The 115,343-nt window shown below is 51.8% G+C and carries 116 protein-coding genes (2 of these 116 only partly in view); 53 read left to right on the forward strand and 63 right to left on the reverse strand.

Translation table 11 applies throughout. The features are described from left to right. The 5 genes from ilvA to tkt form a co-directional block, all read right to left on the reverse strand. Positions 1-378, reverse strand: partial view of a threonine ammonia-lyase, biosynthetic gene (ilvA, locus tag E0F26_RS02275; protein WP_279242427.1) — the beginning only. It extends 1,140 nt beyond the left edge of the window; the window shows 378 of its 1,518 coding nt (coding positions 1-378); the start codon lies at positions 376-378; the stop codon falls past the left edge of the window. Between the two features lie 183 nt (positions 379-561). Then, positions 562-1,611: a class II fructose-bisphosphate aldolase gene (fba, locus tag E0F26_RS02280; protein ID WP_279242428.1), complete on the reverse strand. Its 1,050-nt coding sequence runs from the start codon at positions 1,609-1,611 to the stop codon at positions 562-564. Positions 1,612-1,649: 38 nt separating this feature from the next. Continuing rightward, the gene (locus E0F26_RS02285) at positions 1,650-2,804 is read right to left on the reverse strand and encodes a phosphoglycerate kinase (protein ID WP_279242429.1); all 1,155 of its coding nucleotides are present in this window, start codon (positions 2,802-2,804) and stop codon (positions 1,650-1,652) included. A 27-nt stretch (positions 2,805-2,831) separates the two neighbouring features. Beyond that, positions 2,832-3,881: a type I glyceraldehyde-3-phosphate dehydrogenase gene (locus E0F26_RS02290; RefSeq protein ID WP_279242430.1), complete on the reverse strand. Its 1,050-nt coding sequence runs from the start codon at positions 3,879-3,881 to the stop codon at positions 2,832-2,834. Continuing rightward, on the reverse strand, positions 3,881-5,902 hold the full coding sequence (gene tkt, locus E0F26_RS02295; RefSeq protein WP_279242431.1) for a transketolase: 2,022 nt from the start codon (positions 5,900-5,902) through the stop codon (positions 3,881-3,883). The genes E0F26_RS02290 and tkt overlap by 1 nt, the downstream gene beginning before the upstream one ends. Before the next feature lie 404 nt (positions 5,903-6,306). On the opposite strand from tkt, the gene E0F26_RS02300 reads away from it, so the two are divergent. After that, entirely contained in the window at positions 6,307-9,612 is a 3,306-nt protein-coding gene (locus E0F26_RS02300; RefSeq protein WP_279242432.1) for a TonB-dependent receptor domain-containing protein, read from the forward strand. A gap of 92 nt (positions 9,613-9,704) precedes the next feature. Further along, positions 9,705-11,681 (forward strand): alpha/beta hydrolase family protein, encoded by a 1,977-nt coding sequence (locus E0F26_RS02305; RefSeq protein ID WP_279242433.1) that lies wholly within the window; start codon positions 9,705-9,707, stop codon positions 11,679-11,681. Positions 11,682-11,855: 174 nt separating this feature from the next. Here the strand turns inward: E0F26_RS02305 and serA are convergent, their stop codons facing one another. Further along, a complete protein-coding gene (gene serA / locus E0F26_RS02310) occupies positions 11,856-13,085 on the reverse strand; it encodes a phosphoglycerate dehydrogenase (RefSeq protein WP_279242434.1) in 1,230 nt (409 codons plus the stop codon). A gap of 30 nt (positions 13,086-13,115) precedes the next feature. Here serA and E0F26_RS02315 point away from each other — a divergent pair, with 30 nt between their 5' ends. From E0F26_RS02315 to ruvX, 9 genes are all read left to right on the forward strand, one after another. Further along, positions 13,116-14,561 carry an FAD-binding oxidoreductase gene (locus tag E0F26_RS02315; protein ID WP_420887692.1) on the forward strand — a complete coding sequence of 482 codons (1,446 nt, stop codon included), beginning with the start codon at positions 13,116-13,118 and terminating at the stop codon, positions 14,559-14,561. Between the two features lie 22 nt (positions 14,562-14,583). Next, positions 14,584-15,252 carry a ribose-5-phosphate isomerase RpiA gene (gene rpiA / locus E0F26_RS02320; RefSeq protein WP_279242435.1) on the forward strand — a complete coding sequence of 223 codons (669 nt, stop codon included), beginning with the start codon at positions 14,584-14,586 and terminating at the stop codon, positions 15,250-15,252. Between the two features lie 77 nt (positions 15,253-15,329). Beyond that, positions 15,330-16,502, forward strand: a complete 1,173-nt coding sequence (gene metK / locus E0F26_RS02325; protein WP_279242436.1) for a methionine adenosyltransferase — start codon at positions 15,330-15,332, stop codon at positions 16,500-16,502. A gap of 24 nt (positions 16,503-16,526) precedes the next feature. Next, on the forward strand, positions 16,527-17,918 hold the full coding sequence (gene ahcY / locus E0F26_RS02330; RefSeq protein WP_279242437.1) for an adenosylhomocysteinase: 1,392 nt from the start codon (positions 16,527-16,529) through the stop codon (positions 17,916-17,918). A 27-nt stretch (positions 17,919-17,945) separates the two neighbouring features. Further along, entirely contained in the window at positions 17,946-18,677 is a 732-nt protein-coding gene (locus E0F26_RS02335; protein ID WP_279242438.1) for a 16S rRNA (uracil(1498)-N(3))-methyltransferase, read from the forward strand. A gap of 66 nt (positions 18,678-18,743) precedes the next feature. Beyond that, a complete protein-coding gene (gshB, locus tag E0F26_RS02340; protein WP_279242439.1) occupies positions 18,744-19,706 on the forward strand; it encodes a glutathione synthase in 963 nt (320 codons plus the stop codon). Next, on the forward strand, positions 19,696-20,388 hold the full coding sequence (locus E0F26_RS02345; protein WP_279242440.1) for an energy transducer TonB family protein: 693 nt from the start codon (positions 19,696-19,698) through the stop codon (positions 20,386-20,388). The genes gshB and E0F26_RS02345 overlap by 11 nt, the downstream gene beginning before the upstream one ends. 57 nt (positions 20,389-20,445) lie before the next feature. Then, complete coding sequence (locus E0F26_RS02350; RefSeq protein WP_279242441.1) at positions 20,446-21,015, forward strand: YqgE/AlgH family protein; 570 nt, start codon at positions 20,446-20,448, stop codon at positions 21,013-21,015. Beyond that, entirely contained in the window at positions 21,016-21,441 is a 426-nt protein-coding gene (gene ruvX, locus E0F26_RS02355) for a Holliday junction resolvase RuvX (RefSeq protein WP_279242442.1), read from the forward strand. 10 nt (positions 21,442-21,451) lie between these two features. Here ruvX and E0F26_RS02360 read toward each other — a convergent pair whose 3' ends face one another. Together E0F26_RS02360 and E0F26_RS02365 are read right to left on the reverse strand one after the other, a co-directional pair. Then, positions 21,452-22,585: a PilT/PilU family type 4a pilus ATPase gene (locus E0F26_RS02360; protein WP_279242443.1), complete on the reverse strand. Its 1,134-nt coding sequence runs from the start codon at positions 22,583-22,585 to the stop codon at positions 21,452-21,454. Positions 22,586-22,595: 10 nt separating this feature from the next. Next, positions 22,596-23,633, reverse strand: a complete 1,038-nt coding sequence (locus tag E0F26_RS02365; protein WP_279242444.1) for a type IV pilus twitching motility protein PilT — start codon at positions 23,631-23,633, stop codon at positions 22,596-22,598. 56 nt (positions 23,634-23,689) lie between these two features. Between E0F26_RS02365 and E0F26_RS02370 the strand changes: the two genes are divergently transcribed. Genes E0F26_RS02370 through hemW form a run of 8 tightly spaced genes read left to right on the forward strand, consistent with a single transcriptional unit; the run spans position 23,690 to position 29,714 of the window. Further along, on the forward strand, positions 23,690-24,382 hold the full coding sequence (locus tag E0F26_RS02370) for a YggS family pyridoxal phosphate-dependent enzyme (protein WP_279242445.1): 693 nt from the start codon (positions 23,690-23,692) through the stop codon (positions 24,380-24,382). A gap of 25 nt (positions 24,383-24,407) precedes the next feature. Continuing rightward, positions 24,408-25,232, forward strand: a complete 825-nt coding sequence (gene proC, locus E0F26_RS02375; RefSeq protein WP_279242446.1) for a pyrroline-5-carboxylate reductase — start codon at positions 24,408-24,410, stop codon at positions 25,230-25,232. After that, positions 25,229-25,819 carry a YggT family protein gene (locus tag E0F26_RS02380; RefSeq protein ID WP_279242447.1) on the forward strand — a complete coding sequence of 197 codons (591 nt, stop codon included), beginning with the start codon at positions 25,229-25,231 and terminating at the stop codon, positions 25,817-25,819. The genes proC and E0F26_RS02380 overlap by 4 nt, the downstream gene beginning before the upstream one ends. Before the next feature lie 4 nt (positions 25,820-25,823). Further along, the gene (metX, locus tag E0F26_RS02385) at positions 25,824-26,963 is read left to right on the forward strand and encodes a homoserine O-succinyltransferase MetX (RefSeq protein ID WP_279242448.1); all 1,140 of its coding nucleotides are present in this window, start codon (positions 25,824-25,826) and stop codon (positions 26,961-26,963) included. Next, positions 26,960-27,550 (forward strand): methionine biosynthesis protein MetW, encoded by a 591-nt coding sequence (gene metW / locus E0F26_RS02390; RefSeq protein WP_320416193.1) that lies wholly within the window; start codon positions 26,960-26,962, stop codon positions 27,548-27,550. Before metX ends, metW begins: the two co-directional genes overlap by 4 nt. Continuing rightward, positions 27,547-27,975: a DUF4426 domain-containing protein gene (locus tag E0F26_RS02395; RefSeq protein ID WP_279242449.1), complete on the forward strand. Its 429-nt coding sequence runs from the start codon at positions 27,547-27,549 to the stop codon at positions 27,973-27,975. Before metW ends, E0F26_RS02395 begins: the two co-directional genes overlap by 4 nt. Positions 27,976-27,981: 6 nt before the next feature. Next, entirely contained in the window at positions 27,982-28,569 is a 588-nt protein-coding gene (rdgB, locus tag E0F26_RS02400) for an RdgB/HAM1 family non-canonical purine NTP pyrophosphatase (RefSeq protein WP_279242450.1), read from the forward strand. After that, on the forward strand, positions 28,566-29,714 hold the full coding sequence (gene hemW / locus E0F26_RS02405) for a radical SAM family heme chaperone HemW (RefSeq protein ID WP_279242451.1): 1,149 nt from the start codon (positions 28,566-28,568) through the stop codon (positions 29,712-29,714). The genes rdgB and hemW overlap by 4 nt, the downstream gene beginning before the upstream one ends. On the opposite strand, the gene trmB is transcribed toward hemW, so the two are convergent. The 6 genes from trmB to ftsY form a co-directional block, all read right to left on the reverse strand. Continuing rightward, a complete protein-coding gene (trmB, locus tag E0F26_RS02410; protein WP_279242452.1) occupies positions 29,715-30,425 on the reverse strand; it encodes a tRNA (guanosine(46)-N7)-methyltransferase TrmB in 711 nt (236 codons plus the stop codon). Next, positions 30,418-30,798, reverse strand: coding sequence for a DUF423 domain-containing protein (locus E0F26_RS02415; RefSeq protein ID WP_279242453.1), 381 nt, complete (start codon positions 30,796-30,798; stop codon positions 30,418-30,420). The genes trmB and E0F26_RS02415 overlap by 8 nt, the downstream gene beginning before the upstream one ends. Positions 30,799-30,812: 14 nt before the next feature. Then, complete coding sequence (rpoH, locus tag E0F26_RS02420) at positions 30,813-31,688, reverse strand: RNA polymerase sigma factor RpoH (protein WP_279242454.1); 876 nt, start codon at positions 31,686-31,688, stop codon at positions 30,813-30,815. Between the two features lie 79 nt (positions 31,689-31,767). Next, a complete protein-coding gene (gene ftsX, locus E0F26_RS02425) occupies positions 31,768-32,727 on the reverse strand; it encodes a permease-like cell division protein FtsX (RefSeq protein ID WP_279242455.1) in 960 nt (319 codons plus the stop codon). Next, positions 32,727-33,407: a cell division ATP-binding protein FtsE gene (ftsE, locus tag E0F26_RS02430; RefSeq protein ID WP_279242456.1), complete on the reverse strand. Its 681-nt coding sequence runs from the start codon at positions 33,405-33,407 to the stop codon at positions 32,727-32,729. The genes ftsX and ftsE overlap by 1 nt, the downstream gene beginning before the upstream one ends. A 6-nt stretch (positions 33,408-33,413) precedes the next feature. Next, on the reverse strand, positions 33,414-34,430 hold the full coding sequence (ftsY, locus tag E0F26_RS02435) for a signal recognition particle-docking protein FtsY (protein WP_279242457.1): 1,017 nt from the start codon (positions 34,428-34,430) through the stop codon (positions 33,414-33,416). A 77-nt stretch (positions 34,431-34,507) separates the two neighbouring features. Here ftsY and rsmD point away from each other — a divergent pair, with 77 nt between their 5' ends. Both rsmD and coaD read left to right on the forward strand, forming a co-directional pair. Then, complete coding sequence (gene rsmD / locus E0F26_RS02440; RefSeq protein ID WP_279242458.1) at positions 34,508-35,077, forward strand: 16S rRNA (guanine(966)-N(2))-methyltransferase RsmD; 570 nt, start codon at positions 34,508-34,510, stop codon at positions 35,075-35,077. A gap of 63 nt (positions 35,078-35,140) precedes the next feature. Next, positions 35,141-35,638 (forward strand): pantetheine-phosphate adenylyltransferase, encoded by a 498-nt coding sequence (gene coaD / locus E0F26_RS02445; protein WP_279242459.1) that lies wholly within the window; start codon positions 35,141-35,143, stop codon positions 35,636-35,638. Here the strand turns inward: coaD and mutM are convergent. From mutM to E0F26_RS02465, 4 genes are all read right to left on the reverse strand, one after another. After that, the gene (mutM, locus tag E0F26_RS02450) at positions 35,622-36,434 is read right to left on the reverse strand and encodes a bifunctional DNA-formamidopyrimidine glycosylase/DNA-(apurinic or apyrimidinic site) lyase (RefSeq protein ID WP_279242460.1); all 813 of its coding nucleotides are present in this window, start codon (positions 36,432-36,434) and stop codon (positions 35,622-35,624) included. The two genes, coaD and mutM, sit on opposite strands and share 17 nt — an antisense overlap. A 74-nt stretch (positions 36,435-36,508) precedes the next feature. Next, on the reverse strand, positions 36,509-36,664 hold the full coding sequence (gene rpmG / locus E0F26_RS02455; RefSeq protein ID WP_279242461.1) for a 50S ribosomal protein L33: 156 nt from the start codon (positions 36,662-36,664) through the stop codon (positions 36,509-36,511). A 13-nt stretch (positions 36,665-36,677) separates the two neighbouring features. Then, entirely contained in the window at positions 36,678-36,914 is a 237-nt protein-coding gene (gene rpmB / locus E0F26_RS02460) for a 50S ribosomal protein L28 (protein WP_279242462.1), read from the reverse strand. A gap of 66 nt (positions 36,915-36,980) precedes the next feature. Then, positions 36,981-37,589, reverse strand: a complete 609-nt coding sequence (locus tag E0F26_RS02465) for a JAB domain-containing protein (protein WP_279242463.1) — start codon at positions 37,587-37,589, stop codon at positions 36,981-36,983. Between the two features lie 241 nt (positions 37,590-37,830). Here E0F26_RS02465 and coaBC point away from each other — a divergent pair, with 241 nt between their 5' ends. The 4 genes from coaBC to slmA are packed head-to-tail and all read left to right on the forward strand — an operon-like array spanning position 37,831 to position 43,011. After that, a complete protein-coding gene (coaBC, locus tag E0F26_RS02470; RefSeq protein ID WP_420887693.1) occupies positions 37,831-39,081 on the forward strand; it encodes a bifunctional phosphopantothenoylcysteine decarboxylase/phosphopantothenate--cysteine ligase CoaBC in 1,251 nt (416 codons plus the stop codon). Beyond that, the gene (locus E0F26_RS02475; protein ID WP_279242464.1) at positions 39,078-41,465 is read left to right on the forward strand and encodes a hypothetical protein; all 2,388 of its coding nucleotides are present in this window, start codon (positions 39,078-39,080) and stop codon (positions 41,463-41,465) included. Before coaBC ends, E0F26_RS02475 begins: the two co-directional genes overlap by 4 nt. A 3-nt stretch (positions 41,466-41,468) precedes the next feature. After that, positions 41,469-42,374, forward strand: a complete 906-nt coding sequence (argB, locus tag E0F26_RS02480) for an acetylglutamate kinase (protein ID WP_279242465.1) — start codon at positions 41,469-41,471, stop codon at positions 42,372-42,374. A 31-nt stretch (positions 42,375-42,405) separates the two neighbouring features. Continuing rightward, positions 42,406-43,011, forward strand: coding sequence for a nucleoid occlusion factor SlmA (gene slmA / locus E0F26_RS02485; protein ID WP_279242466.1), 606 nt, complete (start codon positions 42,406-42,408; stop codon positions 43,009-43,011). Here slmA and E0F26_RS02490 read toward each other — a convergent pair. Both E0F26_RS02490 and pyrE read right to left on the reverse strand, forming a co-directional pair. Next, complete coding sequence (locus E0F26_RS02490; protein ID WP_279242467.1) at positions 43,008-43,664, reverse strand: hypothetical protein; 657 nt, start codon at positions 43,662-43,664, stop codon at positions 43,008-43,010. The genes slmA and E0F26_RS02490 overlap by 4 nt on opposite strands. Continuing rightward, positions 43,654-44,301 (reverse strand): orotate phosphoribosyltransferase, encoded by a 648-nt coding sequence (gene pyrE, locus E0F26_RS02495; RefSeq protein ID WP_279242468.1) that lies wholly within the window; start codon positions 44,299-44,301, stop codon positions 43,654-43,656. Before pyrE ends, E0F26_RS02490 begins: the two co-directional genes overlap by 11 nt. 119 nt (positions 44,302-44,420) lie before the next feature. Here pyrE and E0F26_RS02500 point away from each other — a divergent pair, with 119 nt between their 5' ends. After that, the gene (locus E0F26_RS02500) at positions 44,421-45,179 is read left to right on the forward strand and encodes an exodeoxyribonuclease III (protein ID WP_279242469.1); all 759 of its coding nucleotides are present in this window, start codon (positions 44,421-44,423) and stop codon (positions 45,177-45,179) included. Here the strand turns inward: E0F26_RS02500 and rph are convergent. Then, the gene (gene rph, locus E0F26_RS02505) at positions 45,174-45,911 is read right to left on the reverse strand and encodes a ribonuclease PH (RefSeq protein WP_279242470.1); all 738 of its coding nucleotides are present in this window, start codon (positions 45,909-45,911) and stop codon (positions 45,174-45,176) included. The two genes, E0F26_RS02500 and rph, sit on opposite strands and share 6 nt — an antisense overlap. Before the next feature lie 95 nt (positions 45,912-46,006). Here rph and E0F26_RS02510 point away from each other — a divergent pair, with 95 nt between their 5' ends. The 5 genes from E0F26_RS02510 to E0F26_RS02530 all read left to right on the forward strand — a co-directional run bounded on the left by E0F26_RS02510 (position 46,007) and on the right by E0F26_RS02530 (position 50,489). Then, on the forward strand, positions 46,007-46,870 hold the full coding sequence (locus tag E0F26_RS02510) for a YicC/YloC family endoribonuclease (protein ID WP_279242471.1): 864 nt from the start codon (positions 46,007-46,009) through the stop codon (positions 46,868-46,870). Next, on the forward strand, positions 46,863-47,495 hold the full coding sequence (gmk, locus tag E0F26_RS02515) for a guanylate kinase (protein WP_279242472.1): 633 nt from the start codon (positions 46,863-46,865) through the stop codon (positions 47,493-47,495). The genes E0F26_RS02510 and gmk overlap by 8 nt, the downstream gene beginning before the upstream one ends. A 73-nt stretch (positions 47,496-47,568) precedes the next feature. Continuing rightward, positions 47,569-47,826, forward strand: a complete 258-nt coding sequence (gene rpoZ, locus E0F26_RS02520) for a DNA-directed RNA polymerase subunit omega (protein ID WP_279242473.1) — start codon at positions 47,569-47,571, stop codon at positions 47,824-47,826. Positions 47,827-47,858: 32 nt separating this feature from the next. Then, positions 47,859-50,072: a RelA/SpoT family protein gene (locus E0F26_RS02525; protein ID WP_279242474.1), complete on the forward strand. Its 2,214-nt coding sequence runs from the start codon at positions 47,859-47,861 to the stop codon at positions 50,070-50,072. 33 nt (positions 50,073-50,105) lie between these two features. Next, entirely contained in the window at positions 50,106-50,489 is a 384-nt protein-coding gene (locus E0F26_RS02530; protein ID WP_279242475.1) for a RidA family protein, read from the forward strand. A gap of 145 nt (positions 50,490-50,634) precedes the next feature. On the opposite strand, the gene E0F26_RS02535 is transcribed toward E0F26_RS02530, so the two are convergent. Further along, on the reverse strand, positions 50,635-51,483 hold the full coding sequence (locus E0F26_RS02535) for an NAD(P)H-binding protein (protein WP_279242476.1): 849 nt from the start codon (positions 51,481-51,483) through the stop codon (positions 50,635-50,637). 53 nt (positions 51,484-51,536) lie between these two features. On the opposite strand from E0F26_RS02535, the gene recG reads away from it, so the two are divergent. The 3 genes from recG to E0F26_RS02550 are packed head-to-tail and all read left to right on the forward strand — an operon-like array spanning position 51,537 to position 55,686. Then, positions 51,537-53,600, forward strand: coding sequence for an ATP-dependent DNA helicase RecG (gene recG / locus E0F26_RS02540; RefSeq protein WP_279242477.1), 2,064 nt, complete (start codon positions 51,537-51,539; stop codon positions 53,598-53,600). Positions 53,601-53,645: 45 nt separating this feature from the next. Then, positions 53,646-54,521 (forward strand): 4-hydroxybenzoate octaprenyltransferase, encoded by an 876-nt coding sequence (ubiA, locus tag E0F26_RS02545; protein WP_279242478.1) that lies wholly within the window; start codon positions 53,646-53,648, stop codon positions 54,519-54,521. A 28-nt stretch (positions 54,522-54,549) separates the two neighbouring features. Continuing rightward, positions 54,550-55,686: a GNAT family N-acetyltransferase gene (locus E0F26_RS02550; protein WP_279242479.1), complete on the forward strand. Its 1,137-nt coding sequence runs from the start codon at positions 54,550-54,552 to the stop codon at positions 55,684-55,686. Here the strand turns inward: E0F26_RS02550 and yaaA are convergent. Then, on the reverse strand, positions 55,683-56,462 hold the full coding sequence (gene yaaA / locus E0F26_RS02555; protein WP_279242480.1) for a peroxide stress protein YaaA: 780 nt from the start codon (positions 56,460-56,462) through the stop codon (positions 55,683-55,685). The genes E0F26_RS02550 and yaaA overlap by 4 nt on opposite strands. 72 nt (positions 56,463-56,534) lie before the next feature. On the opposite strand from yaaA, the gene E0F26_RS02560 reads away from it, so the two are divergent. From E0F26_RS02560 to E0F26_RS02570, 3 genes are all read left to right on the forward strand, one after another. Beyond that, positions 56,535-57,053 (forward strand): TRAP transporter small permease subunit, encoded by a 519-nt coding sequence (locus E0F26_RS02560; RefSeq protein ID WP_279242481.1) that lies wholly within the window; start codon positions 56,535-56,537, stop codon positions 57,051-57,053. Next, positions 57,046-58,416, forward strand: a complete 1,371-nt coding sequence (locus E0F26_RS02565) for a TRAP transporter large permease (protein WP_279242482.1) — start codon at positions 57,046-57,048, stop codon at positions 58,414-58,416. The genes E0F26_RS02560 and E0F26_RS02565 overlap by 8 nt, the downstream gene beginning before the upstream one ends. 69 nt (positions 58,417-58,485) lie before the next feature. Further along, entirely contained in the window at positions 58,486-58,878 is a 393-nt protein-coding gene (locus E0F26_RS02570) for an acyl-CoA thioesterase (protein ID WP_279242483.1), read from the forward strand. Here the strand turns inward: E0F26_RS02570 and E0F26_RS02575 are convergent. Further along, a complete protein-coding gene (locus E0F26_RS02575) occupies positions 58,865-60,022 on the reverse strand; it encodes a TRAP transporter substrate-binding protein (RefSeq protein ID WP_279242484.1) in 1,158 nt (385 codons plus the stop codon). The genes E0F26_RS02570 and E0F26_RS02575 overlap by 14 nt on opposite strands. A gap of 7 nt (positions 60,023-60,029) precedes the next feature. Next, positions 60,030-62,186 (reverse strand): DNA helicase II, encoded by a 2,157-nt coding sequence (gene uvrD, locus E0F26_RS02580; protein WP_279242485.1) that lies wholly within the window; start codon positions 62,184-62,186, stop codon positions 60,030-60,032. A 97-nt stretch (positions 62,187-62,283) separates the two neighbouring features. Here uvrD and E0F26_RS02585 point away from each other — a divergent pair, with 97 nt between their 5' ends. After that, a complete protein-coding gene (locus tag E0F26_RS02585; protein WP_279242486.1) occupies positions 62,284-63,639 on the forward strand; it encodes an SPOR domain-containing protein in 1,356 nt (451 codons plus the stop codon). On the opposite strand, the gene E0F26_RS02590 is transcribed toward E0F26_RS02585, so the two are convergent. From E0F26_RS02590 to rpmH, 29 genes are all read right to left on the reverse strand, one after another. Further along, on the reverse strand, positions 63,636-63,935 hold the full coding sequence (locus E0F26_RS02590; RefSeq protein WP_279242487.1) for a hypothetical protein: 300 nt from the start codon (positions 63,933-63,935) through the stop codon (positions 63,636-63,638). The genes E0F26_RS02585 and E0F26_RS02590 overlap by 4 nt on opposite strands. A 35-nt stretch (positions 63,936-63,970) precedes the next feature. Then, positions 63,971-64,342, reverse strand: coding sequence for a cupin domain-containing protein (locus E0F26_RS02595; protein ID WP_279242488.1), 372 nt, complete (start codon positions 64,340-64,342; stop codon positions 63,971-63,973). A gap of 48 nt (positions 64,343-64,390) precedes the next feature. Further along, positions 64,391-64,915, reverse strand: coding sequence for a GNAT family N-acetyltransferase (locus E0F26_RS02600; protein ID WP_279242489.1), 525 nt, complete (start codon positions 64,913-64,915; stop codon positions 64,391-64,393). Next, positions 64,899-65,222, reverse strand: a complete 324-nt coding sequence (locus E0F26_RS02605; protein WP_279242490.1) for a DUF3784 domain-containing protein — start codon at positions 65,220-65,222, stop codon at positions 64,899-64,901. Before E0F26_RS02605 ends, E0F26_RS02600 begins: the two co-directional genes overlap by 17 nt. A 51-nt stretch (positions 65,223-65,273) precedes the next feature. Beyond that, positions 65,274-66,347, reverse strand: coding sequence for an ATP-grasp domain-containing protein (locus tag E0F26_RS02610; protein ID WP_279242491.1), 1,074 nt, complete (start codon positions 66,345-66,347; stop codon positions 65,274-65,276). Positions 66,348-66,361: 14 nt separating this feature from the next. Then, a complete protein-coding gene (gene purE, locus E0F26_RS02615; protein WP_279242492.1) occupies positions 66,362-66,847 on the reverse strand; it encodes a 5-(carboxyamino)imidazole ribonucleotide mutase in 486 nt (161 codons plus the stop codon). Between the two features lie 503 nt (positions 66,848-67,350). Beyond that, positions 67,351-67,545 (reverse strand): hypothetical protein, encoded by a 195-nt coding sequence (locus tag E0F26_RS02620; RefSeq protein WP_279242493.1) that lies wholly within the window; start codon positions 67,543-67,545, stop codon positions 67,351-67,353. Positions 67,546-67,632: 87 nt separating this feature from the next. Then, positions 67,633-67,956: a hypothetical protein gene (locus E0F26_RS02625; protein WP_279242494.1), complete on the reverse strand. Its 324-nt coding sequence runs from the start codon at positions 67,954-67,956 to the stop codon at positions 67,633-67,635. Between the two features lie 146 nt (positions 67,957-68,102). Continuing rightward, positions 68,103-68,306 carry a hypothetical protein gene (locus tag E0F26_RS02630; protein ID WP_279242495.1) on the reverse strand — a complete coding sequence of 68 codons (204 nt, stop codon included), beginning with the start codon at positions 68,304-68,306 and terminating at the stop codon, positions 68,103-68,105. Between the two features lie 75 nt (positions 68,307-68,381). Further along, the gene (gene glmS, locus E0F26_RS02635; RefSeq protein ID WP_279242496.1) at positions 68,382-70,202 is read right to left on the reverse strand and encodes a glutamine--fructose-6-phosphate transaminase (isomerizing); all 1,821 of its coding nucleotides are present in this window, start codon (positions 70,200-70,202) and stop codon (positions 68,382-68,384) included. An 8-nt stretch (positions 70,203-70,210) separates the two neighbouring features. Then, positions 70,211-71,572: a bifunctional UDP-N-acetylglucosamine diphosphorylase/glucosamine-1-phosphate N-acetyltransferase GlmU gene (gene glmU / locus E0F26_RS02640; protein ID WP_279242497.1), complete on the reverse strand. Its 1,362-nt coding sequence runs from the start codon at positions 71,570-71,572 to the stop codon at positions 70,211-70,213. Between the two features lie 137 nt (positions 71,573-71,709). Then, the gene (locus tag E0F26_RS02645) at positions 71,710-72,135 is read right to left on the reverse strand and encodes a F0F1 ATP synthase subunit epsilon (protein WP_279242498.1); all 426 of its coding nucleotides are present in this window, start codon (positions 72,133-72,135) and stop codon (positions 71,710-71,712) included. 12 nt (positions 72,136-72,147) lie between these two features. After that, complete coding sequence (gene atpD, locus E0F26_RS02650; RefSeq protein ID WP_279242499.1) at positions 72,148-73,551, reverse strand: F0F1 ATP synthase subunit beta; 1,404 nt, start codon at positions 73,549-73,551, stop codon at positions 72,148-72,150. A 75-nt stretch (positions 73,552-73,626) separates the two neighbouring features. Beyond that, a complete protein-coding gene (gene atpG, locus E0F26_RS02655; protein ID WP_279242500.1) occupies positions 73,627-74,490 on the reverse strand; it encodes a F0F1 ATP synthase subunit gamma in 864 nt (287 codons plus the stop codon). A gap of 6 nt (positions 74,491-74,496) precedes the next feature. Further along, positions 74,497-76,041, reverse strand: coding sequence for a F0F1 ATP synthase subunit alpha (gene atpA / locus E0F26_RS02660; RefSeq protein ID WP_279242501.1), 1,545 nt, complete (start codon positions 76,039-76,041; stop codon positions 74,497-74,499). A 14-nt stretch (positions 76,042-76,055) separates the two neighbouring features. Next, entirely contained in the window at positions 76,056-76,592 is a 537-nt protein-coding gene (locus E0F26_RS02665; protein WP_279242502.1) for a F0F1 ATP synthase subunit delta, read from the reverse strand. Positions 76,593-76,594: 2 nt separating this feature from the next. Then, the gene (locus E0F26_RS02670; protein WP_279242503.1) at positions 76,595-77,065 is read right to left on the reverse strand and encodes a F0F1 ATP synthase subunit B; all 471 of its coding nucleotides are present in this window, start codon (positions 77,063-77,065) and stop codon (positions 76,595-76,597) included. 57 nt (positions 77,066-77,122) lie between these two features. Continuing rightward, a complete protein-coding gene (atpE, locus tag E0F26_RS02675; RefSeq protein ID WP_279242504.1) occupies positions 77,123-77,350 on the reverse strand; it encodes a F0F1 ATP synthase subunit C in 228 nt (75 codons plus the stop codon). A 39-nt stretch (positions 77,351-77,389) separates the two neighbouring features. Then, on the reverse strand, positions 77,390-78,274 hold the full coding sequence (gene atpB, locus E0F26_RS02680) for a F0F1 ATP synthase subunit A (RefSeq protein WP_279242505.1): 885 nt from the start codon (positions 78,272-78,274) through the stop codon (positions 77,390-77,392). A gap of 49 nt (positions 78,275-78,323) precedes the next feature. Further along, the gene (locus E0F26_RS02685) at positions 78,324-78,692 is read right to left on the reverse strand and encodes a hypothetical protein (RefSeq protein WP_279242506.1); all 369 of its coding nucleotides are present in this window, start codon (positions 78,690-78,692) and stop codon (positions 78,324-78,326) included. An 89-nt stretch (positions 78,693-78,781) separates the two neighbouring features. Further along, positions 78,782-79,663 carry a ParB/RepB/Spo0J family partition protein gene (locus E0F26_RS02690; RefSeq protein WP_279242507.1) on the reverse strand — a complete coding sequence of 294 codons (882 nt, stop codon included), beginning with the start codon at positions 79,661-79,663 and terminating at the stop codon, positions 78,782-78,784. A 21-nt stretch (positions 79,664-79,684) separates the two neighbouring features. After that, positions 79,685-80,443: a ParA family protein gene (locus E0F26_RS02695; protein ID WP_279242508.1), complete on the reverse strand. Its 759-nt coding sequence runs from the start codon at positions 80,441-80,443 to the stop codon at positions 79,685-79,687. Next, positions 80,440-81,078, reverse strand: coding sequence for a 16S rRNA (guanine(527)-N(7))-methyltransferase RsmG (gene rsmG / locus E0F26_RS02700; RefSeq protein WP_279242509.1), 639 nt, complete (start codon positions 81,076-81,078; stop codon positions 80,440-80,442). Before rsmG ends, E0F26_RS02695 begins: the two co-directional genes overlap by 4 nt. Then, positions 81,071-82,972, reverse strand: a complete 1,902-nt coding sequence (gene mnmG / locus E0F26_RS02705; protein WP_279242510.1) for a tRNA uridine-5-carboxymethylaminomethyl(34) synthesis enzyme MnmG — start codon at positions 82,970-82,972, stop codon at positions 81,071-81,073. The genes rsmG and mnmG overlap by 8 nt, the downstream gene beginning before the upstream one ends. A 567-nt stretch (positions 82,973-83,539) precedes the next feature. After that, positions 83,540-84,898 (reverse strand): tRNA uridine-5-carboxymethylaminomethyl(34) synthesis GTPase MnmE, encoded by a 1,359-nt coding sequence (gene mnmE / locus E0F26_RS02710; protein WP_279242511.1) that lies wholly within the window; start codon positions 84,896-84,898, stop codon positions 83,540-83,542. Positions 84,899-84,910: 12 nt separating this feature from the next. Then, positions 84,911-86,593 carry a membrane protein insertase YidC gene (gene yidC / locus E0F26_RS02715; protein ID WP_279242512.1) on the reverse strand — a complete coding sequence of 561 codons (1,683 nt, stop codon included), beginning with the start codon at positions 86,591-86,593 and terminating at the stop codon, positions 84,911-84,913. A gap of 12 nt (positions 86,594-86,605) precedes the next feature. Next, a complete protein-coding gene (yidD, locus tag E0F26_RS02720) occupies positions 86,606-86,872 on the reverse strand; it encodes a membrane protein insertion efficiency factor YidD (protein WP_279242513.1) in 267 nt (88 codons plus the stop codon). After that, positions 86,872-87,228: a ribonuclease P protein component gene (rnpA, locus tag E0F26_RS02725; RefSeq protein ID WP_279242514.1), complete on the reverse strand. Its 357-nt coding sequence runs from the start codon at positions 87,226-87,228 to the stop codon at positions 86,872-86,874. The genes yidD and rnpA overlap by 1 nt, the downstream gene beginning before the upstream one ends. A 21-nt stretch (positions 87,229-87,249) precedes the next feature. Next, positions 87,250-87,384 carry a 50S ribosomal protein L34 gene (gene rpmH / locus E0F26_RS02730; RefSeq protein WP_153994520.1) on the reverse strand — a complete coding sequence of 45 codons (135 nt, stop codon included), beginning with the start codon at positions 87,382-87,384 and terminating at the stop codon, positions 87,250-87,252. Positions 87,385-87,863: 479 nt separating this feature from the next. Between rpmH and dnaA the strand changes: the two genes are divergently transcribed. The 4 genes from dnaA to gyrB are packed head-to-tail and all read left to right on the forward strand — an operon-like array spanning position 87,864 to position 94,007. Next, positions 87,864-89,303: a chromosomal replication initiator protein DnaA gene (dnaA, locus tag E0F26_RS02735; protein ID WP_279242515.1), complete on the forward strand. Its 1,440-nt coding sequence runs from the start codon at positions 87,864-87,866 to the stop codon at positions 89,301-89,303. Positions 89,304-89,340: 37 nt separating this feature from the next. Next, a complete protein-coding gene (gene dnaN / locus E0F26_RS02740; RefSeq protein ID WP_279242516.1) occupies positions 89,341-90,450 on the forward strand; it encodes a DNA polymerase III subunit beta in 1,110 nt (369 codons plus the stop codon). A 14-nt stretch (positions 90,451-90,464) separates the two neighbouring features. Then, positions 90,465-91,541 (forward strand): DNA replication/repair protein RecF, encoded by a 1,077-nt coding sequence (recF, locus tag E0F26_RS02745; RefSeq protein WP_279242517.1) that lies wholly within the window; start codon positions 90,465-90,467, stop codon positions 91,539-91,541. A gap of 33 nt (positions 91,542-91,574) precedes the next feature. Continuing rightward, positions 91,575-94,007 carry a DNA topoisomerase (ATP-hydrolyzing) subunit B gene (gene gyrB, locus E0F26_RS02750; RefSeq protein WP_279242518.1) on the forward strand — a complete coding sequence of 811 codons (2,433 nt, stop codon included), beginning with the start codon at positions 91,575-91,577 and terminating at the stop codon, positions 94,005-94,007. 54 nt (positions 94,008-94,061) lie between these two features. On the opposite strand, the gene E0F26_RS02755 is transcribed toward gyrB, so the two are convergent. The 3 genes from E0F26_RS02755 to glyQ are packed head-to-tail and all read right to left on the reverse strand — an operon-like array spanning position 94,062 to position 98,455. Continuing rightward, positions 94,062-95,420 carry a DNA recombination protein RmuC gene (locus E0F26_RS02755; protein ID WP_279242519.1) on the reverse strand — a complete coding sequence of 453 codons (1,359 nt, stop codon included), beginning with the start codon at positions 95,418-95,420 and terminating at the stop codon, positions 94,062-94,064. 15 nt (positions 95,421-95,435) lie between these two features. Further along, positions 95,436-97,499, reverse strand: a complete 2,064-nt coding sequence (gene glyS, locus E0F26_RS02760; protein WP_279242520.1) for a glycine--tRNA ligase subunit beta — start codon at positions 97,497-97,499, stop codon at positions 95,436-95,438. Further along, the gene (gene glyQ / locus E0F26_RS02765; RefSeq protein ID WP_279242521.1) at positions 97,496-98,455 is read right to left on the reverse strand and encodes a glycine--tRNA ligase subunit alpha; all 960 of its coding nucleotides are present in this window, start codon (positions 98,453-98,455) and stop codon (positions 97,496-97,498) included. Before glyQ ends, glyS begins: the two co-directional genes overlap by 4 nt. Before the next feature lie 70 nt (positions 98,456-98,525). Between glyQ and E0F26_RS02770 the strand changes: the two genes are divergently transcribed. Together E0F26_RS02770 and djlA are read left to right on the forward strand one after the other, a co-directional pair. Continuing rightward, entirely contained in the window at positions 98,526-99,473 is a 948-nt protein-coding gene (locus tag E0F26_RS02770; RefSeq protein WP_279242522.1) for a lysophospholipid acyltransferase family protein, read from the forward strand. Then, positions 99,470-100,279 (forward strand): co-chaperone DjlA, encoded by an 810-nt coding sequence (gene djlA, locus E0F26_RS02775; RefSeq protein WP_279242523.1) that lies wholly within the window; start codon positions 99,470-99,472, stop codon positions 100,277-100,279. Before E0F26_RS02770 ends, djlA begins: the two co-directional genes overlap by 4 nt. An 18-nt stretch (positions 100,280-100,297) precedes the next feature. On the opposite strand, the gene E0F26_RS02780 is transcribed toward djlA, so the two are convergent. From E0F26_RS02780 to def, 5 genes are all read right to left on the reverse strand, one after another. Then, entirely contained in the window at positions 100,298-101,746 is a 1,449-nt protein-coding gene (locus E0F26_RS02780; RefSeq protein WP_279242524.1) for a TrkH family potassium uptake protein, read from the reverse strand. Beyond that, on the reverse strand, positions 101,746-103,122 hold the full coding sequence (gene trkA / locus E0F26_RS02785) for a Trk system potassium transporter TrkA (protein WP_279242525.1): 1,377 nt from the start codon (positions 103,120-103,122) through the stop codon (positions 101,746-101,748). The genes E0F26_RS02780 and trkA overlap by 1 nt, the downstream gene beginning before the upstream one ends. Positions 103,123-103,201: 79 nt before the next feature. After that, positions 103,202-104,476: a 16S rRNA (cytosine(967)-C(5))-methyltransferase RsmB gene (gene rsmB, locus E0F26_RS02790; protein WP_279242526.1), complete on the reverse strand. Its 1,275-nt coding sequence runs from the start codon at positions 104,474-104,476 to the stop codon at positions 103,202-103,204. Next, positions 104,473-105,438, reverse strand: coding sequence for a methionyl-tRNA formyltransferase (fmt, locus tag E0F26_RS02795; RefSeq protein ID WP_279242527.1), 966 nt, complete (start codon positions 105,436-105,438; stop codon positions 104,473-104,475). Before fmt ends, rsmB begins: the two co-directional genes overlap by 4 nt. 3 nt (positions 105,439-105,441) lie before the next feature. After that, entirely contained in the window at positions 105,442-105,948 is a 507-nt protein-coding gene (def, locus tag E0F26_RS02800; RefSeq protein WP_279242528.1) for a peptide deformylase, read from the reverse strand. Between the two features lie 188 nt (positions 105,949-106,136). Here def and E0F26_RS02805 point away from each other — a divergent pair, with 188 nt between their 5' ends. The 5 genes from E0F26_RS02805 to aroE all read left to right on the forward strand — a co-directional run bounded on the left by E0F26_RS02805 (position 106,137) and on the right by aroE (position 111,074). Further along, the gene (locus E0F26_RS02805; protein WP_279242529.1) at positions 106,137-107,252 is read left to right on the forward strand and encodes a LysM peptidoglycan-binding domain-containing protein; all 1,116 of its coding nucleotides are present in this window, start codon (positions 106,137-106,139) and stop codon (positions 107,250-107,252) included. An 18-nt stretch (positions 107,253-107,270) separates the two neighbouring features. After that, positions 107,271-108,494, forward strand: coding sequence for a DNA-processing protein DprA (gene dprA, locus E0F26_RS02810; RefSeq protein WP_279242530.1), 1,224 nt, complete (start codon positions 107,271-107,273; stop codon positions 108,492-108,494). Between the two features lie 223 nt (positions 108,495-108,717). Then, positions 108,718-109,269: an L-threonylcarbamoyladenylate synthase gene (locus E0F26_RS02815; RefSeq protein WP_279242531.1), complete on the forward strand. Its 552-nt coding sequence runs from the start codon at positions 108,718-108,720 to the stop codon at positions 109,267-109,269. 30 nt (positions 109,270-109,299) lie between these two features. After that, a complete protein-coding gene (gene hemF / locus E0F26_RS02820) occupies positions 109,300-110,199 on the forward strand; it encodes an oxygen-dependent coproporphyrinogen oxidase (protein ID WP_279242532.1) in 900 nt (299 codons plus the stop codon). A gap of 56 nt (positions 110,200-110,255) precedes the next feature. Continuing rightward, complete coding sequence (aroE, locus tag E0F26_RS02825) at positions 110,256-111,074, forward strand: shikimate dehydrogenase (protein ID WP_279242533.1); 819 nt, start codon at positions 110,256-110,258, stop codon at positions 111,072-111,074. Here aroE and E0F26_RS02830 read toward each other — a convergent pair. Next, a complete protein-coding gene (locus tag E0F26_RS02830) occupies positions 111,071-111,637 on the reverse strand; it encodes a gamma carbonic anhydrase family protein (protein WP_279242534.1) in 567 nt (188 codons plus the stop codon). The two genes, aroE and E0F26_RS02830, sit on opposite strands and share 4 nt — an antisense overlap. A gap of 114 nt (positions 111,638-111,751) precedes the next feature. On the opposite strand from E0F26_RS02830, the gene E0F26_RS02835 reads away from it, so the two are divergent. The 4 genes from E0F26_RS02835 to E0F26_RS02850 form a co-directional block, all read left to right on the forward strand. Next, on the forward strand, positions 111,752-112,015 hold the full coding sequence (locus E0F26_RS02835; protein ID WP_279242535.1) for a YheV family putative metal-binding protein: 264 nt from the start codon (positions 111,752-111,754) through the stop codon (positions 112,013-112,015). 147 nt (positions 112,016-112,162) lie between these two features. After that, positions 112,163-113,296, forward strand: coding sequence for a cytochrome c oxidase subunit II (gene coxB, locus E0F26_RS02840; RefSeq protein WP_279242536.1), 1,134 nt, complete (start codon positions 112,163-112,165; stop codon positions 113,294-113,296). Positions 113,297-113,311: 15 nt separating this feature from the next. Next, positions 113,312-114,889, forward strand: coding sequence for a cytochrome c oxidase subunit I (ctaD, locus tag E0F26_RS02845; protein ID WP_279242537.1), 1,578 nt, complete (start codon positions 113,312-113,314; stop codon positions 114,887-114,889). Between the two features lie 9 nt (positions 114,890-114,898). Then, positions 114,899-115,343, forward strand: the 5' portion of a protein-coding gene (locus tag E0F26_RS02850) for a cytochrome c oxidase assembly protein (protein ID WP_279242538.1). Its footprint extends 113 nt past the window's final position; only the first 445 of its 558 coding nucleotides appear in the window; the start codon lies at positions 114,899-114,901; the stop codon falls past the right edge of the window.

Consider the following 115,343-nt stretch of genomic DNA (forward strand, 5'->3'; position numbering starts at 1 on the left):
CTGATCAAAAGCATCCCCCTGCAGGACAACATTGGCCCCTCTTCGACGGACTGCATCGACCTTAATAGATGGGGTTGTGACCGGCATCACAATGGTTGCGTCAACACCTAGCTTTTGAGCCGCTAAGGCCACACCTTGCGCGTGATTGCCTGCAGATGCTGCAACGACACCCCTCGCGCGCTGCTCATCTGACAGCGATGCCATCTTGTTGTACGCACCGCGGCACTTAAAGCTAAAAATAGGCTGAAGATCTTCACGTTTAAAATAAACGTCACACTGCACCCGCTCGGACAGTGACGGCGCCTGAGTGAGCGGCGTCTCCTGCGCGACCTCGTAAACGTCAGCGCTCAGAATTTTGTCGATGTAAGGATCTGTCATGGTTCTGCGCAAACAAAAAACCGTGAGTCTACGTGATTGCGCAAGCCTTCGCCGCTATTTGTCGAGCGCTGTGCGCCAAAGCGGCCTTTAAAACCGTCTACCTGTGCCGGCTTGAGGTCGCCGAACACTTGAACTCACCGCTTGATACCGCCCTGCCGAATACGCAGGGCCCAAAAGCAATAATCAGAGCGTTCCCTCGCTGTAACGCGCCTGCATTTGTGAGAGTGAAAGCGGCGTTATATTCGATGCATGACCCGCACAACCGAATGCCTCAAACCGAGCACTACAAATATCACGCATTGCCACGAGGCTCTCTTTAAAGTACTTGCGTGGATCAAATTCAGCAGGGTTTTCGGCCAAAAAGCGACGGATAGCGCCTGTTGATGCCAATCGCAAATCAGTATCAATATTGACTTTCCTTACACCGTGCTTAATGCCCTCGACAACTTGCTCAACAGGTACACCGTAAGTCTCAGGGATAGAGCCACCAAACTCATTAATGACACTCAACCACTCCTGTGGCACCGCAGAAGACCCATGCATAACCAGGTGCGTGTTGGGTATGTTCGCGTGAATTGCCTTGATTCGGTCAATCGCTAAGATGTCCCCCGTTGGCGGCCGCGTAAACTTGTAGGCGCCGTGACTGGTACCGCAGGCAATCGCAAGCGCGTCGACCTGCGTGTCGGCGACGAACTGTTTCGCTTCGTCAGGGTCTGTCAGCATCTGATCGTGGGTAAGTTTTCCTGCCGCACCAACACCGTCTTCCTCTCCAGCCTCGCCGGTTTCAAGAGAGCCTAAACAGCCCAGTTCTCCCTCGACGGAGACACCACACGCATGGGACATTTCGACAACTTGACGGGTCACGCCGGCGTTGTAGTCGTAATCCATCGGGGTTTTCCCGTCGGTTCCCAAAGAGCCGTCCATCATGACCGACGTAAACCCCAATTGAATTGACTGCTGACACACGGCAGCCGAGGTGCCGTGATCTTGGTGGACAACGATCGGTATATGGGGAAACTCTGTCGCAGCGGCATCCATCAGAGCCCTTAAAAAAGGCGCCCCCGCATATTTTCTTGCCCCCGCACTGGCCTGCATGATCACCGGTGAATCACACCGGTCTGCGGCCTCCATGATGGCGCGAGTTTGCTCCAAGTTATTCACATTGAACGCCGGGATACCAAACTGATGCTCCGCCGCGTAATCAAGTAACTGCCGCATGCTAATAAGAGCCATAACTGCCTCCTCCTAGGGTCATATCCTTAAATACGGAATTAACTGTCTGTTTGGTCTTCAAGTATTTCAACAGCCGGCAAAGTCTTCCCCTCAACAAACTCTAAAAAAGCGCCGCCACCGGTAGATATGTAAGACACCTGATCTGCGATCTCAAATTGATCTATCGCCGCCAGTGTGTCACCGCCGCCAGCCACAGAGAATGCCTTGCTCTGTGCCACAGCATTGGACAGGGCTCGCGTACCGCCTGAAAACGCATCAAACTCGAAGACACCAACAGGGCCGTTCCACAAAATCGTGCCCGCGGCCAACAGCACCTCCGCCATGCGGGCCTGCGACAGCGGCCCCACATCTAAAATCATGTCGTCATCAGCCACATCAGCGGCAAGCTTCACAGTCGCCTCAGCAGACTCGGAAAACGCTTTGGCCACAACAACGTCGATTGGCAGGGGAATCTGAGTCTTGCTCATTAGCGCCTTCGCCGTGGGAATAAGCTCTACCTCACACAGCGACTTACCCACTGGGTAACCGGCCGCCGCCAGAAAGGTATTGGCGATGCCACCGCCCACAACGAGCTGATTGCAGGTCTGAGAGAGCTGCTCCAGCACGGCCAATTTTGTTGACACCTTTGACCCTCCAACAACAGCCACCATGGGAGTCGCCGGGGCGCTCAATGCTCTCGACAAAGCGTCCAGTTCGCCAGCGAGTAGTGGCCCAGCACAGGACTGAGGTGCAAATTTAGCCACACCGTGTGTAGACGCTTGCGCACGATGCGCCGTACCGAACGCATCCATAACGAACACATCACACAGCGCCGCATATTGACGTGCCAGCGCATCGGCATTCACCTTTTCGCCCTCGTTAAAACGGACGTTTTCGAGTAGCCACACCTCGCCAGGTTGCGGCGCGTCAGACGGCCAATCTGACTTGAAAGCGACAGGCATGCCCATCAACGCTGACAGTGCCTCAGCAACTGGGGCCATCGAATACTGTGGATCAAACTCACCCTCGCTGGGTCGACCCAAATGCGACATCAGTATGACCCGCGCTTGCGCATTAACAGCCGCTTGGATTGATGGCACAGCCGCACGCAACCGCGCATCATTCGCCACACGACCATCTCTAATCGGCACATTAAGATCCTCTCGGATCAAAACTCGCTTATTAGAGAGCGATAGCTGATTCATGGTCCGCATAAAAAACTCCAAAACTGTTTGTAGACGTCAATTCGCACTAGTTTGCTTAATAGATGCCTGATCATCGCTAAATTTCGACATAGCGATGGCGATATCTACCATTCGATTTGCAAATGCCCACTCATTATCGAACCAGAGCATTAATTTGATGAGCTGCCCCCCACTGACCTGTGTCTGAGTCGTGTCTACAACACAAGAAGCATCCATGCCGAGGAAATCACAAGAGGCCAGCGGCTCTTCATTCACAGATAAGACGCCTGAAAACGACTGACTCGCTTCCTTTATTATCCGATTGACGTCAGCGGCACTTGTGGCCGTATCAACCGCCAGCACAACGTCCAGCGAGGAAACATTGAGTGTCGGCACGCGTAGCGCACGCGCCTGTATTTTTTCACCAAGGTGCGGCAAAAAACGCTCTACGCCTTGAGCCAGCCCTGTTTCGACTGGAATCACTGAATTGAAGGCGGCGCGCGTTTTTCTTAAGTCCGTGTGATGGTAAGCATCGATCACCGGCTGGTCGTTCATCGCTGAGTGGATCGTCGTAACAATGCCCGCGTTAATCCCCAGCGCATCATCCATAATGGAAAGAATCGGCATCAGCGCATTGCTCGTACACGATCCGGCCGACACAACGGTCATACTCGGCCTTAAAACATGCTGATTAAGCCCCCATATAATGGTGGCATCGACGTCTGAGCTTCCCGGCTGTGAAAGGAGCACCCGCTTAACCGAACCGCCAAGGTGCTGAGAAGCCGCCACTCTATCAAGCTCCCCTCCCGTGCAGTCAATAACAAGATCAACATCCTGAGCACGCCAGAAATCGTGCTCTGAAGATGAGTAATTCATGAGCGGTATGGCGCGACCATCAATTTTGATGGCACCGTGATCTACATCCACCTTTAAACCAAAGCGCCCATGCGTTGAGTCATATTTGAGAAGGTGCGCAACAGTTTGAGGATCGGCAAGCTCATTCGCTGCCGCGATCGTTAGGACTTCTCGGGTGTCCAGGCGTTCAGAAATACGGCGCGCTAACAGACGCCCGATTCTTCCGAGTCCATTAATCCCAACGCGCGTCATTAGCTGAGGATTACGTCCTCAATCGCATCGACGACGTTCTCAACCGTGAATCCAAACTCCTTCATTAACTGCGGGCCCGGAGCTGACTCACCGAATGAGCTCATACCGACAACGCGACCATCGAGTCCTACATATTTGTACCACCAGTCCATGTGCGAGGCCTCAACGGCTACACGCGCCAGAATATGGCTTGGTAAAACAGACTCTCGATAAACGGCATCTTGACGCTCAAAAACATCCGCACAAGGCATGGAGACAACACGAACCCCGCGCCCAGCGGCCGACAGCTTCTCTGCAGCCTCGATCGCGAGAGCAACTTCGGAACCGGTCGCAATCACAATAGCTTCAAGCTCGCCCTGCTCTTCACGAAGGATATATCCGCCTCGCCCTACATCAGACACGCGTTCTGCGGCACCCACCTGGTGCGGTAATGTCTGCCGCGAGAAAACGAGTGCCGAAGGACCATCCTCGCGAATAATGGCCTGCTTCCAAGCGATGGCTGACTCCACAGCATCGCAGGGGCGCCACGTATCGAGGTTAGGTGTTGAACGCATAGACGCCAACTGCTCCACGGGTTGGTGAGTGGGGCCGTCCTCTCCCAGGCCAACCGAGTCATGTGTGAACACATAAATAGCACGCTGACGCATCAGTGATGCCATTCGCACGGCATTACGCGCATATTCCATGAAGATGAGGAATGTGCCACCGAACGGAATAAAGCCACCGTGAAGTGAAATCCCGTTCATCATCGCTGCCATAGCGAACTCGCGCACACCGTAATAGATATAATTGCCTTCAGCGTCCGATGCATCCGCGCCCTGAGCCTCAGGCCATAGCGTGAGGTTGGAGCCCGCCAAGTCAGCACTGCCTCCCAACAACTCAGGGAGTGTCGGTGCAAGTGCTGCAATCGCCTGCTGAGAGGCTTTTCGAGACGCAACATCGGACTCATTGGCCACACATTGGGCAATAAAATCGTCTACGCCTCGCATAAATTCTGCTGGCAGCTCACCCTTCATGCGGCGCTCGAATTCACCAGCCAACTCTGGATGTTCTCCACGATATTCTTCTAAGACCGCAGTCCACGTAGCTTCTGCGCTCACACCTGTGTCGCGAGCATCCCAATGCGCGTAAACATCCTCCGGGATCACAAACGGCTCATGCGGCCAGGCAAGTGCTTCGCGGGTCAAGCCAATCTCCCCTTCACCCAGCGGCGCTCCATGACATGACTCGGTGCCCTGCTTATTAGGACTTCCCTTACCAATCGTGGTCTTACAACAAATAATGGTTGGACGAGAGGTCTCCGCAATGGCTGCGTCGATAGCCTGCTCTACCGCCTCTGAGCTATGGCCATCCACATTGGGGATAACATGCCAGCCGTAGGCTGCGAAGCGCGCAGGTGTGTCATCGGTGAACCAGCCTTCAATCTCTCCGTCAATCGAAATACCGTTGTCATCATAAATGACTGTCAGCTTGCCTAGACCCAACGTTCCCGCGAGCGAGCAGGCCTCATGGCTAACGCCTTCCATAAGACAGCCATCGCCGACGAAGCACCATGTTCTGTGATCAACGAGAGTGTGATCACCTTTATTAAATCTCGCAGCCATGAGCTTCTCAGCCACTGCCATGCCCACAGCATTCGCCAAGCCCTGTCCGAGGGGGCCTGTGGTTGTCTCTACACCGGGCGTATAACCGTACTCGGGGTGACCAGGCGTTTTACTGTGAAGCTGTCGAAAATCCTTGATGTCGTCAATGGACAGATCGTAGCCCGTTAAATGCAACAGCGAATAAATCAGCATAGAGCCGTGACCATTGGAGAGCACAAAGCGGTCCCGGTCTGCCCAATTTGGATTTTTAGGATTGTGCTTTAGGTACTTCGTCCACAAAACTTCGGCGATATCGGCCATGCCCATGGGTGCTCCGGGGTGACCGGAATTCGCCTTTTGAACCGCATCCATCGACAGGGCGCGGATGGCGTTAGCGGCTTGCTGTTGCGTTACGGGTGTGGCGGAGTCTTGTTGCAAAACGAAGTCCTCTTTAAGGCGTGACAGTTGGGGCGCAATCATCGCACGGATTGATCATAAATTCGTGTGTTGTAATGCATTTTGTATTACCTACTTTGTAGTAGCTCGCGACGTCATTGGATTAACCCGTGGCGTTCTAGCCGAGGCCTAATGGGCTGTTTTCTAAGATTGCTTTTTGGGACTGCTTGTTTTGACTGCGCAGCTACCACCAAGCACGACCTGCCAGCCCATGCACTTAAATAGCAGTACCCCGCTAACGGGATGGTGGGTACCAAAGTCGCAAATGCGACGAACAAAGTGCCTTATTTGTTTCATTTTGCGTTGAGTTTTGTTAAAAGCGATGTTGGAAAACCAGAGTGGGGACTATCGCCTCCGCTCTCCATAAAAAAAGGAGTCGAACTGAGATGTTCAGATTAAAGCCATTAGCGGCCGCGACTCTTCTGGGGACTTTGTTTTCAGCGTCTGCTGCGCTAGCCCAAGAAGAGCAACTAGAGTCGTCAACAATAGAAGCTGTTGCGGAAGAGTCCGCCACAGCCGACACAGGATCAGTGGAAGAAGTCGTAGTAACGGGTTCACGTCTGAGAAGCTCTACGTATTCGAGCGTTTCGCCACTGCAAATTATCGACGCAGAATTCCAGCGTGAGGTCGGTCTGATCGACGCAACGGATATTCTTCAGAACTCTACGAGTGCTGGTGGTCAGCAAATTGATCTGACCTTTAACGGCTTCGTTTTGGACAACGGTCCAGGTTCGACCACCATCAGCCTTCGTGGCCTCGGTGCAAACCGAACGTTAGTTCTTATGAACGGCCGCCGTCTTGCGCCAAGTGGTGTGGAAGGCGCGCCCTCTGCTCCCAACATCTCGCTGGTTCCCCAGCTGATGGTTGCTCGCTATGAAAACTTGCTTGACGCAGGTTCTTCGATCTACGGATCTGATGCGATTGCAGGTGCAAGTAACATCATTACCCGTAAAGATTTCGATGGCCTTGAGGTCCAGGTGTTCACAGACACGCCAGACCGAAACGGCGGCGACAGCAGCACAATCGCCGCAGCGTGGGGCTTCAATACCGATAAAAGCGTATTCGGTATTGGTATCGAGTACGCGGAACAAGACCGTGTCTTGATGTCCGATCGGCCCTGGACCAACCAGTGCACAGGAAACGTAGAAGTAACTGAAAGCGGCGAGATTCGTCGCCAAGACCAGTACTATGCCAACCTCGGATACCCTGATGTAGGTCAGTGCTCGTCACTGTCACTTGCAGCACGAACATTCGTTCCAGGAACACCCTTTGGCTCAATTTACTACACTCCCGGAGCCTCTAACGGTGGCTGGGGTAACTTCACTGAGTCAGGCGATCCCTACACGGGTTTAGCCGCAGACGGTGACGGTGACGGCATTGGTGATATCAACTTCCTGAACTACAACCTCAATGGTGCCCCAAGTGATTTGGCATCGGACCTACTTCCCAAGTCCGAGTCAATGAACATTCTGGCCTACGGTGAGACAACGCTCGATGGGGATATGAACATCACCCCTTATTTCGAAGCGATGTACAACACCTATGAGGTAAACCAGAACAGTGGAGAAGGCCAGCTCTTCCCAGAAGTACCTGCGCTGAACCCCTATAACCTTTGTAACCCAAACGCTGAAAATGGCGTGGATTGCGGTTTAGCATACGATGCTTACCTGACTAACCCAAACATCGTGCAGAACTTCGCAAACTACTACTTAGACGCAGCGAACTGCTTCGGCGTTCCGGCTCCTTTCTGCTCGCCCGCAACCTTCGGTCTGTTGACCGGCGGCTATGGCGCGGTACCAACGTTGCCGATTGTCTCTGTTAGAGGCGACCGAAACTTGGTTGATGTGGAGATGGAACAGATGCGCCTCGTAGTGGGTGCTTCAATGGATCTTCCTTTCCTTGACATGGGTTCATTGAGCAACTGGCGTGGTGATTTCTCAATTGCTTACAACCGCTCTGAAGGTGATTCCGCACGATATGGTGTTCGTGAAGACCGCTTGGAGCTCGCTTTGGGCTATTACTCATCAACCAGCACACCGTGTGAAAACGACCTGGGCGCAACCCTAGCGTCAGACACTGCAGGCTGTGTTCCAGTCAATATGTACGCGCCATCGCTTTACCCCGTAGGCACCGTTACAGGTGACTTTGCAACACAGGCTGAGCGTGACTACCTGTTTGACTCTCGTGATTTCAACACGGTTTATGAGCAAACGCTGGTGAGCTTGGTTCTAGATGGTGACATCTTCGAAATGCCTGGCGGTGAAATGGCCAAGATGGCTATTGGTTACGAATATCGCAACGACGATATTCAATCCAACCCCGATGCAGTTGCTCGCGACGGTCTTTTCTGGGGCTTCTTCTCAGATAAAGGCGCCTTTGGTGATGTCTCCCTCAACGAGGTGTTCGGTGAAATTGAACTCCCGCTGCGCGCTGACATGCCTCTGCTCAAAGAGCTGACACTTAACGTATCAGGGCGTTTGACTGACCACGACTACTATGGCGAGAACGAGACGGCATCCGTAAAACTAGGCTATCGTCCAACCGAGCCCTTCTTGCTTCGCGCAACTTGGGGAACGGCCTTCCGTGCACCTAACAACCGCGAACTATTCCTCTTGGGTTCAACAGGCTTTACCAATGTGAGCGACCCTTGCTACGTGCCTGAATCTGCTATTGGCGGAATTGGTGACGGCGCCGGCGAAGGTGCCTACATTCCTGAGCGAGATCAACGTGATCCGGAGCTCTTGGCTAACTGCCGTGCAACAGGCGTTGATCCCACTCTGGCAAATAACGGTGGCTTTAACACCTTCAGCACTGAAGTTCAGACGGGCGGAAGCCTGACGCTGGATCCAGAGGAATCTGAGTCTTACACATATGGTTTCGCCTACGAGCAAGACTTCAGTAACAAGTTCGACCTCTCGCTGGGTATGACTTACTACTCTGTGAAGGTAGAAAACACTGTTATTGAGCCTTCTACTAGCTTCATTATCTCCGACTGTCTCTTTGACGAAGCGGGAACGGGTGCTTCGGTCTTCTGTGAGCGCATTCAGCGTGACCTCTCAGACCCTACCGACCCTCGTATTCAGCTGATGGACCTCGGCTTTATTAACCGTGACTTAGAGCGCGCGCGTGGTATCGACTACAACCTCACATACCGTGATGTAATCGATCTAGGTGTACCGGTCGACCTGTCGGTTAACTTGACAGCAAACCGTAACCTCGAGCGTTCACTGACCTACACAAATGCTGACGGTTCCATTGATTTTGAGGACTACTCGGGTGAGTGGGGTCTCTCTGAGTGGCGTGCACTGGGTCAAGTTCGTTTGAGCTGGGATCGCTGGACATTCAACTGGCAAACACGCTACCTGGGCGCGGTTTCTCAGGATGTCGATGCCATTGATGCGTTCTCTGACGCGTTTACGGCTTCAGACACTTGCTTGGGACCACCCGATGATGAGCTTTGCCGTGACTACGGTGAAACTGGAAGCTACATGGTCCACAACGTTTCCATGTTCTACCGTGCGGACAGCTGGACACTCGGTATGGGCGTAAGAAACCTTGAAGACAAAGCACCACCACTGGCTGACCCCAGTGAAGTAACCGGTGTTAAGTCGAATCCAATTGGCTACGGCTACGACGTCTTTGGGCGTACGTTCTTCCTGAACGCATCGTACAATTTCGATCTCGGCTTCTAAAACCAGGTTAATTGTGACAAAAGCGCACTTAGGTGCGCTTTTTTTTTGTCAAATCGGCTAGCATGTCTCCTATCAGAAAAAGGAGACGTTCTATGTACCGCGCTGGAGGCATCGCCTTACTCTTGTGCCTGCTTGTTACCGAGGTAACCGCAGAGCCTTACCCATTAGATTATTGGGCGCGACGTTCCGCCGTCACGGGTGTCTCATTGTCACCTGACGGCTCTAAATTCGCGCTTACGCGAATTCTCGAGCGTGGTGGCGACCCCATCATCGAGCTCTACGATTCCGACGACCTCTCTAAAAAACCGGTTCGCATTGATTCAAGCCCGTCGGAAATTATGCCCGGCGTGAGTTGGATCGATGATGACGTATTCTTATTCAGTACGCGCCAGCAAGTGCGCGACATTATTGAAGGCTTTAATCAAGGTGTATACGAATATCAAAACGTCAAATACGACAGCTCAAAGAAAAATCCGTTGGGGCGGATTCGCCAAGACTTTTTCAGTGTTGAAGAAGTACTACCGCAAAAGAAAAACAAAATAATTATTTCTAGTTCGGAGGATGTATCTGACCGAGCCGGCACCAACACAACGAGATTTAGACCACGTTCCTACTGGGAATACGACCTAAAAACGAATCGTCGCAAGATGCTCATGCGCGGTAAACTTTCGATGGGTAGAGTGTCATTTAATAGTGATGGCGTAGCCACCCATGCTTCGGGTTTTGATTTCAGAACACGAGATCAAACATTCTACTGGCGCCCGAAAGGCACCACAGAGTGGCGAGAGATGTATCGCCTTTCAGACGATAGTTTCGAGCGATTCATACCAATAGTCCCGGACCCTGTCGCGGAAAATCATTTTTTAGTCTTGGCCCATAATGGGTATGACACGCTAGGCCTTTGGTCTTTCAACGCGGACACTAAAGCGTTTTCTGAAGTGGTTTATCGTCGCAATGACGTAGATGTTGCCTTTCCGTTCGCCCACAGTAACCGGCTATCGAATCCCGATGAAGTGGCGGGTATCTCTTGGTGTAAGGACAAATGCCACCGTGAATTTTTCGACGGGCAGGAGGCCGCGCTTCACCGGCAGCTTGAAACGCTTATACCAAACGCAGATCAAGTACGAATATCCGGGCGCTCACGGGACGGCAATACGCTCGTTGTCAGTAATTCAGGCCCTCAGGATCCCGGCACGTATTACCTCATCCGCAATGGACGCGTTTCGAAAATCAGTGGCGCTAAGCCTTATCTAGAGCATGACCAACTTGCGAAAGTGGAGTACGTGACTTACAAAGCGCGAGATGGCGTGGAGATCAACGGTTACGTGACGGTCCCTAATGGGGAAGGGCCTTTCCCACTGGTCGTCATGCCCCACGGTGGGCCCTATGTATCAGAGACCGTTGATCGATTTGACGAGTGGTCGCAATTGCTGGCCAACAACGGATACATGGTGCTACAGCCTCAATATCGCGGCTCACAAAAGTACGGTTTGGACTTCTATAAGTCTGCGTTCATCAAGGGCTCTGAGGCGGGCCGTGCGATGCAAGACGATAAGGACGATGGGGCGCTTTACCTTGTGAAGCAAGGACTCGTGGATCCTAATCGTATGGCAATGTTTGGCTGGTCCTATGGTGGGTATGCGGCGCTCATTGCCGCCTCGCGTGAAGACCAGATTTACCAATGTGTTATTGCCGGCGCCGCGGTAACAGACCCCGACATGCAACTGGACTACTACCGGTATCGTATGGAAGGTGCGCAGAAACTCGAGCAGTTAACGACGTGGGACGGTGCCATATCACCCATGAAAGAAGTGCCGAAAATCAACGTGCCCATGCTGGTTGTGCATGGAAGTAATGACCAACGGGTACCACCTGAGCACTTTGACAAGTACGTGGCTGAGCTTGACCGCGCAGGTATTGATTACCAAAAGCTGATCCTAGAGGGCGCTGATCACTTCTCAAATACGTTGTTTTATAACCACAAAATTGCGCTTTACGAGAAAATGCTCGACTTCTTTAAAAACGATTGCGGGTCTATGTCTGCGGGTACATCTCTCGCTAACCGTTAAACCCAAAAAAAAGCTCTCAGGTAATAGTTAGAAATGGCCTGCTCGCTCTTATAGAACCGAACTTCAAAGCCCTCTACCTGAGGGCTTTTTATTGTCTACACTTCTCTTATCGATGCTCCCTAAAGCCTGCACTCGACAATCGAAAGCGCAAAAAACGTGGGCGTTCAGTCTCAGTTAGAACAACACCCGTGTGCGCAGTGTGCCTTCGATTCCAGACAGCTGACTAATTAGCGTTTTTGAGTAGTCGCTCTCAATATCAATCACGACATAGCCCGTATCGCCCATGGTCTGTAAATACTGACCACTCACGTTGACAGCACTCTCGCTGAAGACTTGGTTAATAGCGCTCATAATGCCTGGAATATTTTGATGCACATGAAGTAATCGGTGCTTACCCTCGTGCTCCGGCAGGGCCACTTCCGGAAAATTCACGGCGGATGTTGTCGTACCGTTATCACTGTAGCGCGTGAGCTTCTCAGCCACTTCAACACCAATATTCTCCTGGGCCTCCTGGGTAGAGCCGCCAATATGAGGGGTTAAAATGCACTGATCGAGACCTCTGAGCGGTGAAATAAATTCATCATTATTTGAACGAGGCTCAACAGGAAATACATCGATTGCCGCGCCACCAATATGGTTACCGTTCAGTGCCTCGGCCAAAGCATCAAGGTCTACAACATTACCCCGTGACGCATTAATTAAAATGGACCCCGAACGCATCGCGGCGATCTCGCGTTGCCCAATGAGTAGCTCAGTACTCGCGTGCTGAGGCACATGCAAACTCACCACGTGCGCCTCTTTCAGTAATGCAGACAGTGTCGCCTTGGGCTGAGCATTCCCCAGCGGGAGCTTGGACTCGACATCAAAATAAACAACCTTCATACCCAGGCTCTCGGCAATGACCCCTAGCTGCATACCGATGTTGCCATAACCAATAATTCCGAGTGTCTTTCCGCGGCACTCAAACGCACCTGTTGCGCTTTTTTGCCACTCGCCTCGATGCGCCGCCGCGCTTCGCTGTGGTACGCCTCGAAGTAACAAAATGATCTCAGCCATAACCAGCTCAGCGACACTGCGCGTGTTTGAAAAAGGCGCGTTAAAAACCGGAATCCCTCGCTTCGCAGCGGCTTCCAAATCGACCTGATTTGTCCCGATGCAGAAACAACCAATTGCCACTAAGCGATCAGCCGCTTCAAATATCTCGGCAGACAGTTGGGTACGAGACCGAATGCCTACAAAATGAGCGTCCTTTATTTCTTTCTTCAAATCATCGGAGGGAAGGGCCTTCGGGTAGGTCACAACGTTTGTGTAGCCGGCCTTCGCAAGCGCATCGATGGCGCTTTGGTGAACACCCTCTAATAAAAGGAACTTAATCTTCGATTTTTGGAGTGACTGCTGTTTCATAACCTACTTCTGAAGGTGAGTGCGCGGGGCGTGGATGATAACATTACGGGCATCACCGCTTTGGAGTTCAATGTGCAACGCTCGTCAATAGACGTTATTCACTCCCTTGAGACCCTGCTGTCTAAGGATCAAGTCTCAACTGAGGCTTCAGTCCTCGAAAGCTACGGTCAAGACTGGACACGCTTTACACAGCCCGCCCCGCTCGCAATTGTTTTTCCTCGGTCGACAAACGAGGTGGCAGATATCGTCAAATGCGCACGCACCCATAAATTTGCGCTGGTGCCCTCCGGTGGTCGGACGGGATTAAGCGGTGGTGCTGTTGCGGCGAACGGTGAGGTCGTGGTCTCTCTCGATAAACTGAACACCATTGAGGCCGTCAACAAGACGGATCGCACCATCGCTGTCGGTGCAGGTGCAATCACACAGGCTATTCAAGCGGCCGCCCGAGAAGCAGACCTCTTTTATCCCGTCGATTTCGCGTCAAGTGGCTCGAGTCAGATTGGCGGCAACATTGCCACTAACGCAGGTGGCATCAATGTCATTCGCTATGGCATGACGCGGGAATGGGTAGCCGGCCTCACGGTGGTTACCGGTACCGGCGAAATTCTAGAGCTCAATCGCGGCCTCATGAAGAACAATACAGGCCTTGATTTTCGGCACCTCTTTATCGGTTCTGAGGGTGTGTTGGGCTTTATTACCGAAGCGACCTTACGACTCTGCTCGCCGCCTAAAGACCCAACCGTACTGGTACTGGGCCTTAGCGATATGGATGCCATCATGCTGGTGCTCGAGCGCATCCAAGGAACCACACCACTTTTGGCCTACGAATTCTTTTCTGAACTTGCAGCATCAAAAGTTGTGGAGCACGCGGGTGTCGCCAGACCCTTTGACACCAAAACACCGTTCTACGCGCTAATCGAATTCGAGCGCGACAGCGAAGAGACCGAAGCTGCCGTCTTTGAAGCCGTCGAAGCCTGTATGGAGTCAGGCTGGGTATTGGACGCTGTCATGAGCCAAAGCGTTGCACAAGCACGCGCGCTGTGGCGCCTCCGAGAGGATATCTCAGAGACGATTACGCGATGGACCCCTTACAAAAATGATATTTCTTCGACAGTTTCCAAAGTGCCTCAGCTGTTATCCGCAGTGGATACTGTGGTTCACAATCACTATCCAGACTGGGAAGTCTGCTGGTACGGACACATCGGTGATGGCAATCTGCATCTCAATATTTTAAAACCAGAAAATCTTGATATCAGCGACTTCAAAGCCCGATGCGGTGATGTCTCAGTTGATATTTTTGAAGCCATCAGGGGTTTGGGTGGAAGCATCTCCGCGGAGCATGGTGTTGGAACACTTAAAGCACCCTTCCTCGAGTACACCCGTACAGAAAGCGAAATAGCGTCGATGCGAGCCATAAAGGCTATTTTTGATCCCGACGAGATCATGAACCCAGGGAAAATCTTTCTCGCTAACTAGAATGACACAATAAGGAGATCCTATGGACGCAAAGACGCTGAAACAGATGGTGGCGCGCGAAGCGATCGAGAGCGTAATGCGTACAGATGACAGTGACCTGGTTGTTGGTATTGGCACAGGCAGCACAGCAGAGTGCTTCATTGCCGAATTACCCCGTCTGCGAGACCGGATTCAAACGACCGTATCCAGTTCTGAGCGATCGTCTGAGTTGCTGCGGCAACTGGGTTTTGACGTACAAGATCTCAACAATGTTGACCGAGTTGACGTCTATGTCGATGGCGCCGATGAGGCAACTGAAGAAGGGTTTTTGATAAAAGGGGGCGGTGCCGCTTTAACACGCGAAAAGATTGCGGCAGCGAAAGCTAAAGCGTTCATTTGCATCGCCGACAACAGCAAAATGGTTCCCCAATTAGGCACTTTCCCGCTCCCGGTCGAGGTAATTCCCATGGCGCGAACGCTTGTTCAGGCCGAGCTCAATAAACTCGGTGGTAATGCAGTTTGGCGAGAGGGCGTCATCACAGACAACGGCAATATCATTCTCGACGTCCACTCATTGGAAATAACTAATCCCAAAGCGCTTGAAAGCGAAATAAATAATATGACGGGCGTTGTCTGTAACGGCATCTTCGCTCACAGACCTGCTGACGTTTTACTTATCAGCACGCCGAGCGGTGTTGTCCGCATTTTGTGACAGCTTACCGACAATCAACATTGACACATAAGGATATCTTTATATAGTTACCCCATAACAAATAGGGGGAGCGTCCTGTGAGTTCTTACACACTTTTTACGTCAGAATCCGTATCAGAAGGCCATCCGGACAAAGTGGCTGATCAAGTCTCTGATGCGATCTTAGATCTCTACCTATCCAAAGATGTCAATGCGCGTGTCGCGGTAGAAACACTGGTGAAAACCGGGATGGCCGTGTTGGCCGGAGAAGTCACGTCATCCGCCGCGATTACACCAGGCGAGATTGAAAGCACCGTCAGAAAGGTGATTTGTGATATCGGTTATGACAGTTCTGACGTCTGCTTTGACGGCAATACCTGCGCTGTTATCAATGCTATTGGTTTGCAGTCACCCGACATTGCCATGGGAACGCTTGAAGCGGATGAGGCCAATCAGGGTGCCGGTGATCAGGGCCTTATGTTTGGCTACGCGGCAGATGAGACGGCAACGTTGATGCCAGCGCCGATTTTTTACTCGCATCGACTCGTAGAGCGGCAAGCTGAGCTTCGCCGATCAGGCCAAGCGGATTTTCTGGGCCCGGATGCGAAAAGCCAAATCTCACTGCGCTATGACGAAGACGGCAAGCCACTAGCCATCGATGCTGTGGTGTTATCGACCCAGCATTCCACTGACATTGACCAAGACACACTGCGTGAATTCGTCAAACGAGAAATCATCGAGGCCGTTTTGCCCGCTGACTGGCTTACCCCAGATACGCAATACCACATAAACCCAACCGGACAGTTCATCATTGGTGGCCCAATGGGCGATTGTGGCCTTACGGGTCGTAAAATCATTGTTGATACCTACGGCGGTATGGCCCGACACGGTGGCGGTGCCTTTTCAGGCAAAGATCCGTCGAAGGTGGATCGTTCTGCTGCCTATGCTGGCCGGTATGTTGCGAAGAATATCGTTGCAGCAGGGCTTGCGAGCCGCTGCGAGATTCAGGTTTCGTATGCCATCGGAGTGGCGGAACCGACATCGATTTCAATCGATACCTTTGGAACCGCCAATGTTTCAGAGACTCGTATTATTGAGCTGGTAAGAGAGCACTTTGATCTTCGCCCCAAAGGCCTTATCAATATGCTCAATCTCAAGCGGCCCATTTACCAACCCACCGCGGCTTACGGCCATTTTGGACGCGAGCAAGAAAGCTTTACGTGGGAAAAAACCGATAAAGCCGATGCGCTACGCGCTGCGGCAGGACTTTAAGTTAACTAAACACCAGGAGCTGTCATGACAACGGCCATCGACTCAGCAACATTTTCAGATTACAAAGTAGCGGATATTACCCTGGCCGAGTGGGGTCGCCGCGAACTCGCTATTGCGGAAACCGAGATGCCCGCACTCATGACATTGCGAGACCGCTACAGAGAAGAGCAGCCTTTGGCTGGCGCCAAAATTCTGGGCTGCATCCACATGACGATTCAAACAGGCGTGCTTATCGAGACGCTCATTGACCTTGGCGCTGAGGTGCGCTGGTCCAGCTGCAATATCTTCTCTACACAAGACCATGCAGCGGCCGCTATCGCCGCCCGCGGCATTCCTGTCTTCGCCTGGAAGGGCGAGACTGAGCCTGAGTATGAGTGGTGTATCGAGCAAACCATTTTACAAGACGGCAAACCCTGGGAAGCTAACATGATCCTGGACGACGGTGGCGATCTCACTGCGATGCTCCATGAAAAATACCCAGAGATGCTCGAGCGCATTCATGGCATTACAGAGGAAACGACGACAGGGGTGCACCGCCTCTATGAAATGTTGGACGAAGGATCTCTCAAAGTGCCCGCCATTAATGTAAATGATGCGGTCACCAAGTCTAAAAATGACAACAAGTATGGATGTCGCCACAGCCTTAACGACGCTATCAAGCGAGGACTCGATCACTTATTGGCTGGAAAGCGCGCGCTCGTCCTTGGCTATGGTGACGTGGGTAAGGGCTCGGCTCAGTCACTGCGCCAAGAAGGTATGATTGTTCGCGTCACCGAATGCGATCCTATTTGTGCCATGCAGGCGTGCATGGACGGCTACGAAGTCGTCTCACCGTTTGTCGATGGTGTGAATGATGGGACCGACGCCTCGATCAATACCGACCTTCTCGGTCAAACCGATTTACTGTGCTCGGCAACAGGGAATGTGGATGTCTGTAATGCGGCTATGCTCCGAGCACTCAAGCCGGGTGCCGTAGTTTGTAATATTGGCCACTTTGACAACGAGATCGACACCGCCTACATGCGTGAGAACTGGGAGTGGGAAGAGATCAAACCCCAAGTACACAAGGTTTATCGAGACCGCACAACAAACGACCACTTGTTACTTCTCGCGGAGGGACGTCTGGTAAACCTTGGAAATGCCACGGGTCATCCATCTCGAATAATGGACGGCTCCTTTGCAAACCAGGTTCTGGCGCAGATTCACTTGTATGCACAGCGCTTTGCCGACCTGCCCACGGCAGAGAAGTCTGGCGCTATCAGCGTTGAAGTGTTGCCAAAGCACCTTGATGAGCAAGTAGCCGCGCTCATGGTACAAGGATTTGGTGGTGTGATGACCAAACTGACCCAGCAACAGGGCGATTACATTGGCGTCAGTGTTGAAGGTCCTTATAAAAACGACAGCTACAAGTACTAAATAGCGCTCAAATGATAAACTGCGTTCATGCGCAGTTATCGAGTTCATTCACATTCTGATCTTGTCGTTGGACAGTCGGCCGCTCTTGATGAGCGGTCGAGTCACCATTTAGCGCGCGTTCTCAGGGTAAAGGTGGGTGATGCGGTCACCGTGTTTAATGGTGACGGCAATAACTACTTTTCTCACGTATCCGCGCTCTCAAAAACCTGCGTTACTGTAGATCTCTTATCCAGCGAGCACCCTGCCAATGAGTCGCCACTAACGACTCACTTGGGCCTCGCTGTATCAAAAGGGGATCGCTTTGATTGGGCAATAAAGAAGGCGACAGAGCTTGGGGTATCGTCAATCTCCCCGATATTGAGCCAGCGTGTGGATGTCCGATTATCACCCGATCGTTGGAGAAAAAAGCAAGATCACTGGCAGCAGATTGTGATCAGTGCCTGCGAACAGAGCGGGCGTGCTGTTGTCCCCCAGGTGGAGGCACCAACGCCCCTTGCGGATTGGGTCGCCATGACGGAGGCCGATTATAAGTTTTGTCTTCACCCTGGCTTAAAGAGTGTGCTCCCAGCAACGACGCCCAATAGTGTTGCGCTGCTCATTGGTCCCGAAGGGGGATTGAGCGATGACGAGGTGGCCGTTGCCACCGATTATGCGTTTTTAGGCCTCAATGTGGGGCCACGCATTTTACGCACTGAAACAGCGCCACTCGTCGCCCTCTCCGTTATAGGCACTCAATGGGGTGACTTAAGAGCGATATAAACGCTTGAACCCACCGTGGCGGGGACTCAAACTTAATAATGTTAAAGCGGCGTTGAGCAAGTAACTATGGGATTGCGTATCGGGGTACTAATGGACCCCATCTCTGGCATCAATACAAAGAAAGACACAACCTTGGGTATGCTTCGTGCAGGCGTAAAAGCAGGCCACCAACTTGTTTACTTGGAGCAAAGCGACCTCTTCATCAGAGAAGGCGAAACGTTTGCCAGCTTGAGACCTCTCGAGGTTTTCGAGAGTGATGATCACTGGTACTCGTTGGGTGATGCCTACACGGCCTCACTTTCCTCGCTCGATGTTGTACTGATGCGAAAAGACCCACCGTTCGATATGGAGTTTTTCTACACCACACAGCTACTCGAAGATGCAGAACGCCGTGGCACCCTCATTGTTAACCGCTGCGAGAGCCTTCGAAACTGCAACGAAAAGTTGTTCGCTGCACAATTCCCCCAATGCTGCCCTCCGCTTTTGGTGTCACGCGACCCCGACGCGCTGAAAACATTCCACAAGGAATACGGAGACGTCATATTCAAACCGCTCGATGGGATGGGTGGTCAATCGATATTTCGAGTTAGCGAAAATGATCCCAATCTGAACGTTATCCTTGAAACACTGACACGAAAGGGTGCCGAAACGATTATGGCTCAACGCTATCTACCCGAAATAAAGGCGGGTGATAAACGCATCCTCATGGTGAATGGCGAGGCCGTACCCTTTTGTTTAGCCAGGCTACCTATGGCGGGCGAAAATCGAGGGAACTTGGCGGCCGGGGGTTCAGGTGTGGTACAGCCTTTATCGGAGCGAGATCAATGGATCGCAGCACAAGTAGGACCCACCCTGCGCGAAAAAGGACTACTGTTCGTCGGACTTGATGTGATTGGTGACTATCTTACCGAGATCAATGTGACGAGCCCTACCTGTATGCGAGAGATTGATCGCGCTGAAAATACGCAAATCGCCGAGGCGCTTATCGCCAGTATCGAAGGCGCTTTGGTGGAGCACCGTGCAAGCTGAATACGACGTATCGGGGCATATGCCAGCGGCCACCGTTGTCTCAGTTGCACTGCACGCATTTATTGCCATTTTAATATCCAGCTCTGTGCTGTCTTCGGTAGCAACTTATCGCTCAAACGCCGTCACCGTAGTGCTCACGCCAAGTAAACAAGCACCATCCGACGCGACACACATGGCAAGTCAGCATCAGGTTGCAAGTATTGACGATGGGCAAAGACCTCTCACCGACCCATCACCCTCAACAAAACTAGCCATTTTGGAGGCGTTTTCCGATCAGGTTGCCGACCCTTCAGATTTGGCTGCCGAAGTAGAAAAACTCCAAGGTGAACTGACGCAGATGCAGGAGACGCAGGCGCAAAATACACGCCTTGGCAGCGTCGCTGCGCGCAGAGCACTGGATGCCGACTATCTTCAGCGTTGGGTAAGTCGCGTTGAAAACTTTGGTAATGCTGCACTGGCAAATGTAGGCAGTGCGAGGGGCGACGTGCGCTTATTGGTTGTCGTGAATAAATTAGGCATTCTTCTTGATGTTAGGCTGCTTGAGCCATCGGGCTTTCCCCACCTAGATCGCGCAGCGATCAAAACCGTGCAAGATGCGGCACCTTACCCTGCATTTCCTCCCGCATTGGGTTCACAAGTCGATAAACTAGAGATTGTGAGAACCTGGCAATTTCGTCCATAGATGAACGTTATAGCTCTCCCTTGAAAACTGAAAGCGATCACTGATGAAGAAAATCTGATGAAAATGCAGAGAACCACCGACAGTTTAAGGGGCCATTTTTTGATTGCGACACCCGCAATTGAATCTGGATTTTTTAAGCAAACCGTTACCTACATTTGTGAGCACGGCGAAACAGGTGCCATGGGGGTGGTCATCAATAAGCCCCTGGACCTGCAACTTGCCGATATTTTTGAGCACCTCAACATACAGCCCCTTTTAAGCCACGATGAAGTGTCCGTTATGGCCGGCGGCCCAGTAAAAGTAGACCGTGGATTCGTCCTGCACTCTCCCGATAAAACATTCGACGCCACACTGAAAGTCAACGCGGATGTGTGGCTAACAACGTCAAAGGATGTGCTTGCAGAGATTGCAGCCGGATCCGGTCCCGAGAGGCACCTCGTTGCACTCGGTTATGCGGGATGGTCCGCCGGACAGCTCGAGCAAGAAATTGCCGCCAACAGCTGGCTGACCGTCGCCGCTGATGACAAAGTACTTTTCGAGACCCACGTTCAGCAAAAATTTGAGTCGGCGGGAAGTCTTTTAGGCATCGATATCCGGCTACTCTCACAGCACGCAGGCCACAGCTAAATGTCGGGTGTTCGTTCCTACCTTTGCTTTGACTTTGGACTCAAAAATATCGGCGTCGCCTTGGGCAACACCTTGACGAATGAAGCGAGACCTTTACTCATTTTAGCGGCCGTCAATGGAAAGCCTCGGTGGGAACAGGTTGAAGCCCTGATAAAAGAGTGGCAACCGAGCGCTATCATCGTTGGGAACCCGATTGATGAGAACGGCGATGCAACTGAGCTCTCCGAGAGAGCATCAAAATTTGCCCGTCAGCTGCACGGACGTCTGGGCTTGAGCACCATCCTCCACGATGAGCGGTTTAGCTCTAAAGAGGCCAAGCTAAGAGCAAAGGAGTCGGGGCACAACGGTGACTTTTTAAAGAAGCCTATCGATGACCTTGCGGCGGCCATCATTCTTGAGAGTTGGCTTAACCTCGCGCGCGATTAGATTAATAGCGCTACCATCTATCGACATCCATGCCAGAGGGTCCCTCTACACCAAATGATGCCCGATCGCCTGATCGGCCAAGGGGTGTATCGAGTTTTATCGCAAGTCGGACATCATTTTCCGACTCAGCCGCTTTCAGTGCTTGCTCCGCGGTTATGACCCCCTGCTTAAATAATGCAATGAGCGCCTGATCAAACGTTTGCATGCCGTATTCAGATGAGCGTTTTATGAGCTCCGTGATCTTTTCGACATTGCCCGCGCGGATATGTTCCTGCATCAAAAGAGTAGACAACATCAGCTCTACGGCAACGACCCGACCACGTCCGTCACGTTTTGGTAGGAGTTGTTGGGCGACAATTGCGCGTAAATTAATGGATAGATCCATCCACAAACGACGCACATGCTCCTCAGGGAAAAAGCTTTGAATACGCTCAATTGCTTGTTTCGAACCTCCAGCGTGGAGCGTACACAAGCACAAGTGCCCCGTTTCGGCATAGGACAGTGCAATCCGCATTGTTTCCACGTCCCGAACCTCACCAATCATCACAACATTGGGGGCTTGGCGCAGTGCCGTTTTCAGTGCCACCTCAAATGACTGGGTATCAGCACCCACCTCACGCTGACTGATAATGGACTGCTTATGGCTGTGAACAAACTCGATGGGGTCCTCAACAGTAATAATATGATCGCGTCGATTTTGGTTTCGATAATCAACCATGGATGCGAGCGTGGATGACTTCCCCGCGCCTGTTGCACCAACGATAATGACAAGACCTTGCTTGAGCAGGCTCAATTCCTTCAATTGCGAAGGTAAGCCCAACTGCTCAAAAGTCGGTATCTCGTGGTGAATTCGACGAAGCACTAAAGCAGGCTGCTCACGCTGCACATAGGCGCTTGCACGAAAGCGCCCAAGTTCTGGGTGCTCAATGGCATAGTTAGCATCATGGTTGAGCGTGTAATCTTCAAATTGCTGCTGGGTCATACTGTCTTGAATCAGTGAGGAGACATCATCGGGCCCTAAAACTTGATCCCCGTACCCAAGTAATTCGCCATCTACCTTAAAAATGGGTAACGCACCCACAGCCGCGAAACCGTCAGACGCCTCTTTTTCGACAATCTGCTTAAGAAATTCAGTCAGCTTCACTGGCGCGGCCTCATACAATATTGTCAGGTTGTCGCGCTTTGCTTCGTGCAATTGCCACGTCGATGAGTCGCTTATCAACCAGCTGCTGCAAACCTTGATCCATCGTCTGCATGCCTACTGATTGCCCGGTTTGAATCGCGGAGTACATCTGCGCGACTTTATCTTCTCTGATTAGATTGCGAACAGCGGGTGTACCTCTGAGTATTTCCAATGCGGCCACCCGACCGCCGCCATTTCGCTTGAGCAGCGTTTGCGACACAACTGCCATCAATGATTCAGACAGCATCGACCGAACCATTCCCTTTTCCTCGGCAGGAAACACGTCAATGATCCGATCGACTGTCTTTGCCGCCGAGGTCGTATGAAGCGTTCCAAACACCAAATGCCCCGTCTCGGCTGCTGTGAGGGCCAGCCTTATGGTCTCTAGATCACGCATTTCCCCCACCATAATGATGTCAGGATCTTCTCTAAGTGCGGAACGCAGGGCTGTCGCAAAGCTATTCGTGTCGCGGTTAACTTGCCGCTGATTGACCAGACACTTTTTGCTCTCATGAAGAAATTCAATCGGGTCCTCAATCGTGAGAATGTGATCGAATCGCTTCTCGTTAATAAAATCGACCATGCCAGCGAGTGTCGTTGACTTACCTGAACCGGTTGGTCCGGTTACCAAAACAAGGCCTCGAGGCATCATTGCAAACTCTTTGAGCACCTCAGGCATGCCCAGATCGTCCAGTGAGAGAATCGCTGATGGAATGGTGCGAAATACAGCCCCAGCTCCCCGATTTTGGTTGAACGCATTTACCCTAAAACGCGCGATGCCCGGCACTTCAAAAGAGAAATCGGTTTCGAGTTGATCCTCATAATCTCGACGTTGCCGGTCATTCATAATGTCGTAGATCAGACTCTGGACTTGAGCATGATCCATAGGTGGCACGTTTATTCTACGAATGTCGCCATCAACACGAATCATGGGTGGCAAACCGGCAGACAAATGGAGATCCGATGCACTTTGCTGCGCGGTGAAAGCCAGTAATTCGGTAATGTCCATGAAACTCACCCTCTCCATAAGTACCGGATAGGGGCCATCGGGCGTACCATACCGGCATGAGCATCTCTAACCTACATCAAAACATATCTCAGATCAGAAGCCGACTCTCCGAAGCCGCCGATAGGGTCCAGAGAAGCCGAGATAGTGTGAAGCTGATCGCAGTTAGCAAAACCAAACCCGTAGCGGCGATTAAACGCGTTTATGAAACGGGACAACGCGACTTTGGAGAAAACTATGTCGCCGAAGCGATCGATAAAATCACGGCCTGTGAATCCTTGGACATTTGCTGGCACTTCTTAGGTCCACTTCAGTCAAACAAGACACGACTTGTTGCAGCGCATTTTGACTGGATTCACAGTGTCGATCGTATAAAGGTTGCGCAGCGGTTAAACGATCAGCGTCCCGCTACACTGCCGCCTTTAAATGTGTGTCTTCAGGTCAATATACCGGCCGAGGCAACCAAGTCAGGCGTGTCGTCAGAAACTGCATTACTCGAATTGGCGCTCGCGGTCGATAAAATGGACCGACTAAAGCTGAGAGGTATTATGGCGATTCCTGCGCCAACGAAGGATCCTTTGGAACAACGAGAGCAGTTCAACCGCATCGCGGGACTTCTCAACATCCCTGGGCTGCCAGCGGGAATGACAGAACTATCGATGGGCATGTCTTCTGACATGGAGGCCGCCATTGCAGAGGGCGCAACCATGGTCAGAATTGGCACAGATATTTTTGGCGCACGGTATACTTAGCGGTCAAAAACAGAGGTATGAACGAGTGAGTCATTCAACGATTACATTTCTTGGCGGTGGCAATATGGCCGGCGCCATTTATGGCGGTTTAGTAGATAACGGATTTACCGAGACTCAAATTACCGTGATTGACCCCTCAGAGTCGGCACAACAACAGGCACGGAATGTGGGCCTCAGTTGTGTTTTAAGCGCTGCACCAGAAACCATCGACGATGATTTACTTGTTCTCGCGGTAAAACCCCAAATTGCAGCGACAGTGCTTGCATCACTCAAGGGCAAACTCTCGGCATCGACCACGGTGCTCTCTATTATCGCCGGGATCGACTCGAGTTCATTAGCGGCAATGCTGGGCCTCACAAATACATCAACCATTATTCGCTGCATGCCCAACACTCCCTCGATGGTGAATGAGGGTATGACAGCCTTACTTGCCAATGATCAGTGCAGCGAGAGCGGTCGCATGCTCGCTGAACAAGTCATGGCGGCGGTGGGTAAAACACTGTGGGTGCAAGAGGAATCAGACCTCGATATTGTTACCGCCATCTCAGGGAGCGGTCCGGCCTACTTTTTTCTCTTTATGGAGAGTCTTACTGAGGCTGCCATAAAACTGGGTATGTCATTACCAGAAGCTCGATTACTCGCTGTTCAGACGGCCGTAGGCTCCGCCAAGCTCGCATCAGTGAGCGACGAAGACCTCGCAAAACTGCGAAACAATGTAACGAGCCCTGGCGGGACCACCCAGCAAGCGATACTGTCGTTCGAGCAGGCGGGACTTCGTAGCGTCGTTGATGACGCCGTTTCAGCGGCAAGAAAGCGGTCCCTTGAATTGAGCGAGGAATTTGGCGCATGAACAGTGCTTTGTCTGACATTGCCGTAACCATAGCTTCTCCACTCTTCAGCTTGGCTCTATTTTTAATCGCGATGCGTTTCCTCGCTCAGCTTTGTGGTGTGAGTCCTTACAACCCTATTTCGACAGGCCTTCGCAGCATTACCGATCCCATCGTTGCGCCAATAAACAGGCTGGTTCCAGCCGGTAGGCGACTAAACATAGGGGCCATTATTGCCCTCATTGTCTGCCAAGTAATCTACATTGCAGTGATGCTGGCGCTTATTAGCCGCTTCGACGCGTTCAACGTCCTCCAGTCCCTTATCTGGAGCACGCTGGGGGCGGCCGGCTTACTGATCAATATTGTTTTCTACAGCGTGCTTGCAATGATAATTGTGAGCTTTATCGCCCCCCAGAGTAATCACCCGGCCGTCGAGTTTGTTTGGCAACTCACTGAGCCCGTCATGGCGCCACTGCGAAATTTTATTCCTTCAATGGGTGGACTCGACTTTTCTCCCATCGTGCTTTTTATCGGTATCAACGTCATAAGAGTCTCTTTGGGCCATATGGCCGTCGCTGTCGGGATGCCCGCGTTTATTATTGGAATTTAATCAGGTGAATAACGCGTACGCACAATCGAGCGTCGGCATTGTTGAGCCCAAAACGGCATTTTTCGATGAACCGTTGTTCCTCAAGTCAGGCGAGGTACTCAAAGAGTACAGCCTCGCCTACGAGACTTACGGTGTCTTAAACGCAAAGGGCAGTAACGCCGTTCTTATTTGCCATGCACTCTCGGGCAGTCATCATGCGGCGGGATATTACAGCGAGACTGATACAAAGCCAGGCTGGTGGGACACAATGATCGGTCCGGGCAAGCCCATCGATACAAACCGCTTGTTTGTCGTCTCTTCGAATAATATTGGCGGCTGCGATGGCTCAACAGGCCCCTCGAGTGTCAGTCAAAGCTCTGGCAAGCCATGGGGAAGTCTCTTTCCTCAAGTGACGGTTGAGGACTGGGTAGAGACACAAAAGCGGCTTGCCGAGTCTTTGGGTATCGCTCACTGGGCGGCAGTCATTGGCGGCAGTTTGGGGGGGATGCAAGCCTTGGAGTGGTCTGTTCGCTACCCCAGCTGGCTGAGTCACTGCGTTGTGCTCGCTGCCGCACCTGGACTCACCGCGCAGAACATCGCCTTTAACGAAATAGCCCGACAAGCCATTTTTTCTGACCCCCAATGGCTGCAGGGAGACTATGCATTGTCCGAGACGGTCCCAGAGAAAGGTATGGCACTGGCGCGTATGGTGGGTCATTTAACCTACATGTCTGCGGATAAAATGTCCGACAGATTCGGCCGTGAACTTCGCCAAGGCAGCTTCGAACCCGATGACGACGAGCCGATCTTCCAGGTCGAGAGCTACCTGAGATACCAAGGGTCACAATTCGCTGGACGCTTCGATGCCAATACCTATGTCATCATGACGCGCGCACTGGATCGGTTCGATCTGGCATCTCACGGAAAGGGAGACTTATCCGAAGCACTTGCTCGAGCAACAGCAGAGTTTTTAGTGGTCTCCTTTAGCTCTGACTGGCGTTTTGCACCAAGCCGCTCGCAAGAAATTGCCAATGCTCTATTAGCATCCGGCAAGCGGGTCACCTATGCGGACATCGAATCTGATGCAGGACACGACGGCTTTCTTCTCGAGGATAAAGATTACATGGCCTTGGTCGGCGCGTGGATGAAGCGGGTTGCGCCATGATGTTGCGCAGTGACATCGACACCATTCTTGACTGGGTCATGCAGGGTAGTCGTGTACTCGACCTAGGTTGCGGCGATGGTGAGCTGCTAGCCGCACTCACCAAGCAAAAAGCCATTTCGGGACTCGGGGTCGACATTGATGCCGGAAATCTCATTGCAGCAGTCGACAAAGGTTTGTGTGTCGTCCAACAAAATATGGAAGATGGACTATCGAACTTTAACTCCAAAAGCTTTGACGTTGTGATTATCGCCTTTTCGCTACAAGTGCTTACACGCCCACACACTGTGCTTGAGCGGGTTGTCGACATTGGCAATGAGGCGATCGTGAGTTTCCCTAACTTCGGTCACTGGCGATCTCGCCTATCGCTTTTGTTTTCAGGCCGGATGCCAAAAACGAAAGCCCTACCTTATAGCTGGTTTGATACCCCAAATATTCATTTCTGTACCGTGAACGACTTTGAGCAACTTTGTGACCAACTTCAGATCGAAATTATCGAGCGTAAGACATCCGAAGGCGGGCATATATTGGCTAAGCTCTGGCCAAATTTATTTGCTAAGTCAGCGAGCTACAGGATTCAACGGACGTGAAGTATTTACTTACCCTGCTTATTTCCCTATGGGCATGTCAGTCGCAGGCGCAGCAGTCTGAGCGCTTCGATCAATTCGAGCTTCATTACAGCATTGTCTACACAACGTTTCTCACGGCTGAGATCGCGGCTAAATTCGGCATCCCCAGAGGAAAGGATAAAGCGATGCTGACATTATCAGTCCGCGACGCAGAGGCCGGTGATATCGAAGGTCGCCCAATGGAAATCGAAGGCAGAACCTGGGACTTAATTACCGGTGGCAATATGAAGGTAAAAGAGGTGAAAGAAGGCCGCGCAACCTACTACCTTGTGCCTTTTGAGTTCCTCGACAGGGAATACCGATTTTTCGAATTCACCTTCACGCCCGAGGGCGCGAATAAGGCCTATAAATATAAGTTCCAAACACAGCTTTGGCGCCAGGAGTAGCCTCAGATGGCGTTTGTCTTAGCTAGCAATAACCCGGGGAAACTCAGGGAATTTGAACAGCTGTTCACAAAGCTGGGTTTCGAAGTCGTACCGCAGGCCCAATTTGGGGTGGAAGATGCGGATGAAACCGGCTTGTCGTTCATTGAAAATGCGCTGATAAAAGCGCGCCATGCGTCAGAACGAACAAACCAACCCGCTATGGCAGATGACTCTGGAATTGTTGTTCCGGCCCTCAAAGGAGCGCCCGGCATCTACTCTGCGCGCTATTCAGGTAAAGGCGACGCAGCTAACAATGAAAAACTGCTCAGGGCACTCGAGGGTATAGAGGGAGCGGGGCGAAGTGCTTTCTACGTTGCGGTTATCGCGCTGGTAAAGCACGCGAATGACCCGATGCCTGTCATTGCTGAAGGGCGCTGGCATGGTCGAATTGCAAAAAGCCAAGTAGGCGAGGGTGGCTTCGGCTATGACCCCTTATTCATTCCAGATGGCTTTAAGATTACGGCAGCTCAGATGACACCGGATGATAAACAGGCTCTGAGTCATCGAGCACAAGCACTTAAAGCGCTCGCGCCCAAACTTAACGGCCTTCAGTGAAACAAAAGATCCCTCTCGCTTTGTATATCCACATCCCGTGGTGCGAGCGAAAGTGCCCCTACTGCGACTTCAACTCGCATGAAAATTACAGTCCGGACATTGAACCTCTGTATGTTTCAGCACTTCTCAATGATCTTGACCAACAACTCGAGTTCGTCGATGGACGACAGGTGTCTTCCATCTTTTTTGGCGGGGGGACACCCAGCCTTTTTTCGGGCCCAGCAATTGACCAAATCTTGAGTGGTGTTCGGTCGAAAGTTTTATTAACTGACGATTGTGAAATTACGCTTGAGAGCAATCCGGGGAGTGCCGAAGCGGCAAAGTACCGGTCCTATAGGGAGGCTGGAGTCAATCGCCTGAGTATTGGTGTGCAAAGTTTCGCCGAAGATAAGTTGCGTGCGCTTGGCAGGATTCATACGGGCGACGAGGCCAGGGCGGCTATCGATATGGCTTTTTCCTCAGGGTTTAGCCGACTTAATGTTGATCTGATGTATGGATTAGAAGGCCAGACCCAAGTCGAGGCAATCAGCGATATCAAGACCGCTATGAGTTATGGCATCTCTCACCTGTCCTGGTATCAGCTAACGATTGAACGAAATACAGCATTTTGGTCAGCACCGCCTACGCTGCCTGAGACGGACATAATTGAGCCTTGGCAGAGTAAGGTTAGCCGCTTACTTGGTGAGTTTGGTATTTACCAATACGAAGTATCGGCATGGAGCAAAAAGGGAGAGGAGTCGAGGCATAACCTAAATTACTGGCTCTTTGGCGACTATCTAGCGATTGGCGCAGGTGCCCACGGTAAAGTCACCATAGGCGATTCGGTTTACCGACTCCAAAGAACACGACATCCCTCTCACTATCTTGAGGAGTTTGAGGAAGCCCAGGCAAACACCGGTATCAAAGCGCTAAAGGCGATACCCGATGACGATAGGGTGGGTGAGTTCATGATGAATGCGTTGAGACTCCGTAATGGCGCGCCGCGGGATTATTTACAAGCGCGAACAGGAAAAAAGTTTGGTGCCATCAAGAAAACGCTTGAGTCGTTAAGCGCTCGGGGACTCATCAGCGACGACCCAGAGCGACTGGTCACCACAGAGCTCGGATACCGCCACTTAGATTCGGTCATCGAGGCATTTTTTTGATCAGCTGACCAGACGGCTAGCGTCGTGTGATTTTTTTTCAAACAGCAAATCCCACACCCCATGGCCCAATCGATGGCCTCTTCGCTCAAACTTTGTCTCGGGACGGGATTCAGGGCGCGCTATATAGTTGTTTTGACCGGCGGTATTGAGAAGCAACGCGTTCGCTGAGAGAACGTCCATCATATGTGCCGCATAGGGCTGCCAATCAGTGGCCAAGTGCAAATGCCCCGAAGGTGATAGCCGACTGACAAGAAGTTCGACGAAATCAGGCTGTATTAAGCGACGCTTGTGATGCCGCTTCTTGTGCCAAGGATCAGGGAAAAAGATCTGTAGCAAATCGATCGACTCTTGAGGTATGGCCTCCTCGAGCACCTGAACCGCATCCTCGGCGAAAACCTTCAGGTTTTTGATGCCCCGCTTATCGACCTCGGACAACAACTTACCGACACCAGGCCTGTGCACTTCAATGCCTAAATATCTGTCCTGTGGATTTTGATCGGCCATCGCCACAAGGCTATCGCCCATACCAAAGCCAATTTCTAAAACACGACGACCCGCCACGGCGAACGAGCGATCCCAGTCGAAGCGTTTTTCACTCAACGTAAATCCATGCGCAGGAAATACGGAACTCCAGCCCTTTTGCTGACTTTCAGTCATTCTACCTGCACGAATAACGAAACTTTTTATTCGATAATTCGACTGCTCACTCATTGACCGCGCGCTCTCGTGCCGCCATTAAAGAGCAAAACCAACCCGCCAGAAAAAGGAGGCCACCAAGGGGTGTGATGGCACCCAGAATAGCGATATCTGTGAGAACAAGGGCATACAAGCTCCCAGAAAAAATGACAATGCCGGCAACAAAAGTACGCAAGGCGCGAGTAAGCCAAACGTTAGGTTCATCTTTGAATAGGCCCAACAGCGCCAGAATCACCAACGTGTGGAACATGTGATAGTCAATCGCGGTTGCCCACGTCGCTAAACGGGGAGGTGTCACCACGCTGGCAAGCGCGTGTGCCCCAAAGGCACCTAAAGCAACCCCTGCGAACCCGAGAGCGCAAGCGACAGACAGATAAAATGATTTCATAAACCGGTGGTTAGTTAGGCGAGCATTCCCGTTCGCAGCTTTTTCATAGCGTTGCTCTCGAGCTGGCGAATGCGCTCTGCCGATACACCATACTCGTCAGCCAACTCGTGCAGTGTCGCCTTAGGCTCTGATAACCAGCGTCGAGCGACAATATCCCGGCTCCGAGCGTCAAGGGCAGACATCGCGTCTGATAGCTGGCTCTCCTCATGCGCAACATGATTAGCCGACTCGACCAACATAGCAGGATCCATCGACTGATCCTCAAGGTACTGCTGAGGCGCCTGCCATGCGGACTCTTCGTCGGCATCGACCGGCATATCAAAAGCCACATCACGGCCGGATAAGCGGCTTTCCATACGCGTCACTTCCGCAGGGTCCACACCGAGATCCTCGGCAATTGCGAGCGTCTCTGCCTCAGTCAGCCAATGTGTCCCTTTTTTCTGGCTTCGAAGATTGAAGAATAACTTGCGTTGCGCCTTCGTCGTCGCGACTTTAACGATGCGCCAATTCTTGAGGATGTACTCGTGCATTTCCGCTTTTATCCAATGCACAGCAAAAGACACCAAGCGAACACCCTTAGTGGGGTCGAAACGCTTTACTGCCTTCATCAAACCAACGTTGCCTTCTTGGATAAGGTCAGCTTCTTGCAGGCCGTAACCAGAATATGAACGAGCCACGTGAACGACAAATCGTAGGTGTGCAAGTACTAACTCACGCGCAGAATCAACGCAGTTGTCATAAAAAAGCCGCTCAGCGAGCTCTTTCTCTCTATCGACTGAAAGAATTTGGATAGCGCTGACTGTCTGTACATACGCGCCGAGGTTGGCCCCAGGCGCCATACTAAGAATGGCACTTGGTGACAATGCGACTGCTGTATTGGTCTCGGACATACGCAAACCTCCTAACTGGATGAGAATATTAGCACTCTTGCCTTGAGAGTGCTAACTCCAGAAAAAGTTCCGCGTCGGCTTAACGAGGTTGGATGCGCGCTAAATGAAGCTGAACGGAATAACACGCGCTTATCCAGCCAAGCGTCGCGCCCACCGCAAGAAGACCGAACACGTTCAACAAACCAAATACTGAGACAGCAGCAGAGCGGTCGTAAAGCTCAAATAGTTGAGATATGGGTACCGTCAGTGTCTCCAGTGCAAGCAAGATCAACACTGCAGCAACAAGCCCTCCCAGCGCACCGATCAAAACCCCAGTGTATAAGAACGGACGGCGAGCAAACGCGTTGCCCCCGCCGATTAATTTAATAACAACAATTTCTTCTCTGCGTGACTCAATGCCCAGTCGTAGGGTGTTTCCCAGTGTCAGCACCACCCCCAACGCCATTGCAACGCCAAGCGCGATAGCCACAGAGCGCGCTAACGCAATAAATGCCTCGAGACGCTCAAGCCAGCGACTGTCCAAAATGACTTCTGACACCCCGGGTAAGGCGGTCAAATCCTGACTTAGTTGTTCAAGACCCGCGGCGCGGATATTGGAAGAAGGATAGAGCCATAGGGTGTGCGGGAGGGGATTGCTTGCCAGCCTGCTAGAGAGTGCATCCAAACCCGTTGCGTTAATAAACTCTTTTAACGCTGTATCCCGATCAATGATTTTTACCGAGGCAACACCAGGCTGTCGCTCAATTTTCTCAGCCAATACCTCCGCATCACCGTAGGTTAATGCCGGATCGGTCAGCACCGAGAGTTGTGGGGGCGCATCTAACTGGTTGATTTCCTGCGTCACGGCGTTGGCTAAGGTGAGCGCAAATGTCGGCAGGGCCAGAGCAATGGCGATAACCAGCACCGTGAGTGCATTTGATACAGGCTCTCGAATCAGCTTATCAACGCTCGCCTCAGCAGCTTGCCGGTGGTGGTGTGCCCAGGCTAAAACCCGAGGTCGCGGTCCCGAACCAACCCCCGCCGGAGACTGAATTGCCATTAACTGTCACCTCGCAACGAATTACCAAGCGTAATCAACCGCCCTTCTTGCAACGTGAGAATGCGCTGCGACATGCGTGAAATCAGTGCCAAGTCATGACTTGCAACGATGACAGTCACGCCCACACTATTGAACGCCGCGAAGAGCCCCATAATTTCCGCGGATAACTGTGGGTCCAAGTTACCGGTAGGTTCATCCGCAATTAGAATTTTAGGTCGTGCGACGACGGCGCGCGCTATACCAACACGCTGTTGCTCTCCGCCGGACAGCATCTCTGGCGACGCTCGTTCTCTATCTAGGAGTCCAACTTTATCGAGCGCTGCTCGCACACGGCGATCAATATCACGTTTTGTAAATCCCGCTATTTCCAGCGGCAGTGCCACATTGTGAAAGACTGAGCGATCAAAGAGCAGCTTGTGATCTTGAAAAACCACACCAAAATCACGTCGATAAGCCGCAATACCCGATTCACGAATTTTTGCTAACGGGCGACCATTTACTCTGACGTCGCCAGCAGAGGCGCGATCAAGTAAAAGAAGTAACCTTAAAAGCGTACTTTTCCCTGCGCCGGAATGCCCCGTTAGAAACGCCATCTCTCCACTGGCCATGCTGAAAGACAAGTCAATAAGCGCATCGCGCTGATCGAATCTTTTACCTACACGATCGAAGACAATATCCACTGTTAGCTACTCAACAGGGCTGAATAAGGCATCAACGAATTCACCGGCATTAAATGGACGCAAGTCCCCAACGCCTTCCCCAATACCAATAAAGCGTATGGGGCGTTTGATCTGTTCACCAATGGCGAAAACAACCCCGCCCTTCGCGGTGCCATCAAGTTTCGTCAATGCAATGCCTGTCACCCCGACACACGCATCAAACTCTTTCGCCTGCGCGACGGCGTTCTGACCCGTACCCGCGTCCAATACCAACAATGTCTCATGGGGCGCGGTCTCATCGGCTTTCTTAATGACCCGAACAATCTTTTCTAGCTCGGTCATTAGATGCGCTTTATTGTTCAACCTTCCCGCTGTATCCGCGAGCAACACGTCGATGTTTCGGGCTTGAGCTGCGTTTAAGGCATCGAATAAAACGGATGCGCTGTCGGCACCGGTATGCTGGGCAATTACGGGCACATTATTGCGCTCACCCCATGTCTGGAGCTGCTCAACCGCGGCGGCTCTAAACGTATCACCCGCCGCCAACATGACCGACTTTCCTTCTGACTGGTAGCGATGTGCCAGCTTACCGATTGTCGTTGTCTTCCCCGCACCATTAACACCAACGACCAAGATGACAAACGGCCCCTGTTTTGGCTCGTTAACCGCGACGTCCTGCGCGACCAGCGTCTCTTCTAACAGCCGCTTCAATGTCGTCATAACAGCCTCGGCATCGACAGAGGAGTTCCGAGGATATGTCGCAATAAGTCGATCCATGATGACTTGAGTGGTTGCGACGCCGACGTCTGCCATCAACAACTCGGTTTCTAGGGCCTCTATCACGTCATCGTTAATGGTGGCCCGAACACCGAGTGCCGACTCCAAGCCAGACATTAACGACTGACTTGTCCGACCTAAACCTGCGGTCAATCGGCCAAACCATGAGGCGTCCTCGGCCTGCGCCTCTTCTTTCGACTCGTCTTTGACAGTCAGATCAGCGGATGCTTGGTCCACCTCTTTCTGCTTGCGCCCAAACCACTTCATTTTATTTCAGGTTCCTTTACTGGCCACGCGCACGATCAGCGCTATGCTATGCGAGTCTAACATCAGGTGCTTGCATCATGAGTAAAAGTCGAACGCGGCAGCCCGCAAATCAAATCCGCATGATCGGCGGGCAGTGGCGTGGCAGAAAACTAAGCTTCCCGGACGCAGAGGGACTTCGCCCAACCGCCGACAGAGTCCGAGAAACCGTCTTCAACTGGCTAGCAGATCACGTCAGCGGATCGAGGTGCCTCGATATGTTTGCAGGCTCAGGCGCACTGGGGTTTGAGGCTCTGTCACGGGGCGCGCGTCATTGCTGCTTTGTTGAAAAGAATCCAGCGGTATTTCGTCAGATTCAAGCAAACTGTGAGCTGCTTAACGCAACCAGTCAGAGCGAAGTGGTGCTCGCCGACGCAAACATTCCGCTGCACACGAGCGAGCCTTTCGATATCGTATTTTTAGATCCGCCCTTCAAGAGTGCCTCGCTTCAGCGCTGTCTCAATTGGCTTATTAACAGCGCAACACTAACGCCCGGCGCGTTGATCTATATAGAAACCGCTAAAGACGAGCCATGGCGCAATGATTCACTCAACATTTTAAAAGAGAAATACGCCGGGGAAGTCTGCTTTCGACTCACTGAACTTAAATAGCAGGATTTGTCCTCGACATTGGGGTTGTGTAGTCTCGGATCGAAGAGATAAAGAGCTGTTTTTATGCGTAACCACACGATCGTTTATCCTGGAACGTTTGACCCCATTCACAACGGACACGTCGATCTCGTTGAACGCGCCGCAAACCTGTTTGACAAGGTGGTTATTGGGGTCGCAGACAGCGCCAGAAAACAACCCCTTTTCTCAACCCAAGAGCGGATTGATCTCGTAAGACAATCGCTAGCTCACCTGGATAATATTGAAGTGAAAGGCTTTTCTGGTCTATCGATTCGTTTCGTAGAGGATCAAGGGTCTCAGTGCGTGCTTCGCGGCATTCGGACAACCGCCGATTTCGAATTCGAGTACCAGCTCGCCAATATGAATCGCGCAATGAATCCGGTGTTTGAAAGTATCTTCTTAACACCGACCAATGACTTCTCTTACATTTCGTCGACTCTTGTTCGCGAGATAGCCTCAATGAAGGGTGATGTCGAGGACTTCGTACCCCCCGTGGTATTGGCCGCCTTGAAGGCTAAGTTCATGGTTAGCGCTGGCAGTTAGGGCAAAATACCGTCGAGCGATTGGACTGCCGGATTTCTTTCAGCGTTTGACCCTTACAGCGCTTACATAACTCGCCCGCTCGCCCGTAAACCTGCAAGCTCTGTGCGAAGTAGCCGGCTTTACCATCACCACCTACGAAATCGCGCAGCGTTGTGCCGCCCACTTCTATCGCGGTCGCTAAGACTTCCTGAATCGTCTCGGCAAGGCGGACATAGCGCACTTTGCTCACTTTATTCGCGGCCCGATCAGGTCTAATGCCTGCCATGAACAACGCTTCATTTGCATAAATATTGCCCACGCCCACGACCACCTTCGCATCCATAATGAAATGCTTCACAGGTGCCGCTCGCGTCCGCGAAACCCGGTATAGGTAGTCGCCAGAAAAGTCAGTCGATAGCGGCTCGGGGCCCAGATGATCGAGCAGGGAATGCGAGGTGCCCTCCACCCAATGCATGCTGCCAAATCGGCGAGGATCGTGATAACGAAGCAAAAACCCAGTATCGAGCGCTATATCGACATGATCATGTTTGCGCGGTTGTTCCTTGTTGTTAACCAAACGAAGGGAGCCGGACATGCCCAGATGGACCAAAAGACTGCCGTTATCAAAATCAATCAGCAGATACTTAGCGCGACGCCGGGCCGCTAACACCCGACCACCTTCTAATCGTTGCTCTAAATCATCGCTGATCGGCCATCGGAGCCGGCGATCACGTATCGTTACGCTTGATACCTTGCGCCCAACAACGTGTGGCTCTATTCCTCTTCGCGTTGTTTCTACTTCGGGTAGCTCCGGCACCTGCCTCTCCAAAAACCTTAGCTAATAAGCAAAAAAAACCCCGGCAATGCCGGGGTCTTCGAACTGCTTTGCACTTACTTGATCTTACCTTCTTTGTAGACCACGTGCTTACGTGCGACGGGGTCGTACTTCTTCATCTCTAACTTGTCAGGCGTCGTACGCTTGTTCTTGTCAGTTGTGTAGAAGTGGCCTGTGCCCGCTGACGAATTCATCCGAACTTTTTCTCGCATCGTTATCTACTCCTTAAACCTTTTCGCCGCGTGCACGCAGCTCTGAAAGAACTGTTTCGATTCCACGCTTATCAATAACTCTCATACCTTTGGGAGACACTCGAAGAGAAACGAACCGCTTCTCTGACTCTACCCAAAACCGGTGATTGTGAAGGTTAGGCAGGAAGCGTCTGCGAGTGCGATTCTTCGCATGCGAGACATTGTTGCCCGTCATTGGACGCTTACCTGTAACTTGACATACTCGCGACATCTGTCTGTCCACCAAAAAAAGGAGCGGCAAGATACCAAAGGCCTAGGCCTTAAGCAACATGCAGAGTTACACAAATCCTAAGTTTCTTAGGCTTTCACAACGACCAGCAGCAACGATGACATGATCCACCAGGTCGATATCAACGATGTTCAAACACTTTGCTAACTTTCGGGTCGTATCGATATCGGCCTGACTTGGTACCGGCGAGCCTGACGGGTGGTTGTGTGCGACGATAATCGACGACGCATGATGCGACAGGGCGCTCATCATAACGACTCGGTGATAAACGCAGGCGCTGTCGATCGAGCCCACGAACAAAATCTCACTCGCAATAAGTTGGTATTGACCATCCAGAAAAACTGCAACGAACGTCTCGCGCACTCGTCCATCCAACATTTCAACCAAATATTGCTCCAGACTTCTCGCATCGATTCTCTCTTTTTGAGCGCTCAAACACTCCTCAGACATCAATGTTTGTAAAACAAACATCGCTTTAAGGCGCGCGCGAACAACGTGATTAGCCACCGGATGACTGAAGGCGCCGTCAGCCAATCCTCGCGAAAAAGCGCGCAATGAAACGAAGGGTGGACAACTAGCCAACAGTGCATCAGCGGCAGAAATCGAGATGTCGAGCACCTCTGCCATAAGGACGATGCGATTACGGTGAGCGTACATAGTTAACCCGCCTGAGATTTACCATTGCAGGGCCACTCCTGTGTCGTTTTCAATCAATGTGGCTATCGCTACTGCACCCTTTGGCCGCAACGCGTTAACCACGCATTCATTCGACAGCCACAAGACAGACTTAAAATGTATCCAGCAAATGGGTCATTCCCCCGTTTCAAGCACCCTCAAACTCCCTGTGGCTCGTCGTGTGGGGAGTACTACCAGTCAAGACCAGTAGGATTCATCACGCGTGGATGCTACCTTTGACATCAACTTTCCCGGTTGCATTGGGCAAATGGCACGACTTTTAAATCGCAATTTCATCATTGGCGTCACAGGAAGCATCGCCGCGTACAAGGCGGCGGAAATCACACGTGAACTGAAACGTGAGGGCGCCAATGTGCGCGTGATCATGACGGACGGCGCCTGCGAGTTCATTACGCCGCTGACGTTGCAGGCACTCTCGGGTAATCCAGTCCACACCGGCCTCCTCGATACCGACGCGGAAGCGGCGATGGGCCACATAGAACTGGCACGCTGGGCAGATGCATTGGTTATCGCTCCCGCTAGTGCCGATTCCATTGCGCGTCTCGTTCAAGGCAGAGCGGATGACCTCCTCGGCGCCTGCGCACTTGCAACGCCAGCCCCCGTTTTTGTTGCCCCTGCTATGAATCAGGAAATGTGGGCGAAAGCCGCGACCCAAGAAAATATCCATGTCCTTCAAAACCGAGGGATTACAATATTAGGGCCCGACTCAGGAAGCCAAGCCTGCGGTGATATCGGTGCAGGGCGGTTGCTCGACCCACGTGAAATCATCGAGTCACTCGTCGCCACCTTTTTGACAGGTCAACTCGCAGGCAAGCACGTTGTTATTACGGCAGGCCCCACCCGAGAACCACTTTGTCCAGTGCGCTACCTCAGCAACCGAAGCTCCGGAAAAATGGGCTACGCGCTCGCCGAGGCCTGCATAAATGCGGGCGCACGAACGACACTCATCTCAGGTCCAGTTCACTGTGAAGCGCCTCCCGGTGTGGTACTGGTCCCCGTGGAGACCACACAGGAAATGCTTGACGCCAGCATGGCAGCGTCAGATGACGCAGATATTTTTATTGGCGCCGCCGCGGTTGTGGACTTCCGGCCCGAATCAGTGGCAACACAAAAAATAAAGCGTGAAGGGTCGACAACCATGGACCTTAAGCTGGTTTCCAACCCTGACATCATTGCCAGCATCGCAGCGCGCCAAGTGCGACCAAGCCTAGTCGTTGGCTTTGCCGCAGAGACAAATGATGTCACTACTTATGCGCGGAACAAGCTGAAAAAGAAGCGCTTAGATTTCATTTTTGCAAACGACGTCAGTGATTCTGCAATAGGGTTTAACAGCGACAGCAATGCTGGGACGCTCATCAGCGCGGACAATGACATTACAATGGCATTGTCATCCAAGCGCGTACTCGCAGAAACCATGATTGCTGAGCTCGCGAAACACCTGCCAGAGACATGAGTGCATCACGTCCGCCAGAAGGACATATTTCAGCCGAAGAGAGACGTAAGTTACTTATTGCGATTGGCGGCATTGCGCTCGCTGTTGTCCCTACCCTTGCGGCCGCTCTGTACTTAGTCGTCGGCCTATCATTTTCCGAGCAAAGTGCACTCTATAAAGCACAAGTAGATAACGCGCTTTACCAGCGTGCAGACCTGATCAAATCGGATATTGCCGCCATCAAAGATGGCTTGCAGCAAAGTCTATCTGATCGCTCTTTTGAGCAAAACCCAACATCGGCACTGCAATTGATCCCAGGTGGTCGTCAATTCCGCATTATTCCGCTGAGTGATATGGGCGTTGCGAGCCTAGACCCTGAAGACTACGGACTCAGTTCCTTGGTTTTGCTCGACAGAGTGCGCAAGACATTCGAGACCGGCGCCATAGGATTCGAGATTATTAAGCGTGAAGAAACATCTCAACTCGTTGCGGTTGGTCGATTCGAAACGCCCACACAGCGTGGTGTAGCCATTGCAACGCTGCACAGCCATATTCTTGCACGGTGGATGAGTGAGGCCCCCATTGGGCAGTTCAATCTCTGGCAGACCTTTGACGATGCACCCAGCATACAAATATCCGAGTCAGCTGAGTTTCTACCTACGGGATCGGGCGGCCCCATAAAACGAACGATCGAGGGAACACCCTATATTTTAGGGCTGGATGTCGACCCCTCGATGATGCCATCAACACCGGCATTACCCTTCCTTTTTTGGCCTCTCATTTTAATAGGGCTCTTGGCCAGTTATTGGGTTCTCATCCTTAAGCGCCGCGCTGACTTAGAGGGTGACGTCAAACTCATTCTCGATACTGCCGACTCACGCGACCCCATAAGGTTGCAGCACTCGGAACTGTCACCTCTCGCCCTCACTGTAAGACAGCTCGCCTCAAATAATAGAAGTCGAATGCGACGCTCGGGCGCAGCCGCCATCCAGCCAGAGCAGGGTCAGGACATCGCAGCGCGAGAGCCACAAACGCCTCAATTAATTGCCAGCGAATGGACGACAGGGATTGGGGCATGGGTAAGGCTTGCCGAGTCTGAAACAGAAGCCGTGGAGCAAAATGCTTTAAAGAAGCTGGCGGTAGGTGTTGCAGGTCTTGCCGTGCGATCATCGGCACAATCGTTTGTGGTCTCTTGTCTGGGCGGAGACAGAGAAATCCGCGCCAAAACTTGTTTCATAAAAGCACTTCTCTCAGAAGGTGTTGACGTGATTGACGTGGGACACGTGCCCACTCCCATAGCACACATGGCAACCCACAATGGCACCTCATCGGGTGCCGCGTTGGTCCTTCAACGCGATACCAAGGACCGGTTGACGCTTGGCGCGCTCTACAACCGTCAGTGGGTAGAAGAAGGCTTCTGGCAGAAAATCACCGCGCTCTCTTATGAGCACGTTGCTACATCCTCCAATGGTCGGAGTATCAAGCTCAAGCTAGATGATGATTACTGCGACCGCCTTTCGGCCGATATGGCCATGGCGGAAAATCTGCGCATAACCGTTGTCTGCGATAGCCCAATAACACTGTCCATAGCTGAGCAGAGCTTGCAAAAAGCATCGTGTGACGTACGCAGTGTTTGCCTTGAGCGAGGCTTCTCAGAAAGTGAGGCGCAGGCGCACTTTAGTGGCCATGAGGCAGACCTCCATTTTGTTTTGAACAGTTGCGCCTCGCGGTTAACCGTCTTTGATGCGCACGGCAATCGGGTTCGCGACGACCATATCTTCATGCTAATTAGCCGAGATGCGCTAGCGAGACACCCGGGAAGCGATGTCATTATTGGCTATAAAGGCTCGCGGATCCTCTCGTCATTTGTCACTTCATGCGGAGGAGCCTCAAAAATGGTGGACTCCGCTCCCCACGTTTTGCAGCGCGAAATGGCTGAAAGTGGCGCAATCATCGGTGGCGACTGCGACGGCGCCTTGTACTTACGCGATCGCTGGTTTGGATCTGACGATGCAATTTATGGCGGTGCGAGGCTTGCGGAAATTGTCAGTAACGAGGGACCGTTGACAGACCTTATAGCGGCTCTGCCCGAGACGTCGTTGAGTGTTTTACCCCTCGGTGATAAAACACCGTTGCACGATGCACTCTTGGCCTTATTGTCCGATGAAACCAGTTTTGCAGGCGCTCGGATATCGCAGGCTAATGGAATTCGCGTAGACTTCGCAGACAGCTGGGCCCACATTGATGATGCATTGGCAAATGATCCCACGCTGAGGTTTGAGGGTGACGACGATAGTTGCCGCGGCAGACTTGAGGAGCTTGTCGCTGACCTGTTATCGCAGAAGTACCCAGAGTTAGCACTACCGACTCCCCTGCCCACTATGTCAACTTCTAGGAGCCCATAGGCTATGTCATTAAACAGAACGGATGCAGAACAATTTGCTCGGGTGCTTACCGAGTCGTTGCCCTACATCCAACGATTTACCGGCAAAACCATGGTGATTAAGTTTGGCGGTAACGCAATGACCGACCCAGAACTCCAAGAGAGCTTTGCTCGCGACGTGGTTCTGATGAAGCTTGTGGGCATGAACCCCATTATTGTTCATGGTGGCGGCCCCCAAATAGGGAAACTACTGAGTCGCTTAGGCATCGAGTCGCGCTTTGTTGGCGGTATGCGCGTCACTGATGAAGAGACTGTGGACGTAGTAGAGATGGTGCTAGGTGCGGCCGTAAATAAGGAGATAGTCGATAGCATTCACCGAAACGGCGGGCGAGCAGTTGGTATCACAGGAAAAGATGGTGAGCTGATTAGGGCCAGAGCCCTATCAGGGCACTTGGCGGGTGACGGTGCCGAGGACATTGGCTTAGTGGGCGAAGTAGAGAGTGTTGATACCGACATTCTTACCATGCTCGCCAACAGCGACTACATACCGGTGATCGCACCGGTAGCAGGCAGTGCAGATGGACACACTTACAATATCAATGCTGACCTCGTTGCTGGCAAGCTAGCCGAGGTGCTCCAAGCAGAGAAACTGATGCTATTAACAAACGTGACGGGCTTGTTAGACGGTGAGGGGGAAACGCTTACCGGTCTTACGACTCAACGCGTCGATGAACTGATTGCCAACAAGATTATAACGGGCGGTATGCTCCCTAAGGTCCGTTGCGCAATGGATGCTGTGAGGGCAGGCGTCACGAGCGCTCATATTATCGACGGACGAGTGCCGCACTCAACCTTACTCGAAATCTTCAGTGATGAGGGTATTGGCACCTTGATCACAAACAAGACGATGGGTACGGTTGATCGCCCATAATCGCAACACAATAAACCCTCTGGCGGACACAATGCCCAAGAAACAAAGCGGTCGAAAAGAACAAATCCTACAAACTCTCGCAGAAATGCTGGAGTCGAGCCCAGGAAGCAAAATTACCACAGCAAAGTTGGCTGCAAATCTGGGGGTTTCAGAGGCTGCGCTATATCGTCATTTCCCGTCAAAAACACGTATGTACGAGTCGTTGATCGATTTTGTTGAAGACACCCTCTTCACGCGTATTACTCAAATTCTTAACGAAGAAGCCAAGCAGTTGGCGCGTTGCAAGAAAATCCTCACGTTGTACCTGATCTTCTGCGAACGAAATCCGGGCATTACACGAATACTGAGTGGTGATGCGCTTATGGGAGAACACGAGCGCCTACGTGAGCGGGTAAGCCAAGTTTACGATCGCATTGAAACTCAATTGCGCCAGTGCTTACGCATGGCGGAAATGGAAGAGGGCTGGCGAACAGCAATTCCCGTCAACCCCGCTGCGAACATGCTTCTTGCAACAGCGGAAGGGCGCATAGCGCAGTTCGTGCGCTCAAACTTCGCGCAATCACCAACAGAAGGCTGGGATGATCAGTGGAGGATTGCCACCAGCGCAATCGGCATTGAGGTACCCAAAGGCGGTTAATTGTCGCGAGAGGCTCTATCGCGGCTGAGTGATCTTCGCAACAAAACGACGTCTTGTAGCTGTGCGAATCGATTGCGGTCTCGAGCATAATCCTCAGTTACTGCCGCTACTTGGCCTTCGCGCTCCTCGATCGACCGTCCCGCTGCAGCGATTTCGGATCTTAATATCTCTACCGCCTCAAGATCTTGAGGCAAAGCGTCTTCACCTCGCCGCTCAAAATCAGCTAAACGGCTGAGTGCCGTCTCGAGACGCCCCCGCGCAACGCGCTGGTTGCTGGCCAAAATAGAGAGTCGAATTTTAAGCTCGCGCAGTGCACGATCCCGCGCCGCATCAATGTCTTCCACGGTGCTATAACGGAGCAACAAAAATCGATCCCACTCAGCAAGTCGCGCACGCTCGGCTTCAGCGCCACGCTTGAGTCGCTCGACAAGGTCTTTGTCGTTCAACTCTGAGTCACTGAGCTGACGGGGGACGACCTTAATGACTTCACCCAGAGGACTGAGCACCTCGTAGCCTCTCCCTGCGAACTTGGCAGGAACGTGCCAGTCCACAACGGTACCGCCCTCATTATTTTTGTAACGGTACAGGTTGTCAGCAAAAGCTGTCGAGCAGCTAATAATCGCCAGTAGCACAGCCAGCCGTTTAGACACCATACTGCTCCCGATAAGCGTTCATTTTTTGCAAGCTACCATTGAGCTCTGGCTGCATCTCCAGCCACTCAATAATGTCGTGCATCGTGATGACCGACGTCACGGTTAAACCCAGGGAGGTTTGAACCTCCTCGACCGCAGATTGCGCTCCAACACCCCGCTCGCATCGATCCAGACCAATAACAACACCAACCGGGTTAGCCCCATGATCACGAATAAGGTCAACGGAGTGGCGAATTGCTGTGCCCGCAGTAATGACATCGTCAACAATGAGAATGTTCCCAGTCAAAGGGGCACCTAATAAAATACCCCCCTCGCCATGCGTTTTAGGCTCTTTTCTGTCAAACGTAATCGCAAGATCTCTGTCGTAGCGGGTCCTTAAGGCAATACCGGCCGCGGTCGCCAGCGGAATACCCTTATAAGCGGGTCCGAATAAACCATCTAGACCCTCTAACATAGGCTGTGCTGCCTGCGCGTAACAATTACCCAGTGTTGCCATGGCCTCGCCTGTTGAGAAGACGCCCGCATTAAAAAAGTAGGGGCTTACACGGCCTGATTTTAGGGTAAATTCGCCAAACTTGAGCGCCCCAAAACGGATAGCAAGCTCGATAAACTGATTTTTGCTGTCAGATTCCTGCATTAAAACGCCCCAAAGAAACGCAAAATAAAATGGTAAAGATGAAGCCTAGCCATGCCTTGACGTTTCAAGTCACAAACTAACTAACGTAGTATACCCCTGTCGGTAATTAGGAAACAGAAATGAAGGTGTTATCACTGGTAGTCGAGGGCCTTGAGCGAGCTCGCGAGGATGGGCTAGTCCCTTGGGTCTTTCAGCAGGATGCTGACATCATTTGTTTACAAGATACGCAGTGCTCTGAATATTCGCTTACGTCCAACGACTTCTTTCCCAGCGAATACCACGCTTACTTCGCCGACAATTATGATGATCATCGCACTAACGGCGTTGCTCTTTACTGCCGTGAGATGCCCAAGGCCATAATGTTTGGTCTGGGGTTCATGGATTACGACCCCTTAGGTTTGTACATTCAAGCCGATTACCCAGAACTCAGTGTAGGCAGTATTTTGGTGCCTTCCATTCAGTCAAAGGATGATCCTTCGCGAAAAATGCACTTCCTCAACCAGCTTGGTGGGCATTTACAGAAAGTGCGCAATAAAAAACGTGAATTTATTCTTTGCGGCGGCTGGGAGCTCGCTTGGCAACCCAGAGATGCCGAAGAATCGGGCAACCGTCTCGATATACCGGGGTTTAGCAGCGAGGAGCGAGACTGGCTCGGCTCGCTCTACCGAGCAGGCTATACCGATGCCTTCCGACAAGTGGATCACGAAGACGATGACTTCACATGGTGGCCTGAAGGTGACGACAAGCCTGGCCTGCGAACAGACACGCAGATCATTTCGGACGGTCTCGCCGAGAGGGTAACCGCCGCCTACGTGGAGGGCGAAGAGGCCTTCTCAAGCCATGCACCCGTGATTATCGAATACGATCTCAACCTATGACGCAGCCAATGCCGCCGTCTGCGCTGCATGAAGTTGAATCCCAGCCGATTCCGCAAGATCCAACAAGGCATTCAATTCCGCCCGGCTAAATACCTTTTCTTCGGCCGTACCCTGCACTTCTATAAGACCGCCGTTGGCGAGCATCACCACATTGATGTCACTGTCGGCGGTTGAATCTTCTGGGTAATCAAGGTCAAGAACAGCCGTGCCTTGCCACATACCCACAGAAACGGCGGACACCATGCTGATTAGCGGATCAGTTTTGAGGTTGCCGGTACGCTGCAAGGCGTTTAAAGCAGCAACCAAAGCCACGCTTGCTCCCGTAATGGCGGTTGTTCGTGTCCCACCATCAGCCTGCAGAACATCGCAGTCGATGGTAATTGTTCGCTCGCCCAGCTTTTTTAAATCAATGCTTGCACGCAACGACCGGCCAATTAATCGCTGAATCTCAACAGTTCGACCACTCTGTTTTCCTCGAACGGCCTCTCTATCAACTCGGGAGTTGGTAGAGCTGGGAAGCATCCCGTACTCGGCCGTCAGCCAGCCTTGTCCTTTTCCCCTTAAAAACCCGGGCACCCCCTCGCTAATTGAGGCCGTGCAAAGTACACGCGTATCCCCAAATGACGCCAAAACGCTGCCGGCCGCCTGCTTGGTGAATCCGAGCTCAAAGGACACGTCCCTCATCTGATCGGGGCGACGGCCGCTGGGCCTATTACAGGAATCTTCAGTCATTTCAGTCCTTTTTGTTTGGGGAGGTCTATCGCAATAGATGTTCCCAGTCAGTCTACTTGATAGACTAAACACTTTGTTAAATGTTGGAGTATTCAATGGCACAAAGCATGACAGGCTTTGCCAGCCAAACCACGACCCTAGGCGAGTGGAAGCTGTCATTTGAGTGCAAATCTGTCAACAGCCGCTTTCTCGACATTACGCTTAAGCTGCCTGACGTTGTAAAGGTCTGTGAGTCACAGCTCAGGCAAACAATAAGTGATGCGCTTGTTCGAGGTAAAGTGGAGCTCGCGATTCGACTTGAACGTGACGAGAGCTTCCCCGAAGGCAAAGTCAATGCAGATAAATTAGCCGAACTCGAGCAGGCCCTAGAAACCATTAGAAATAACGTGTCTGATGTACGCCCGCCGTCAGCACTCGACGTGCTTCAAATGCCCGGCGTTTGGGTTAGCGAAAAGGCCGACACAAGCAGCCTCGTTGCACATTGCCTCACTTGCGCCCCCGAAGTATTGACGGCCTTGGTTGCTCATCGACAGTCAGAAGGATCCCGACTTGAGGCAATGCTTAAAGAGCGTTGTGTCGCCATCACACACATTGTTACCGCTTATCGCAAAGAGTTGCCCGCGCTTACTGACGCCCATGAACAGAAACTGCGCGATCGCATTGCGGCACTCAACATTAACCATGATGAAAAACGCCTCGAAGAAGAGTTGGTCTTTCTTGCCAATAAGTCAGATGTTGCCGAGGAACTTGACCGGCTGGAAGCGCACATAGAGGCTATTTATGAGGCGCTTAACAGCAACGAGCCTTGCGGTCGGCGGCTCGATTTCCTTATGCAGGAACTCAATCGGGAGGCAAACACATTGGGGTCTAAAACGACCTCACTGTCCACAACCAATGCCGCGGTTGAGCTAAAAGTACTGATAGAGCAAATGCGAGAGCAGGTACAGAACCTTGAGTAAAAATAGAAAAATACAGGGCCAGCTGTATGTTGTCTCCGCTCCAAGTGGCGCTGGTAAAACCTCGCTCGTAAGGGCGCTTGTCGACTCAACTGACGACTTAGCTGTCTCTGTTTCTCATACGACACGGGCAATGCGCCCAGGCGAAATCGATGGCGTTAACTACCACTTCGTCTCGGCGGAGACGTTCTGCGAAATAAGAGACCAAGGCGGATTTTTCGAGTGGGCACAGGTATTCGACAATTTTTACGGTTCGAGTAGCCAGGGCGTAACCGATCAACTCGACGAGGGCGTGGATGTCATATTGGAAATCGACTGGCAAGGTGCGGCACAGGTAAAGCAGCAGATGCCTAACGCCATCGCTATTTTCATTTTGCCACCGTCCACTGCGGCGCTCCGTGAACGCCTCACTGAGCGTGGCCAAGACGAATCCAGCGTGATTGAGCGTCGGATGCAGTCAGCTCGCGATGAAATGTCGCACTACGGTAAGGCCGACTACGTCGTACTCAACGATAATTTTGATGCGGCACTTCTAGACCTCGAATCCGTCATTAAAAGCCAGAGACTGTCGCAGCGCCATCAATCTCAGCGGCTCACCTCGGTTATCGCCGATTTGCTTGGAGAGTGACCTGCAAGCTAGTATCGACAAGTACTGCGTCCAGTCGATATACTGCGCGCCCATTTAATTTCAGGACATCCGCATGGCACGCGTAACCGTTGAAGATTGCCTCGATAACGTCGACAACCGATTTGAATTAGTGCTTTTGGCTTCTAAGCGAGCTCGCCAGCTAAGCACAGGCGGCAAAGACGCGCTGGTCGAGGTCGACTCAGACAAGGCGACTGTTGTTGCACTACGCGAGATCGCAGAAGGTCTGATAACACCCGACGTTATGGCTCGCGAGCACGAGCTAGAAGCAGAAGAAGAGTTTGCCGCTAGCTTTGAGACGCCTGTACTGTAAGTACTCAGGCCAATGCTGAAAAGCCAGGACTCGTGTCGACACCGCTAAAAGCATTAGGAGCCTCACTCACCGACGTTTCTCGACGGTTGGGGCTCCAGACGACCTCTCGACCACAGTTACTCCCCACGCACAATCAAAGACAGTCCCTCACAGGCTTTGAGGATGTGCTCAATGACTACTTATCTCCCGAACAAGTAAGCACCATAAAGCGCGCGTATTTTTACGCCGAGCAAGCGCACTACGGTCAGGCTAGACGAACCGGTGAACCCTACGTTACACACCCTTTAGCGGTCGCTACTGTGCTCGCGCGAATGCACATGGATCACGAAAGCATTATGGCCGCTCTGCTGCACGATGTTATTGAAGATACCGGTGTTTCAAAGGAAGACATACGCACGCAGTTTGGTGAGGAGGTTGCCGATCTCGTCGACGGCGTGAGTAAACTCACGCATGTAGAATTTGACAGCGCAGAAGAAAAACAAGCCGAGAACTTTCAAAAAATGGCGTTGGCCATGGCGCGTGATATTCGCGTCATTCTCGTTAAATTGGCCGATCGGCTGCACAACATGCGAACGTTGGGAGCGCTTAAGCCAGAAGCGAAGAAACGCATCGCCAATGAAACACTCGATATTTATGCACCCATAGCAACTCGATTGGGTATGAATGAAGTTCGTATGGAGTTTGAGGATTTGGGTCTTCGAACACTGTACCCCATGAGAGCGCGTCGGCTGGAAGCCGCCAGAGAAGCTGCACGCGGTCGTCGCAAGCAACTCATCGAAGACATTACAGAACAACTCGAGCAAGCAATTAAGCGCGATAATATTGAAGGGAGAGTCGCTGGACGCGAAAAGCACCTTTACAGCATCTACTCAAAAATGCGCGAAAAGCGAAAATCCTTTTCAGACATCATGGATATTTTTGCCTTTCGAGTCATCGTCGACGACGTCGATGCCTGCTATCGCGCGCTGGGCGTTGTGCACTCCCTATACAAGCCGGTTCCGGGCGAATTTAAAGACTACATTGCCATTCCCAAAGCCAATGGCTATCAGTCCCTCCACACTGTTTTGAGAGGCATGCATGGTGTGCCGATTGAAATCCAAATTCGTACTCATGACATGGAGAATATGGCGAATAACGGTATCGCCGCTCACTGGCTTTATAAAAGCAATCAGGACAACGCCAATATTCCCCAAATGCGTGCCCGCGAGTGGGTTAAAGGACTGCTCGAAATGCAACAGACGGCAGGCAATTCGCTGGAATTTATCGAAAGCGTCAAAGTCGACCTGTTCCCTGACGAAGTCTATGTTTTTACACCTCGTGGAAAGATCATGGAGCTTCCCAAAGGCGCGTGTGCCGTTGATTTCGCCTACGCTGTGCACACAGATGTCGGTAATCAATGTGTCGCCTGCCGCATAAACAACCAGTTAGCGCCGTTATCAGAGCCGCTTGAAAGTGGTGTGAGTGTTGAGATTGTCACGTCTCCTGCAGGGAGGCCGACGCCATCGTGGCTTAACTTCGTTGTGACCGCCCGCGCTCGATCTCAGATACGGCATTTTTTGAAACAACAGCAACACGAAGATTCTGTAGCCCTCGGCCAGAAACTCTTAACAAAGGCGATCGCCGCACTGACGCCCGATGACGGCATCGACAACAGCAGCATCGAGTCGCGCGTCGCTGAGCACTATCCTGGAACCGATTACGAAACAATTTTGACGGATCTTGCCCTTGGCAATCAGTTGCCACAGGTGGTCGCGGCGACGCTGCTTGGACAGTCAGGAGCGTCTTTAGAGAACGATCAAAGCGCCATGGAGATTAAGGGGACGGAAGGGTATGTGCTTGTCTATGCTAAGTGCTGCTGCCCTTTACCGGGTGACCCTATCGAGGGATTTTTAAGTCCAGACCGAGGTTTGGTCGTGCATCGCGAGAATTGCCGTAATCTCGACGATCTACGTGAGCAGCCCGAACGCCTCATGCCACTGAGATGGGACGACCAAATCGAGGGAACCTACCCGGTGGCGCTCAGAATTGAGATGGCGAATCAACGCGGTATGATCGCCACCCTAGCAACAAAGCTCAGTGCAATTGGGCTCAATATCGAGCGGATTTCAACGCAAGATGAGTCCGTGCACTTTTCAAATATCATCATTGAATTACAACTCAACAGCCGGGTTCACCTTGCTCGTGTCATGAAGCGTATCCGCGTTATGGAAGGTGTCCGCAAAGTCGTTCGTTGCAGTCGGCGTTAACCCCATGACATTTTCACCCCAGCAGGTAACCCCATGAAGAATCGCGCAGTTATAAGCACCGCAGCCGCTCCTTCGGCTATTGGTCCCTACTCTCAGGCGGTAAAGGTTGGCAATACCGTTTGGATCTCGGGACAGATCCCGCTCGACCCCACAACAATGGAAATTGTAAGCGGTGGTATTGAGGCAGAGACCCGCCAAGTGTTTGCTAACTTGCAGGCGATTGCAGACGCGGCAGGGGGAAGCTTAGACAGCTCCGTGAAGATCAATATCTCGCTCACTGACTTAAGCAACTTTCAGGTCGTCAATGCCGTCATGGCGGAAGTTTTTAATGAGCCTTATCCAGCTCGGGCTTGCGTCCAAGTTGCGGCGCTTCCAAAGGGCGTTCAGGTGGAAATTGAGGCGATTCTGGCGCTTTAAACACCAAACTTAAAACAAAAAAGCAGTCTCGTAGTGCGACGTGGCTGTCGCGTTCGCCATAGATTAGTGGCGGCCTCGACCGGAAAACAGAATGTTTTGCACGGTCGGTGCGACCGCGCGACATTTGCGCGTCATTTACGCAACATTAAGAAGATGCCGCCAAGCTCAATGCGCCCTCGTACCCTTCGCGAAAACTTGGATAACGAAGCGCAATACCCATCGCACGTAGTTTGGCGTTACTCACGCGTCGATTTGCACGGGGTTGATTATCTCTCTCTCCTAGTGGTTCCCGGCCAAGCATGCTGAAACACCATTTTTCGAGTTCTCGCGTCGTTACTGGCGCGTCGTCATTGAGGTTCAACGTTGCAGGCAGCCTTTCGCCACGGATGTCACGCTTAACCAACTCTGCAATCACAGCCGCTGCGTCATCCCTGTGGATACGATTCGTAAATCCGTCATTGATACGCGATGAATGGCCCTCCAGGATGGGCCCTAACATAATGGGGTTTGCACCGTCATAGAGGCCACTGGGACGCACCACCGTCGTCGTCACGGAACGCCGAAAGCAGGCCTCTGCGGTGAGTAAAGCGTCGACAAAAGGGTCACCGGCTGCGAGCGGTGAGTCTTCTTCTACCCAACCTCCCGATTTCTCGGCATAAACCCGTGTTGATGAAACAAAAATTGCTCGCCTGACACCCTTTAGCAAACCAGCGTCGGCGATATTTTGAGCGGCCTTGGCATACCCTTGAGAATAACCGGTCACATCACGACTGCTGGGCACCGGGGTAAAAATAAGGTAATCCGGCTGTGTCTTGGCTGCCTCTGCGAGGCCTTCAACCGAACTGTAGTCACCATAGATCCGCTTGGGTGTGGCATCCGACAACCGCTCTGGGTGTCGGGAGACGCCCATTACCTCTGCGACCTGACTCAAATGAGGAAGCGCACGCGTTGCCAAGTCACCAAAACCTATGATCATTACCCTTGGAGTCTTCACCTTAGTGCCTTCGTCCCGCTATTATCAAAGGTGCAAGGTAACCGAAGCTCACTGTGTCGAACAATATTCTTCAACTGCCACTCCGACAATTTAAAGGCGTTGGCCCTAAAGTTTTTAGCAAGCTTGAGTCCATGGGCCTTGAGACTGTGGAAGACTTGCTGTTTCACTTTCCTCTTCGGTATCAAGATAAAACGCGCCTTTCGTGCATAGGTGAACTCAAAGAGGGCATGGATGCGGTAGTGCGCGGAACCATCCGCGCCTCTGGTATCGCCAGAGGTCGACGCCCGACCTTAATCGTCAAAGTCGACGACGGTACTGGGTTGATAACGCTACGTTTTTTCCACTTCCGGCGAGCACAGGCGCAACAGCTTCGTATAGGCGACACCATCACACTCTTTGGGCAGCCACGAATGGTGGGGGGTAACACCGAGTTCGCACATCCGGAATATATGGTTGGAGACCGGGAGCCGCAATTAGAAGAAGCGCTGACACCGGTCTACCCCGTAACAGAAGGTATGGGCCAGTCGACCATGCGAAATTTAACGCAACAGGCACTCACTTACCTCACACAAAACCCTCCAGAAGACCTCCTCACGGGGCTACCCGGAGACAGTCCATCGATTACCGATTCGATCAAACTTCTTCATCGTCCGTCCCCGGATGCCAACACCGCTGCGATTGTTGCAGGCGAGCATCCCGCTCAACTGCGACTGGCATTGGAGGAGCTTGTGGCCCATCAACTGTCGCTCTTGTCGCGACGCGCACGAACACACGAGAAGACCGCCGCGCCTGTGAACTCTCAGGGCAAACTCGCTGATGCCATCACCTCTCAACTGCCATTTACCCTCACTGGTGCTCAACAGCGGGTCTGTGAAGAAATCGTAGCTGACCTTCGGAAATCAACGCCAATGCTCCGTCTCTTACAAGGCGACGTTGGGTCGGGGAAAACACTCGTTGCCGCACTCACAGCCGCGCATATGGTCGAGTCAAAGCACCAGGTCGCGCTTATGGCGCCCACCGAACTATTGTCAGAACAACACTTCGCAGGCTTTCAGAAATGGTTTGAACCGCTTGGCATTAACGTTCTTTGGCTAACAGGACAAATCAAAGGTAAAGCGCGCAAGGCGGCGCTTGAGCGTATAGAGGCCGGCGAAGTCGACATTATTGTGGGTACGCATGCGTTGTTTCAGGATGCAGTGGCATTTAAGTCACTGGGCCTGGTGTTAGTCGACGAACAACACCGGTTTGGTGTTAATCAACGACTGTCGCTGACACAACGCGGACTGAACGAGATCACACCGCATCAGCTGACCATGACAGCGACCCCTATACCAAGAACGCTTTCAATGGTGGCATATGCGGACTTGGATTGTTCAACAATCGACGAGCTCCCGCCGGGTCGTAAGCCGATTACCACCGCACTCATCGATAACGACAGACGACAAAGTGTCATCGAGCGCGTCGGTAATGCCTGCCAGCAGGGTCGGCAAGCTTACTGGGTCTGCGCGCTTATTGAGGAAAGTGAGGCACTGGATGCCACAGCCGCAGAAGTCACTGCGGAGCAATTAGAGGCAGCGCTGCCGGGCTTGCGCATCGGGCTCCTGCATGGCCGGATCTCCAGCCAAGAAAAAGGGGACATCATGGCAGCCTTCGCGAACCATGAGCTCGATATTCTGGTCGCAACCACGGTAATCGAAGTCGGTGTTGATGTGCCAAACGCGAGCTTAATGATTATCGAGAACGCGGAAAGATTCGGTCTAGCGCAGCTTCATCAGCTCCGAGGACGAGTAGGCCGCGGTGCAGTCGAGAGTCACTGCATATTGATGTACCAGTCGCCCTTGAGCCAGACGGCACGGGACAGGCTAACGGTCATGCGTGAGTCTCAAGATGGCTTTGTCCTGGCTGAAAAAGACCTCGAAATCAGAGGGCCTGGCGAGGTGCTGGGAACACGGCAGACGGGCGTCTCTTCTTTCAGAGTTGCCCGGCTCCCTGAGCACAATGAATTACTCGAAAAGGCGCAAGATATTGCATCAAATATGGTGAGTACCGATGCACAGCGCGCAGAAAAAATCGAACAGCGCTGGACACGCACACTCGAGGCCTTCGCACACGTATAATAGACGGCTGCAGCTCATAGCAACTTCCAATAAAGGCTTTAAACCATGGCATCCCTCACATCAGGAAAGTTCGCTGCGTTACTGCGGGTGATGCGTTTTGATAAGCCAATCGGTACTTACTTGCTACTTGCTCCCGCACTTTGGGGACTGATCATTGCGTCTGAGGGCGTACCAGGACTGTTTTTACTCGTTACATTCGTCGTGGGGGCCGTTGTCATGCGCTCAGCGGGCTGTACCACGAACGATCTGACCGATAGAAACCTTGATGGTTTCGTAGAGAGAACGCGCGACAGACCCCTTGTAACCGGAGAGATTTCTGTTTTTGAGGCCTTAAGTCTACTTCTTGTTTTGTTCGGGATCGCGCTCTGGTTAGTTATCCAAATTAACTGGCTAACCGTCCAACTTTCTGTCATCGGCGCTGCGCTGACTATTATTTACCCGTTTATGAAGCGCATTACACACCTGCCACAGTTTGTATTGGGGGCGGCGTTTTCTTGGAGCATACCAATGGCCTTTGCCGCGACACTAAACCAACTCCCCGCAGGTCTTTGGTGGTTGTTTGTGGCTAACCTGCTTTGGGTTGTTGTTTATGACACGCAATACGCAATGGTTGATCGCGAAGATGACCTGGAAGTAGGCATCAAATCGACCGCTATCCTATTCGGCGAGGCAGACACACGAATCATCCTCTTCTTACAGCTTCTGTGCCTGGCTTGCTTTGTGGCAACAGGGTTAAGCTTTGAGTTAGGTGCCATTTACTTTGCCTCAATTGCAGTTGTCGCCGCGCTTTTTTTTCGGCATCAGCGACTTATCAGCAATCGTTCACGCGAGACCTGCTTCCAAGCCTTTAACGAGAGTAAATGGATAGGACTCATTGTTGCGATGGGGCTGCTGGGACACTTTGCGGTCTATCCCGTATAAGCAACGATGCAAATAATCCGGTAGCCGCGTGGAACTTAGAATTTTTCCCAATGTAAAAGACCTTCCTTGCAAGGAGTGGGAGCAAGCCTTTTCTTCAGGCTACCCATTTCTAAAACAGCGCTTTCTCCAGGGCCTCGAATCCTCCGGCAGTACCAACGGTGATTCTGGTTGGCAAAATTGCCACTTGGCGCTTTTTGACGATGAGAAATCTATTGCAATGGCGCCGGGGTTTCTCAAAAGTCATAGCTACGGTGAGTATGTGTTCGATTGGTCATGGGCCGATGCTTGGCACCGAAGTGGTCTGGATTACTACCCAAAACTTGTGACAGCCATTCCCTTCACCCCCGCAACAGGACCGCGAATTTGGACCGAAGCAAACACTAGCGACGTGCTACCAAGTTTTATCAACGCGGTCACCGATTGGTGCGAATCTGAGAAGATCTCCAGTTGGCACATTCTCTTTCCCGAGGAGGAGACGTCTTTTGCGTTGTCTGAATTGGGCTTAGTGCAACGAATGACTACCCAATTTCATTGGTTTAATCGCGGCTATACCCATTTTGACGACTTCTTAGCTGAATTTAACAGCCGAAAGCGCAAAGCACTTAAAAAAGAGCGTGCGGCAATCACAGCTCAGAATCTATGGCTGAGCACAAAAACTGGCGCAGAAATATCCGAGGCCGATTGGAATTTCTTCTATTACTGTTACCAGACTACGTACCTAAAGCGCAGTGGTCACGAGGGCTATCTAACCGGTGAGTTCTTCACAGGCGTATGCCCTTCACTTGGCGAAGATACCGTTATGGTGATTGCACATGAGGGGGAGAATCCGGTTGCTGCCGCGCTCTATTTTGTCGACGGTCAAACACTGTACGGGCGTTACTGGGGCTGCCTCAAAGAGTTTGATTTCTTGCACTTCGAAGCCTGCTACTACCGTGGAATCGAATATTGTATTGAGAAAGGCCTGTCGCGGTTTGACCCCGGTGCACAAGGCGAACACAAGATTCAGCGGGGGTTTGAACCCACCCTAACGTATTCGAATCACTGGATAAGCGAACCACGACTCAAGGACGCGGTTGCTGATTTTTGCCGAAGGGATTGCGATCACGTTCGTCGCTATCGCGATGAAGCCGCGACCTTACTGCCGTTTAAAAAGCAAGATGCTTAAGCCGGCACCTCGTCGCGCAGGAAAACCCACTGATCACCCTGTGACTGTTCATCGCTGTAGTAGTACCCCGCCTCCGAAAACGATTTCAGCGCCTCAGGCTCTGTTATGCGGTTATCGATGATATAGCGCGCCATAAGACCGCGCGCTTTTTTGGCAAAGAACGAGATCATTTTGTACTGACCATTTTTGAGGTCTTTAAACTGCGGAGTGATGATGTCGGCGTTAAGGAGCTTTGGCTTTACTGCTTTGAAATATTCGTTCGAAGCAAGATTGATCAACACCTCCGTTTTTGCACTTACAAGGTCAGCGTTTAAGGTGTCGGTCAGCTGCTCTCCCCAGAATTCGTAGAGATTTTTACCGCGCTGATTCGTAAATTTAAGCCCCATTTCGAGTCGATAGGGTTGCATTAAATCGAGCGGACGCAACAGCCCATATAAACCAGAGAGAATGCGCAATCGCGTTTGAGCGAAGTCGAGGTCATCCTCTGACAGGGTCTCTGCTTGCAAACCCGTGTAAACATCGCCTTTAAACGCAAGAACTGCTTGCTTGGCATTGTCGCTGGTTGATTCTGACTGCCAATTCATAAAGCGTTCATGATTTAAGTGGGCTATCTGTTCACTGACACCCATCAGCGCACGAATATCGTCCGGGTTTAAGCCTCTTGCGTCCTCAACAAGGAGCGCTGACTGATCCATAAATCTGGGTAGCGTCGCTGACTGAGTAATGGGCGCTGTTTCGTAATCAAGCGTTTTCGCGGGGGACAGTACAGTAAGCACGGTGATTCTCTCTGCAATTGCGGTTCACTCGATGATAACCTTCAACGTCGTCTTGAGAAACGGGTTAACACAGTGAACTACTGGGCAACTTTTGCGCAGACCATCAACCGCACCAATCAAGCCATTGGTAAAAGTGTTGCCTTTGCAAGTATCGCTATGGCTCTCGTGACAACCAGCGTTGTCATTCTGCGCTACGGTTTTGAACAAGGCGCCATCGCAGCTCAGGAGTCCGTGCTGTACCTGCATGGTGCGCTGTTTATGCTGGGCGCCGCACCCACCCTGTTGGCAGATAAGCATGTTCGCGTCGATGTGTTTTATCGTAATTTCAGCCAGCGCCAACAAACTTGGGTCAATACGGTAGGGCATGTTCTGTTCACAATACCTATTTGTTTACTCATCGTATTCGGCTCCTACGGCTACGTCTCCGAAAGCTGGTCTATTATGGAAACCTCACCCGAGCCCGGCGGAATACCAGCCGTCTTCTTGTTAAAAACGTTGATACCTGCCATGGGCACACTGCTATTTTTGCAGGCCGTAAGCGCTATCATCATCGGGTTGATTGAGCTGAGCGAGGTGCCCGCCAATGATTGAAGGTGAGTTAGCGCTCGCTCTCTTTGCAAGCGTCTGTACATTGTTGCTCTTTGGCTTTCCAGTGGCATTAACCCTGGGTGGAACCGCACTGTTGTTTGCATCTTTTGGTGTGATTGCGGGTCACTTTGATGCGAGTTTCGTTGCGGCGCTCTCCGGTCGAATATTTGGCACCATAACCAACGAGACCTTAGTGGCCGTTCCCTTGTTCATACTGATGGGTGTGACGCTGGAGCGTGCAAAAATTGCTGAAGAACTGCTTACAGCGATGGCTAATGCCTTGGGCAATCGAACCGGTGGTTTAGGGATGGCGGTCATTATTGTTGGCGCGCTGCTCGCCGCGAGCACCGGCATTGTTGGCGCCACCGTCGTCACCATGGGCGTCCTCGCGCTGCCTTCTATGTTAAAGGCGGGATACAACCCGAAGCTTGCAACCGGTCTAATTTGTGCAACCGGAACGCTGGGCCAGATTATTCCACCCTCTATTGCTCTCGTACTGCTGGGCGACATCATGTCGACCGCCTATCAGCAAGCCCAACTCCAAAGCGGCATCATTAACACGCAAACCGTCTCTGTTGGCGATCTGTTTGTGGGCTCTTTATTACCAGGGCTTGTGTTAGTCGGTCTGTACCTGAGCTACCTATTGTTCGTTGGTTGGCGCAATCCGTCGAACTGCCCTGCGCCCGAGGAAGCGGCTGCGACACCCGGCACGACGGTGCTAGGGGCAATTGCTCCACCACTGGGGCTTATAACGGTTGTCTTAGGGTCCATTATTTTGGGTGCTGCAACGCCCACAGAGGCGGCAGGTGTTGGTGCAGTGGGAGCGATGGCGCTTGCCAGTTTCAAACATGCACTCAACCTGTCTGTTCTCAAAGACATCGCACGATCAACCATGCAGACCACGAGCATGGTCTTCCTTATCTTAATAGGTGCCGCCCTTTTCTCACTGGTGTTTCGCGGGTTTGGTGGTGATGAGGCTATCGAGGGGTTCTTCGAAACACTCGGTGGCGGGCCGCACGTTGCGTTGTTGATCGTGATGTTGGTGATGTTCTTGTTGGGCTTTATTCTCGACTTTATTGAAATCACCTTCGTTGTCGTACCGATCGTTGCACCAATTCTTTTATCCATGGGATTTGACCCAATCTGGTTGGGCGTCATGATCGCTGTTAACCTCCAAACCTCATTCCTAACTCCACCTTTTGGGTTTGCACTGTTTTATCTGCGTGGAGTCGCCGACGATTCGGTGGCAACGAGCGACATATATCAGGGTGTCATCCCTTTCGTATTCATTCAGATAGGCCTACTCGGCACGCTTTGGCTGATTCCTGATATCGTCACCTGGCTACCAAGCATGATGGGGCGTTGATCTAACGGGTCAAACAAGCAGTACATTTGACGAGAGACAAAATCATGACCGCGCGATTTGGAGTCGTAAATGAACCCAATTGATGAAAACCCCAGACCTCAAGGCGAACTAGCCCTGCAAACCGTGGCTATGCCTGCAGATACAAACGCAAACGGGGATATCTTTGGTGGATGGCTATTGTCTCAAATGGATATTGCGGGAGGGGTTGCCGCGGCGGAGGTGGCGAGAGGGCGCGTAGCGACAGTTGCTGTTCAAGGCATGTCATTTCTGACGCCTGTTCATGTCGGTGCGGTCGTCAGCTGCTATTGCGACATTCTCGATATTGGACGGAGCTCGGTTCGTGTCCTCATCGAAGTGTGGATCAACTCACAACACGATGGCGACCCCATAAAAGTTACCGAAGGCGAGTTTATTTACGTCGCCATCGACAACGCGAAACGCACGCGCACTATTGGTCAGTAAACGATATGGGTGGCAACACCCGATCTCTTGCGTTTAGGTAAGCGCGTTCTGATATCTCATGATAGGTCCGAACGCCATCAAGGAACGTTTGATACGACGCAGAAATTTTGGTCGCCATGGGGTCATCTTCTTTGAGCTTATCCAAGGCAATGACCGCATTGCTGTGCAAAATATCCAACACATCGTCGGGTAATGGCCGCAACTTTGTATCGTACTCCTCAAGAAGTGCCGTCAACGACGAATTGTTACGAGCGGTAAATTCATCGAGCATGTCCTGGTTGGTCGCACGGGCCGCACCTTCAACGATTGCCTGTAGATCTGGGGAAAGGCGGTCAAAAGCATCCTGATTCACCGTAAATTCGAGCATTGCACCCGGCTCGTGCCAACCGGGGTAATAGTAATACTCTGCAACTTCCATCAACCCCAAGGTACGGTCGTTATAAGGGCCCACCCATTCCACCGCGTCGATAACGCCGGTCTGCATAGAGGTATAGATCTCCCCACCCGCGAGTCGCACTGAGGTGCCACCCGAGGCGGTAAAGACCTCGCCGGCGAGCCCCGGAATGCGCATCTTCAAGCCTTTTAGGTCATTGGCGGATTTCAGCTCCCGATTGAACCACCCCGCCATCTGAACACCCGTGGAGCCACCAGCAAACGGCCGCACACCAAAAGGCGCGTAAAGCTCACGCCATAGCTCCAGGCCCCCGCCATAGTGCAACCAACCATTCATTTCCTGCGCGGTCATACCAAATGGCACTGCGGTGTAAAAAACCGATGAGGGGATTTTGCCTTTCCAGTAGTAAGAGGCCCCATGCCCCATTTCCGCCACACCTTGCGATACAGCGTCGAAAACCTCGAAAGGCGGCACAACCTCGCCCGCTCCATAGACCCGGATGCTGAGACGCCCATTACTCATCTCTTCAACACGACGCGCAAAATTTTCAGGTGCAGAGCCTAGGCCGGGCAAACCTTTAGGCCATGTCGTCACAAGCTTCCATTTAATTTCCTCGGTGCTTACAACTTGCGAGCGCGTTGCAGAGACCGGGTCCTTTTTTTGTGAATCCAGCGCCCAAAGACCTAACGTGCCCACCCACAACAGCAGGAGACAGACAATGGCTACCGGTAGAACAGTTCTCTCTTTCATGCGCGCCTCACAGTGCTTGCAGATTAGCGTATTGCAGGACCAGCCACTTGCTTCCCTCGGCGAAGTTTACCTCGATGCGCGCGTTTGCACCTCGCCCTTCTATATTGAGAACCATGCCCTCCCCAAACATCGGGTGAAGAACACGCTGCCCCAAACGAAGTCCAGAATCATTCGCGCTCCCGATAGGCTGTTGCAACCGTTCCACCAAAGGTCGAGTCAAGCCGCCATGCAGTCTGACCTCTTCAATCAGGTCGGCCGGTATCTCTCTCACAAATCGGGAGGGCGTATTGTAAGTCTCACTCCCGTGAAGACGTCGACTCTCGGCATAGGTAATCAATAGCTTCTGTTGCGCACGCGTAATTCCCACGTAGGCCAACCGGCGCTCTTCCTCCAGCCGCCCCGGTTCTTCGACAGACATGCGGTGTGGAAAAAGGTTCTCCTCAAGCCCAGCTAAAATCACAAGCGGAAACTCAAGACCCTTTGCAGAGTGCAAGGTCATCATTTGCACGCTGTCTTCATAGGGATCGGCTTGGCTGTCGCCAGCATCGAGCGCAGCACTGTCTAAAAATTGCTGTACGGGAGAAAGCGTTTCGTCTTCTGCTCTGAAGGTCTTAGCTGCGGAAACTAATTCCTCCAGGTTTTCGACCCGTGCCTGGCCACGCTCGCCTTTTTCTGCCTTGTGAAAGTCAATAAGTCCGGTTCGATGAATAATGTGCTCGACCATTTCCTCCAAGGGAAGCTCAAGCGTCTCGCTATCCAACTCGTTAATCAGTGCAGCAAAGCCTGCGACGGAGGACCGCGCTCTCGCTGCCAATAAGCCTCGCTCCTGAACAAGCTCTATGGCCTGCCACATCGAGATACTGTGTTCACGCGCCACTGAGCGAAGCTCATCAATCGTTTTACTACCGATACCGCGAGTTGGCGTATTGATGACGCGCTCAAGTGCAGGGTCATCCCCACGACCGGTCATAAGCCTCAGATAAGCAAGTGCGTTTCGGATTTCGAGTCGCTCATAAAATCGTTGGCCGCCGTAAATCCGGTAGGGGAGGCCCACCCTAATCAACGCCTCTTCGATGACTCGCGACTGTGCATTGGAGCGATATAAAATAGCGCTCGATCGACGGGTATTCCCCTCGTCCGTCCACGCTTGAATCTGCTCAACGATAAACCGAGCTTCGTCTTGCTCATTGAAGCCTGCATAGAGCTTAATCGGCTCTCCTTCATCACCGTCAGTCCACAAATCCTTACCCAAGCGCCCCGAGTTATGGCCAATCACGCCGTTTGCAGCGTCTAGGATTGTTTTTGTAGACCGGTAGTTTTGTTCAAGGCGAACCGTCTGGGTGTCTTTGAAGTCGTGTGTGAACCGCTGGATATTTTCGATTTTCGCACCGCGCCAACCATAAATAGATTGGTCGTCATCGCCCACGGCAACCACGGGTATCGCATCGCCCGCTAGTACTCGAAGCCAGGCGTACTGTATCGAGTTCGTATCTTGAAACTCATCCACGAGTAAAATATTGAAACGTTCTTGATAGTGCCGGAGGGTCTCGGGAGACCTCAGCCAAAGTTCGTGCGCGCGCAATAACAGCTCAGCAAAATCGACAAGACCGCCGCGCTGACAAGCCTCCTCATACGCTTCATAAATTCGCACCATGGTTTTGGTGTAGAGATCACCCATCGGCGGGTCGATATGCTTGGCCCTAAGCCCCTCATCTTTTTGACCGTTAATAAACCACTGCGCTTGCTTGGGAGGCCATTTAGCATCATCCAAGCCAAGCTCTCTAGAGATCCGCTTCACCAGTCGCAACTGATCGTCGCTGTCTAGAATCTGAAAATTTTGTGGGAGGCCCGCTTCAGCCCAGTGCGTCTGCAATAAGCGATGCGCAAGACCGTGAAAGGTACCAATCCATAGCCCATGTGTAGGGCGTCCAAGCATTTCTTCAATTCGCCCCCGCATTTCTTTGGCGGCCTTGTTGGTAAAGGTTACCGCCATCACGGCATAAGGGGACACGCCCTCTGCACGAATTAACCACGCAATACGGTGCACCAATACACGGGTCTTACCCGAACCCGCACCTGCAAGCACCAATTGATTGCAACGCTCGGCAGCAACTGCCGATCGTTGAGCTTCGTTTAAGCCATCGAGAATATCTGATACGTCCATTGTCACAGTGTACTAGAAACCGTCATTTACAACGTCACTCTCAACACCAAGCGCCCACCTTTCTGCTACTCTTTGCTGGGGTTTCGGAGGTCATAGCATGGACGAAAAAGACGACGACAAAAAACGCGTACTCACACCGCCCTCTGAATGGGCTGATGGGCTTAAACCGAAGTCCTCAACTCAAAGTGGTGAAGACACAGAGATCGATGAGAGCACTGATTGGCTTGAAGATGACGACTTTGAGGTACCTCCATCCTCAGAGTCGTCAGCGAATGTAGAGCCTTCAGCAGACGAAGAGCCCTCAGCGAATGAAGAGCCCTCGGCGCAAGAGGGGACCGAGGGAGCCACAGGGCGCTCAGCCGATGTGCACTCTGCTTCGCGCGCAGACGCCATACTAACCGACCACGGTGAAGCGCAAGCAGGGAGCGCCCCCAATCGCGGCTCCAAACTACCCTGGTTGGTGGCCGTAGCGGGCTTTGTGATAGCCGGCGGCATGGGCGGACTCTGGCTGGACTCACAAAGCACAGCGACCACGGAAATTGCGGAGCTTAAAGATACGATTCGCGCACTAAAGCGCTCAGAAAATCAGGCGTCGTCGCAAGACAGCGATTTAGTAGCTGATAACGCTGCACTTCAGCTCCAAATCAGTGAACTGCAACAAAAGAATACAGAACTTGCCGATGAGAACGAGGCCCTAAAAGATCGCGAGGCGGAGCGTGCCCAACGCGCTATTGCCCAGTCAACGAAGGAAGCGCCTGCCACGGCTGTTGCGACCAAGGCCTCCGCATCAACTGGGACATCGCCGAGTTCTGTGCCTCCCAATCAAAGTGGCGGTCTGTGGTTCGTCAATCTCGAGAGTCATAAAACGCAAGCCGTCGCCAATGAGCGGCTAGCTTTACTGCGAAACAAGATCCCCAGCATGAATTTATCGATCGCAAGTGCCGAGGTGAAGGGTCAAACCTATTATCGTGTCAGAGCTGCCGGTTTTACCTCGAAATTAGACGCCTCCATGGCATCAAAGTGGGCGGCGCAAGCATTGAACGCAGGCCCGTTCTGGATAGGTAAAGACAGTGAGAAAAAACAACGTGCAATGTCCGAGCTAAAAACGTCACCAAAAGCGCGTGTGGCTAACAACGCTCCTAGTGCTCGGGTCAAAGCACCGGTACGGGCGCCACTGGCCAAGCAACCCGTTCGACTAAGATCACTGCCCATGCGGGATAATTGGTTTGTTTTTGTTGATACTTATGACAGCGGACAGCGTGCCGACGAAGTGATTTCAACGCTCAACGGCCAAGGTTTGGATGCAAAAGTCGCGGTTGAATCACGCTCGGGCGAGTTGTTTTATCGAGTCCAAATTGTCGGCATCGAAAACGAAACGACCGGAAATACCATTGTTTCTCAACTGAGGGCAGATGCATTCAAAAATGCGCGCCTGAGAAAAACCGTGAACTAGAACCCGGTAATGCGCGGCTCGGGAAATCGATCCAGCATCATTTCAGTCTTCTCGGGTAACTCACCCACACCCAGTGATATCCACATAATCAAAACGAACACGAAGATCGTGACGGCATCGTGTCGGCGCGTTGAAAGACGGGACTGCTGAGCATAAGAAGAAAGCGGGTTCGCAATGATGACGCTGGCTATCACCGTTATGGCCCATCCTAGATAGGGATCATTTCCCCAGAAAGACTGCACGAAGCCTGCGTACAGCAGTGGCACCGCGAGCACGAGATAGAGCCACCTTGGCATTAAACGAGCCGCTTCAACAGCATAATTCTACCCTTTCAAACCCAAATATTCTGAGCCGCTGTTAGCTCAGACGCTGTATCGCCCGTGTTGACAACACCTCTTGGTTCAACCAGAAGCACTTTAGCTTCAGAAGTGGCGTGTGGCCGGTGGCGCATACCCCTGGGAATAACCAACATTTCTCCCGCAGACAAAAGTACGGGACCTGACTCAAGGTCAATGGTGAGCTCACCTTCGAGCACAATAAAGGTCTCGTCGGTCTCTTCGTGATGATGCCAAACAAACTCGCCTTCTAGTCGCACTAGCTTGAATTGATAGTCATTCATTTCGGCAATGACTTTAGGGCTCCATTGCTCTCTAATAAGAGAGAGCTTTTGATTGAAGTTGACCTTTGCTGGAGATGTTTTCAAAAGAGGCTCTCCCTACTGTGACTTACAAATACAACCGTCTTGATGGGCTCAAACAACAGGCGTCCATTGGCTCGACTTTAAAACATAAACCGCCTTCGTCGGCGACTCAGTGTGACTATAAACGCCACCTAGTTTATTTACGGCTGTTATCGAACGTATATTTTCTGGCCCTATATCGAAGAAAACCGAATCACATAACTCGAAGGCGCGCTCGAGCATCGCGTCTTTGATCTCTCGGTTTGCAGCGCTACCCCAATGTTTCCGAGCGAGGAATGTGAAGCCAATGCGGACACTTTGATCCTTGTCGTCATAACCGTAGAACCGAGTAGAACCGACCACCTCTTGGGTAAGGCGTTCACGAATAACAAAGCAACCAAGGTCATTGGCCAGCCCATTTGAGAAAAACACACTAAAAATATCCCTCTGCCAGCGATTTGACTCCGGATGTTGCTCCCAAATCAGTGGATCGGATGCAACTGCGTAGAGCGATTCAAAGTCAGATTCAGCAACTAGCTCTAGTAGAAAGTGCTTGGTTTGAATGGGCTCAGGAAAAATATCAGCGCTGGAAGGCATAAGACCTCCATAAAAACCACGCAAAGGGCAGACCCTGAATGATTGACCACGCGATTATCGCTTCCTCGGCCTCAAGAAAAGCCGTCAGCACTAACAGTGATAAGGGCGGGAAGAGGGTAAGCTTTTTGAAAAAAGGTTTAAAAAATATCGTTAAATAACGGTCAATATCAAAGGCCTGACGCTTCTCTTCACTCATGGTGTTATAGCCCGCCAGCAAATAACGCGCGTTAGCAGGCGTGATGACGAAGGCAACTACTAAATATGAAAGCGACATCAAACCTGTGGTGAACAGTAGCGTCGTGTCCATAAGTGCAAATCCATTTCTCACCGTCAGCTTACGGGCTTGCGCGTGCCGACTTTAGGCGTCGTGAAGCTCTGAAATTAGCAGGGCTGCCTCACGCCTAATCTCTGACGCATCCGGTCCGATGAGCGTCATATGGCCTAGCTTCCTACCTTTGCGGATGCCTTTTCCATAGGTCTGGACTAGCGTTCGAATAGGGCCCTGAGGCATTTTCGCTGGAAGCGCATCGTCGAGTAGATTCACCATTGAGGCCGCCTCGGTAAACACTGGCTTGCGAGCAGGCTCACCCATCACACAGCCCACATGCTGCGTAAATTGATCTGCGCCAACAGCACCGATAGTCCAATGTCCCGTATTGTGTACGCGAGGCGCAATCTCATTAACAATGAGCTCACCCGCAGTAAGAAAGAACTCAATGGCGAGGACGCCCACGTAATCCATAGCGGTTACCAGCCGATTGGCATACTCCTCGGCCAAAGCCGCTTTTTCTTCGTCAATGCCAGAGGGGACAAAACTCCCGATCAAGATGCCATCACGCATGACATTTTCAGTCATGGGGTAGCACGCTGTGCGCCCATTGACGTCGCGCCCAATAATGATGGCGTACTCGAGATCAATGGCGATCTCTGCTTCGGCAATAACGGGGTAAGCCTCTTTGGGAATAAGGTCTAGGGAATCACAATCAATCCGCCATTGACCACCACCGTCGTAGCCACCCAATGTACGCTTACAACGCGCATGCTGGCCTGGCAACTGCGCCAACGCACTTCCTAACTGATCTGCTGACGAAACCAACGACCAAGGCGAAGTGGGGATATTCAGCTGGTCTAACATCGCCTTTTGAGTATCGCGTTCACGAAGTACAACCAACGCCTCATAATTTGGCGCTAAACCCACTTGAGCGGCACGAAGCAACATGTCGTCTGGCAAACTCTCTCGCTCAACCGTGATCGCATCGCATTGCTCAAGAAAGTCATTGAGTTGCTCAGGGTAGTAAATAGGGCCCAGACCAGCGACAACCGGCGTCTCATCTACGCACATGTAGCATACGGCGTAACCAAGACGATTCGCTGCTTCTCCAAGCATCTGGCTCAACTGACCGCAGCCAATAATTCCAAGACGTTTTGACATTGACCCTCTCGCTCTTAGTCGAACGGATTAATGGGAACACCCGCAGATTGTGCTTCTCGGTAGCGATCAAGGGCATCGCGAATGGCTTCATCTTCGTTGGCCAGCATGGCAGCAGCGAACAACGCCGCATTAATCGCACCCGGCGTTCCAACAGCGAAGGTGGCAACAGGGACACCCTTGGGCATTTGAACAATAGACATCAACGCATCGACGCCCTGTAATACCGTTGCGTCGATGGGCACACCCAATACGGGAACGGGTGTCATCGCGGCTGCCATACCCGGCAAGTGAGCTGCTCCGCCCGCACCCGCAATAATGGCTTTTAGCCCTCGTTCACGAGCAGACCGAGCATAATCGTAAAGACGATCGGGCGTTCGGTGCGCGGAAACTACCTTTGTCTCATAGCTAACGCCTAGCTGATCAAGGATCTGAACCGCATTTTCCATCACGCCCCAATCTGAACGTGACCCCATAATGATTCCAACGGCACTGTTCGCCATGAATGTCCTCACAAGGCGCGAACTTTGAGATGCGCCAAAAAATGGAAGCCGGCGAGTATACCTGAGAAAGCGCTGTCGTACAGGAAAGGGCGCCTACCTCTGCGACGCCAGAGTGGCCAGAAGCCGTTACCTGGCCCCTCGTGCCTCCACATCTTCAAAGGTGAGCCAGAAAAGTATGCGAGATAGTCGCAAATACTGACTCCCATCCGCAAACACGCGCCCAGTTATTCGTCCTGATAACTTTCTTCTAGAACACCCTTTTCCTTTAACGTTTTAGTCAGTTTTTCCAAACGAACAAACGCCACCAAACCAAAAACAAAACCCAATATTCCAAACGCTTCCATTTTGTATTCATCCTCATTCAGAGCTTTGAAGGAGAAGGCACGGTTGCTAACACCACAAAGGTCATCAACAACCAGGTATAAACTCACAACGTCGCAAGCAAGTGTGCATGGTTAAAACATCAAATACTAACGTTAGGGCTAGATCTAAACGCTCGCCGCTTACGTCTTGTTTGACCTTGAGGCAGAAATTAAATAATTGATGGGTGGTCCGGTCAGCACCACCAAACCGAGCAGAACCTTCCAGTACCATTCTCCAAGCGCGTCACCCACGAGGTACTGAAACGCCCCGTAGCCTATTACGATAAGGAGAAGCGCAATGTTGATGTATAAGTTCCATATTACGAATTTCTTCATACTAATAGCCTCAGTCAAAGTGCCTCATATCATTTGATGCGCTTCTTTTTTTGCCCAACAGACTCGCTACACAAACCCACCCAGTCGTCATTGATAGATTGCCCAGCGAACCTTCCGATCTTGATCGAAGGTAATTTCACAGCGAAGTAAATTGCGGTGAAGCACGCTGCTGTGAATAACGCGTTCGCCCTGCTCAGAGTTTTCAACTCTGTAAGCCGACAACTTCACGGTTTCGAGTTGCCGTAAAACACTCGAGTGGGAAACTCCCGCTTTAAAGTTTCCACACAGATAATAAATTTCGTCTCTTGCTGCTAATGCGAAGAACGTATAAACCCCCAACAAAAGTACACCTATGGCAGTTACTGCCAACGTATAGCGAGTGCTTCGGCTATTTGTCTGTTGAGTAATCATCACATCGCATCGGTATGTCTACGAAAAGCATTTTAGTTTTTGGCGGCTCGCTGGACTGGGATTTCCCAGAACTAACGGGTGCGCAGAGCCGAGCCTTTAACAACATCGTTTGTCGTAACATCTTCGCCATGCCTACAGGACAGACGTTACTCACTTTTTTTCTTAGTTAAGTCGGTAATGAGGGCATATATGGCCGGTAAAAGAATCAGTAGCATGAACACTCCACCGGGAAGAACGTAGAAGTCGCGGTTCGGCCTGCCGTTGATGAAGTACTGCGCAATATCAAACAGGATACTGCTGGCAAAAAAACACAGGACGAGCGTTAAGGAGCCGGTTAGATATTTCTTCATAACATCCAGAAAATTTTCCCTAACATAAGCGAGTTTGTGTACTTACATTATGGTTCTGAAAGTGGAGTGCAAACCCTACTCCACCGTCACAGACTTCGCTAAATTGCGGGGCTTATCAACGTCAGTACCTTTGGCTACAGCCACGTGGTAGGAAAGCAACTGAAGCACGACGGTGTAGACAATGGGACCTGCCAGTTCTGAGACCGAGGGCACGTCGATTACGGTGACTCCCGGACCGCTTTCGTAGCCCACAGCTTGGTCAGCAAAAACAAAGAGTTGACCTCCTCGCGCACGAACTTCTTCGAGGTTCGACTTGAGTTTGTCGAGCAGATCATCCTTAGGCGCAACCGCTACAATCGGCATTTTATCGTCGACCAAGGCGAGTGGTCCGTGCTTCAGCTCTCCAGCGGGATACGCTTCTGCGTGGATATACGAGATTTCCTTGAGCTTAAGCGCCCCTTCCTTGGCAACGGGGTGGTAAACACCTCGACCGAGAAATAGCGCGTGATCGCGCTGAATAAAATGCGTCGCAAGACCACTAATTTTAGCGTCTTGCGCAATGGTCGCCTCCACCGCCGAGGGCAATTCAGCAATCGCTTGCATCACAAGTGCTTCATCAAGCCTACTTTTTGGCTGGCGACGGGCAATGCAGGCCATAAGTACCATCAACGCCGCCAATTGCGTGGTAAATGCCTTTGTTGAGGCAACCCCAATTTCAGGACCCGCTTTAGTGAGGAACACGAGATCACTCGCTCGCACAATGGCACTGTGGTCGACATTACAAATTGCGAGTTTAGCCAGTGCATGGTCATCGGATAGGTGCTTAATCGCTGCGAGCGTATCAGCCGTCTCGCCAGACTGAGAAATTGTCACAACCAATGTGCCAGGCAGGGCCACCGACCGCCGATAACGAAATTCAGAGGCCACCTCCACCTGGCAGGGTACGCCAGCGAGGGCTTCTAACCAGTGACGCGCAACGAGGCCAGCGTGGTAGCTAGTACCGCAGGCTATTATTTGTACCGCTTGAACTTGATCAAAGATCGCCGCCGCATTATCACCAAACAAACTGTCATCGAGTGACTCGAACGTTAACGTATCGCGCAACCGATCAGGCTGCTCATAAATCTCCTTGAGCATGTAGTGCTCGAAACCGCCGCGATCAGCTTGGCCATCACTGCCAGTCAGACGTGTTTTAGGGCGGTCTATCGCATCACCCTGTGCGTCAACGATTTGAAAGCCTGTTGGCTTCAAAATGGCAAGGTCACCATCTTCAAGGTAAACAAATGTATCGGTGACCTGACGCAAGGCAAGCGTGTCTGATCCGGCAAAGGTCTCGCCACTGCCCACACCCAACACCAATGGGCTGCCTTCTCGCGCAACGATCACTTCGTCTTCGTGTTCGATATCGACAACGGCTATCGCGTAAGCGCCTTCGAGTTGAGCAATTGTTCGTTGCACTGCCTCTAACAACGTTGCACCTGACATCAGTGCTTTATGAATTAAATGAACAATGACTTCCGTGTCTGTCTGCGACAGAAATTCAACGCCTTCAGAGATCAAGGTATCTCTTAAATGTGAATGGTTTTCAATAATCCCGTTATGGACAAGTGCCACACGATCACCCGCAAGGTGGGGGTGAGCGTTCAAAGACGTGGGCTCTCCGTGCGTCGCCCAACGGGTTTGCGCAATACCACGGAAACCCGCAATAGGGTTTTGCGCATTCGCATCCTCAAGCGCCTGCACTTTGCCTGCATATTTGTGCAATTGAAGCGCATGGTCCTTGTCGATCAAGGCCATGCCAGCCGAATCATAACCTCGGTACTCAAGCCGCCTAAGCCCCTCCAGTAAAATTTCAGAGACTTCGCGCTGAGCTGCCGCTGCCACTATTCCACACATAGAAATTCCTACTTCTTAGATTTTTCTGGGCGTTTCCACCCCTTAATATTGCGCTGTTTTGCCCGCCCAACGGCCAGTTCAGACTCGCCAACAGGGGAGGTTACCGTTGAACCGGCTGCAACGAATCCGTTGTCTTCAACGCTTAGCGGCGCGACCAATGTACTGTTCGAACCAATGAAGACATTTTCGCCCAATTCTGTTCGGTGTTTATTAACCCCATCGTAATTGCAGGTGATCGTCCCCGCGCCGATATTGGAACCAGCACCAATTTCAGCATCACCAACGTAAGCGAGATGGTTGGCCTTTGCGCCCTCGCCGAAATGACTGTTCTTCACTTCAACAAAGTTTCCAACCTTGGCCTTTGCCGAAAGCTCTGCGCCCGGTCGCAGTCGGGCATAAGGCCCAATTTGGCAATCGGGCCCGACCGTCGCGCCCTCGATATGCGAGAAAGCGCGGACAATGGCGCCTTCGCCAATCGTGCAGTCTTTGAGCACGCAATTTGCTTCGATGGCGGCACCACGGGCAATGCTGACATGGCCCTCAATCAGCACATTGACGTCAATCGATACGTCTTCGGCACAATCCAGCTCTCCCCGAAGGTCGAACCGGCTTTTATCAGAAAGGTAAACCCCGCGTGCCATTAGCGCTTCTGCCTGCCGAATTTGTAGGGAGCGCTCAAGGGCTTCAAGTTGAATGCGATCATTCACGCCTTGTGTTTCAACTTCGTCATCTGTCACCACAACCTCCACACTGTGCCCGTCACTAACCGCCAGCCCTAAGACGTCGGGTAAGTAGTATTCGCCTTGCGCATTGTCATTCGTCACGCGCGCTAACCAACTCTTTAAGTTCTGAGATTTCGCCGCCAGGACCCCCGTGTTTACCTCGCAAACAGACAGCTCCTCAACATTGGCATCTTTTTGCTCAACCACCCTCTCAAATGCTCCGTTTGAATCACGAATGACGCGGCCATACCCATGGGGATCCTTTACTGATGCAGCCAGTAATACCGGCCCTGATTCAGCCGCTTTAATAACGCGCGATAAGGTGGCCGACGACAGCAACGGCACATCGCCAAAAAGGACAATAACCGTGCTTTCAAGCTGACAGTGCGGCGCCGCTGCAAGCGCAGCATGCCCCGTACCTAGCTGCTCGGACTGAACATAAGTTGTGACGTCATCGGCCGCAATCGCCGAGGAAACCAGCTCGGCACCGTGACCGACAACCACATGAATTCTGGATGCCTCTAGCGCACGTGCAGTGTCGAGCACATGGTGAATCATGGGTTTACTGGCTAAGGCGTGGAGCACCTTCGGTAATGAAGATCGCATGCGCGTACCGCGGCCGGCGGCCAGCACTATTACTTCAAGCATAGATGTTTACAGTTCAGAGCACGCTGGTGAGCATGTCACAGCGGTATGACAAGAGCTAGGTGAAATAGGTCTCAGAAAGAAGAACCGACAAACGTGACACGCTCGCCGGTCTTTCAATAAGGAAAGCGTTTGCCTGCTTAACGGCCTGCGCGGTTTTTGAGCTTTCTCAAGGTCGCAAGTTGCGCTGCAGCCTCTGCCAGCTGTGCCGATGCACGCCCATAATCGAGTTCGCTACTTTGATTTGCCAAAGCCTCTTCCGCCGCTTTACGGGCTTCTTCAGCTGCAGCCTCATCAAGATCGTCACCCCGAACGGCGGTGTTAGCCAAAATGGTGACGACATCGCCCTGCACCTCAAGGTAACCACCCGAGACGTAGTACACCTCCTCAGAGCCACCTTGAGTCACAACGCGCACCGAACCCGGAATAAGGTTGGTTAAAAGCGGCGTGTGACCGTAGGTAATACCTAACTCACCGTCTGAACCGTTGGCAACCAACAGTTCGACGAGGCCTGAAAAGATTTGAGCTTCTGCGCTAACGATATCGCAGTGAATGGTCAGTGCCATTGCCGCCTCCGATTACGCGCTCATTTTCTCGGCTTTCTCTACAGCCTGCTCGATCGAGCCCACCATATAGAATGCCTGCTCGGGTAGGTGATCATACTCACCCGACAAAATGCCTTTGAACCCAGTGATCGTATCTTTTAATGATACGTAGATACCGGGCGAGCCTGTAAATACTTCAGCTACGTGGAAAGGCTGTGAGAGGAAGCGCTCGATTTTTCTCGCACGCGCCACGGTCATCTTGTCGTCTTCAGACAACTCATCCATACCGAGAATGGCAATGATGTCCTTCAATTCTTTGTAGCGCTGAAGCACTGACTGAACACCGCGAGCAACTTCATAGTGCTCAGTACCGATAATGAGCGGATCGAGCTGGCGAGACGTAGAGTCAAGGGGATCGACGGCCGGGTAAATACCTTTTGCTGCAATATCACGGCTCAGTACAACCGTAGAGTCCAAGTGCGCAAACGTTGTGGCTGGCGATGGGTCAGTCAAATCGTCAGCCGGTACGTATACCGCCTGAATCGATGTAATCGAACCCGTCTTAGTCGAGGTAATTCGCTCCTGCAAGACACCCATTTCTTCTGCCAGTGTAGGCTGATAACCCACAGCTGATGGCATACGGCCTAACAGTGCCGACACCTCGGTACCCGCAAGCGTATAACGGTAAATATTATCAACGAACAAAAGAACGTCCCGGCCTTCGTCACGGAACTTTTCAGCCATCGTCAAACCGGTCAAGGCAACACGCAGACGGTTACCGGGCGGCTCGTTCATCTGACCGTAGACCATGGCTACTTTTGATTCAGGCAGGTTTTCAACGTTTACAACCTTTGACTCCTGCATCTCGTAGTAGAAGTCATTACCTTCTCGAGTTCGCTCTCCTACACCTGCAAACACGGACAAGCCGGAGTGCTCAGTTGCGATATTGTTGATCAGCTCCATCATGTTTACGGTCTTACCAACACCGGCACCACCAAAGAGACCCACTTTACCGCCCTTGGCAAACGGGCATACGAGATCAATTACTTTGATGCCTGTCTCTAACAACTCTTCAGAAGCAGCAAGCTCTTCGTAGGTTGGCGCAGCGCGGTGAATAGCGGAGCGCTCTTGTTCGCCGATTGGGCCACGCTCGTCAATGGGGTTACCCAAGACATCCATAATACGACCGAGGGTTTCGATGCCAACGGGAACCGAGATCGGTGCACCTGTGTTTTCAACTGACAGGCCGCGGCTCACGCCCTCCGATGAACCCATCGCAATCGCGCGCACAACGCCGTCACCCAACTGCTGTTGGACTTCGAGCGTTAAACCTCTGTCGGTGATAGTCAGGGCATCGTATACCTTCGGTACGCTGTCGCGAGGAAACTCAACGTCAACAACCGCGCCAATAACCTGTACAACCTTTCCACTACTCATTTTTGAGTCCTCTGTGCTGTTTTGCGGCGCTTTTTAACAGCGCCGCAGTAAATCTAAATTTGCGCGTTACTGCGCCTATCCAATAGCGGCTGCGCCGCCAACGATTTCCGATAGCTCTTGGGTAATCGCTGCTTGTCGTGCTTTGTTGTAAACAAGCTGTAATTCATCGATCAGTTCGCCCGCATTATCACTGGCGTTTTTCATAGCGATCATTCGGGCCGCCTGCTCGCAGGCTCCGTTTTCGACAACCGCCTGATATACCAATGCCTCGATATAGCGCGCCAAAAGACCGTCTAACAACTCGCGCGCATCGGGCTCGTAAATGTAATCCCAGTGGTGTGCGTACTGCGCTTGCGAGTCGGCCTCAAGAGGGAGTAATTGTTCAGCCGTAGGCGACTGAGTCATGGTGTTAACGAACTCATTCGATACGAGATACAGCTTGTCGATATTCCCATCAACGTATGCATCTAGCATGTGCTTCACTGCACCAATAAGCTGCTCAACCGTTGGCTCCTCACCAATATCGCGCACGGTTGCTACCACATTGCCGCCCACTGAAGCGAAGAACGCCTGCGCTTTGCCGCCAATGAGACAAAGGTCGACTTCATGACCGGCGTCTGAATGCTCCTTCATTGACTGCAATGCACGTTTGAACAAATTGATGTTCAAGCCTCCACAGAGTCCGCGATCTGAAGAGACAACGACATAACCAACGCGCTTTACCTCGCGCTGCTGCATGTAAGCGTGGCGATACTCAGCAGAGGCATTGGCTATGTGCCCAATAACGGCCCGCATTCGGCGCGAGTAGGGCTTACCTACCTCCATGCGATCTTGAGCGCGGCGCATTTTGCTCGCCGCGACCATTTCCATCGCACTGGTGATCTTTTGAGTACTTTGAATACTCGTGATCTTCGTGCGAATTTCCTTACCAGCTGCCATGGTTGTTTACCAAGTCTGAGTTGAGATGAAGGCTTCTAAACCCGCTTTAAATGCGGCTTCACGGTCGCCATTCCAGTTACCATCGTTCGCAATTTCTTGCATCAATGCACCGTGCTCGGCATGCATGTAAGACAGAAGCGCCGCTTCAAAATCAGCCATTTTTTCAACTTCGACAGCCTTCAAATAGCCCTCGTTAGCGGCGTAAAGCAAAACGCCCATTTCCGCGACGGACTGTGGTGCGTACTGCTTCTGCTTCATGAGTTCTGTAACACGCTCACCGTGATCCAACTGGGCTTTGGTCGCCTCATCCAGGTCAGATGCGAACTGCGAAAACGCCGCCAGTTCACGGTACTGTGCTAATGCAGTACGAATACCGCCAGACAGCTTCTTGATAATCTTTGTCTGAGCTGCACCGCCAACTCGCGAAACCGAAATACCGGCGTTCATCGCTGGGCGAATACCCGCATTGAACATATCGGCCTCAAGGAAGATCTGCCCGTCAGTAATCGAAATAACGTTTGTCGGTACAAACGCCGAGACGTCGCCCGCCTGTGTTTCAATAACAGGCAATGCCGTCAGTGAGCCTGTTTGACCCTTTACTTCGCCATTGGTAAACGCTTCCACGTAATCAGCGTTGACGCGAGCAGCACGCTCTAGCAAACGCGAGTGGAGGTAAAAGACATCACCCGGGTACGCTTCACGGCCGGGTGGGCGACGAAGCAATAATGAAATTTGACGATAGGCTACCGCTTGCTTCGAAAGATCGTCGTAAATGATCAGCGCATCCTCACCACGGTCACGGTAGTACTCACCCATCGTGCAGCCCGCAAACGGCGCTAAGAATTGCATTGCCGCGGGATCTGATGCGTTGGCAGCAACGACAATGGTGTGGTCCATCGCGCCATGCTCTTCAAGCTTGCGAACAACTGACGCCACAGACGATGCCTTCTGGCCAACAGCAACGTAGATACATTTAATGCCTGTGCCTTTTTGGTTGATAATGGCATCAACCGCAATAGCCGTCTTACCTACCTGGCGGTCACCAATGATCAGCTCTCGTTGGCCACGGCCGATCGGAACCATTGCATCGATGGCTTTCAGACCAATTTGAACCGGCTGATCAACCGACTGTCTGGCAATAACGCCCGGCGCAATTTTCTCAATCGCGTCCGTCTCAGTTGTTTCGATGGCGCCTTTGCCGTCAATCGGATTACCCAAAGAATCAACGACGCGTCCTTGCAGCGCAGGTCCTACCGGCACTTCGAGAATCCTGCCCGTACAACGACAAGTCTGGCCCTCTGCCAACTGCTTGTAGTCACCCAGGACTACCGCACCGACGGAATCGCGCTCTAGATTAAGCGCAAGACCAAACACATTGCCTTCAAACTCAATCATCTCACCGTACTGAACTTCTGTGAGACCATGGATTCGGATAATACCGTCTGTTACCGAGACGATAGTGCCTTCGTTTGTCGCCTGTGAGGCCACATCGAGCTGCGAAATACGCTGCTTGATGATGTCACTGATTTCCGACGGGTTCAGTTGTTGCATGACCGGTTCCTCTGTCAAGATTTCAACGCGGTCGCCAGCTTATGCAAGCGCCCACGAACGGAGCCGTCGATAACCATATCGCCAGCTCTAATAATGGCTCCCCCAATAAGAGAGGGGTCTGTTTCGACAGTCATATCGACTGTTTTTCCCAACTTTGATGTCAGCGATGTCGATAGCTGCTCAAGTATTGCACTTGGCACATCGAACGCACTCGTGACCGTTACGTTAGCCGCCGCATCCAATGCGGACTTCAGCTCGGCGAACAATGCCGCGACCTCTGAAGCAAGCGCTAAGCGGTGGTTTTCCGCCATTACGCTAACAAACTGCGTTATACCTGCCGGCATATCGTCACCGAGAACAGCCGAAACAGTGCCTGCGCGCTGCGCTGCTGTGCTTGCTGGGTCATCCAACACCTCTGCAACGGTTGGATCAACCACCACAGCCGATAGTGTCTCCAGTGCACGGTGCCAAGCATCGACCGCACCGTCGTCGACAGCAAACTGAAAAGCAGCCCGAGCGTAAGGTCTTGCCAATGTGGTTGGCTCGATCACAATTACTGCTCCTTAACCAGCTGCTCTAAGAGTGCCGCGTGTTTGTCAGCATCAATCTCAGCTGCAAGCACCTTTTCAGCGCCCGCAATCGCAAGTGTGCTTACTTGAGCCAAAAGCTGCTCTTTCGCCTGCGCCTTTTCTCGCTCCACTTCAGCTGAAGCGAGCTCTTTCACACGATCAGCCTCAGCAACCGCTGCCGTTTTAGCCTCGTCTACTACTGTTGCTGCGCGCTTGTTCGCCGCGTCCACAATAGATGCCGCTTCTTTTTTTGCTTCAGACAGCCGATCAACCGCTTCTTTCTGGGCAAGCTCTAGATCGTGACTCGCACGATCTGCCGCTGCTAAACCATCGGCAATTTTTTGCTGTCGCTCTTCCATCGCCGCTAAGATCGGCGGCCAAACGTAGCGCATACAAAACGCTACAAAAACGAGGAAGGCGATCAACTGACCAATAATGGTGTAGTTAATGTTCACAATTCACTCCCGTGGAGATTTTGCATTCGCCGGCAACACCGGCGAAGGAAAATAGTTTTAGCCTGCAACCACGAAGATGAGATACATAGAAATACCGACACCAATAATGGGGATCGCGTCGACCAGGCCGGCGCCCAGAAAGAACGTACCTTGAAGACGTGAAGCGAGTTCAGGCTGACGCGCTGAACCTTCGATGAGCTTACCGCCCAAAATACCCACGCCAATAGCAGCACCCATGCCGCCCAAGCCCATCATGATCGCAGCTGCGATGTAGATCATTTCCATTGTTGTCTCCTATTGAGTCTTAGTATGGAAGGTCAGAAATTAGTGGTCCTCGTGTGCCATGCTGAGGTACACGATGGTAAGAACCATGAAAATAAACGCCTGAAGCGTAATAACTAAAATGTGAAAAATTGCCCACCCCAGTTGCAGGAGTGCCGCAGGAAGCATCCACAAAATACCCGCACCAAAGAGTGCGGCAATAAGGATAAAGATCATCTCGCCCGCGTACATGTTGCCAAATAAGCGCAAACCGAGTGAAAACGGCTTAGCAAGCAGGCCTACCACTTCCATGAAGAGGTTTATAGGAATGAATGCCGGATGATTAAACGGGTTCATTGTCAATTCACGAACAAAGCCAAACCCTTTTACCTTGATGGAATAAAACAACATCAGGATAAATACGCCAATCGCCATACCCATCGTGATGTTTGGGTCCGTCGACGGTACAATTTTTTGATATTCGACACCTGCAAGCATCAGTGCCTCTGGCACAAGATCAACAGGAATCAAGTCCATCAGGTTCATCAAGAAAACCCAGACAAAGATCGTCAAAGACAGCGGCGCAATAAGCTTGTTGCTGCCGTGAAATGTGTCTTTCACTTGGTTATCAATAAACTCGACAACCATTTCGATAAAGTTAATGAGGCCTGAAGGTGTTGTCGCTGACGCGCGAACAGCAACCCAGCGAAACAGTGCGCAAAAAATAATGCCAAGACCAATAGACCAAGCGAGTGAATCAACGTGAACAGCATTAAAGCCCATGGCTGATATCTCTTCAGCACCATGCGCAAACGTCCACTCTCCACCTGTACCAACAGTTTGGCCATCGTAACGCTCAAATCCCTCAGGTAACTTACCGTATGTAAGGTTGGTGAGGTGGTGAACGATGTAATCTGAAACCGTTTTCTCTTGACCAGCTGCCGCCATTAAACGCTGCCCCGTTCAAAAACACGTGTTCAAAAACGTGCTTTTCTATTCAATTCTCTTTTCTTGCCGCCAAGTGATAAAACACCGGGCTGCAAACTAAAACCACTATTGCACCCAAGAACAAAGGCCCCGGATGCGGATTCTGGGCTTTGGCAAACCAAACCCCGAACAACAACGCACTGAAACTAAACTTCGCTATCCCCAGCAACGTCGGCGCTTGCGCACCGAATCGGCTGAACATACTCGCCGCAAGCCAAATTTGCGGGCCTCCAACAATGCCTGCGCCCACACATACGGCTATCGCCGCGGTTCGGTCCATGACTACCCACACAACCAGTGCGAGCACCCCAACAACCACACTTGTATACGACAGTGCTCTTATGAGGTGATGAGCCAGCTTTTCTCGCGTGTACTCCATCGCCAAGCACTCCCAAAGCGAAGGGTTCTCAAGCGCGCGCAAGTCTATTCGAATTGAGATGGGGCATCAACAAAGCAAAATGCCAACTTTTATTGCATACGGCCAAGAATGCCATCTAAAACATCTAAGTTACTGTATTGAATAATGAGTCTTCCTCGACCGTTTTTGTTTTCAATACTGACCTTTGTCCCGAACTGCTCGGATAAGCTTCGTTCGAGTCGGTCAATATCGGGGTCGACTTTGGTTTTTATTTCCGCATCTTTTGGATTCAATATGGCTTTAACAAGCGCTTCGGTTTGTCTTACTGATAACGCAGCTGCAGCCACTTTTCGTGCTGCCATAACTTGGTGGTTACCTTCGAGCGCAAGCAAGACCTTTGCATGTCCAGCATCAATACGACCCGTTTCTAATAACTCGGCCGCCCCTGCTTCTAGGGACAATAAACGCAGCAAGTTAGCAATAACGGACCGAGACTTTCCAACGGCATTCGCAATTTCTTGCTGACTTAGCTCAAACTCAGCCTGCAGTCGCTTTAATGCTCGCGCCTCTTCCATTGGGTTGAGGTTCTCACGTTGGATATTCTCAATAAGCGCCATAGCAATCGCAGTTTCATCGCTAATATCCCTAACCAACCCTGGAATACTGTCCAATCCCGCTATTTGGCTTGCTCGCCACCGCCGCTCACCGGCAACGATTTCAAACCGATCGCTTGAAATGGCTCGGACAACAATTGGCTGCATAACCCCTTGAGCTTTAATACTTTCAGCAAGCTCATTAAGCGCCGTATCATCAAACTCCACTCTCGGTTGATACTTGCCGCGCTGCAACCGCTCTAAGCGAATCTGTCTTAATTCACCATCAGCTGGAGTACTGGAGGACGACGGCGCACTCTCGCCGCCTTTTTGCTTTGTAAGTTCTGTACCCAGCAGGGCATCGAGCCCTCGGTTTAATTTTCGTTTCTTTGTTGTCATGTGAATTACCTTAGCCGCGACTTACTGTCGACGCGAAAATTCCTCCGCTAACGCCATGTAGGCTCGAGCACCACGGGAATAACGATCATAAACAATACCTGGTTCACCATGACTTGGTGCCTCGGCCAACCGCACATTACGCGGTATAACCGTGCGATAAACCAAATCACCAAAATGACTGAAAAGCTGCTCAGACACTTCTGTCGTTAATGAGTTTCTAGGGTCGTACATGGTTCTCAAAATACCTTCTATTTCGAGGTCCGGGTTAACCGTTTCGTTGATACGACGAATCGTGTTGAGCAGTGCTGATAAACCCTCTAACGCAAAGTATTCGCACTGCATCGTAATAAGAATCGAGTGACATGCCACCATCGCATTGACTGTCAGCATGTTCAGAGAGGGCGGACAATCGATAAGCACATAATCGTAGCGGAGCTCCCCAGGTGCTAAGCCGCTTTTTAATCGTGTTTCCTTCCCATCGACATCTATCAGTTCGACTTCAGCCGCAGTTAAATCACCATTAGCAGGAATCACATCAAACCCGCCGGTCGGCGATGCGATTGCGCACTGTTCAAGATCGCCCTCGTCGAGGAGTAGATCAAGAATCGAAAACTCTACCGCGTTCTTTTCAACGCCCGAGGACATTGTCGCGTTGCCTTGTGGATCCATATCGACCAACAGTACGCGTTTATCGATCTGTGCCAACGACGCAGCCAAGTTAACACTGGTCGTTGTTTTCCCCACGCCACCTTTTTGGTTCGCTATGGCAATTATTTTCATTGGTTTCTCTCGCCCTGTTTAACGATTGCGAGCATTCTCGCGTCGTTAAGAAACGGCACCTTTAAATTCACCGTTTTCTGAACGGTAAAATCGAGATCTAAATCCGATATCTCACTCTCCGCTGTCTGCGACTTCATCGCAAACCAACGACCGTCATCACTCAATAAATGATGCGTTACTCGACACATACGATTCAGGTCTGCAAAGGCTCTGGAAATAACCACATCAAAACATTTTTGTGGGTGATATTTCTCAACACGATCCTGAACGACCTCAATATTCTTAAGATCAAGTTGATTCGCGACTTGTTGTAAAAATCGTGTTTTTTTACCGTTGCTGTCTAATAAAACAAAGTGCGTGTCAGGAAGGTAAATTGCAAGTGGAATCCCGGGTAAGCCAGCGCCCGTTCCTACGTCACAAACGCGCCTTACCAACTCAAGGTTAGGCATGACACTAAGACTATCGAGCAGGTGTTTGATGACCATCTCTCGTTTAGATCGCACTGCCGTTAAATTAAATGGTTTATTCCACTTTTGTAATAGGTCTAAGTACTCAACGAGCGCAGGTTTATGGCAGGGGTCTAAGCCAAGCGAGGACAGTCCCGCGCCTAATAAGTCTGATGCGGCACTAGCCATTACTTGCGTTGAGAACCGTCGACGAATGAGACTCCCGTTTGAGATAGACAAGGAGGAGTGACAGTGCTGAGGGCGTCACGCCTTGGATCCTGCCAGCGCGCGCCAAATTCTCAGGTTTTTGGTCCATCAGTTTCTGGCATATTTCGTTGGATAAACCGCTTACTTGAGTAAAATCAAAGCCCACAGGAATCGCGGTGTTTTCATGCCGTTTCAATCGGTTTATTTCATCTTGTTGTCGCGCAATATAGCCAGCGTATTTAACACGGGTTTCTATGTGATCTGCTGTGGCGGTATCGGTAACCGCCTCGCCTTTAAGGCAAGCCACATCCTGGTAGCTAAGTTCTGGACGGCGCACTAGGTCCGCCATGGAGTACTCTCGCGATAGCGGTGACACCAGCTTCTCATTCAAAGACTGAGCTTGGTTCGTATTCGGATGAATAAACGTTGTTTCAAGCCGATTCAATTCCTGACTAATACGCTCGCGCTTTGCTTCGTACGTTCGCCAGTGTTGGTCTGTTACGAGACCTAAGCTGCGACCCAGCTCGGTGAGTCGCTCATCCGCATTATCTTCCCTGAGTTGCAGTCGATACTCTGCACGCGATGTAAACATGCGGTAGGGCTCCTGTGTCCCCAAGGTAACCAGATCATCGACTAGTACCCCCATGTAAGCTTCATCTCGCCGAGGTTCCCATAACGACAAGTCGCGTGTGAACCGTGCCGCATTTAATCCGGCTAACAAGCCTTGTGCACCTGCTTCTTCATAACCTGTTGTGCCATTTATCTGGCCAGCAAAAAATAGACCCGCTATTTGTCTTGTTTGGAGATTGTGCTGCAAATCTCTAGGATCGAAGTAGTCGTACTCAATGGCATAACCTGGGCGCGTAATGTGGGCGTTTTCGAGGCCAGGAATTGTTCTGACCATGGCGTCTTGAATGTCGTAAGGCAGCGATGTGGATATACCGTTGGGGTACAACTCAGTTGTAGTTAACCCCTCAGGCTCTAAAAAGATCTGATGCGAGGTTTTGTCGGCGAACCGGTGGATCTTATCTTCGATGCTAGGACAGTAGCGCGGGCCTGTACCCTCAATGACACCACTGAACATGGGAGAACGATCCAAACCGCTACGAATAATGTCATGCGTCGATTCATTGGTTTTCGTTATCCAACAACAAACCTGCTCTGGATGTTCGTCCATTGATCCCAGTTGTGACATGACGGGGCGAGGTTCATCACCCCATTGCTCTTGTAAATCAGAGTAATCGACACTGTTGCCATCAATTCTGGGGGGGGTTCCCGTTTTCAGGCGCCCTATTCTGGGGCACAACTCGCGCAAACGATGCGCTAAGGTAATGACCGCCGGGTCTCCCATACGCCCGCCAGTTTGGTTTTCGAGGCCAATGTGTATTTTTCCGTTAAGAAAGGTTCCCGCAGTGAGCACACACGCTTTTGTGTGAAATCGAATTCCTGTGGCTGTGCGCACTGCTGAGACTGTTGTGCCGGTCAGCTCAATGTCATCTACCGCGTCCTGAAAAATAGTAAGATTTTCTTGTGCGAATAAAATTTGTCTTATCGCATTACGATAAAGAACGCGGTCAGCTTGCGCACGGGTCGCTCGAACAGCCGGTCCCTTTCTCGCATTGAGAACCCTAAACTGAATCCCCGCATGATCCGTTGCCCGCGCCATTGCGCCGCCTAACGCGTCTATTTCTCTGACAAGATGCGACTTACCAATGCCACCGATAGCAGGGTTACACGACATTTGCCCTAATGTGTCTATTGAGTGGGTGATGAGGAGCGTGCGCGAGCCTGCACGAGCAGCCGCAAGCGCCGCTTCTGTTCCGGCATGTCCGCCGCCAACAATAACGACATCAAATATTCGATTCGCTGTAGTCAAACTTCATCGCCTCCGATGGGGCGCGGGAGTATACGGGCATTTTGGTCATAACTTAAGTCAGCTGTCATTACGAGAAGCACGCTTCAATAACGTTAAACGGCCAAGATGTTTCCGTGTTTGTCTTTACTCCTACGAGTTGTAGGGGAGGTTACGTGGCTAGATGGCTAAATCTAGACGCTAGTTTTACTCACTTAATGCTCTAGGAGAGGAAATCATTTACTTGCTTGCAACATGATTCTTCTGTGCGGGTCTAATTGATTAAATAAAGAATATATATAAAGAAAGATACTTTATTGTTGTAGTTATTAAGGGCGTTAAAACTGTGGACACTTCGCCCAATTGCGCTTGTGACTTGGTTATCACGGCCGCATAAGTCGGTAAACAACCACCGTATTTCCTCAGCAGAAGCCTGTGATGACTTTTGGATAAGTGTGCCCTTCTTTTGATTTCAGAGTAGCCGATACTTACACACAATTAAGTGCACAGGCTTACAACCCCTGTTCTGCACAGGCTTATCAACACGAGAGGAAAATAATTAAAAGGTGGTGGCAAGGTGTGAATAGACTGTTATTTGCCGATGCAAAAGGAGCTGAAAATCTGCCCTAAAATGTCATCGCTCGATACCTTGCCGGTGAGAGAGTCGATGGCGTTTTGAACGAGTTTCAAGTCTTCGGATAGCAGCTCGGCTGCATTGTGTAGGCTATACGCAGACAAGGCATTTGTCAGATGTTCATTGGCAACGGTCAGCGCCTCAACATGGCGTTGTCTTGCGCTGAACTGGCTGGTCTGATGACCTTCACCAAGTAATATCGTTTCAATAACCGAGGTGAGACTTTGCAGTCCTTCACCTGTCTTTGCACTCACCCCTACGCGAGTTATTCCATCTTGCGATGTTATAACACCCGCTGTACGGCCTGACTGGTCGATTTTGTTGTGCACTTTGATGATTAGGTTGCGGTCACCGGGAAAATCCACCTCATCATCAAAGTCTTGGTCAAGAAGACAGGTGTCGTCAACAACATGGATAATCAAATCGGCCATGCCTGCTGTGTTTTTAGCGCGTTTTACACCCTCTTTTTCGATGACATCCTGAGTTTCTCTGATACCGGCTGTATCGATTATTTCTAATGATAAATCACTGATATTGATGGTTTGTTTCAGCGTGTCACGTGTTGTTCCGGGTAAGTGGGTAACAATAGCGACGTCATCGTGTGCCAGCGCATTGAGTAGGCTACTTTTACCCGCGTTGGGTGCGCCAAATAACGCAGCGGTATAACCCTGCGTTTTCCGTTGGGCTGTCGATACGTCGTTTAAAAGCGAAGAAATGGTTGCTTGGCATTCATTCAGGCGCTCAATAACTGAATGGCGCTTAAGAACATCAATGTCTTCTTCAGGAAAGTCGATAGATGCTTCGGTGAGAGCTCGCAGTTCATTCAGACGCTGGGAGAGCGTGGTCACTAGTGTTGAAAACCCGCCCGCGAGTGATGAACTTGCGAGTTTGGCTGCGGTTTCGTTCTCGGCAGCAATGAGGTCAGCTATGGCCTCTGCTTGTAACAGGTCTATCTTACCGTTTAAAAATGCGCGTTCGGAGAATTCACCGGGTTGCGCACTTCTCGCACCAAGGTCCAGACAGCGAGTTAATATGCTTTGTAAAACTATGTGCCCGCCATGGCCCTGTAATTCCACGACATCTTCACCGGTAAAGGAGTTTGGACCAGGAAAATAGAGTGCGATTCCCTTATCAAGTACGTCGCCAGAGGCTGCCGTAAATGACGTGTAGTGTGCGAACCGCGGAGTCAGTGCGGTGTTTGTGACCTGCGAGGCGATGGCAGAAGCATTCGGTCCGCTCAAGCGAATCATGCCGACAGGGCCGTTTCCCCTCGCCGTTGCAACGGCTGCGATCGTGTCGGTTTCTAATCCGGCCAAATGATTAAGACCTTATCGGGCTGCTTGTTCAATCTGCCGAGTCACAACGTACTGCTGTGCAAACGACAGCAGGTTGTTGCAAAGCCAGTACAACACCAAGCCGGCTGGGAACCACATCATTAAGAATGTAAAGGCAATCGGCATGTACTGCATGATCTTTGCCTGCATAGGGTCGGGTGGAGCGGGGTTTAAGCGCTGCATCAAGTACATGCTGATACCCATAAGAATAGGCAGTACAAAATAAGGGTCCATGGCTGAGAGATCGTCCACCCATAAGATGAAGGGTGCATGCCGAAGCTCAACGGACTCAAGGAGTACCCAATACAACGCAATAAAGACAGGCATTTGAATCAACATGGGTAAACAGCCACCCATTGGATTAATTTTTTCCTTCTTCCACAGTTCCATCATGGCCTGTTGTTGCTTGGCTTTATCTTCTGCGTACTGGTCTCGGATGCTTTGTATCTTAGGTTGTACCGTTCGCATTTTCGCCATCGACTTGTAACTTGCGGCTGACAATCTAAAGAAGGCGAGCTTGACGCAAATGGTGAGAATAATGATCGCCACACCCCAGTTGATTACAAACCCCTGAATCATTGTAAGTAGCCAAAACAGGGGTTTTGCCAACCACCATAACCACCCGTAATCAATTACGAGGTCTAAGTTCTCAGCTAGATCAGCAAGAGCAACTTGGTCTTTCGGTCCCACGTAAAGCCGTTGTGAAACCGTTGTTGTTTCTCCGGGAGAGATCGTAATTGATGGGTTTTTAAAACCGATTACGTTGTCGCCATTAGACAGCCTGCTTGCAAAGTAGTCGTGTGACTCATTTTGTGCAGGTATCCATGCCGATACGAAGTAATGCTGCAAAATGGCAACCCAGCCCGCGGGAAGCTGCTTTGCAAAAGGTCCATCAGCAAGATCAGAAAAAGACAACTTCGTGTAGCGTTCGTCCGGTTGTCTGAGTGCGGCACCGAGATAGGGACTGACACCAAACCCAACGTTTGCGTTGGGCGCTTCCGTGTTGTCTCGCTTCAGTTGAGCAAAGGGCGTCATCGATGCACTGGCAGGGCCAGCGTTAGTGATTGTGTAGTCAACATCAACGAAATAACGACCGTCATTGGCGGTAAAGCGCTTGAATACCTGAAGCCCGTCCTCCCGGTTGCCTGCCCACGCAAGGGTTAACGTGTCGCTACCGTCACCATTGGTTGTTGTTCCTAGAGAAATATATTGTGCTCGCTGACCGCTTGCATCAATGCCATCTGGGCCAATGAGACCACTTTGCGCGACGTAGGTTCTCAGCGCACTTGATTCCAACAACAAAAAAGGTTGGTCCGGTGTGTCGAGTCGTGTGGGGAATTTTGGTAAAGACGCGTCCATCACATCACCACCGTCTACGCTCACGCGAAGATTGAGTGTGTCGGTGGTTAAAGGCGCTAAGCCGCCGGCGTATCCCTCTGAAGGGATGGGGGTTGTATCGGCAGAGACCATTGGTATGTCTGATATTGTCGAATCAGAGCGCGTATTGGCTGTTTGATCGCTATACGCAGGCAACGTTCCGGGCGCTCTCGACACTTCGGCGGCGTACCGTTCGGCCTGGTCTTTGTTGTAATCATCGGAATATTGATTCCATTCGATCAATAGCATCAGCGAAAGAACGGCGGTGGAGCTGATGAGTAATAAGCGTAGGGGGTCCATTACGTCCTCGGTCTATTGGTCGTTTTTACTTGGGTTGTCAACGGTATCTGGAACAGGATCATAACCGCCGTCGCTCCATGGATGACAGCGAGAAATGCGTTTTATGCTCAGAATGCTGCCTTTTATCGCCCCGTGTTCACTAACGGCTTCAATCGCATAGGTGGAGCAACTGGGGTGGAACCTACATCGGTTACCGATAAATGGGCTGATGAAGAGCTGATAGAGCTTTATGGGTGCGATGATGGCGATGAGGGTAAACCGGTGAAACAGTGATCGCATCAGACGCGCTCCCTCTTGTTGACGAGCTTTTGCCAAACAGCCGCGATGTCTTCACGTAATTCAGCATTGGACTTGTCAGCGACGCCACGCCGGGCTAAAAAAATGATGTCAATGGGCGTAGGAAGGGGGTTTAAGCGAAAGTGTTCTCTGACAATGCGCTTTATTCGATTTCTTTGAGTAGCGTGTCGGACATTCTTTTTAGCGACAATGACACCCAGTCGTGACTGCTCCTCACTCGACGAAATACTGAGCAACATACCTGAAGCGCCGCTTGCTTTTACGGGGTTACCGTCAAAAACAGCGCTAAAGGCTTTTTTGTCGAGTAGTCGGTGGTGTTTTGGAAACGAGGTGCTCATGGGCTTGTTGCCCACAGGGGTTTACGCTGACAGACGGAGACGTCCACGCGCACGTCGTCGCGCCAAAACTTTACGGCCATTCTTTGTAGCCATGCGTGCACGGAAACCGTGGTTGCGCTTGCGCTTTAAAACGCTGGGTTGGAATGTACGCTTCATGCTGGGTGCCTTTGGTAGACAGTCGTGAAATTAGGGGGGCGGAGTATAGGTATCTCAGCAGTTACTGGCAATAGGCAATACACCACAAATGATAATGGCGCGCCGTGTATAAATTATTTTTGCGTGAGTGCCTGCTAACGTCTCGAGGACCAGATCATGGGGGTCACTTGTCATAGACAACCCGGTTGCAATGGTTTTGCAACACAAAGTCCATAACTTATACACAAGAAACTCACAGAAAAACCCCTTCTAGAGCTTGATTTTTTTTGTTTCTTAAGTTTCCCCAAAAAAAACATAAGCCATTGATTTCTATCGTTTTAATTGTTCTTGATCTGGAGATAAATTTGTGGATAACTAGGCGCAGACTAACGAATTAGCACAGCGTCGATGTTTTATCGGCCACAGCCGCACGGAAATGTACGATTAATGGCGGCCGTTCAAGTCGTCACAGCCATTCATAGCAAAGATTACATAATAAAATGCAACCAACTTCGATCGACCACCTGCCAGCTAGCAATCAAAGCCTTTGGGATGAATGTCTTCATCAGCTCAAACGAGAGGTGCCAGAAGTTCAGTTTAATACCTGGGTGAGACCACTAACGCCTGTGGAGGATCGAAACGCCTTTGTTTTAAGAGCACCGAACCGCTTCATTAGAGACTTTGTTGAAGATAAGTACAGTCATCTGATCAGCGAATGCTTGTCGATGTTGAGCACAGATGTGCAGAGTCGAACGCTAAGGGTAGTAACGGGCGAGAGTGGGGGGTTGAATCAAGGCGCCGCTGCCGCACCTAAACAGTTTGAGCCAAACCTGAACTCGCCAACAAATTTTAGTTTAAGTGCCCGTTCTCAGAGGCCTGTCAGTCAGCCAAGAGAGCAAAGGGTGGTGGTTCCTTCGCACCAGCATAATCTGGTGGACGGGTATACGTTTTCCAGTTTTGTTGAAGGAAAAAGCAACCAATTAGCGCTGGCGGCAGCCCAGCAAGTGGTAGAAAGTCCGGGAGATGCCTACAACCCACTGTTCTTATACGGGGGCGTTGGCTTGGGCAAGACGCATTTAATGCACGCCGTTGGTAATGCCTTAAGGCAACGCAAGCCGGATGCAAAGATCGTTTATTTGCATAGCGAGCGGTTCGTAGCGGACATGGTAAAGGCCCTGCAATTAAATGCGATTAACGACTTTAAACGGTTTTACCGCTCAGTCGATGCGCTCTTGATTGACGATATTCAATTTTTTGCTAATAAAGATCGAAGCCAGGAGGAATTCTTCCATACATTCAATGCCTTACTGGAAGGTGGTCAACAAATGATACTCACCTGTGATCGCTATCCAAAAGAAATTGATGGTGTTGAGGAGCGCCTGAAAAGTCGTTTTGGCTGGGGGCTTACTGTTGCAGTAGAGCCACCTGAGCTTGAAACCCGAGTGGCCATTTTGATGAAGAAGGCGGAGCAAGCCGGTATTAATATCTCTCATGAAGCGGCCTTTTTTATAGCGCAGCGGATTCGCTCGAATGTTCGCGAGCTCGAGGGTGCGTTAAAACGTGTTATTGCGAGTGCGAATTTTACGGGCCGTCCTTTTGACATAGACCTTATTAAAGAGAGTTTAAAAGACCTTCTTGCGCTTCAAGACAAGCAGGTGTCGCTTGATAACATTAAGCGCACTGCGGCGGACTACTACAAGATTAAGGTCGCAGATCTACTTTCTAAGCGGAGGAATAGGTCTGTTGCTAGGCCACGGCAGGTGGCTATGGCTTTATCAAAAGAACTAACAAATCATAGCCTGCCGGAAATTGGCGATGCGTTTGGTGGTCGAGACCACACGACAGTGCTGCACGCATGTCGTAAGATAACGGAGTTAAGAGAAACGACGTCCGATATTGGGGAAGATTACAAAAACCTGCTACGTTTGCTAACAACGTAATATGGCAGCGGGTTGCTGAAAAAGAGAGAAAGAAAGAATGAAGTTTTCGGTATCTAGGGATGCGCTTATTCGGCCACTTAATTTGGTAGCAGGTGTAGTTGAGCGAAGGCAGACGCTCCCTATCCTGTCCAATGTGTTGATGAGCTTGGAAGGTAATCGGTTGTCACTGACCGGCACAGATCTTGAAGTAGAGCTTGTTGGGCGCATTGAGGTTGTCAATGCGGGTCCAGACGGCGATATCACTGTCCCCGCCAGAAAGTTAGTCGATATATGTAAAAGTCTCCCTGACGGTGTCGACATCAACTTTAGTGTCGAAGACGGCCGCGTTACGGTGAAGGCGGGACGCAGCCGGTTTACTTTATCAACACTGCCTGCAGCGGAGTTTCCCACGGTCGAGGCCGGTGAGGGCGAGGTTGATTTAGAGCTGTCGCAATCGCTTGTTCGCCAGATGATCGAGCGCACTGGCTTTGCCATGGCGCAGCAGGATGTTCGTTATTACCTCAATGGCATGTACTTGGAGATTAAGGCTGGACGTTTGCGCTTTGTAGCAACCGACGGTCATCGGTTGGCGCTTTGCACTGCGCCGGGGGAGTTGGCCGCAGAGGACAAGTCAGTCATCGTGCCGAGGAAGGGCATATTAGAGCTTGCACGCCTGCTAGACGGCGATGGGTCAGTAACACTCATTGTTGGTTCGAACCACATTCGAGCCGTGACCGATCAGTTTACATTTACCTCAAAGCTGGTTGATGGAAAGTTTCCTGAGTATGAGCGCGTATTGCCAAAATCCCCAGACAAAGCCGTTTCAGGTGATCGATCGGAGTTGAAGCAAGCCTTTACGCGAACCGCCATTTTATCTAATGAGAAGTACCGAGGCGTGCGATTGTCTCTGTCTGATGGGGCTTTAGAGATAACGGCGAACAACCCAGAGCAAGAGCAGGCCGAGGAGTCGGTGCCGGTTGATTACGCCGGTGAGGTACTTGAGGTTGGCTTTAACGTCAGTTACTTGCTCGATGTCATGGGTGTTTTGTCGGGCAATACGGTTCGCATGTCCTTGTCGGACTCGGCGAGCTCTGCATTGATCGAAGAAGGGGAAGCTGTCAGCGGCGAGGCAGAGGCTCTCTACGTCGTTATGCCCATGCGACTCTAAGGTTCTTGCACGCGTTGCTTAACCAGCTTTCGATTGAGAACTTCCGAAATATCACCGCAATGTCACTGTCCCTTGATGAGGGACTAACAGCGTTTACGGGTGATAATGGCGCGGGTAAGACCAGTGTTTTGGATGCTGTTCATCTACTCGGGACAGGTAAGCCGTTTTCTACCCACCGTATTAACCACGTTATTCAGCGTGAGTCCTCATTCGTTCAAGTAGTGGGGCGCCTATCGGCGCCGGCAAAAGCCATTTTGGGTGTGCGCCGCGATCGTGGCGGTGGTGGCGAGGCGCGAATTTCAGGCACACCGGTAAAAACGTTGTCTGAACTGGCTAAGGCGATGCCTTTGGTTGTGATGAATGCAGAAACGTTGAATGTTATTCGCGATGGGCCTGAGGGTCGCCGAAAGTTTATCGATTCGTTTGTGTTCCACGTGGAACAAGACTTTGCACAGATGTCCCGTCGTTATCAAAATGCGCTCAAACAGCGAAACGCTTTGTTGCGGGATCGCTGCTCATCTGACGATGCGGTTTGGGTTCGAGATTTGGCAGTGACGGGGGAGTTGTTGAGTGCGGCCCGATCGCGCGCGGTCGTCTCGTTAGCTAAAGCGCTCGAAGGTGTTTTGTCGGATGTGGATATTTCGTTGCCCTCGTGGAAATTGCTTCAACGACCTGGTTGGGGTGGTGGCTTGTCGCTTTATGACGCGCTGAGCGCTTCGTCTGACTCAGATAAGCAAAGAGGGTTTACACAGGTCGGTCCGCATCGGGGTGATGTGGTTTTCATGGTTGAGGGGTCGCCTGCACACGAAGTGCTATCACGTGGCCAAATGCGCGTTTTGATGGCGGCGACGAAGCTTGCTCAGGCGCGCGTTATGCGCCGTGATACAGGTGTTTCGCCGCTGTTGTTGGTTGATGACGTGGCTGCCGAACTTGATGCGAATAATGCTGCGGGGTTGTTTCGTAACATGGTGTCAGATGGCTTTCAGGTCCTCGCTACCATGGTTGATGCGACAGGCGCGTCCGCGTGGACTGAAAATAGATTGTCAAATGTGTTCCACGTGGAACACGGAACGATCATAGATGGCAATTAAGTGGCATAATAGGCGGGAGTTAAAGGAGATCTCATGGAAGACACAACACCCGGCGTAGAAGAAGGCAACTACGATTCATCAAGTATTAAGGTTCTGAAGGGCCTTGATGCGGTAAGAAAGCGTCCGGGTATGTACATCGGCGACACCGATGACGGCACAGGCCTGCACCACATGGTCTTTGAGATTGTTGATAATTCTATCGATGAGGCTTTGGCCGGACACTGCAACCAAATAGATATTGTTATTCACCCTGATGAATCCGTAAGCGTTAGTGATGATGGGCGTGGCATCCCGACTGAGCAGCATGAAGAGGGCGTATCTGCGGCAGAAGTGATCATGACGGTGCTGCATGCGGGTGGTAAGTTCGATGACAACACCTATAAGGTCTCCGGCGGTCTCCATGGTGTGGGTGTGTCGGTTGTCAATGCATTGTCTGAAGAGTTGTGTTTGACCATTCGCAGGCAGGGAAAGCTCCACGAACAAATTTACAGGCACGGTGTCCCCGATGCGCCCTTGTCGGTCATAGGTGAGACCCAAGACTCTGGCACGTCTGTTCGGTTTAAGCCTTCAGCCGAGACGTTTTCCAATATTAAGTTTCACTTTGATGTGCTGGCGAAGCGACTACGGGAACTCGCTTTTTTGAACTCGGGGGTAAGAATTGTTTTATCCGACGAGCGCAGCGGTCAGAGCGAAACCTATTGCTACGACGGTGGATTGAGCGCGTTTGTCGATTTTCTGAACCAAGCCAAATCACCCATCAATAAGGTTTTTCATTTTGACGTGCAAAGCGATGATGGCGTCGGTGTGGAAGTGGCCTTGCAATGGAACGATGGTTTTCAGGAAAGCATTTTCTGTTACACCAACAATATTCCACAGCGCGATGGCGGAACGCACTTAGCAGGTTTTCGCTCTGCCTTAACACGAGGCCTTAACGGCTATATAGAGCGAGAGGGCTTAGCAAAGAAAGCGAAAGTGAATACAACGGGTGACGATGCGCGAGAAGGACTAACGGCTATCGTCTCAGTTAAAGTCCCCGACCCTAAATTCTCCTCGCAGACCAAAGATAAGCTCGTTTCAAGCGAGGTTAAGCCCATTGTTGAGCAGGCTATGGGCGCGGCGTTTGGCGCGTTCCTCTTAGAAAATCCAAGTGATGCGAAGTTAATCGTTGGGAAAATGCTTGACGCGGCAAGGGCGCGGGAAGCAGCCAGAAAAGCGAGAGAGATGACGCGGCGCAAGGGCGCGCTTGATATTGCGGGCCTGCCTGGAAAGCTAGCAGATTGCCAAGAGCGAGACCCGTCGTTATGCGAACTTTACTTGGTTGAGGGAGATTCGGCGGGTGGATCGGCGAAACAAGGCCGAAATCGTAAATTTCAGGCGATTTTGCCCCTAAAAGGAAAAATCTTGAATGTCGAACGTGCTCGGTTCGACAAAATGTTGGGTAATGCCGAGGTGGGCACCATCGTTACGGCTCTTGGTTGCGGTATCGGCAAAGACGAATTCGACCCGGATAAGCTGCGATATCACCGAATTATCATCATGACTGACGCGGATGTTGATGGATCCCACATTCGTACCTTGTTGTTGACGTTTTTCTTCCGTCAAATGCGCGAGCTGGTCGAAAGGGGCCATGTTTACATCGCTCAACCGCCACTTTACAAGCTGACACGGGGTAAAACGAGTCAGTACCTCAAAGATGAAGAGGGACTTGCTGAATATCTAACGAACGCCGCATTAATTGATACGACGCTCTATAAAGATGAAAACAGTGACGGCCTCTCAGGCGAAGGTCTTGCAAATATTGTGTCGCGCTATCAGCACGCACAGCACACCATTGAGCGTTTGAGTCGCGTTTATTCTGCAGATATTTTGTGGGAGCTGGTTTATACCGCCCGTTTGCATGTGGATGCTATGGGCGATGAAGCCTCCGTTGCGGCGTTTTCTGATGCATTAAGTGAGCGCTTACTATCAATAACGGGAAGTAATACCATTTATGAGTGTTTACTGCGACGTGATCCAGAGCGAGGCAACTACTACGTCGTGGTCAGACGCACCGCTCACAGTGTGGCTACTGATATTGTCTTGGGACACAACCTGTTTAGTTCTAATGAATACCGTGACCTGACAGAGCTCGGTGCACTTTTGGCGGACGCCGTAAGCGCCGACAGTTTTGTGAAGCGGGGAGAGAAGGTGTTCGCGTCTTCCGACTTCGCAAATATAATGCGCTGGCTTCTAGACGAGGCGCGTCGAGGTTGTTCGATTCAGCGGTACAAGGGCCTAGGCGAGATGAACCCAGACCAGCTGTGGGAAACAACGATGGATCCCGATGCCCGACGAATGTTGCGCGTGACAATTGAAGATGCGATTCGTGCTGATCAAATGTTTGTGACGCTCATGGGTGATGACGTTGAACCACGGCGCGACTTCATTGAAACCAACGCATTGGCCGTTGCGAATCTCGACGTTTAAAGTAACCGCTCGGCCGTAAGCCTTTGTTTATATGGGGCTTAGTGGCTTAGTGGCTTAGTCTGGTTTGTCTTCCTTTGGTGTATTGCCTTTGTCGGTGGCAAGAGACAGTTGATTGGCGTCTGTCTGTTCCGGGAGGACGTCTATGTTTTCTGGAAATGATTTTGACACGCGTGTGGATAGCGTTTGGAAGCGATCGACTTTGCCGTGAAGCCCCTGCCGTCCGACCAAGCTTTTAACCGCATCATTGTAACGTTTTGTGGTTTGCGAAAGCGCACTACCCACGTTTTCCATCCGCTCTGCAACCAAACACACGGCATTGAAAATATCGCCTGCCCGGTCGCTAATTTCGCGGGCTTCTTCGTTGCTACGTTCAACCATCCACAAGTTGGCGACCGTCCTTAAAATAGGCATGAGTGTCGTATGCGAGACTAAAATAACGTTTTTCTTGTAGCCGTAATTGAACAGATCGCGGTTGGTCCGCATGATTTCGATATAGGCGGGTTCAACCGGCATGAACATAAGGACAAAGTCTGGGCTTTGCAGGCCGGCTAAGTTTGCATAGTCTTTGTCTGACAACTGGTCGATATGGCGCTTTACCGCATTAGCATGCGCCACTAATGCTTGTGTCCTAACCGCGTCCTCCTCAGCAGTAATGGCTCTCTCATAGTCGACCAATGACACCTTACTATCGATGACAACGTGCTTGTCTTGTGGGAGGAAAATGACAAAGTCAGGAAGAAAGCGCTGACCGTCTTCGCCTTTGAAGGCTTGTTGCGCCTCATAATGTTCACCTCTGCGAAGGCCCGCAAGCTCAAGAGTTCTCTCAAGCTGGGCTTCTCCCCAGTTCCCAACCAATTTTTTATCACCTTTGAGCGCCTGGGTGAGATTGCTTGCCTCTGAAGACATCACTTGGCCCATGTCGTGAAGCTGCTTTATTTGCGTTTTAAGGACGGCGTTTTGCCCAGTAAGGTCGGTATGAACTTGGTTTACTCTCGATTGAAAGCCATCGATCTTCTCAGAGAGCGGTTTCAGAAGTTGATCCAGCGATTCCTGGTTCCGTGAGGCAAGCGTCTTTTCTCCTTGGCTCACCAAGGTCTGCGCCGCTTTTTCAAACTCCAACTTGAGAACCTTCTTAGCGTCTTCAAGTAGCGCAAGCTTCGCTGTGTGCTCTGTTTCCTTGATCGAAAGCGTGGCCTTGAGTCCCTCCTCCCGAGCAACGGAGGCAGAGAGTTGCTCATTTAGCGCGGCCATTTCTATTTTGAGCTGTTCTAACCCCTCTTTCGCCACGTCTCCACGGGTCAACGCCTCACTCACACTTTCCTTGTATTGGCGATGTTTTCGATTGTTGTATGTCGTGGCCGCCAAAAATAGGATGCCTAGAACTAAACTAACGACCAGCGCGTCTAAACCCATCGAAAAGAACCTCGGTTATCTTGCTAGCACCGCCAAGTCGGCAACCCTCAGAAATTGATTACGTAATGCTTTCAGTAATGCCAAACGATTTAACCGTATCGCGTCATCGTCTGCGTTGACGAGTACTTGCTCAAAAAACGCATCGACATCGTTTCTTAGACCTGCCAAGCAATTAAGCGATTCAACGTAGTTCGAGACACTTAGCGCCTTATCGAGTTTATTTTTGGTTTTTTCAAGCGATTCATACAATGTTGTTTCGGCGGACATTTCGAATAGTGCCGGATCAACATTACCGATGGTTTCGCCAGTTTTTGCCAGGATATTGGCTACACGCTTGTTGGCCGCCGCAAGTGTCATCGCAGCCTCAGACCCTGCAAAGCCCTGAATGGCTTGGCTTCGACCGTCAATATCGCCAATAGTTTGAGTGCCTACAGCGGTAACCGCTCTTAACATATCAACCGATACGCCGACCTCTTCGTAATGTGCGGGCAGCCGCTCAAGTAAGTAATGTAAAACTGTGTCGACGGTATCTGCCAATAGGATGCCGCTGTCAAACTCAGACGCTGCTTGCCCAATTACCCCTCTGATATCGGATTCTGGCGCGTAAGCCAGTAAAAGCCTTATGACTGCGACTGATGCGCGCCTCAGGGCGAAGGGATCTTTTGACCCTGTTGGGCTTTGTCCAATGCCAAAGATACCCACCAGCGTATCAAGCCGATCGGCTAAGGCGAGTGCAGCGGATTCCGGTGTTAGCGGCAGCTGGTCACCCGAAAACTTAGGCCAGTAATGCTGCTCGATAGCGTCTGCGACTCCATCAGAAAGACCGTCGTTAAGTGCGTAGTGCCTACCGGCAATACCCTGTAATTCGGGGAACTCTCCGACCATATCGGACACGAGATCGGCTTTTAAGACAGCGCCTGCGCTACTGACAGTTGCCTCGTCTGCGCCGAGCGCGCCACTTAGAGCGACAGCCAGTTGCGCAATTCTGCGCTGCTTATCTGCCAGGGTTCCCAAGTCGCGTTGAAACAGAACGCTTTCAAGCCGCTCAGACTTTACAGCGAGACTCGTTGCTTTGTCTGTGTCAAAGAAAAATGCGGCATCCGCCAATCTAGGGCGTATCACCTTCTCGTTTCCGTAGACGACTGCTTGCGGGTTTGAGCTTTCGATATTGGAAATGGTGATGAAAGCGGGAACTAAAGCACCGTCGAGCGTTTCGATATGAAAATACTTTTGATGCTCTCGCATCGAAGAGACAAGTGCTTGGCGCGGGACCGACAAGAACGCCTCGTCAAAGCCCCCTCGTAATGCAACGGGCCACTCTACAAGACCGGTGACTTCGTTGAGTAATGCTTCATCGATAATGGCGGTTTCAGTATTCGACACCAAAGCCTCGACTTGTTGGCGAATCAGGGCTTTGCGCTCGCTGTGGTCTGCAATGACGTATTGCTCGCGTAGAAGTGCTTCATAAGATTCTGGGTTGGGAATGTTGATTTCGCTTTGTCCGTGAAAACGATGACCACGTGACGTCCGACCAGACTGAAGACCAAATAGCGACACATCGAGTGCGTCGTCACCGAGCAATAAAATGAGCCATTGAACGGGGCGCAAGAACTCGTGACGCTCCCTACCCCACCGCATTCGCTTGGAGACCGGGATTTGTGCCACGGCTTGTCGAACAATCTCTGGCAATGCCTCAGCGCAAACGGCGCCTTGAACACGTTTTACTATGCCAAGCCTGTCACCTTTGTCGGTGGCAATGGTAGCGAGCGCGTCAACGGCTATGCCCTGCTTCTTGGCGAAACCGATTGCAGCAGGTGTCCAGTCGCCTTCTTTTGTTTTGGCCGCTGCAATAGGCGGGCCCAAAATTTCTTGTTCAGTGTCAGGCGCTTCCTTGGAGACACCCGAAATAATGGCGGTTAAGCGTCGAGGCGTTGCGAGCACTCTCGCCTCGTCAAAGTGCAAACTGTGACCTTTGAGGCCGCTACAAATGCCTGCGGCAAGAGCCTCTGCCATATGCACGTATTCACCGGCTGGAAGCTCTTCCGTTCCCAGCTCAAATAAAATCGTTTCTTTGCTCATGCTTGGGCCTCCTTTGCCAGCGAAGCCAATGCAGCTTCGGCAAGGTCGGCGTCCGCCAGAGGGAAGCCCAGTTTGGCACGTGCGGCCACGTAACCTTTTGCTGCCGCGCGGGCAATCGTTCGAACCCTCAGGATGTACCGTTGGCGCTCGGTCACGCTGATCGCATGGCGCGCATCAAGAAGGTTGAACGTGTGCGACGCTTTCATCACATACTCATAAGCAGGCAGTGGTAGGGCAAGTGCGACAAGCCGCTCGGCTTCGCTCTCGCAGAAATCAAAGTGAGCAAACAAGTGATCGACATCAGCCTCTTTGAAGTTAAACGTCGACATTTCAACTTCGTTCTGATGAAAGACGTCACCGTATTTGATGACGCCGGTTGGTGTCTCGGTCCACACGAGGTCATAGACGGACTTAACGTCCTGTATGTACATGGCTAGTCGCTCTATTCCGTAGGTAATCTCACCTGTGACGGGCAAGCATTCGAGTCCACCTGCCTGCTGAAAGTAAGTGAACTGGGAGACTTCCATGCCGTTAAGCCAAACTTCCCATCCTAATCCCCAGGCGCCCAACGTGGGCGACTCCCAGTTATCTTCAACAAACCGAATGTCGTGTTTGAGAGGGTCTAAGCCTAGTCGCTCCAAGCTACCTAAATAAAGCTCTTGGAAGTTCGCTGGCGATGGCTTCATAACCACTTGAAACTGATAATAGTGCTGCAGTCGATTAGGGTTTTCGCCATATCGGCCGTCTTGGGGCCGTCGGCTAGGTTGCACGTAAGCGGAGTTCCAGTTTTCGGGGCCTAAGGCCTTAAGAAACGTAGCCGGGTGAAACGTGCCCGCGCCAACTTCTAAATCTAGTGGCTGTAAAATGACACAGCCGTTCTCCCCCCAAAAGGCTTGGAGTTCGAGAATGAGCTGTTGAAATGTTAGTGGTGAACTCACGTAAATGTCCCAATACATCGAAGACGCGAGTATACAGTGGCCAGCACTGGCATAATATGAGCAATCATCGGCAATTAAGCGCATCTAGGTGTCAAAGAGTCACAATTCAGCGAAGTTTTTGATCAAGGATCGTCTTGCGGCAGGCGTGCTTAGGGCGAGTTTGCGCCTTTCGTCGGTACTGCCTTTAGAAACGGCTCGTGGCTGCGGTCGTCTGCTTGCACGTCTTTTATATGCGATGAACTCCAAAACAGTCCGTATTATTCGGCGTAACATTGAACTGGCCTATCAAGATCGATCGCCTTCAGAGCGCGAGGCCTTGGTAAAAGCCGCCATCAGTGAGCAAGGGGCGCTGATCAGTGAGTTGGGCCATGTTTGGAGGCGCTCTTCTGATTACGTCATGTCCAAGGTCTCCGTCGTAGGGCAAGCGCACTTTGATGAGGCGCTAGCCGATAAGCGAGGTGTTCTGGTGTTGGCGCCTCATGTAGGAAACTGGGAGGTTTTGCCTCATCACTTGGTAACGCAGGGAGATCTACTTGGACTGTTCGAGCCACCGAAGCTTCCAAGTGTTGGTAGAGAGGTACTTGCAAACAGGCAACGCCCTGGTGGTGAATATGTGCCGACCACGCCGAAAGGCTTGGTAAAGTTGATTAGGCATTTCAAACAGGGCGGTTTGACGGGTATTTTGCCTGATCAGGTGCCCAGTCATGAATCGGCGGGTCTCAACGTGCCCTTCATGGGCGTCGATTGTTTTACGGCAAGCTTGTGCGCCAATTTGCTTTCTAAATCGGGTGCTAGAGCCTTGATTGCAGGTGTCTTCCGGGTCTCTGGCGGTTGGGAAGTGGTTTATAACCCTGTCTCTGAATCGATCTATGACAAAGACTTGAAGACAGCGTTACAGGCTATGAATAAAGATATTGAAAAATTGATTTCTGGGCGCGATCAACAATATCAATGGTCCTACAAACGATTTCGAACACTCCCGCGCTCGCTTGCTGATCATTACGCCGGTGTAAAACACCGAGGAGGGAAAAAATGAATGTTTTCCTGGGGAAAATTTTAGGGACGCTCATTGGGTTTTCTGCATTAGGTGTTGTCGGTGGCTTTGTTGGATTTTTAGTTGGACACCTCTTTGATTCTGGCCTATTGCGGGCCATAAGAATGACGGGCCCCGATGGGCTCCATGAGTTGCAACAAGAGTTTTTTGATACGACGTTTGTCATGTTGGGGTATATCGCTAAAGCCGATGGTCGCGTGTCGGAGACAGAGATCGCGCAGGCCGAGGCAATGTTTGCTCAATTACGGTTGACACCCTCACAGCGTGAGGGTGCGATTAAGCGATTCAAGCGGGGTGCCGAGGCGACTTTTGATCCCGCGCCGGAACTGACCCGTTTTAGACGAATTGTGGCATTGCGCCCCAACACCTCCCAAACGTTGATGCTGTTTTTGGCCAGTATGGCTCTGGCCGATGGCCGCTTGGACAGGGCTGAGAAAGAAGCGCTCTCTCGAGTTGCTCGCGCGCTAGGGATCTCCGAGACGGCACTGCAGCGCATAGTGAGTATGGTGGCGGCGCAAGCAAATTTTGGCGGGCAGCGCCAGCAGCAGCGCCGACAGTATCAGCCGCAGCGCAGTCAATTGGCCGAGGCCTACCAAGCCTTAGGGGTCAAACCCGATGTTGACGATCGTGAGTTGAAAAAAGCCTATCGTCGACTAATGAGTGAGAATCACCCGGACAAACTCAGCGCGAACGGCGTTCCGAAGGAAATGGTTGAGCTCGCCACCGAACGTTCTCAAAATATAACCACCGCATACGATCTCATTAAGCAATCGCGCGGCTTGAAGTAGCGAAGAGAAAGTAACTGGCTACGGTCGCCAGAACGTGGGCGTAAAGAGAATCAGAAGGGTAAAGATCTCAAGCCTTCCTAAGAGCATCGCTATACACAAGATCACTTTACCTGCGTCGGACACCGCTCCGTAGTTGGCCGCTACCGTTCCTAATCCAGGCCCTAAATTATTAATGGCGGCCATGACTGAGCTTACCGCTGAGAGAAAATCGAGCCCCGTACCCAGCATCGCCAGTACCAAAATGAAAGACGAGAACATGTAGACCGCGAAAAAACTCCAGACGGCACTAACCACCTCTGGTCTGACGCGACGGTGATCGAGCTTGAGCGGTATGACTGCGTTTGGGTGCAGCAGCTGGCGAAGCTCCCGCAGCCCCTGACGAAAGATGAGCAAGATCCGCATCGCCTTCATACCGCCGCCAGTTGATCCTGCGCAGGCGCCCATAACGCTTAGCATCAGCAGGAAAATGGGTAAAAAGGAGGGCCACGCCGAAAAATTATCGCTCGCGTATCCGGTGGTTGTTGCAATAGACACCGTCTGAAACAGGCCGTGAATGAGTGCTTCCTCCAGGGGTAGCGTGTTCATTATGGCGAGCGTTGCACAGGTAATAACGACAGAAATCAGCACCATGCCGGAGAAAAATTTCGTTTCAGAGTCATAGCGATAAATCGTCGGATTCCGTTTCGAGAACGCGACAAAATGCAACCCGAAGTTGACGGCGCTGATGAGCATAAACAAGCTGCTGATCAACAAAATAACATTACTGTCGAAATACCCCATGCTTGCGTCGTGAGTCGAAAACCCCCCGATTGCGATGGTAGAAAACGAGTGGCTAATGGCATCGAAAGCGCTCATTCCAGCCAGGAAATACGCTAAGGCGCAGATGACCGTGAGACCTAAGTAAATGCTAAAAAGTGCTTTGGCGGTCGACGTAATTCGGGGGGTGAGTTTGCTGTCTTTTGCGGGCCCCGTGCTTTCTGCGCGATATAACTGGACTCCACCAATTCCAAGCATGGGTAGAACAGCCACCGCCAACACAATGATTCCTATGCCGCCCAGCCACTGAAGCAATTGCCGGTACAACAGGATCGATTGCGGTATGTTGTCGAGCCCTACCAACACCGTCGCGCCTGTTGTCGTCAGGCCTGATACCGACTCGAAAACCGCATCAAATACCGTAATGTCCACAGCGTCACTGAGTAGAAACGGCAGAGCACCATAGACACCCAGAACGATCCAGAACGCGGCTGTGACCATGAATCCGTCACGAATTTGTAACTCTGATTTCACACGCTGGGTCGCCAACCACAAGAAGACGCCCGAGGAGGCGGTTGCCGCAAAGGCCTGACCAAATATGGATGCCGTTCCGTCGTTCTGTACCCAGCCTAGAGTCATCGAGGGCAGTGTTCCCAGGCTAAACAGCATAAGCAGCAAGCCAACGATCCGAACACACAGGCCAATATTCATTAGATGAAGCTACCGCCGACCACAAACAGCTTTTCAACCAAGCTTATTTTCGAGGGGTCCGTTAGGAACAAAATAACGTGATCATCCTCTTCAACAACGACATGCCGATGCGCAATGATGACTTGGTCACCGCGAAGTATGGCACCCACCGTTGCACCCGGGGGCAAATCGAGCTCGTCGAGTCGTCTTCCCACAACCTTTGATGTTTTGGGGTCGCCATGTGCCGTCATTTCGAGCGCTTCGGCAGCCCCTCTTCGCAGCGAGTGCACGGCGCTGATATCGCCTTTTCGGACATGGGTTAACAAGCTGCTGATCGTGATCTGTTGTGGCGATATGGCGATGTCGATTTCTTGGCCTACAAGCTCCGCGTAGGCTGAGTTAGTGATGAGTGTAATCACTTTTTTAGCGCCTAAGCGTTTGGCAAGCATAGACATCATGATGTTGGACTCACCATTGTTGGTGAGCGCACAGAACACATCAGTATTCGCGATGTTTTCTTGTTGCAGAAGCTTAGAGTCATTTGCGCTGCCGTTGAGCACAATGCTCTCCTCTAACTCTTCCGAGAGTTGGCGACAGCGATCGTAGTTGAGTTCGAGTACTTTGACTTGATAGTCCTGCTCGAGTCGCTTCGCCAGCGACGCCCCAATTTTCCCGCCTCCCGCTATCATCACCCGTTTGTAGGGTTCGTCGAGCTTTCTCAGTTCAGAGGTGACAGCCCTTATGTTTTCACTCGCCGCGATAAAAAAGGCTTCATCATCGGGTTCTACAACGGTTGAGCCCTCGGGAATAATAGCGCTTTGAGATTTGCGGAAGATCGCGGCTACGCGCGTGTCTACACTTGGCATGTGCTCGCGGATTTCTTGGAGTTCACGCCCTACGATCGGCCCCCCGTCAACAGCCCTCACGGCAACGAGGCGTATCTTTCCGCCGGCGAAATCCAATACCTGAAGCGATCCGGGATTTAAGATCAACTGGTGGATAGCGTCGGTAACCAGCCGCTCAGGACTGATCGACACATCGACGGGAATGGCGCCTGACTGGAATAATTTTTTATCTTCATTGAGATAGTCGACTTCGCGAATTCTGCAGATTTTTGTTGGCGTGCGGTAGAGCGTGTAAGCAATGGCGCAGGCGAGCATATTGACTTCGTCGCTGTCGGTGACGGCGATGAGCATATCCGCATCTTGTGCACCGGCGTCCGCTAACGTGGTTGGTTTAGAGGCGTCACCTTTGACGGTCCTGATATCCAGGCGCTCTTGCAACTGCCGAAGTGCGGAGTCCGAGCTATCCACCACCGTGACATCGTTCTGTTCGTCGGCGAGGTGTTCGGTGAGCGTGCCGCCAACTTGCCCAGCTCCCAAAATAATGATCTTCACGACGTTAGAGGTTCCTTGAACAACGAGTGATCGGTGTCATTACCCGCGAATGGTACTCCGATTTTTCGCGAACTCCAGATTAGACCGCTTTTTCCAGCATGCAGTAGTAGAGCCCGTCTCCGCCGGACGCAGACGGTAACGTCTGTCGACCCACTTTCTTTTCAATGCCGATGGTCTCAGACAGAGGTATGACCTGCGCATTATTTGTTATCTCAACGAAGTCGCTGACAACGTCCTCGTTCTCGGCGGGCATCAGTGAACAGGTGATGTAGAGTAATTTCCCACCCGGGCGTACTTTCTGCCACGCGGACTGAAGCAGTTCAGCTTGCAGCGCCGCAAACTGCGGTATATCGGTTTTGAGACGAATCAGCTTTACGTCGGGGTTGCGACGCATTACGCCAGTTGCAGAACACGGCACGTCGAGTAAGACCAAATCAAAATTATCACCAACTGCCGGCGCTGTCAGATCACGTCCATCGCCCACCACCGTCTTGATTGAGAGACCCAGTCGCTGGGCGTTGTCTTCGACACTTTGTAGCCGCGATGGCGACACGTCCATTGCTGTGACTTGCGCACCCAGCTCTGCAAGGTGGCAGGCTTTGCTGCCGGGTGCAGAGCAGACGTCAAGGACGCGAAGTCCTTTGGTTACTGCAGCCACCGTGCCTGCGATTTGCGCTGATTGGTCTTGAACACTGGCAAAGCCATCAAAAAACAGCGGTATTTGTGACACCGGTAGGGCCGATTGCAGTGTGACACCGAAGTCCCCAGCTGTTGTTGCAGTAATGCCTTCCGCTTCAAGGCGGGCTAAATAGTCAGCTAGGGCTGTTTTTTGCGCGTTGACTCGCAAGGTTAAGGGCGGTTTGTGTCGACCTGCTTCAGCAATCGCCTCTAGTGGGTGGGGATAGTGCTTTTTTAGGAGTTTAAAAAGCCATCCGGGAAGCGCGGCGCGTTCACTGTCTCCCAGCTGCGCTCGAAGCGCCTCGCAGTCTCTTTGATACCTGCGAAGGCAGGCATTTAACAGTTTAGCCGCCCAAGCCCGATTGAGCTCATGACAAACCTCTACCGCGGCCGAGACAGAGGCATAGGCTGGTGTTGTGCATTCATCGAGTTCATAAAGCGCAACAATGAGCAGCGCTTCGAGCGCGCTGTCTTTGGGCTTTAGCGGCTTTTCCAGTAGCTGTCGCGTAATGCCTTTGTAAAGTGGCCAAAGTCGTAAGGAGCCATAGACGAGCTCTTTAAAAAACGCGCGTTGCGAGTCGTCTACGTCATGTTGAGCCTCATCGTAGAGCGTGTTTAATGAACCGCCCTGCTGAACTTTGTCGAGAAGGAGTGCGGCTGATAATCGGAGGCTCATTGGGTCTCGCTTGTAAAGACATCACCGAGGGTTAAGCGATCTTTATGGCCATTGAGAATGTCTGATAGCGACATGGGTTTTTTGTTGGGTAGTTGCAGGCGCGTAATGACGAGATAGCCCTCACCGCAGGCAATGGTTAGGCCGGTTTTGTTTATAGCAACTAACGTGCCGGGCGACTCATTAACCTGCCTGACCGATGGGTCAACAGTCGCCTCCCAGATTTTAATGCGCTCACCGTGATAAAAGCCAAAGCAGCCTGGCGCGGGCGAGAGTGCACGAATTTTGAGGCTGATTTCCTGAGCTGATAGTTGCCAATCAATAGCCGCTTCTGCCTTCGTAATTTTGTGGGCATAGGTCACCCCGACCGATGGCTGCTCTACTGACGATTTAAGGGCGAGTTCTAGGGAATCCATCGTGTTTATGAGGGTCTCAGAACCAAGGGCTTCCAGCGCTTCGGTCAAGGTTGCTGTGGTGTGTTGATCACTAATATCAATTGAGGCCCTCGAAAGCATGGGCCCGGTGTCGAGCCCTTCATCCATGGCCATGATGGTCACACCGGTAGAGCAGTCGCCCGCCTCGATGGCCCTGTGAATCGGCGCCGCGCCTCGCCATCTGGGCAAGAGCGATGCGTGAACGTTTATGCAGCCAAGCCTCGGTGTGCACAAAATAGTGTGTGGCAGTAACAGTCCATAGGCAACGACAACCATGACATCCGCATTAAAGGCTGCCAATTGCTGCGCTGAATCTTCTCCCCGCAATGTGGTGGGTTGAAGAACGGGGAGCCCGTGCTCCAAGGCGATCTGCTTAACGGGCGAGGCGCTAAGTCGCTTGCCACGACCCGAGGGCCTGTCAGGCTGTGTGTACACCGCGACCACTTCATGGCGTGACGCAATCAGTTGTTTAAGATGCGCTGCTGCAAACGTCGGTGTACCGGCGAAGACAACCCGCAGTTTTGTGGTCATGGTTTACGCTCTGCGCCGCTGTTCTTTTTCTAAGCGTTGACGGATCCTTTGCCGCTTAAGCGGGCTGAGGTAATCCACAAATAATGTGCCCTGCAGATGATCCATTTCGTGTTGAAGGCATACAGCGAGCAGGCCGGTTACCGTTTCATCGATGGCAGTGCCATCGCGGTCTAAGGCGGTCACGCGTATCGCTTTCGGACGCTCAACGGACTCACTAAAGCCGGGTACGGACAGGCACCCCTCTTCAAATCCGTCGAGTGCTTCGTCGATTACTTCGACGCTTGGATTGATGAAGACACGGGGCGTAGAGCGATCACTCGATAGGTCGATCACGATTACCTGTTCGTGCACGTCTATTTGCGAGGCGGCCAAGCCAATTCCGTTGGCGTCGTACATGGTCTCGAACATGTCGTCGACAAGCGTTTGAATCCGTTGGTCTACCGTTTCCACCTGCGCAGCTTTCGTGCGCAATCGCGGATCAGGGAATTCAAGAATTTTTCTAATGGCCATTTTGTGATCTTAAACGCAGTTGTGAATGGAATAGCAGAGTTTTGCACTGAATCGCGCTTGTTTTGCGTGCAGGCTCAGCGCAGACTGCCATTATACCGGTAAGCGGGGATACGCCAATTTTCTTTCATTAGCCTCACCTCAGCTGAATGCGAAAGGACAAAGAAATAGGGACAGATCGGAGAGCTGATATGGTTAAACACCCTCTTTTTAGGGAGACAAAGTTAGTCTGGCAGTGTAATTCAGCGCGCTTGTTCCAGCGTCTCGCCATGACCCTAGCGATGGTCTTATCCTTGGCTGCTCAAGCTCAATCAGAACTTCCCAGACTTGCCGATGGCGCTCCAGACACCTACGTCGTCGAGCGCGGTGACACACTGTGGGATATCTCAGCGCTGTTTTTAAATGAGCCGTGGCGCTGGCCTGAGCTGTGGAGCGTGAACCCGGATGTCAGGGACCCGAACCTTATTTACCCGGGAGACACGCTCTACCTTAGATGGAAGGACGGTAAGCCCGGTGTGTACCTCTCATCAAGCGATCGTAATATTGGAACGTCTGATGTCGTGAGACTCAGTCCAAAATTGCGAAGCGAACCCCTTGCTGCCGCCATACCAGCGCTTCCGAGAGAGGCAATAGACCCCTTCATTGCGCGTCACCGGTTCATCACACAGTTTGACCTCGAGGCGATGCCAAGAATCATTAGTGGGTACAGGGGTCGTTTGATATCGGGAATGGGTGACCGCGTTTACGCTGTTGGCGCGTTTACAGGTGAGCAGCGCCAGTTTGATGTAGTCCGCCCGGCAAGGGAAATAAGCCATCCTGAGACAGGTGAGACGCTGGGTACGTTACTCTCCTCTGTCGGCAGGGTGGTTCTGTCGAAAAGAGCATTGGCGGACGACGAAGCTAATCAGTTCGATGTATTGGCATCGAGCGAGGAGCTGCGTGTTGGTGACGTCTTGCTTCCGGTCGAAGACAGACAACTCGTTGCGCAATTTTTACCGAAAGTTCCCACTGTCGATCTAGACCCCGGCTTCATGTTGCCTCTAGACGTTGGCGCGAAGCAAATAGGTGCGCTCGATGTCGTTGCGACAACCTATGGTGAGGTCGACGATGTGGATGTTGGCACCCTACTCTCTATCACCAAGGTCGGCGAGCCGGTCACAGACAGCATCAGCGGTAAGCGATATACGGTGCCTTCAGAAAATGCGGGTACGATGATGTTGTTTGCCGTCTACGATCGGGCGAGCTTTGGCTTGGTGCTCAGTGCAAACCAGCCATTATCGGTAGAAGATCGGCTCGTTAAGCCATAAAACAATGCGGCTGCATGGATGCAGCTGAAGAAAGCTCAAGGAAGAGTGATGCCGGTAATGCTGACTTGCGAGGGTGTGATGCCCGAGCGCTGGATAGGGTACGCAAAGTACATAAACCACCTTACGAGCTCCAAGGCTGAGCTCATGAGGCGATGGCCGAATCCCGAGTCTGTGTTGCAGGCCGTCGGGAGTCCCGAGCTGGAGCCTTGGCGACAAAGCATCAAGGATGCCCGTGAAGCCTACGGAATTTCACTTCCGAAAAATGCCTGGCTGGTGACCCTAACTGCACCACATTACCCCCCTCTTCTTAGCGAGTGTAGCGACGCGCCAGCGTGTTTGTTTGGCCTAGGTGACTTCGGCTGTTTCGATGCGCCTGCTATCGCAATCGTTGGGAGCAGAAGGCCTTCATTGGATGGGTTGCGACTGGCTGAAACGTTTGCCTACGAGCTTGCCAGAGCGGGCTTTGTAATCGTAAGTGGGCTTGCTCAGGGCATCGACACCGCGGCTCATAAAGGGGCGCTTTCAGCCGGTGGTAGAACAATAGCAGTGATGGCTACCGGCATTGACAGCATTTACCCCGCAATAAATCGAGGCTTAAGCGCCGACATTGCCAATGCCGGCGCGTTGGTGACGGAGTTTCTTCCGGGCAGCGCACCCAAACGACATCATTTTCGGCGTCGCAATCGAACGATTTCGGGTATGTCTATTGCAACCGTAGTGATCGAGGCGGGCGTACCGAGTGGGACCTTGATAACGGCAACCGCAGCGGCCGAGCAAGGGCGTGACGTTTATGCATTACCTTGGTCAATTAACCACGACCAGGGCGAGGGGTGTTTAAAGTTATTGCTCGAGGGAGCCGCACTCGCCACCTGCCCGCAGGATGTTATAGAAGGAAGTTGCTGGTCCAAACCAATATCAGTCGATACAGATGCTGGGAGCTACGACGACTCTCGCAACGAGAGACACCAAGAGGCTGGCGGTGACGTCAGTCAAATTGCCCCTCACCCGGAGACTCACTACGGCTCCAGGTGCGCGCGCGGTGACGATGATTTTCCTCACGGCTCGCAAGTGTTAAACGATGAACAACAGCATCTTTTAGAGATTCTGGGTGATGGTCGCCACTGTGTTGAGTCGCTTGCTGTCGCTATGGATGCAGATATCCGAAGCGTTCAACGCCTACTCATCTCATTGGAGCTCGCTGGCGCGCTGAGGCGACATCGCGATAGTTATTGCAAACGGTGAGCGTGCGAGTGCGATAATATGGGCAAGAGGGCGCGGGTTGAGCGGGCGTTTTTGAGGTGCGAGGGCCGCCAGAAGAAGGGGCCGCCTCAAAAGCACTCCTGCAATATTCGATCCGACGCCTGGATAAGTGTCTTATAGGCACTGGGCGTGAGTACGAGTTGTGCCCTATCAGGGGTGCTCGGTTAGACCGGAAGGCAAAGAGCCAAGAAAAAGGAATTGTCGGATGACTTCCCAAGTTCGCATTAGGCGTGCCGCCGCGTATGTCCAATCGGGTGGCGTTGTTGCCTGCCCCGCAGAGGCCGTTTGGGGCTTATCTTGCGATCCGTGGAGTCTAGCTGCCGTAGAGCAACTCTGCGATATGAAGCAGCGCCCCATTTCGAAAGGCGTCATTGTAGCCAGCGGTGACGTCGCTGACTTTGCACCGCTGCTGGATGGGTTGACCCTGGACCAACGCCAGGCCGTTTTAGATTCGTGGCCTGGCCCTGTTACCTGGCTGGTGCCGCACAGAAACTTTTTCCCTTCTTGGGTGACGGGAGAGAGCACTGACGTGGCAATACGTGTAACCTCTGCACCTGCGCTGTCCAAGTTATGTCGCGAATTGGGCGGCCCGGTCGTCACAACTAGCGCCAATTACGCTGGAGCTCAACCAGCCAAGCATCTTTTTCAGGTGCTGCGATACTTCGGTTCGCGCACTGTGACAGTGCCCGGCGCGGTAAACTTAACAGGCCGCCCATCGACGATTAAAAGTGCGACGACCGGCGAAGTGATGCGTTAAGCGTCAAATAAAATAAGAGAAGGAAGCCGTATGGATTTGCCAGCTGTTGAGCAGTATCTCAAAGGCCTACAGGCATCAATTTGTCAGGAAATGAGTGCCATCGATGGATCGGCCGAGTTCGCTACAGAATCTTGGGAGCGCCCCGAAGGTGGCGGCGGTATTAGCCGCGTACTGGCAGACGGTGACGTCTTTGAAAAGGGCGGTGTTAATTTTTCGTACGTTGAAGGCAGCCAAATGCCGGGTAGTGCGACGCAGCACCGCCCCGAATTGGCTGGCCGAAGCTTCAAGGCAATGGGTGTCTCGCTGGTCATGCACCCACGAAACCCTTACGTGCCGACATCCCATGCGAACGTGCGGTGCTTTGTCGCTGAAAAGCCGGGCCATGAGCCAGTGTGGTGGATGGGGGGTGGATTTGATCTCACGCCCTATTACGGACGAGATGAAGACGTTATTCACTGGCACCAGACGGCTAAAGACGCCTGTGATCCCTTTGGTGAAGACGTATACCCACGCTATAAAAAATGGTGTGACGAGTACTTTTTTTTGCCGCATAGGGGTGAGCCTCGCGGTGTGGGCGGACTGTTTTACGATGACTTAAACGAGTGGGGCTTCGAAAAGACGTTTGGGTTTATGCGCTCAGTGGGTGACGCCTTTTCAAAAGCGTATGTCCCCATCGTTATGAGCAACAAGGATCGCAATTATTCAGAGCGTGAGCGGCAGTGGCAGCTTTATCGCCGGGGTCGGTATGTCGAGTTCAACCTTGTCTTTGACCGGGGCACGCTATTTGGTTTGCAATCAAATGGCCGGACCGAAGCTATCTTAATGTCCATGCCGCCGCTCGTTCGTTGGGAGTATGGGCTCACTCCTGAGCCTGGCACGCCCGAGGAAACGCTGCTTGAATACTATTTAAAGCCCAAAGACTGGGTGTGAGATAGTGTCACGTTGACGGTTAACAAAGCACCGGTTTCTTATATTAGGAGTTTGTGATGAGGCGTTTTGCCGTACTGGGCAACCCAATCGCTCACAGCAAATCGCCTGAGATCCACCACGCGTTCGCCGCGAGTTGCGGTCACGATATCGACTACGAGCGCGTTCTGGTTGAGTCGGGCGATTTCGTCGCTGTCGTGCGACAATTTTTTGCAGCTGGCGGTATTGGTCTTAATGTGACCGCGCCCTTCAAAGGGGAGGCTTTTGAGATTGCCACGGTCCGATCGGACGCCGCGACGGATGCGAAAGCCGTGAATACATTGTGGTGTGACGCCCAAGGACAAATTTGTGCTCATACGACGGATGGCAGTGGTTTATTGCAAGACCTAGAGCAGAATCTTGGCTGGACGGTTGAGGCAAAAAACATTTTGCTTTTAGGGGCCGGTGGTGCGATGCGCGGCATCATGGGCCCCCTTTGCGAACGAAGCCCCTCGGTTATTCACATTGCGAACCGCACTGAGGCCCGGGCGTCCGAGCTTGCGGCTTTGTTCAGCGATCGCGTTTGCGTCGGCGCGAGCGCCCTTCATGATATTCCAGACAGGCCGTGGGATCTGATTATCAACGGCTTGAGCAGCGGGTGGGACGGCAGCTTCCCTGACCTTTCACTCAGCGTGCTGAGCCCCTCTGCGGCGGCCTATGACTTGATTTACAGCGACAGTGAAACCCCTTTTATGGCGTGGGCTCGAGCAAAAGGCTTAACTCGAATTAGTGACGGGCTCGGAATGCTGGTAGAGCAAGCGGCGGACAGTTACGCGATTTGGCAAGGCATACGACCCGAAACGGCGCGCGTCTTTGATCTATTAAGGCCCGGTCGCTAAAGGCTGGCCTCCGCTAAGAATTTGTCCTTTAACTTCACATAGTTGTTAGCCGAGTAAGGTAAAAAGGCTCTTTCGCGGTCGGAAATTTCACGCATTGGTCTGGCTGGAGAGCCTGCGTACAGCCATCCAGTTTTTAATGTCTTCCCAGGGGTTACGAGGCTTCCCGCACCGATCATGACCTCGTCTTCAACGACCACACCATCCATCACTACCGAGCCGATACCGACTAAGACGCGATCACCGATCGTGCAGCCGTGCAAGACAACGTTGTGTCCCACTGTCACGTCACTGCCGATCGTCAAGGGGTACCCTGCCCCATTGAAATCGCTCGCATGGGTAATGTGCAGAATGGAGCCGTCTTGGATATTGGTTCGACTGCCAATACGAATACGGTGCATATCGGCTCGAATTGCGCACTGCGGCCAGACGCTGACATCGTCGCCCATAACGAGGTCACCCAATACCACAGCGGATGGGTCGATCATGACCCGGTCGCCCAATTTGGGTGTGTGTCCCTGGTATGACCTAATATTGTCGGGCCCGTTGTAGTTCGTGTTTACCATTTAAACGTTCCTGTCAGCGTTACGCTGGTAACATTGGCACAGAGAGACGGACACATTCAAATTTTGATGAGCCGCTGTGGTTTCATCGAGCTGCTCAAAGAGGGCTAACCCCGCATGACAAACGATGCTACTCCTCAAGCACCAAGGCGACCTCGTTTTATAGCGGGTGCGGTTTGTCCAAGCTGCAAAGCGGTGGATCGTATCGTTGTAGATCTTGAAACGGATGAGCGGTCATGTGTCGACTGCGGCTTTTCCGAAAAGCGTCCGCAGGCCTCTGCCCAAGAGCCGGCAACGCGGGTGACCCGTGGAAGCGCCAGATTGGTCGAAACGACGGCCGAGCCGGTGCGACTTATGACACCAGAGCCTCCCAAAGACTAAATTGTTGTTAACAAATGCACGGTATTTGTCTAACTAACGTGTTTCGGCTGTGAATCCAATCTGACTTCGCTATAATCGCGCCGCTAAAAAGGCGTGGTCCAACCATAGGGGGCGGGACCAGCACAACGCTGTTATGGGGAAGAAAAGATGCTTAACGCACGCGCACTAGCCGCGGCGGCGCTCCTGCCGCTATCCGCGAATGCACAAAACCAAATCAACATGTCGACTGGCGTATCTGATGCAGGCGCAGTTATAACCGAACTCGGTGCAGAAATTTTTGGCCTTCACATGCTGATCTTTTGGATCTGTGTGGTGATTGGTATTGGCGTATTTGGCGTCATGCTGTATTCGATTTACGCGCACCGGAAATCAAAGGGTGTGGAGCCCGCTCAGTTCCATGAGCACACAGGCGTCGAGATCGCGTGGACCGTCGTACCATTCGCCATCTTGATCCTAATGGCCGTTCCAGCGACCTCAACACTTCTTGAAGTCTACGACAACGACGATGCTGAAATGAGCATTCTCATTACGGGCTATCAGTGGAAGTGGCGTTACGAGTATTTGGATGCAGACGGCGAAAACGTCGCGTTCTTCTCAAACCTTGCGACGTCGCAAGAGGAAATCTACAACACCGATGATAAGGGTGAGAACTACCTGCTCGAAGTTGACGAGCCGCTTGTTATTCCCGTCGATACGAAGGTGCGTTTCCTGATCACGGCAAACGATGTCATTCACTCATGGTGGGTGCCAGAGATTGCGGTAAAGCGCGACGCCATTCCCGGCTTCATTAATGAAGCGTGGACTCGTGTCCTTCAAGAGGGTGTTTATCGCGGTCAATGCACGGAATTATGCGGTGCGTATCACGGATTTATGCCCGTTGTTGTGCATGCGGTCAGTCGCGACGAGTTCGATGGTTGGATGGCGGCAAAGCAAGGCGCTGCAGCCGCGGATGCTGCGTTGGCTGCACAAGAGCTGTCTTTTGACGAGCTCTATGCGCGAGGCGAGGACGTTTACAACGCAAGTTGCCTCGCTTGTCACGGTGCCAAAGGTGAAGGCGGCTTGGGGAATGCTATTGCGGGCAGCACCATCGCAACGGGCGGTCTCGATGCGCACCTGAGCGTTATCGTTAACGGTGTTGCGGGTAGCGCTATGCAAGCATTTGGTGCGCAGTTGTCTGAAGTCGATGTGGCCGCTGTCACAACGTACCAGCGAAATGCGTTTGGAAATAATACTGGGGATGTGGTTCAGGCGTCTGACGTCGTGAGCTACAAAGAAGGATAATTGGGGGAAATACAAATGGGCGATCATCACCACGGTCCAGCTAAAGGCCTCTCTCGCTGGCTGTACACAACTAATCACAAAGACATTGGAACGATGTACCTATGGTTCTCGTTCGCAATGTTCCTCCTTGGCGGCGCGTTCGCTATGGTCATTCGCGCAGAGCTCTTCCAGCCAGGCATGCAGCTCGTTGAGCCCGCATTCTTCAACCAGATGACAACGCTCCACGGACTGGTGATGGTATTTGGTGCCATCATGCCGTCGTTCGTCGGTCTTGCTAACTGGCTGATCCCCATGATGATTGGGGCGCCGGATATGGCGCTGCCTCGAATGAACAACTGGAGTTTCTGGATTCTGCCGCCAGCGTTCTTGATGCTTGCGTCTACGCTTCTTATGGAAGGCGGCGCTCCCGCGTTCGGTTGGACGTTCTACGCGCCACTATCAACTACCTACGCGCCACCCTCGGTGACGTTCTTCATCTTTGCGATCCACATTTTGGGTGTTTCATCCATTATGGGTTCAATCAACATCATCGCCACCGTAATGAACATGCGCGCGCCCGGCATGACGTACATGAAGATGCCTTTGTTCGTTTGGACATGGCTGATCACGGCGTTCTTGTTGGTTGCCGTTATGCCCGTTCTGGCGGGTGCGGTGACCATGATGCTCATGGATATCCACTTTGGTACGAGCTTCTTCTCTGCCGCAGGTGGTGGTGACCCCGTTTTGTTCCAGCATATTTTTTGGTTCTTTGGGCACCCTGAGGTTTACATCATTATCCTCCCCGCTTTCGGCGTGATCTCTCAGATCATTCCCGCATTCTCACGAAAGCCCCTGTTTGGCTACGCGTCGATGGTTTATGCGACGGCGGCGATCGCGTTCTTGTCGTTCATCGTTTGGGCGCACCACATGTATACCGTGGGCATGCCTGTAGCCGGTGAGCTCTTCTTTATGTACGCCACGATGCTCATTGCTGTTCCCACAGGTGTGAAGGTGTTCAACTGGGTAACCACCATGTGGCGCGGTGCCATGACGTTTGAAACGCCCATGCTGTTCTCAATCGGCTTCTTGGTGTTGTTTACCATTGGCGGCTTTACCGGGCTTATGCTTTCAATTGCTCCGGCTGACTTCCAGTACCACGACACGTACTTTGTAGTCGCGCACTTCCACTATGTCATGGTGGCAGGAGCGGTATTCTCTATGACCGCTGCGATCTACTTCTGGTTACCAAAGTGGACCGGCCGTATGTACAACGAGACCATGGGTAAGGTGCACTTCTGGGTATCGTTCATTGGGTTTAACGTGACGTTCTTCCCGCAGCACTTTGTCGGTCTGGCGGGTATGCCACGACGAATTCCCGACTACGCACTGCAGTTTGCTGACTTCAACATGATGTCATCGATCGGTGCCTTTATTTACGGTGCGTCGCAGCTGTTGTTCCTTTACAACGTGATTGCCGCGATCGTAGCGGGTAAGCGTGTCTCCGATGAGAAAGTTTGGGATGGTGCTGAAGGCCTTGAGTGGACACTGCCCTCACCACCGCCGTACCACACTTTCGAGACACCACCGAAAATTGAAGAGCAGCCTGCTCACTAAGGTTAGGGCGTGCGACTCAGCCAAGACCCAACGACAGACACGGTAGCCAAACTCGGCGCCGTGGCTGTTGCCATGTTCGCTTTTGTATTTGTGGTGATGGTGCCGCTGTACAACGTGTTATGCGACGCTTTGGGTATTAACGGCAAAACCTCGTCAGAAGCTTACACAGCGGTTGTCGCGCAGGTAGATGAGTCGCGCTCCATTAAAGTGCAATTCGTGGCGACGAATAACGATGGCATGCCCTGGGCGTTCTCGCCTGACGTAACCGAAATGGTTGTGCATCCTGGTGCCGCCAACGATACGGTATTTTTTGCGGCAAACCCAACGGCGCAATCGATGATCGCGCAGGCCATTCCCAGTGTTTCGCCATCGCGAGCCGCTGAATATTTTCACAAGACCGAGTGCTTTTGTTTCGAGCAGCAGCCTTTGGATGGCAACAGCGAGGCTGAAATGC

This window comes from Candidatus Paraluminiphilus aquimaris, assembly GCF_026230195.1.
Lineage (GTDB): Bacteria > Pseudomonadota > Gammaproteobacteria > Pseudomonadales > Halieaceae > Luminiphilus > Luminiphilus aquimaris.

Excerpts from the sequence above, each read along its gene's own strand:
- fba (WP_279242428.1), bottom strand. The coding sequence starts at position 1,611 with ATGGCTCTTATTAGCATGCGGCAGTTACTTGATTACGCGGCGGAGCAT.
- E0F26_RS02285 (WP_279242429.1), bottom strand. The coding sequence starts at position 2,804 with ATGCGGACCATGAATCAGCTATCGCTCTCTAATAAGCGAGTTTTGATC.
- E0F26_RS02290 (WP_279242430.1), bottom strand. The coding sequence starts at position 3,881 with ATGACGCGCGTTGGGATTAATGGACTCGGAAGAATCGGGCGTCTGTTA.
- E0F26_RS02300 (WP_279242432.1), top strand. The coding sequence starts at position 6,307 with ATGTTCAGATTAAAGCCATTAGCGGCCGCGACTCTTCTGGGGACTTTG.
- E0F26_RS02305 (WP_279242433.1), top strand. The coding sequence starts at position 9,705 with ATGTACCGCGCTGGAGGCATCGCCTTACTCTTGTGCCTGCTTGTTACC.
- serA (WP_279242434.1), bottom strand. The coding sequence starts at position 13,085 with ATGAAACAGCAGTCACTCCAAAAATCGAAGATTAAGTTCCTTTTATTA.
- rpiA (WP_279242435.1), top strand. The coding sequence starts at position 14,584 with ATGGACGCAAAGACGCTGAAACAGATGGTGGCGCGCGAAGCGATCGAG.
- ahcY (WP_279242437.1), top strand. The coding sequence starts at position 16,527 with ATGACAACGGCCATCGACTCAGCAACATTTTCAGATTACAAAGTAGCG.
- E0F26_RS02335 (WP_279242438.1), top strand. The coding sequence starts at position 17,946 with ATGCGCAGTTATCGAGTTCATTCACATTCTGATCTTGTCGTTGGACAG.
- gshB (WP_279242439.1), top strand. The coding sequence starts at position 18,744 with ATGGGATTGCGTATCGGGGTACTAATGGACCCCATCTCTGGCATCAAT.
- E0F26_RS02350 (WP_279242441.1), top strand. The coding sequence starts at position 20,446 with ATGAAAATGCAGAGAACCACCGACAGTTTAAGGGGCCATTTTTTGATT.
- ruvX (WP_279242442.1), top strand. The coding sequence starts at position 21,016 with ATGTCGGGTGTTCGTTCCTACCTTTGCTTTGACTTTGGACTCAAAAAT.
- E0F26_RS02365 (WP_279242444.1), bottom strand. The coding sequence starts at position 23,633 with ATGGACATTACCGAATTACTGGCTTTCACCGCGCAGCAAAGTGCATCG.
- E0F26_RS02370 (WP_279242445.1), top strand. The coding sequence starts at position 23,690 with ATGAGCATCTCTAACCTACATCAAAACATATCTCAGATCAGAAGCCGA.
- E0F26_RS02380 (WP_279242447.1), top strand. The coding sequence starts at position 25,229 with ATGAACAGTGCTTTGTCTGACATTGCCGTAACCATAGCTTCTCCACTC.
- metW (WP_320416193.1), top strand. The coding sequence starts at position 26,960 with ATGATGTTGCGCAGTGACATCGACACCATTCTTGACTGGGTCATGCAG.
- rdgB (WP_279242450.1), top strand. The coding sequence starts at position 27,982 with ATGGCGTTTGTCTTAGCTAGCAATAACCCGGGGAAACTCAGGGAATTT.
- trmB (WP_279242452.1), bottom strand. The coding sequence starts at position 30,425 with ATGAGTGAGCAGTCGAATTATCGAATAAAAAGTTTCGTTATTCGTGCA.
- E0F26_RS02415 (WP_279242453.1), bottom strand. The coding sequence starts at position 30,798 with ATGAAATCATTTTATCTGTCTGTCGCTTGCGCTCTCGGGTTCGCAGGG.
- rpoH (WP_279242454.1), bottom strand. The coding sequence starts at position 31,688 with ATGTCCGAGACCAATACAGCAGTCGCATTGTCACCAAGTGCCATTCTT.
- ftsX (WP_279242455.1), bottom strand. The coding sequence starts at position 32,727 with ATGGCAATTCAGTCTCCGGCGGGGGTTGGTTCGGGACCGCGACCTCGG.
- ftsY (WP_279242457.1), bottom strand. The coding sequence starts at position 34,430 with ATGAAGTGGTTTGGGCGCAAGCAGAAAGAGGTGGACCAAGCATCCGCT.
- rsmD (WP_279242458.1), top strand. The coding sequence starts at position 34,508 with ATGAGTAAAAGTCGAACGCGGCAGCCCGCAAATCAAATCCGCATGATC.
- coaD (WP_279242459.1), top strand. The coding sequence starts at position 35,141 with ATGCGTAACCACACGATCGTTTATCCTGGAACGTTTGACCCCATTCAC.
- rpmG (WP_279242461.1), bottom strand. The coding sequence starts at position 36,664 with ATGCGAGAAAAAGTTCGGATGAATTCGTCAGCGGGCACAGGCCACTTC.
- rpmB (WP_279242462.1), bottom strand. The coding sequence starts at position 36,914 with ATGTCGCGAGTATGTCAAGTTACAGGTAAGCGTCCAATGACGGGCAAC.
- E0F26_RS02465 (WP_279242463.1), bottom strand. The coding sequence starts at position 37,589 with ATGTACGCTCACCGTAATCGCATCGTCCTTATGGCAGAGGTGCTCGAC.
- E0F26_RS02475 (WP_279242464.1), top strand. The coding sequence starts at position 39,078 with ATGAGTGCATCACGTCCGCCAGAAGGACATATTTCAGCCGAAGAGAGA.
- argB (WP_279242465.1), top strand. The coding sequence starts at position 41,469 with ATGTCATTAAACAGAACGGATGCAGAACAATTTGCTCGGGTGCTTACC.
- slmA (WP_279242466.1), top strand. The coding sequence starts at position 42,406 with ATGCCCAAGAAACAAAGCGGTCGAAAAGAACAAATCCTACAAACTCTC.
- E0F26_RS02490 (WP_279242467.1), bottom strand. The coding sequence starts at position 43,664 with ATGGTGTCTAAACGGCTGGCTGTGCTACTGGCGATTATTAGCTGCTCG.
- pyrE (WP_279242468.1), bottom strand. The coding sequence starts at position 44,301 with ATGCAGGAATCTGACAGCAAAAATCAGTTTATCGAGCTTGCTATCCGT.
- E0F26_RS02500 (WP_279242469.1), top strand. The coding sequence starts at position 44,421 with ATGAAGGTGTTATCACTGGTAGTCGAGGGCCTTGAGCGAGCTCGCGAG.
- rph (WP_279242470.1), bottom strand. The coding sequence starts at position 45,911 with ATGACTGAAGATTCCTGTAATAGGCCCAGCGGCCGTCGCCCCGATCAG.
- E0F26_RS02510 (WP_279242471.1), top strand. The coding sequence starts at position 46,007 with ATGGCACAAAGCATGACAGGCTTTGCCAGCCAAACCACGACCCTAGGC.
- rpoZ (WP_279242473.1), top strand. The coding sequence starts at position 47,569 with ATGGCACGCGTAACCGTTGAAGATTGCCTCGATAACGTCGACAACCGA.
- E0F26_RS02530 (WP_279242475.1), top strand. The coding sequence starts at position 50,106 with ATGAAGAATCGCGCAGTTATAAGCACCGCAGCCGCTCCTTCGGCTATT.
- ubiA (WP_279242478.1), top strand. The coding sequence starts at position 53,646 with ATGGCATCCCTCACATCAGGAAAGTTCGCTGCGTTACTGCGGGTGATG.
- E0F26_RS02565 (WP_279242482.1), top strand. The coding sequence starts at position 57,046 with ATGATTGAAGGTGAGTTAGCGCTCGCTCTCTTTGCAAGCGTCTGTACA.
- E0F26_RS02570 (WP_279242483.1), top strand. The coding sequence starts at position 58,486 with ATGAACCCAATTGATGAAAACCCCAGACCTCAAGGCGAACTAGCCCTG.
- E0F26_RS02575 (WP_279242484.1), bottom strand. The coding sequence starts at position 60,022 with ATGAAAGAGAGAACTGTTCTACCGGTAGCCATTGTCTGTCTCCTGCTG.
- uvrD (WP_279242485.1), bottom strand. The coding sequence starts at position 62,186 with ATGGACGTATCAGATATTCTCGATGGCTTAAACGAAGCTCAACGATCG.
- E0F26_RS02585 (WP_279242486.1), top strand. The coding sequence starts at position 62,284 with ATGGACGAAAAAGACGACGACAAAAAACGCGTACTCACACCGCCCTCT.
- E0F26_RS02590 (WP_279242487.1), bottom strand. The coding sequence starts at position 63,935 with ATGCCAAGGTGGCTCTATCTCGTGCTCGCGGTGCCACTGCTGTACGCA.
- E0F26_RS02600 (WP_279242489.1), bottom strand. The coding sequence starts at position 64,915 with ATGCCTTCCAGCGCTGATATTTTTCCTGAGCCCATTCAAACCAAGCAC.
- E0F26_RS02605 (WP_279242490.1), bottom strand. The coding sequence starts at position 65,222 with ATGGACACGACGCTACTGTTCACCACAGGTTTGATGTCGCTTTCATAT.
- E0F26_RS02610 (WP_279242491.1), bottom strand. The coding sequence starts at position 66,347 with ATGTCAAAACGTCTTGGAATTATTGGCTGCGGTCAGTTGAGCCAGATG.
- purE (WP_279242492.1), bottom strand. The coding sequence starts at position 66,847 with ATGGCGAACAGTGCCGTTGGAATCATTATGGGGTCACGTTCAGATTGG.
- E0F26_RS02620 (WP_279242493.1), bottom strand. The coding sequence starts at position 67,545 with ATGAAGAAATTCGTAATATGGAACTTATACATCAACATTGCGCTTCTC.
- E0F26_RS02625 (WP_279242494.1), bottom strand. The coding sequence starts at position 67,956 with ATGATTACTCAACAGACAAATAGCCGAAGCACTCGCTATACGTTGGCA.
- E0F26_RS02630 (WP_279242495.1), bottom strand. The coding sequence starts at position 68,306 with ATGAAGAAATATCTAACCGGCTCCTTAACGCTCGTCCTGTGTTTTTTT.
- glmS (WP_279242496.1), bottom strand. The coding sequence starts at position 70,202 with ATGTGTGGAATAGTGGCAGCGGCAGCTCAGCGCGAAGTCTCTGAAATT.
- glmU (WP_279242497.1), bottom strand. The coding sequence starts at position 71,572 with ATGCTTGAAGTAATAGTGCTGGCCGCCGGCCGCGGTACGCGCATGCGA.
- E0F26_RS02645 (WP_279242498.1), bottom strand. The coding sequence starts at position 72,135 with ATGGCACTGACCATTCACTGCGATATCGTTAGCGCAGAAGCTCAAATC.
- atpD (WP_279242499.1), bottom strand. The coding sequence starts at position 73,551 with ATGAGTAGTGGAAAGGTTGTACAGGTTATTGGCGCGGTTGTTGACGTT.
- atpG (WP_279242500.1), bottom strand. The coding sequence starts at position 74,490 with ATGGCAGCTGGTAAGGAAATTCGCACGAAGATCACGAGTATTCAAAGT.
- atpA (WP_279242501.1), bottom strand. The coding sequence starts at position 76,041 with ATGCAACAACTGAACCCGTCGGAAATCAGTGACATCATCAAGCAGCGT.
- atpE (WP_279242504.1), bottom strand. The coding sequence starts at position 77,350 with ATGGAAATGATCTACATCGCAGCTGCGATCATGATGGGCTTGGGCGGC.
- atpB (WP_279242505.1), bottom strand. The coding sequence starts at position 78,274 with ATGGCGGCAGCTGGTCAAGAGAAAACGGTTTCAGATTACATCGTTCAC.
- E0F26_RS02685 (WP_279242506.1), bottom strand. The coding sequence starts at position 78,692 with ATGGAGTACACGCGAGAAAAGCTGGCTCATCACCTCATAAGAGCACTG.
- E0F26_RS02690 (WP_279242507.1), bottom strand. The coding sequence starts at position 79,663 with ATGACAACAAAGAAACGAAAATTAAACCGAGGGCTCGATGCCCTGCTG.
- E0F26_RS02695 (WP_279242508.1), bottom strand. The coding sequence starts at position 80,443 with ATGAAAATAATTGCCATAGCGAACCAAAAAGGTGGCGTGGGGAAAACA.
- rsmG (WP_279242509.1), bottom strand. The coding sequence starts at position 81,078 with ATGGCTAGTGCCGCATCAGACTTATTAGGCGCGGGACTGTCCTCGCTT.
- yidC (WP_279242512.1), bottom strand. The coding sequence starts at position 86,593 with ATGGACCCCCTACGCTTATTACTCATCAGCTCCACCGCCGTTCTTTCG.
- yidD (WP_279242513.1), bottom strand. The coding sequence starts at position 86,872 with ATGCGATCACTGTTTCACCGGTTTACCCTCATCGCCATCATCGCACCC.
- rnpA (WP_279242514.1), bottom strand. The coding sequence starts at position 87,228 with ATGAGCACCTCGTTTCCAAAACACCACCGACTACTCGACAAAAAAGCC.
- rpmH (WP_153994520.1), bottom strand. The coding sequence starts at position 87,384 with ATGAAGCGTACATTCCAACCCAGCGTTTTAAAGCGCAAGCGCAACCAC.
- dnaA (WP_279242515.1), top strand. The coding sequence starts at position 87,864 with ATGCAACCAACTTCGATCGACCACCTGCCAGCTAGCAATCAAAGCCTT.
- dnaN (WP_279242516.1), top strand. The coding sequence starts at position 89,341 with ATGAAGTTTTCGGTATCTAGGGATGCGCTTATTCGGCCACTTAATTTG.
- gyrB (WP_279242518.1), top strand. The coding sequence starts at position 91,575 with ATGGAAGACACAACACCCGGCGTAGAAGAAGGCAACTACGATTCATCA.
- E0F26_RS02755 (WP_279242519.1), bottom strand. The coding sequence starts at position 95,420 with ATGGGTTTAGACGCGCTGGTCGTTAGTTTAGTTCTAGGCATCCTATTT.
- glyS (WP_279242520.1), bottom strand. The coding sequence starts at position 97,499 with ATGAGCAAAGAAACGATTTTATTTGAGCTGGGAACGGAAGAGCTTCCA.
- glyQ (WP_279242521.1), bottom strand. The coding sequence starts at position 98,455 with ATGTATTGGGACATTTACGTGAGTTCACCACTAACATTTCAACAGCTC.
- djlA (WP_279242523.1), top strand. The coding sequence starts at position 99,470 with ATGAATGTTTTCCTGGGGAAAATTTTAGGGACGCTCATTGGGTTTTCT.
- E0F26_RS02780 (WP_279242524.1), bottom strand. The coding sequence starts at position 101,746 with ATGAATATTGGCCTGTGTGTTCGGATCGTTGGCTTGCTGCTTATGCTG.
- rsmB (WP_279242526.1), bottom strand. The coding sequence starts at position 104,476 with ATGAGCCTCCGATTATCAGCCGCACTCCTTCTCGACAAAGTTCAGCAG.
- fmt (WP_279242527.1), bottom strand. The coding sequence starts at position 105,438 with ATGACCACAAAACTGCGGGTTGTCTTCGCCGGTACACCGACGTTTGCA.
- def (WP_279242528.1), bottom strand. The coding sequence starts at position 105,948 with ATGGCCATTAGAAAAATTCTTGAATTCCCTGATCCGCGATTGCGCACG.
- E0F26_RS02805 (WP_279242529.1), top strand. The coding sequence starts at position 106,137 with ATGGTTAAACACCCTCTTTTTAGGGAGACAAAGTTAGTCTGGCAGTGT.
- dprA (WP_279242530.1), top strand. The coding sequence starts at position 107,271 with ATGCAGCTGAAGAAAGCTCAAGGAAGAGTGATGCCGGTAATGCTGACT.
- E0F26_RS02815 (WP_279242531.1), top strand. The coding sequence starts at position 108,718 with ATGACTTCCCAAGTTCGCATTAGGCGTGCCGCCGCGTATGTCCAATCG.
- hemF (WP_279242532.1), top strand. The coding sequence starts at position 109,300 with ATGGATTTGCCAGCTGTTGAGCAGTATCTCAAAGGCCTACAGGCATCA.
- aroE (WP_279242533.1), top strand. The coding sequence starts at position 110,256 with ATGAGGCGTTTTGCCGTACTGGGCAACCCAATCGCTCACAGCAAATCG.
- E0F26_RS02830 (WP_279242534.1), bottom strand. The coding sequence starts at position 111,637 with ATGGTAAACACGAACTACAACGGGCCCGACAATATTAGGTCATACCAG.
- E0F26_RS02835 (WP_279242535.1), top strand. The coding sequence starts at position 111,752 with ATGACAAACGATGCTACTCCTCAAGCACCAAGGCGACCTCGTTTTATA.
- coxB (WP_279242536.1), top strand. The coding sequence starts at position 112,163 with ATGCTTAACGCACGCGCACTAGCCGCGGCGGCGCTCCTGCCGCTATCC.
- ctaD (WP_279242537.1), top strand. The coding sequence starts at position 113,312 with ATGGGCGATCATCACCACGGTCCAGCTAAAGGCCTCTCTCGCTGGCTG.